This window comes from Acinetobacter sp. 826659, assembly GCF_000588515.1.
In the GTDB taxonomy this organism is placed as follows: domain Bacteria; phylum Pseudomonadota; class Gammaproteobacteria; order Pseudomonadales; family Moraxellaceae; genus Acinetobacter; species Acinetobacter pittii.
The window spans coordinates 1-115,343 of record NZ_JFYD01000002.1; the positions used below are offsets into that span (position 1 = coordinate 1).

At 39.0% G+C, this 115,343-nt stretch carries 106 protein-coding genes, 4 tRNA genes, 1 rRNA gene and 2 pseudogenes (1 of these 113 running past the window's edge); 82 read left to right on the top strand and 31 right to left on the bottom strand.

Annotated features, from left to right (window positions below):
* Positions 1-208 precede the first annotated feature (208 nt).
* The 8 genes from rrf (at position 209) to hisC (ending at position 7,554) form a co-directional block, all read left to right on the top strand.
* Positions 209-323 (top strand): 5S ribosomal RNA (rrf, locus tag J663_RS04475).
* A gap of 389 nt (positions 324-712) precedes the next feature.
* Positions 713-2,161, top strand: a complete 1,449-nt coding sequence (locus J663_RS04480) for an RNA polymerase factor sigma-54 (RefSeq protein ID WP_032070537.1) — start codon at positions 713-715, stop codon at positions 2,159-2,161.
* 167 nt (positions 2,162-2,328) lie between these two features.
* Positions 2,329-2,667: a ribosome hibernation-promoting factor, HPF/YfiA family gene (hpf, locus tag J663_RS04485; RefSeq protein WP_005071251.1), complete on the top strand. Its 339-nt coding sequence runs from the start codon at positions 2,329-2,331 to the stop codon at positions 2,665-2,667.
* A 138-nt stretch (positions 2,668-2,805) separates the two neighbouring features.
* Positions 2,806-3,057 carry a BolA family iron metabolism protein IbaG gene (gene ibaG, locus J663_RS04490; protein ID WP_002115399.1) on the top strand — a complete coding sequence of 84 codons (252 nt, stop codon included), beginning with the start codon at positions 2,806-2,808 and terminating at the stop codon, positions 3,055-3,057.
* A 6-nt stretch (positions 3,058-3,063) separates the two neighbouring features.
* On the top strand, positions 3,064-4,320 hold the full coding sequence (gene murA, locus J663_RS04495; protein WP_002115380.1) for a UDP-N-acetylglucosamine 1-carboxyvinyltransferase: 1,257 nt from the start codon (positions 3,064-3,066) through the stop codon (positions 4,318-4,320).
* Positions 4,320-5,003 (top strand): ATP phosphoribosyltransferase, encoded by a 684-nt coding sequence (gene hisG / locus J663_RS04500; protein ID WP_005071248.1) that lies wholly within the window; start codon positions 4,320-4,322, stop codon positions 5,001-5,003. Before murA ends, hisG begins: the two co-directional genes overlap by 1 nt.
* A 106-nt stretch (positions 5,004-5,109) precedes the next feature.
* Positions 5,110-6,399 carry a histidinol dehydrogenase gene (gene hisD / locus J663_RS04505; RefSeq protein WP_033848119.1) on the top strand — a complete coding sequence of 430 codons (1,290 nt, stop codon included), beginning with the start codon at positions 5,110-5,112 and terminating at the stop codon, positions 6,397-6,399.
* 69 nt (positions 6,400-6,468) lie between these two features.
* On the top strand, positions 6,469-7,554 hold the full coding sequence (gene hisC / locus J663_RS04510) for a histidinol-phosphate transaminase (protein ID WP_033848122.1): 1,086 nt from the start codon (positions 6,469-6,471) through the stop codon (positions 7,552-7,554).
* Positions 7,555-7,557: 3 nt separating this feature from the next.
* On the opposite strand, the gene J663_RS04515 is transcribed toward hisC, so the two are convergent.
* Positions 7,558-8,910 (bottom strand): anthranilate synthase component I family protein, encoded by a 1,353-nt coding sequence (locus J663_RS04515; RefSeq protein ID WP_033848124.1) that lies wholly within the window; start codon positions 8,908-8,910, stop codon positions 7,558-7,560.
* Positions 8,911-9,266: 356 nt separating this feature from the next.
* Between J663_RS04515 and J663_RS04520 the strand changes: the two genes are divergently transcribed.
* The 6 genes from J663_RS04520 to J663_RS04545 all read left to right on the top strand — a co-directional run bounded on the left by J663_RS04520 (position 9,267) and on the right by J663_RS04545 (position 17,330).
* Entirely contained in the window at positions 9,267-10,115 is an 849-nt protein-coding gene (locus J663_RS04520) for a DUF6160 family protein (RefSeq protein ID WP_033848126.1), read from the top strand.
* Between the two features lie 290 nt (positions 10,116-10,405).
* Positions 10,406-11,239 (top strand): C39 family peptidase, encoded by an 834-nt coding sequence (locus J663_RS04525; RefSeq protein ID WP_033848128.1) that lies wholly within the window; start codon positions 10,406-10,408, stop codon positions 11,237-11,239.
* A 44-nt stretch (positions 11,240-11,283) separates the two neighbouring features.
* Positions 11,284-12,492: a transporter gene (locus tag J663_RS04530; protein WP_068972711.1), complete on the top strand. Its 1,209-nt coding sequence runs from the start codon at positions 11,284-11,286 to the stop codon at positions 12,490-12,492.
* A gap of 12 nt (positions 12,493-12,504) precedes the next feature.
* Positions 12,505-14,169, top strand: a complete 1,665-nt coding sequence (locus J663_RS04535; protein WP_033848131.1) for an OmpP1/FadL family transporter — start codon at positions 12,505-12,507, stop codon at positions 14,167-14,169.
* Entirely contained in the window at positions 14,163-15,389 is a 1,227-nt protein-coding gene (gene filE / locus J663_RS04540) for a putative pilus assembly protein FilE (protein WP_033848132.1), read from the top strand. The genes J663_RS04535 and filE overlap by 7 nt, the downstream gene beginning before the upstream one ends.
* A gap of 18 nt (positions 15,390-15,407) precedes the next feature.
* On the top strand, positions 15,408-17,330 hold the full coding sequence (locus tag J663_RS04545) for a hypothetical protein (protein ID WP_033848134.1): 1,923 nt from the start codon (positions 15,408-15,410) through the stop codon (positions 17,328-17,330).
* A gap of 57 nt (positions 17,331-17,387) precedes the next feature.
* Here J663_RS04545 and J663_RS04550 read toward each other — a convergent pair whose 3' ends face one another.
* Positions 17,388-17,936, bottom strand: a complete 549-nt coding sequence (locus tag J663_RS04550; RefSeq protein WP_014208430.1) for an NUDIX hydrolase — start codon at positions 17,934-17,936, stop codon at positions 17,388-17,390.
* Between the two features lie 114 nt (positions 17,937-18,050).
* Here J663_RS04550 and J663_RS04555 point away from each other — a divergent pair, with 114 nt between their 5' ends.
* The 6 genes from J663_RS04555 to fghA all read left to right on the top strand — a co-directional run bounded on the left by J663_RS04555 (position 18,051) and on the right by fghA (position 23,233).
* A complete protein-coding gene (locus tag J663_RS04555) occupies positions 18,051-18,677 on the top strand; it encodes a CoA pyrophosphatase (RefSeq protein WP_014208431.1) in 627 nt (208 codons plus the stop codon).
* A gap of 22 nt (positions 18,678-18,699) precedes the next feature.
* Positions 18,700-19,227: a gamma carbonic anhydrase family protein gene (locus tag J663_RS04560; protein WP_081404643.1), complete on the top strand. Its 528-nt coding sequence runs from the start codon at positions 18,700-18,702 to the stop codon at positions 19,225-19,227.
* A gap of 135 nt (positions 19,228-19,362) precedes the next feature.
* The gene (gene tsaB, locus J663_RS04565; RefSeq protein ID WP_032036883.1) at positions 19,363-20,028 is read left to right on the top strand and encodes a tRNA (adenosine(37)-N6)-threonylcarbamoyltransferase complex dimerization subunit type 1 TsaB; all 666 of its coding nucleotides are present in this window, start codon (positions 19,363-19,365) and stop codon (positions 20,026-20,028) included.
* An 11-nt stretch (positions 20,029-20,039) separates the two neighbouring features.
* Complete coding sequence (locus tag J663_RS04570) at positions 20,040-20,831, top strand: class I SAM-dependent methyltransferase (protein ID WP_033848140.1); 792 nt, start codon at positions 20,040-20,042, stop codon at positions 20,829-20,831.
* A 136-nt stretch (positions 20,832-20,967) separates the two neighbouring features.
* Positions 20,968-22,419, top strand: coding sequence for a C13 family peptidase (locus J663_RS04575; RefSeq protein WP_033848141.1), 1,452 nt, complete (start codon positions 20,968-20,970; stop codon positions 22,417-22,419).
* Positions 22,388-23,233: an S-formylglutathione hydrolase gene (fghA, locus tag J663_RS04580; protein WP_033848142.1), complete on the top strand. Its 846-nt coding sequence runs from the start codon at positions 22,388-22,390 to the stop codon at positions 23,231-23,233. Before J663_RS04575 ends, fghA begins: the two co-directional genes overlap by 32 nt.
* A 5-nt stretch (positions 23,234-23,238) precedes the next feature.
* Here fghA and J663_RS04585 read toward each other — a convergent pair whose 3' ends face one another.
* Positions 23,239-23,511, bottom strand: a complete 273-nt coding sequence (locus J663_RS04585) for a DUF2218 domain-containing protein (protein ID WP_033848143.1) — start codon at positions 23,509-23,511, stop codon at positions 23,239-23,241.
* Positions 23,512-23,695: 184 nt separating this feature from the next.
* Between J663_RS04585 and rpe the strand changes: the two genes are divergently transcribed.
* From rpe to J663_RS04655, 14 genes are all read left to right on the top strand, one after another.
* Positions 23,696-24,382 carry a ribulose-phosphate 3-epimerase gene (rpe, locus tag J663_RS04590; RefSeq protein ID WP_000043044.1) on the top strand — a complete coding sequence of 229 codons (687 nt, stop codon included), beginning with the start codon at positions 23,696-23,698 and terminating at the stop codon, positions 24,380-24,382.
* 356 nt (positions 24,383-24,738) lie between these two features.
* Entirely contained in the window at positions 24,739-25,560 is an 822-nt protein-coding gene (locus J663_RS04595; protein ID WP_033848145.1) for a Cof-type HAD-IIB family hydrolase, read from the top strand.
* A 103-nt stretch (positions 25,561-25,663) separates the two neighbouring features.
* Positions 25,664-26,059, top strand: coding sequence for a hypothetical protein (locus J663_RS04600; protein WP_033848148.1), 396 nt, complete (start codon positions 25,664-25,666; stop codon positions 26,057-26,059).
* A gap of 41 nt (positions 26,060-26,100) precedes the next feature.
* A complete protein-coding gene (locus J663_RS04605; RefSeq protein WP_033848151.1) occupies positions 26,101-27,981 on the top strand; it encodes a copper resistance system multicopper oxidase in 1,881 nt (626 codons plus the stop codon).
* Positions 27,968-28,723: a copper resistance protein B gene (locus tag J663_RS04610; protein ID WP_033848154.1), complete on the top strand. Its 756-nt coding sequence runs from the start codon at positions 27,968-27,970 to the stop codon at positions 28,721-28,723. The genes J663_RS04605 and J663_RS04610 overlap by 14 nt, the downstream gene beginning before the upstream one ends.
* Positions 28,724-28,751: 28 nt before the next feature.
* The gene (locus tag J663_RS04615; RefSeq protein WP_033848156.1) at positions 28,752-29,747 is read left to right on the top strand and encodes a cation transporter; all 996 of its coding nucleotides are present in this window, start codon (positions 28,752-28,754) and stop codon (positions 29,745-29,747) included.
* 149 nt (positions 29,748-29,896) lie between these two features.
* Positions 29,897-30,217 (top strand): DMT family transporter, encoded by a 321-nt coding sequence (locus J663_RS04620; RefSeq protein WP_033848158.1) that lies wholly within the window; start codon positions 29,897-29,899, stop codon positions 30,215-30,217.
* A 12-nt stretch (positions 30,218-30,229) separates the two neighbouring features.
* Positions 30,230-30,709, top strand: coding sequence for a methylated-DNA--[protein]-cysteine S-methyltransferase (locus J663_RS04625; RefSeq protein WP_005302878.1), 480 nt, complete (start codon positions 30,230-30,232; stop codon positions 30,707-30,709).
* Between the two features lie 133 nt (positions 30,710-30,842).
* The gene (gene argJ, locus J663_RS04630; protein WP_033848160.1) at positions 30,843-32,063 is read left to right on the top strand and encodes a bifunctional glutamate N-acetyltransferase/amino-acid acetyltransferase ArgJ; all 1,221 of its coding nucleotides are present in this window, start codon (positions 30,843-30,845) and stop codon (positions 32,061-32,063) included.
* A gap of 144 nt (positions 32,064-32,207) precedes the next feature.
* Positions 32,208-33,272: a quinolinate synthase NadA gene (nadA, locus tag J663_RS04635; protein ID WP_002115913.1), complete on the top strand. Its 1,065-nt coding sequence runs from the start codon at positions 32,208-32,210 to the stop codon at positions 33,270-33,272.
* A 142-nt stretch (positions 33,273-33,414) separates the two neighbouring features.
* A tRNA-Pro gene (locus J663_RS04640) sits at positions 33,415-33,491 on the top strand.
* A gap of 56 nt (positions 33,492-33,547) precedes the next feature.
* Positions 33,548-33,624 (top strand) — tRNA-Arg (locus J663_RS04645).
* A 33-nt stretch (positions 33,625-33,657) separates the two neighbouring features.
* Positions 33,658-33,733 (top strand) — tRNA-His (locus J663_RS04650).
* A 4-nt stretch (positions 33,734-33,737) separates the two neighbouring features.
* A tRNA-Pro gene (locus J663_RS04655) sits at positions 33,738-33,814 on the top strand.
* Between the two features lie 311 nt (positions 33,815-34,125).
* Here J663_RS04655 and add read toward each other — a convergent pair.
* The gene (gene add, locus J663_RS04660; RefSeq protein ID WP_033848161.1) at positions 34,126-35,121 is read right to left on the bottom strand and encodes an adenosine deaminase; all 996 of its coding nucleotides are present in this window, start codon (positions 35,119-35,121) and stop codon (positions 34,126-34,128) included.
* A gap of 402 nt (positions 35,122-35,523) precedes the next feature.
* Between add and J663_RS04665 the strand changes: the two genes are divergently transcribed.
* Complete coding sequence (locus J663_RS04665; RefSeq protein WP_033848162.1) at positions 35,524-36,699, top strand: zinc-binding dehydrogenase; 1,176 nt, start codon at positions 35,524-35,526, stop codon at positions 36,697-36,699.
* Between the two features lie 104 nt (positions 36,700-36,803).
* Here the strand turns inward: J663_RS04665 and J663_RS04670 are convergent, their stop codons facing one another.
* On the bottom strand, positions 36,804-37,751 hold the full coding sequence (locus J663_RS04670) for a LysR substrate-binding domain-containing protein (protein ID WP_001254613.1): 948 nt from the start codon (positions 37,749-37,751) through the stop codon (positions 36,804-36,806).
* A 245-nt stretch (positions 37,752-37,996) separates the two neighbouring features.
* On the opposite strand from J663_RS04670, the gene J663_RS04675 reads away from it, so the two are divergent.
* The 3 genes from J663_RS04675 to J663_RS04685 all read left to right on the top strand — a co-directional run bounded on the left by J663_RS04675 (position 37,997) and on the right by J663_RS04685 (position 42,049).
* Positions 37,997-39,217: an acyl-CoA dehydrogenase gene (locus tag J663_RS04675; protein ID WP_033848163.1), complete on the top strand. Its 1,221-nt coding sequence runs from the start codon at positions 37,997-37,999 to the stop codon at positions 39,215-39,217.
* Positions 39,218-39,444: 227 nt separating this feature from the next.
* Positions 39,445-40,767 (top strand): MFS transporter, encoded by a 1,323-nt coding sequence (locus tag J663_RS04680; protein ID WP_033848165.1) that lies wholly within the window; start codon positions 39,445-39,447, stop codon positions 40,765-40,767.
* Positions 40,768-40,819: 52 nt separating this feature from the next.
* Positions 40,820-42,049, top strand: a complete 1,230-nt coding sequence (locus J663_RS04685) for a CaiB/BaiF CoA transferase family protein (RefSeq protein ID WP_033848168.1) — start codon at positions 40,820-40,822, stop codon at positions 42,047-42,049.
* Between the two features lie 85 nt (positions 42,050-42,134).
* Here J663_RS04685 and J663_RS04690 read toward each other — a convergent pair whose 3' ends face one another.
* Together J663_RS04690 and J663_RS04695 are read right to left on the bottom strand one after the other, a co-directional pair.
* A complete protein-coding gene (locus tag J663_RS04690; protein ID WP_033848170.1) occupies positions 42,135-42,794 on the bottom strand; it encodes a VOC family protein in 660 nt (219 codons plus the stop codon).
* A gap of 14 nt (positions 42,795-42,808) precedes the next feature.
* Positions 42,809-43,357 carry a TetR/AcrR family transcriptional regulator gene (locus J663_RS04695; protein WP_025466070.1) on the bottom strand — a complete coding sequence of 183 codons (549 nt, stop codon included), beginning with the start codon at positions 43,355-43,357 and terminating at the stop codon, positions 42,809-42,811.
* Between the two features lie 97 nt (positions 43,358-43,454).
* On the opposite strand from J663_RS04695, the gene J663_RS04700 reads away from it, so the two are divergent.
* Positions 43,455-43,988: an HPP family protein gene (locus J663_RS04700; RefSeq protein WP_005129579.1), complete on the top strand. Its 534-nt coding sequence runs from the start codon at positions 43,455-43,457 to the stop codon at positions 43,986-43,988.
* 78 nt (positions 43,989-44,066) lie between these two features.
* Here J663_RS04700 and tcuB read toward each other — a convergent pair whose 3' ends face one another.
* The 6 genes from tcuB to J663_RS04730 all read right to left on the bottom strand — a co-directional run bounded on the left by tcuB (position 44,067) and on the right by J663_RS04730 (position 51,165).
* Entirely contained in the window at positions 44,067-45,200 is a 1,134-nt protein-coding gene (gene tcuB, locus J663_RS04705; protein WP_033848173.1) for a tricarballylate utilization 4Fe-4S protein TcuB, read from the bottom strand.
* Complete coding sequence (gene tcuA / locus J663_RS04710; RefSeq protein ID WP_033848175.1) at positions 45,190-46,596, bottom strand: FAD-dependent tricarballylate dehydrogenase TcuA; 1,407 nt, start codon at positions 46,594-46,596, stop codon at positions 45,190-45,192. The genes tcuB and tcuA overlap by 11 nt, the downstream gene beginning before the upstream one ends.
* A 103-nt stretch (positions 46,597-46,699) precedes the next feature.
* Positions 46,700-47,629, bottom strand: coding sequence for a LysR family transcriptional regulator (locus J663_RS04715; RefSeq protein ID WP_033848177.1), 930 nt, complete (start codon positions 47,627-47,629; stop codon positions 46,700-46,702).
* Positions 47,630-47,761: 132 nt separating this feature from the next.
* A complete protein-coding gene (locus J663_RS04720) occupies positions 47,762-48,556 on the bottom strand; it encodes a substrate-binding domain-containing protein (protein WP_033848179.1) in 795 nt (264 codons plus the stop codon).
* A 91-nt stretch (positions 48,557-48,647) separates the two neighbouring features.
* Positions 48,648-49,958, bottom strand: a complete 1,311-nt coding sequence (locus tag J663_RS04725) for an MFS transporter (RefSeq protein WP_017387501.1) — start codon at positions 49,956-49,958, stop codon at positions 48,648-48,650.
* A 277-nt stretch (positions 49,959-50,235) separates the two neighbouring features.
* On the bottom strand, positions 50,236-51,165 hold the full coding sequence (locus J663_RS04730; protein WP_005071169.1) for a LysR family transcriptional regulator: 930 nt from the start codon (positions 51,163-51,165) through the stop codon (positions 50,236-50,238).
* A gap of 791 nt (positions 51,166-51,956) precedes the next feature.
* Here J663_RS04730 and J663_RS04735 point away from each other — a divergent pair.
* From J663_RS04735 to J663_RS04755, 5 genes and pseudogenes are all read left to right on the top strand, one after another.
* Positions 51,957-53,008 (top strand): annotated as a pseudogene (locus J663_RS04735) (Bug family tripartite tricarboxylate transporter substrate binding protein).
* A gap of 54 nt (positions 53,009-53,062) precedes the next feature.
* Positions 53,063-53,509, top strand: coding sequence for a tripartite tricarboxylate transporter TctB family protein (locus tag J663_RS04740; RefSeq protein WP_081404624.1), 447 nt, complete (start codon positions 53,063-53,065; stop codon positions 53,507-53,509).
* Between the two features lie 12 nt (positions 53,510-53,521).
* Positions 53,522-55,021 carry a tripartite tricarboxylate transporter permease gene (locus J663_RS04745; RefSeq protein ID WP_005071163.1) on the top strand — a complete coding sequence of 500 codons (1,500 nt, stop codon included), beginning with the start codon at positions 53,522-53,524 and terminating at the stop codon, positions 55,019-55,021.
* Between the two features lie 49 nt (positions 55,022-55,070).
* Positions 55,071-56,117: an AbrB family transcriptional regulator gene (locus J663_RS04750; RefSeq protein ID WP_033848187.1), complete on the top strand. Its 1,047-nt coding sequence runs from the start codon at positions 55,071-55,073 to the stop codon at positions 56,115-56,117.
* A gap of 111 nt (positions 56,118-56,228) precedes the next feature.
* Positions 56,229-57,482, top strand: coding sequence for a DcaP family trimeric outer membrane transporter (locus J663_RS04755; protein WP_033848190.1), 1,254 nt, complete (start codon positions 56,229-56,231; stop codon positions 57,480-57,482).
* A 102-nt stretch (positions 57,483-57,584) separates the two neighbouring features.
* On the opposite strand, the gene J663_RS04760 is transcribed toward J663_RS04755, so the two are convergent.
* Positions 57,585-58,193, bottom strand: coding sequence for a LysE family translocator (locus J663_RS04760; RefSeq protein WP_033848191.1), 609 nt, complete (start codon positions 58,191-58,193; stop codon positions 57,585-57,587).
* A 255-nt stretch (positions 58,194-58,448) separates the two neighbouring features.
* Here J663_RS04760 and J663_RS04765 point away from each other — a divergent pair, with 255 nt between their 5' ends.
* The 4 genes from J663_RS04765 to J663_RS04780 all read left to right on the top strand — a co-directional run bounded on the left by J663_RS04765 (position 58,449) and on the right by J663_RS04780 (position 62,418).
* Complete coding sequence (locus J663_RS04765; protein ID WP_033848193.1) at positions 58,449-59,321, top strand: LysR family transcriptional regulator; 873 nt, start codon at positions 58,449-58,451, stop codon at positions 59,319-59,321.
* 368 nt (positions 59,322-59,689) lie between these two features.
* Complete coding sequence (locus J663_RS04770) at positions 59,690-60,676, top strand: DUF1852 domain-containing protein (protein WP_033848195.1); 987 nt, start codon at positions 59,690-59,692, stop codon at positions 60,674-60,676.
* 21 nt (positions 60,677-60,697) lie between these two features.
* Complete coding sequence (locus J663_RS04775; RefSeq protein WP_017400049.1) at positions 60,698-61,741, top strand: methionine synthase; 1,044 nt, start codon at positions 60,698-60,700, stop codon at positions 61,739-61,741.
* 185 nt (positions 61,742-61,926) lie between these two features.
* Positions 61,927-62,418, top strand: coding sequence for a flavin reductase (locus J663_RS04780; protein WP_000249487.1), 492 nt, complete (start codon positions 61,927-61,929; stop codon positions 62,416-62,418).
* A 53-nt stretch (positions 62,419-62,471) separates the two neighbouring features.
* Here J663_RS04780 and J663_RS19745 read toward each other — a convergent pair whose 3' ends face one another.
* Complete coding sequence (locus J663_RS19745) at positions 62,472-62,888, bottom strand: NF045616 family extracytoplasmic (lipo)protein (protein ID WP_033848197.1); 417 nt, start codon at positions 62,886-62,888, stop codon at positions 62,472-62,474.
* Between the two features lie 688 nt (positions 62,889-63,576).
* Here J663_RS19745 and J663_RS04790 point away from each other — a divergent pair.
* From J663_RS04790 to J663_RS04800, 3 genes are all read left to right on the top strand, one after another.
* Positions 63,577-64,131: a TetR/AcrR family transcriptional regulator gene (locus J663_RS04790; protein WP_033848198.1), complete on the top strand. Its 555-nt coding sequence runs from the start codon at positions 63,577-63,579 to the stop codon at positions 64,129-64,131.
* 267 nt (positions 64,132-64,398) lie between these two features.
* A complete protein-coding gene (locus J663_RS04795; protein ID WP_050598803.1) occupies positions 64,399-67,590 on the top strand; it encodes a hypothetical protein in 3,192 nt (1,063 codons plus the stop codon).
* 89 nt (positions 67,591-67,679) lie between these two features.
* Positions 67,680-68,414, top strand: a complete 735-nt coding sequence (locus J663_RS04800; RefSeq protein WP_033848200.1) for a hypothetical protein — start codon at positions 67,680-67,682, stop codon at positions 68,412-68,414.
* 186 nt (positions 68,415-68,600) lie between these two features.
* On the opposite strand, the gene J663_RS04805 is transcribed toward J663_RS04800, so the two are convergent.
* Positions 68,601-68,930 (bottom strand): darcynin family protein, encoded by a 330-nt coding sequence (locus J663_RS04805; RefSeq protein ID WP_033848202.1) that lies wholly within the window; start codon positions 68,928-68,930, stop codon positions 68,601-68,603.
* Positions 68,931-69,051: 121 nt separating this feature from the next.
* Here J663_RS04805 and J663_RS04810 point away from each other — a divergent pair, with 121 nt between their 5' ends.
* From J663_RS04810 to J663_RS04820, 3 genes are all read left to right on the top strand, one after another.
* Positions 69,052-69,651 (top strand): TetR/AcrR family transcriptional regulator, encoded by a 600-nt coding sequence (locus tag J663_RS04810; RefSeq protein WP_033848204.1) that lies wholly within the window; start codon positions 69,052-69,054, stop codon positions 69,649-69,651.
* Positions 69,652-69,722: 71 nt separating this feature from the next.
* Positions 69,723-70,007 carry a hypothetical protein gene (locus J663_RS04815; protein ID WP_033848206.1) on the top strand — a complete coding sequence of 95 codons (285 nt, stop codon included), beginning with the start codon at positions 69,723-69,725 and terminating at the stop codon, positions 70,005-70,007.
* 9 nt (positions 70,008-70,016) lie between these two features.
* Positions 70,017-70,592 carry a hypothetical protein gene (locus J663_RS04820; protein WP_033848209.1) on the top strand — a complete coding sequence of 192 codons (576 nt, stop codon included), beginning with the start codon at positions 70,017-70,019 and terminating at the stop codon, positions 70,590-70,592.
* Positions 70,593-70,692: 100 nt separating this feature from the next.
* Here J663_RS04820 and J663_RS04825 read toward each other — a convergent pair.
* From J663_RS04825 to J663_RS04840, 4 genes and pseudogenes are all read right to left on the bottom strand, one after another.
* Positions 70,693-71,471 (bottom strand): annotated as a pseudogene (locus J663_RS04825) (tetratricopeptide repeat protein).
* Positions 71,472-71,597: 126 nt separating this feature from the next.
* A complete protein-coding gene (locus J663_RS04830) occupies positions 71,598-72,881 on the bottom strand; it encodes a ribonucleotide-diphosphate reductase subunit beta (protein ID WP_033848210.1) in 1,284 nt (427 codons plus the stop codon).
* Positions 72,882-73,019: 138 nt separating this feature from the next.
* Positions 73,020-73,154 carry a hypothetical protein gene (locus J663_RS18795; RefSeq protein ID WP_002120013.1) on the bottom strand — a complete coding sequence of 45 codons (135 nt, stop codon included), beginning with the start codon at positions 73,152-73,154 and terminating at the stop codon, positions 73,020-73,022.
* Positions 73,155-73,210: 56 nt separating this feature from the next.
* The gene (locus tag J663_RS04840; protein WP_002120003.1) at positions 73,211-76,045 is read right to left on the bottom strand and encodes a ribonucleoside-diphosphate reductase subunit alpha; all 2,835 of its coding nucleotides are present in this window, start codon (positions 76,043-76,045) and stop codon (positions 73,211-73,213) included.
* Between the two features lie 353 nt (positions 76,046-76,398).
* On the opposite strand from J663_RS04840, the gene J663_RS19570 reads away from it, so the two are divergent.
* The 3 genes from J663_RS19570 to bfmS are packed head-to-tail and all read left to right on the top strand — an operon-like array spanning position 76,399 to position 78,976.
* On the top strand, positions 76,399-76,581 hold the full coding sequence (locus J663_RS19570; RefSeq protein WP_031944149.1) for a hypothetical protein: 183 nt from the start codon (positions 76,399-76,401) through the stop codon (positions 76,579-76,581).
* Positions 76,578-77,294 (top strand): response regulator transcription factor BfmR, encoded by a 717-nt coding sequence (bfmR, locus tag J663_RS04850; RefSeq protein ID WP_000076440.1) that lies wholly within the window; start codon positions 76,578-76,580, stop codon positions 77,292-77,294. The genes J663_RS19570 and bfmR overlap by 4 nt, the downstream gene beginning before the upstream one ends.
* Positions 77,295-77,326: 32 nt before the next feature.
* A complete protein-coding gene (gene bfmS, locus J663_RS04855) occupies positions 77,327-78,976 on the top strand; it encodes a sensor histidine kinase BfmS (protein ID WP_032006728.1) in 1,650 nt (549 codons plus the stop codon).
* Between the two features lie 21 nt (positions 78,977-78,997).
* Here bfmS and J663_RS04860 read toward each other — a convergent pair whose 3' ends face one another.
* Together J663_RS04860 and J663_RS04865 are read right to left on the bottom strand one after the other, a co-directional pair.
* Positions 78,998-79,351: a hypothetical protein gene (locus tag J663_RS04860; protein ID WP_002120022.1), complete on the bottom strand. Its 354-nt coding sequence runs from the start codon at positions 79,349-79,351 to the stop codon at positions 78,998-79,000.
* Between the two features lie 92 nt (positions 79,352-79,443).
* The gene (locus J663_RS04865) at positions 79,444-80,862 is read right to left on the bottom strand and encodes a sensor domain-containing diguanylate cyclase (RefSeq protein ID WP_019767941.1); all 1,419 of its coding nucleotides are present in this window, start codon (positions 80,860-80,862) and stop codon (positions 79,444-79,446) included.
* A 425-nt stretch (positions 80,863-81,287) separates the two neighbouring features.
* On the opposite strand from J663_RS04865, the gene ndhC reads away from it, so the two are divergent.
* The 15 genes from ndhC (at position 81,288) to J663_RS04940 (ending at position 97,477) form a co-directional block, all read left to right on the top strand.
* The gene (gene ndhC / locus J663_RS04870) at positions 81,288-81,839 is read left to right on the top strand and encodes an NADH-quinone oxidoreductase subunit A (protein WP_002120061.1); all 552 of its coding nucleotides are present in this window, start codon (positions 81,288-81,290) and stop codon (positions 81,837-81,839) included.
* Between the two features lie 6 nt (positions 81,840-81,845).
* The gene (locus J663_RS04875; RefSeq protein WP_002120034.1) at positions 81,846-82,523 is read left to right on the top strand and encodes a NuoB/complex I 20 kDa subunit family protein; all 678 of its coding nucleotides are present in this window, start codon (positions 81,846-81,848) and stop codon (positions 82,521-82,523) included.
* A gap of 84 nt (positions 82,524-82,607) precedes the next feature.
* Positions 82,608-84,395, top strand: a complete 1,788-nt coding sequence (gene nuoC / locus J663_RS04880) for an NADH-quinone oxidoreductase subunit C/D (protein WP_002120052.1) — start codon at positions 82,608-82,610, stop codon at positions 84,393-84,395.
* Positions 84,396-84,408: 13 nt separating this feature from the next.
* Positions 84,409-84,918 (top strand): NADH-quinone oxidoreductase subunit NuoE, encoded by a 510-nt coding sequence (gene nuoE, locus J663_RS04885; RefSeq protein ID WP_002120040.1) that lies wholly within the window; start codon positions 84,409-84,411, stop codon positions 84,916-84,918.
* Positions 84,915-86,246 (top strand): NADH-quinone oxidoreductase subunit NuoF, encoded by a 1,332-nt coding sequence (nuoF, locus tag J663_RS04890; protein WP_002120030.1) that lies wholly within the window; start codon positions 84,915-84,917, stop codon positions 86,244-86,246. The genes nuoE and nuoF overlap by 4 nt, the downstream gene beginning before the upstream one ends.
* A gap of 11 nt (positions 86,247-86,257) precedes the next feature.
* Positions 86,258-88,942 (top strand): NADH-quinone oxidoreductase subunit NuoG, encoded by a 2,685-nt coding sequence (gene nuoG, locus J663_RS04895; RefSeq protein WP_032056926.1) that lies wholly within the window; start codon positions 86,258-86,260, stop codon positions 88,940-88,942.
* Positions 88,943-88,945: 3 nt separating this feature from the next.
* Complete coding sequence (gene nuoH, locus J663_RS04900; RefSeq protein ID WP_004703499.1) at positions 88,946-89,962, top strand: NADH-quinone oxidoreductase subunit NuoH; 1,017 nt, start codon at positions 88,946-88,948, stop codon at positions 89,960-89,962.
* Between the two features lie 18 nt (positions 89,963-89,980).
* Positions 89,981-90,523, top strand: coding sequence for an NADH-quinone oxidoreductase subunit NuoI (gene nuoI, locus J663_RS04905; RefSeq protein ID WP_002120012.1), 543 nt, complete (start codon positions 89,981-89,983; stop codon positions 90,521-90,523).
* Entirely contained in the window at positions 90,523-91,041 is a 519-nt protein-coding gene (nuoJ, locus tag J663_RS04910; protein WP_014205902.1) for an NADH-quinone oxidoreductase subunit J, read from the top strand. Before nuoI ends, nuoJ begins: the two co-directional genes overlap by 1 nt.
* Positions 91,041-91,349, top strand: a complete 309-nt coding sequence (nuoK, locus tag J663_RS04915) for an NADH-quinone oxidoreductase subunit NuoK (RefSeq protein ID WP_000529822.1) — start codon at positions 91,041-91,043, stop codon at positions 91,347-91,349. The genes nuoJ and nuoK overlap by 1 nt, the downstream gene beginning before the upstream one ends.
* A complete protein-coding gene (gene nuoL, locus J663_RS04920; protein WP_032070527.1) occupies positions 91,346-93,235 on the top strand; it encodes an NADH-quinone oxidoreductase subunit L in 1,890 nt (629 codons plus the stop codon). Before nuoK ends, nuoL begins: the two co-directional genes overlap by 4 nt.
* A gap of 1 nt (position 93,236) precedes the next feature.
* Positions 93,237-94,835, top strand: a complete 1,599-nt coding sequence (gene nuoM, locus J663_RS04925) for an NADH-quinone oxidoreductase subunit M (RefSeq protein ID WP_002120006.1) — start codon at positions 93,237-93,239, stop codon at positions 94,833-94,835.
* Between the two features lie 2 nt (positions 94,836-94,837).
* Entirely contained in the window at positions 94,838-96,331 is a 1,494-nt protein-coding gene (nuoN, locus tag J663_RS04930) for an NADH-quinone oxidoreductase subunit NuoN (protein ID WP_002120035.1), read from the top strand.
* A gap of 100 nt (positions 96,332-96,431) precedes the next feature.
* Positions 96,432-97,067: a uracil phosphoribosyltransferase gene (upp, locus tag J663_RS04935; RefSeq protein ID WP_002120045.1), complete on the top strand. Its 636-nt coding sequence runs from the start codon at positions 96,432-96,434 to the stop codon at positions 97,065-97,067.
* 116 nt (positions 97,068-97,183) lie between these two features.
* Positions 97,184-97,477, top strand: a complete 294-nt coding sequence (locus J663_RS04940; protein WP_005071069.1) for a cold shock domain-containing protein — start codon at positions 97,184-97,186, stop codon at positions 97,475-97,477.
* A gap of 19 nt (positions 97,478-97,496) precedes the next feature.
* Here J663_RS04940 and gigC read toward each other — a convergent pair whose 3' ends face one another.
* Entirely contained in the window at positions 97,497-98,381 is an 885-nt protein-coding gene (gene gigC, locus J663_RS04945) for a LysR family transcriptional regulator GigC (RefSeq protein WP_002120024.1), read from the bottom strand.
* A gap of 86 nt (positions 98,382-98,467) precedes the next feature.
* On the opposite strand from gigC, the gene J663_RS04950 reads away from it, so the two are divergent.
* A complete protein-coding gene (locus J663_RS04950) occupies positions 98,468-99,229 on the top strand; it encodes a ferredoxin--NADP reductase (protein WP_033848216.1) in 762 nt (253 codons plus the stop codon).
* A 48-nt stretch (positions 99,230-99,277) separates the two neighbouring features.
* Here the strand turns inward: J663_RS04950 and J663_RS04955 are convergent, their stop codons facing one another.
* Positions 99,278-99,697: a hypothetical protein gene (locus J663_RS04955; protein ID WP_014205905.1), complete on the bottom strand. Its 420-nt coding sequence runs from the start codon at positions 99,695-99,697 to the stop codon at positions 99,278-99,280.
* A gap of 290 nt (positions 99,698-99,987) precedes the next feature.
* Here J663_RS04955 and J663_RS04960 point away from each other — a divergent pair, with 290 nt between their 5' ends.
* The 3 genes from J663_RS04960 to J663_RS18800 all read left to right on the top strand — a co-directional run bounded on the left by J663_RS04960 (position 99,988) and on the right by J663_RS18800 (position 102,440).
* Positions 99,988-100,215 carry a hypothetical protein gene (locus tag J663_RS04960; RefSeq protein WP_005803268.1) on the top strand — a complete coding sequence of 76 codons (228 nt, stop codon included), beginning with the start codon at positions 99,988-99,990 and terminating at the stop codon, positions 100,213-100,215.
* A gap of 224 nt (positions 100,216-100,439) precedes the next feature.
* Positions 100,440-102,143 (top strand): mechanosensitive ion channel, encoded by a 1,704-nt coding sequence (locus J663_RS04965; protein ID WP_033848219.1) that lies wholly within the window; start codon positions 100,440-100,442, stop codon positions 102,141-102,143.
* A 126-nt stretch (positions 102,144-102,269) separates the two neighbouring features.
* Positions 102,270-102,440 carry a hypothetical protein gene (locus J663_RS18800; protein ID WP_000742879.1) on the top strand — a complete coding sequence of 57 codons (171 nt, stop codon included), beginning with the start codon at positions 102,270-102,272 and terminating at the stop codon, positions 102,438-102,440.
* 12 nt (positions 102,441-102,452) lie between these two features.
* Here J663_RS18800 and J663_RS04975 read toward each other — a convergent pair whose 3' ends face one another.
* From J663_RS04975 to J663_RS04995, 5 genes are all read right to left on the bottom strand, one after another.
* A complete protein-coding gene (locus tag J663_RS04975) occupies positions 102,453-103,652 on the bottom strand; it encodes an NAD(P)/FAD-dependent oxidoreductase (protein ID WP_033848221.1) in 1,200 nt (399 codons plus the stop codon).
* 117 nt (positions 103,653-103,769) lie between these two features.
* Positions 103,770-104,651 (bottom strand): 1-aminocyclopropane-1-carboxylate deaminase/D-cysteine desulfhydrase, encoded by an 882-nt coding sequence (locus J663_RS04980; RefSeq protein WP_033848223.1) that lies wholly within the window; start codon positions 104,649-104,651, stop codon positions 103,770-103,772.
* 65 nt (positions 104,652-104,716) lie between these two features.
* Positions 104,717-105,835, bottom strand: coding sequence for an HlyD family secretion protein (locus J663_RS04985; protein ID WP_033848225.1), 1,119 nt, complete (start codon positions 105,833-105,835; stop codon positions 104,717-104,719).
* A 39-nt stretch (positions 105,836-105,874) separates the two neighbouring features.
* Positions 105,875-107,518 (bottom strand): MFS transporter, encoded by a 1,644-nt coding sequence (locus J663_RS04990; RefSeq protein ID WP_033848227.1) that lies wholly within the window; start codon positions 107,516-107,518, stop codon positions 105,875-105,877.
* Positions 107,515-108,084 (bottom strand): TetR/AcrR family transcriptional regulator, encoded by a 570-nt coding sequence (locus tag J663_RS04995; protein ID WP_033848725.1) that lies wholly within the window; start codon positions 108,082-108,084, stop codon positions 107,515-107,517. The genes J663_RS04990 and J663_RS04995 overlap by 4 nt, the downstream gene beginning before the upstream one ends.
* A 179-nt stretch (positions 108,085-108,263) precedes the next feature.
* On the opposite strand from J663_RS04995, the gene J663_RS05000 reads away from it, so the two are divergent.
* From J663_RS05000 to J663_RS05010, 3 genes are all read left to right on the top strand, one after another.
* Positions 108,264-108,887, top strand: coding sequence for a LysE family translocator (locus tag J663_RS05000; protein ID WP_005071049.1), 624 nt, complete (start codon positions 108,264-108,266; stop codon positions 108,885-108,887).
* A gap of 162 nt (positions 108,888-109,049) precedes the next feature.
* Complete coding sequence (locus J663_RS19465) at positions 109,050-109,238, top strand: NF038215 family lipoprotein (RefSeq protein ID WP_005302999.1); 189 nt, start codon at positions 109,050-109,052, stop codon at positions 109,236-109,238.
* Positions 109,219-109,554 carry an EF-hand domain protein gene (locus tag J663_RS05010; protein WP_033848229.1) on the top strand — a complete coding sequence of 112 codons (336 nt, stop codon included), beginning with the start codon at positions 109,219-109,221 and terminating at the stop codon, positions 109,552-109,554. Before J663_RS19465 ends, J663_RS05010 begins: the two co-directional genes overlap by 20 nt.
* A gap of 82 nt (positions 109,555-109,636) precedes the next feature.
* On the opposite strand, the gene metG is transcribed toward J663_RS05010, so the two are convergent.
* Positions 109,637-111,703 carry a methionine--tRNA ligase gene (metG, locus tag J663_RS05015; RefSeq protein WP_033848727.1) on the bottom strand — a complete coding sequence of 689 codons (2,067 nt, stop codon included), beginning with the start codon at positions 111,701-111,703 and terminating at the stop codon, positions 109,637-109,639.
* 284 nt (positions 111,704-111,987) lie between these two features.
* Between metG and J663_RS05020 the strand changes: the two genes are divergently transcribed.
* The 3 genes from J663_RS05020 (at position 111,988) to J663_RS05030 (ending at position 114,840) form a co-directional block, all read left to right on the top strand.
* Positions 111,988-112,488 (top strand): hypothetical protein, encoded by a 501-nt coding sequence (locus J663_RS05020; RefSeq protein WP_033848232.1) that lies wholly within the window; start codon positions 111,988-111,990, stop codon positions 112,486-112,488.
* A 145-nt stretch (positions 112,489-112,633) separates the two neighbouring features.
* Positions 112,634-113,824, top strand: coding sequence for an iron-sulfur cluster carrier protein ApbC (gene apbC / locus J663_RS05025; RefSeq protein ID WP_033848234.1), 1,191 nt, complete (start codon positions 112,634-112,636; stop codon positions 113,822-113,824).
* A 143-nt stretch (positions 113,825-113,967) separates the two neighbouring features.
* Positions 113,968-114,840: a 5'-methylthioadenosine/S-adenosylhomocysteine nucleosidase gene (locus J663_RS05030; protein ID WP_033848236.1), complete on the top strand. Its 873-nt coding sequence runs from the start codon at positions 113,968-113,970 to the stop codon at positions 114,838-114,840.
* A gap of 32 nt (positions 114,841-114,872) precedes the next feature.
* Here the strand turns inward: J663_RS05030 and J663_RS05035 are convergent, their stop codons facing one another.
* Positions 114,873-115,343 carry the 3' portion of a DUF2062 domain-containing protein gene (locus J663_RS05035; RefSeq protein WP_017401861.1) on the bottom strand. It continues 96 nt past the right edge of the window, so the window shows 471 of its 567 coding nt (coding positions 97-567); its start codon lies beyond the right edge, outside the window; it ends in the stop codon at positions 114,873-114,875.

The window sequence follows — 115,343 nt, forward strand, 5'->3', positions numbered from 1 at the left end:
ATTGCTCGTGAGGCTTGACTATACAACACCCAAGCAGTTGTATATGAAGCATCAATCGATTCATAAATATGCAAAGCAACTTGATTTAGTTAAACACTTAGCTAAAATGAACAACGAAAATCAGACCAATCAGCCCATCTGTAAAGATTTGGAAAACGCAACGTATCACACAGTGAATAAAACGAAGCAAGTATCCATAAACAGTTGTGCTGGCGACCATAGCAAGAGTGAACCACCTGATCCCTTCCCGAACTCAGAAGTGAAACCTCTTAGCGCTGATGGTAGTGTGGGGTTACCCATGTGAGAGTAAGTCATCGCCAGCTCATTATTCTAAACACCCCCGTTCCAATGAATGGGGGTGTTTTTTTATGCCTAAAATATATTTGGGGGAATAAATATAAAATAGATAGTAAGCTATGAGTTGAAAACTTTAAATTTAATAGAAAAAAACTATACACTTGAAGAGTAATCAATTAAACAAAATTAAAAGAGGGCTAGCTCCTCCTAATTAACTTTTTATAACAAGATTTCGTGTCTGACTTTATATGAGAACCGTGTTTGATAGAATTAATTTAATAAGATTATTTTTATAATTGGAAAAATCTCTTTTTTCTTCTACAAATTTCAGTTGGATATGTATGACAAATAGAAACTATATGTTATAAATATTGAATAGGCATGATTTTTGCTTGTTTTATGGAAAATGAAATATATGAAATTATCTGTTGGATTGAAAGTAGCGAATTCTCTATCGTTAACACCTCAATTGCAGCAGGCGATTCGTTTGTTACAACTCTCTAGTTTAGAGCTTGAACAGGAAATTCAGATTCAACTAGATAGTAATCCTTTACTTGAAAAAATAGAAGAAGAATCACTAACGGAGAGTCTGGCTGCATTAGAAAATAAAGAATCAGATGACTTAACGACTGAGCTAAATGCAGACCATTTGCCTGATGATTTACCCGTTGATACTGAGTGGGATGATGTTTATACCCATCAATCAACAGCTTTGGCTACTCCAGAATTTGAAGAGCGAGAAGATAATCGCCAAGTTCAATTATCCCTAAAGGAACATATTCTAGAACAAGTTAATCTTTTGCATTTTTCTAAAATAGATCAATTAATTGCTTATTGTATTGTTGATGCATTAGATGATAAGGGATTTTTAGATGCTGAAATTGAAGAAATAATTTTAGCGGCACAACAATTATTGAATGAAATGGATATTGAGGAAGAGATCGAAGAAGATGAGGTTTTAGTTGTTTTAAAACACATTCAACGACTTGATCCTTTAGGGATTGGTTCGCGTAATTTAGCGGAATGTTTAAAGGTACAGCTCGAATTTCTACCAAAAGATGTTGAATATCTAAATGAGGCAAAAAATCTATTACAGTATTATGAGCTTTTGATAGCGAATGATCTTAATAAACTACTCAAACAAACTGGTTTAACGAAAGACCAATTAAAATTTGCAATCAATCTTTTAAAAACGTTAAAACCTTACCCTGGTATGGATTTTGATAAGCAAGAATCTGATTATCAAATTCCCGATGTAGTGGTTTCAAAAAAAGATTTACATTGGCAGGGTCAGCTAAACCCAGATGTACTTCCTAAATTAAGAATTAATTCTTTTTACTCTAGTATGATTCGTAGAGCAGATCAGAGTGAGGATAATTTATATTTACGTAACCAAATGCTTGAGGCGAAAAACTTTATCAAAAGTATTGATGAAAGGCATAAAACGTTATTAAAAGTAGCTTCTTGTATCGTAGAGCATCAAAAAGCTTTTTTGGAAATAGGCCCGGAAGCGATGAAGCCGCTAGTTCTTCGAGACGTGGCAGAAGAAGTCGAATTGCATGAATCTACAGTTTCTCGTGTAACTACAAATAAATATATGCTTACGCCTCGTGGTCTATTTGAGTTGAAATATTTTTTCTCTAGCCATGTAGGAACAACAGCAGGAGGAGAGGCCTCTTCCACCGCAATTCGGGCAATGATTAAGAAACTAGTCGCAAATGAAAATCCACGTAAGCCTTTGTCAGATAATGTAATTGCTACATTGTTAAAGGATGAGGGAATTGAAGTGGCTCGAAGAACGGTCGCAAAATATCGAGAATCGTTACATATTCCTTCATCGTCTGAAAGAAAAGTCTTGATCTGAATTTTGAAGTATGGCTATTCTAGAGATTCATTATGAAGAAATAATGAAATTTCATTTTCACCAAGAGAGTAACTAAAATGGTTTAATTGTTCCAAGTTTTCTTTTTGATAGCATTAAATCGTTTTAGTTCTTCTTTAGATAACCTAAAAAAGGTGAGGGATAGAATTATGCAAATAACGATTCGTGGACATCATTTAGCAATTACACCAGCTATAGAAGAAAATATTAAATCAAAATTTAATCAGTTAACAAAACACTTAGATCAGGTGAATAGTATGCAGATTAAATTAACAAAAGATCATCAAATTGATAAGCGCTCTCATAAAGGTAGTTCGAACCATGTTGCAGAGGCTATTGTAAGATTGCCGGGAATTGAGTTATTTGCTCAGGCAACTGCTGATGATATGTATACTTCAATTAAAAAACTAACTGAAAAATTAAAAAAACAATTATTAAAATATCGGAAAATGCAGTGCACTTATTCGCAAGTTGCTGTTTCTATTTAATAAGTTTTATATAATTGAAAGAGGCTTGAAACATAGCCTCTTTTTTATTGATAAAATATAAACACGTACTGAATTCTTTGAAAAAGTTATAGTAAAATACTTCGTTTTACACCTTAGGTTGTGTCAGAGGTCTTTGCAATGAATAGTGAACAGCTCACTCAAATTTTAAAAGAAGCTTTCCCTGAAGCGGAAGTAGCGGTGAGCGGACAGGCCGGAAAATTTGACCTCCGTATTGTGGATGATCAATTTGACGGTAAGCGTACTGTTGCTCGCCAACAATTAGTTTATGCACCATTAAATACTTATATTGCAAGTGGCGAAGTTCACGCGGTAACAATTCGTGCAATGACCAAAGATGAATGGCGTAAAGCAAGCCTTTTCGGAGCTTAAATATTAATGGATAAATTTTTAATTACGGGTGGTGTTAAGCTCGACGGGGAAGTGCGCATTTCTGGTGCTAAAAATGCAGCTTTACCATTACTTGCTGCAACTATTCTTGCAGACTCTCCAATTACGATCACTAATGTTCCAAATCTTAAAGACGTAAATACTTTGGTCAAGTTGATTGGTGGTTTAGGGGTTACAATCGGCTATGAAAATGACACAGTAAAAGCTGATACCTCTACTTTAGATAATCAGTTTGCTCCATATGAACTAGTAAAAACAATGCGCGCCTCAATTTTGGTTTTAGGACCATTATTAGCGCGTTACGGTAATGCGAAAGTTTCTTTACCAGGTGGTTGTGCAATTGGATCACGTCCAGTTGATCAGCATTTAAAAGCCTTAGAAGCTTTAGGTGCACATATTGAAGTTGAAAATGGTTATGTCCATGCTTCAGTTGAAGGTCGTTTAAAAGGCGGCGAAGTTGTTTTTGATATGGTTACCGTAGGTGGTACTGAAAACATCTTGATGGCTGCTGCACTGGCTGATGGTGTTACGACTATTCGTAATGCAGCTCGTGAGCCTGAGATCACTGACCTTGCTCAAATGCTCATTAAAATGGGCGCTAAGATTGAAGGACTTGATACTGATACTCTTGTTGTAACTGGAGTAGAAAGTTTGCATGGCTGTGAATATGCTGTGGTAGCTGATCGTATCGAAACGGGATCTTATTTGGCAGCTGCGGCAATTACGGGCGGTCGTGTCAAAACTACACATACCGACCCTGCATTACTTGAATCTGTTTTGGATAAGTTTGAAGAAATGGGTGCCGAAGTCACTCGTGGTGATGACTGGATCGAGCTTGATATGTTAGGCAAACGCCCTAAAGCTGTAAGTTTTAGAACTTTGCCACATCCAGAGTTTCCAACAGATATGCAAGCTCAGCTTATGGCTGTAAATGCTATTGGTCGTGGATTTGCAACTATCTCTGAAACGATTTTTGAAAATCGTTTTATGCATGTTCCTGAATTGTCACGCATGGGTGCTAATATTCAGGTTGAAGGTCATGATGCTGTCGTGACTGGAGTAGAAACTTTACAGGCTGCACCTGTAATGGCAACAGATTTGCGTGCTTCGTTCTCTCTAGTTTTGGCAGCTTTAGTGGCAGAAGGAGATACCTTAATTGACCGTATCTACCATATTGACCGTGGTTATGAGCATGTCGAAGAGAAACTTCAAGGTTTAGGTGCCAAAATTAAGCGAGTAAGTTAATGAATGATGTAAGAAACGATGATCCTAATTTTGATGTGATGGGCAATTTTGATCATGGTTTGACCTTGGCACTCAGTAAAGGACGTATCTTAAAAGAGACGTTACCTTTACTAGCTACAGCGGGTATTAATTTGCTCGAAGATCCGGAAAAGTCCCGCAAACTGATTTTTCCTACTACGCATAAGCAAGTACGTATTTTGATTTTACGTGCATCTGATGTGCCTACCTATGTAGAAAATGGCGCAGCAGATTTAGGTGTAGCAGGCAAAGATGTGTTGATGGAACATGGCGCTCAGCATGTATATGAGCTACTTGACCTGAAAATCGCTAAGTGTAAATTAATGACTGCTGGTAAAGTGGGAATGGAACGTCCAAAAGGCCGTTTAAAAATTGCCACGAAATACGTCAATCTTACACGTCAGTATTATGCAAGCTTAGGTGAGCAAGTCGATGTGATCAAACTCTATGGTTCTATGGAGTTAGCGCCTTTGGTGGGTTTGGGTGATTACATTGTCGATGTGGTCGACACTGGTAATACGCTAAGAGCGAATGGTCTTGAGCCATTAGAGGAAATTTGCAAAGTTTCTTCACGTTTAATTGTAAATAAAGCTAGTTTTAAACGTAAGCAAACTCTATTAAATCCAATCATTTCACAGCTTGAGCAAGCCGTTCAATCACGTTAAAAGCAATTTCCCATCATGCTTTTGTGATAGTTGCTTCAGATGATGCCCACAAGCGCTTAGAAAAAGAGTAAACTTGGTTTTTCTTTTTCGCCTTGTGGGTAAATTGATGCGACGTTTATCGACTCAAGATCAGAACTTCAAACAGGTTTTTGCTGAGCTTTTAGCATTTGAAACTGTAAATGATCTTAATTTAGTGCAAACAGTAGATCAAATTATTGCTGATGTTCGTCAGCATGGTGATGATCATGTTTTAAGGCTTACTCAACAGTTCGATCGACATCCTGCGCATCAATTTTCAGATTTAGAATTATCTCAACAACAACTTAAAACTGCTTTTGATAATTTAAGCCCAGAAATTCGTGATGCTCTAGAGTTAGCTGCAAAGCGTATTCGTTCATTTCATGAAGCTCAGAAACAAGAGAGCTGGACTTATATAGATGATTTGGGTAATACATTAGGACAAAAAGTCACACCTCTAGACCGTGTGGGTATTTATGTACCAGGTGGTTTAGCCTCTTATCCGTCTTCAGTTTTAATGAATGCAGTGCCAGCCCATGTTGCTGGTGTACCTGAAATTATTATGGTTGTTCCTGCACCAAACGGTGAACTAAATCCATTGGTTCTAGCTGCGGCTTACCTTGCAGGAGTGAGTCGAGTATTCACTATTGGGGGAGCTCAAGCTGTAGCAGCGCTTGCTTATGGTACTCAGACTATTCCACCTGTAGATAAAATTACTGGCCCTGGAAATCGTTTTGTGGCGGCTGCCAAACGCGCTGTATTCGGTCAGGTTGGTATTGATATGATTGCTGGACCTTCTGAAATTTTAGTATATGCAGAAGGTGAAAATAATGCAGATTGGTTAGCTATGGATGTTTTATCTCAGGCTGAACATGACACAGTTGCTCAAGCTATTTTCATTACTCCTGATGAAGCTTTGCTTAATGCGGTAGAGTTGGCAATTGAAAACCATTTAAATGAATTGCCAAAGGCAGACATTGCGAGAACTTCGATTGAAAACCGTGGTGCTTTGGTATTAGTAAAGGACCGTGCAGAAGCAATTGATTTGATTAATCAAGTTGCACCAGAACATTTGGAACTTTGCTTAGATGATGCCGAGGCTATGAGTGAAGATATTCGCCATGCTGGAGCAATTTTCATGGGGCGCTATACACCTGAAGCAATTGGTGACTATTGTGCAGGTCCAAACCATGTATTACCGACCTCTGGAACTGCTCGTTTTTCTTCTCCATTAGGTGTTTATGATTTCCAAAAACGTTCGAGCTTAATCATGTGTTCGAAAGATGGAGTCAAATCGTTAGCCAAAACAGCCGACATCTTAGCTGTCCAAGAGAACTTAGATGCCCATGCATGCTCAGCTCGCTATCGTTATCAATAAGCTTATAAACCTTGTAGTTTTTTAATTATTACTCAGGGCTGATTTTCAGCCCTTTTTTGAGATAAGACCATGACTTTATCTACAGCACAAATGCGCTTTTGGAGTCCAGAAGTTCGTGAGTTAGAGCCGTACGTTCCTGGCGAACAGCCTAAAATTCAGAATTTATTGAAACTCAACACAAATGAAAATCCATATCCGCCATCACCAAAAGTAGTTGAAGCAGTTCAAGCTGTTTTAACTCATCAAGCTGATGCATTGCGTTTATATCCAGACCCAGATGCTACGGCATTAAAACATGCGATTGCTAAGCAACAAAATATTGAAGTTTCGCAAGTTTTTGTTGGTAATGGCTCAGATGAAGTACTTGCTCATATTTTTAAAGCATTTTTTCTTCAAGATGAACCAATTCTTTATCCAGATATCACTTATAGCTTTTATCCAGTTTATAGTCAGTTTTTTGGTACAAAGACTAAAGAAATCCCACTCAATGATAATTTTGAGATAGAAGTTAAAGATTATGTGCAACCAAATGGTGGGGTTATTATTACAAACCCTAATGCTCCAACAAGTATTGCACTAGGTTTACCAGAAATCGAACAAATTTTAAAAGCGAATCCAGATCGGGTGGTTGTCATTGATGAGGCTTATGTTGATTTCGGTGCAGAATCAGCAGTGAGTTTAGTAAATCGCTATGAGAATCTGGTTGTGTGTCAAACAACTTCAAAATCTCGCTCTCTTGCAGGTTTACGCGTTGGCTTCGCGATTGCTCAGTCTCATTTAATTGCTGCACTTGAAGCTGTCAAAAATAGTTTTAACTCATATCCTATTGATCGCTTTGCAATTGCAGCAGCGGTAGCCTCTTTTGAAGATCAAACTTATTTTGAAGAACAATGTCAAAAAGTTATTTCTAGTCGTGAAAAGCTAGTAGATGAATTAACTGCTTTGGGCTTTAAAGTTTTACCTTCTAAAGCAAACTTTATTTTTGCTTCACCTCCGTCGCATGATGCAGGTCAGCTTGCACAGCAATTACGTGAGCAGGGCATTATTGTGCGCTATTTTAATAAGCCTCGTATTAATCAATTCTTGCGAATTACTGTAGGAACTGATGAGCAAAATGAGCGTTTAGTACAGACATTAAAAGAAGATATTCTCTAAATTTTACTCTGCTGTGCTGTTCATCAAGTTCAGCATAGCAGAGACTTTATCAAGACTTTCTTGATATTCTGCTTCTGCATTTGATGCAATTGTAATACCACCACCTGCCCATAAAGAAAGCTGATTCTGATATTGTTGAAAACTACGGATGAGAATATTCCAGCGTCCTGTTCCATCAAAATTGAAATAGCCCAATGTGCCGCAATATGCACCTCTTGCTGATTCCTCTAACTCTTCAATGATCTGCATTGCCCGAATTTTGGGAGCTCCTGTGATTGAACCTCCTGGTAAGGCTGAAAGCAACATTTGCATAGGATTGATATCATCTTTAAGGGTCGCAACGATCTCGCTTACCATGTGATGTACTTGATTAAAACTTTCAATTTCGAATAATTTTGTTGTTTTTACAGATCCTGTATTGGCATAAATGCTCAAATCATTACGTAATAAATCGACAATCATCACATTTTCTGCTTGGTCTTTTTGAGAGTTTTTTAAGGTTTGTTTAGAAATAAAATCTTTTTCTGCATTCTCATAGCGAGGCATTGTGCCTTTAATAGGTCTAGTTTTGATTTGTTTATTTTGATTGAATTCGATGAAAAGCTCGGGAGAGCAACTTAATAATTCAAAATCATCTAATTTTAAATAACCTGCATATGGAGCATTTGTAAGTTGCCATAGATCTTCAGCTTTATTTAATAAGGATCCTGAAAATTTAGCTTTAAACTCTTGGGTTAAATTAATTTGATAGCAGTCGCCAGCTTTAATGTACTCTTGTATTTTATAGAAAGCATCGAAATATTGTTTTTTAGACCATCTTGGTTGAATAGTAGTTTTTAATTCAAATGTATTTTTAGAGTTGTTGGAGCCATAATTCTCTATTTTATTTTCAATATATGAGAATAGATCAATTGCATTTTCTTCATCACTAAAAAAGTACCAGTCATTATCTATATATTTTAAAAAAGATCGATATTGGCCTAGGAATAGAGACGGTTGTATATGATTTTGCCCATTAATAAATTGATGTGCACTGAAATCATAGCTGATAAAGCCAATATAACCACCTATAAAACTTGTTGTTGATTTAATATCTTTACTTAAATTGTTTTCTTTAAATTGAATGAAATTTAAAAGTTGATTTGATTTTGATCTATTTTTATATTCGTTGAAATTTTGGCGCTCAAACTCTAAATAATTTTCATTTTGAATAATAATATAATCTTGTGGAAGAAATCCAATAGTTGGGTTGTTATTGTCATTTAAATAAATAAGCCCAGTTAAACCATCTAATTTTTTTAAAATATCGGCAGCATTTTTACTATATAAAGAGATTTTTTTCTTTAACTGAGACATTTTTAAATAAAAGAGTGTTTAATGAGAGAGTAGTTAGTTTACTATAAGTTGTACTTCATCAGGAGAAAGTCTTTTAAGTACTAAACTTTTTGCTGATAAAATGAACGAAATTTTCGACTTAGAATTTATTGTTTTTAGCAAGGTTTGTGTAGAAAAACTTGAGTGTACCGTTTATCGGGTAGTTGGCAAAAAATGCACAACACTAGTTGAACAAAAATTAACGTAGATGTAATTTAGTAATTGCTAAGCAAAACTACTCAAGGATTGGAAGTTTCGGTTGCCATATAAAGAAAAATGCAATTTGAGACAATGAGAGTGGTTAAGTCAAAAAATAAATGCTCTTGGGAGAGTGCTCAATGAAAATGTTTACTAAACTTGCTTTAGTTTCTTCTTTAGCTATCAGCGCAAATGCAATGGCAATGCAGTCAATGGACGATGCTGCGCTTAGTGCTGCTACTGGTCAAGATGGTATTAACATCGGCATCGCTTTAAGTTCTACCGGTGTTTCTATCGATAAATTATATCTACACGATAATGATGGTTTGGCTTCATCAACAGGTATTACTGGCGCTTCAGGTACTGCAGGTGCACTTGCAATTAGTGGCGTTACTCTTAAGCAATCAGGTACAGGTAATCTTTTAGATTTAGCAATTGATACAAATGGTGCTTCGGGCTCAAATGGTGCTTTCTTAAACGTAGCCGCAACAGTAGGTGCTGTTGATATTCATGTTGGTTCAATTGGTGTTGGTACTTCGGGTACTTTGAATGAAACTACTGCTGTACGTGGTATTACAGAAACAGCTCCGACTGAAATTATCTCTGGTTTAGATTTATCTTTAGGTCAGATTTCAGCGAATGTTCAATTAGGCGCTACTCCACAAGGTGCAATGATCAAAGTAAATTCAAGCTTAAAAGGTGGTTTAACACTATCTAACTTTGGTATTAATGATGCTGCTGGCGGCGGTAAAATTGTCCTAGACAAAGTGATGGTACGTGGTGCTGGTAATACTACTGGTGATTTAGACGTGAATGCAGATATTTCTGTAGTACCAACTGGCTTAAAAATCCAAAATAATAGTGCTCAAGGCATGAATGTCTATGCACAAGGCGTGCATTTAGGCGCGGCTAATAATGCATCAATTGGTGACTTAGAAATTCAAGGTTTAAATGTAGGTACTTCTACAATTACAATTTCAGGCCACTAATTTTAAAATATCAATAAAAAAAGCGCGTTTAATACGCGCTTTTTTAATAATATTTTTATAAAAATTAATAAAATTATTATATATATTCAATATATTAAAGATACTAATACTTAAAAATGAGATTTATTTAACAGTTTAATTAAAGTAGAACTATACATTCATCAAAAAGATTAAAAAAAAGCTGTTTTTTACAGAAAAAAAAGGTATCTTCAACACACAGGGATGTAGAGCTATTGCTCTAAGAATAAAATGAATAAGGCCGGTTAGGCCACCATTTAGACCAAGTGCTTATGTTAGAGATAGTTTTAGGCTCAGCATTGATGTATTACTTTGCGACAGAAGCCTTCGAAATAGAAAAAAAGCCGCCGGGAACTGTTTATTATACAGAGACTGCCGATTCACGTAATTTATCATTTCATCGAAATCATATTGAACCAGTCACAATCAACCCTGCCGTAGAAGATCAATTTCGCGGTATCGTTCGTCAAGCATATGACTATAGTTGTGGTTCAGCTGCACTTACAACTTTGTTGAATGGTTATGTAGGTACAAGCTTAACTGAACAACAAACAATGAGTGGTTTACTTCAGTATGGTGAGTATCAACGAATTATTGAACGCCGTAGCTTTTCACTACTTGATATGAAGCGTTTCGTAACCGCTATTGGTTTAGATAGTGGGGGCTATCGTGGGGAGTTCTCTGACTTAATTAAACTTGGTCAGCCAGCAATTGTTCCTATTTCTTATGCTGGTTTTAAACATTTTGTCGTATATAAAGCTTATAAAGATGGACGAGTGTATGTAGCTGATCCTGCATTAGGAAATATCAGCTTTGATGAAAATCGTTTTAAAGATGTTTGGGATAATAATACGTTGTTTGTCATTTCGGTTCCTGAATCCCAGCGCAAAGATCTATTAGCCTTAAAAGAAGCTGATATGCGCCACGTAGAAGATGCGACTGTTAACCGCTATGCTTTTGTGGATGTGCAGTATCCAACATTTAATTATGATCGTTTAGCAAATAAAGCTTCTACGATGAGACGTGTTTTAGATATTGATGAAAACTCATCAACTTATAATCAACCAATAGAAACCTATATGCGTCTTTATTATAAACGTAAATAGTTAATTTGAATTCAGTAAAATAAATACATTGGGTGGGAAGAAATATGAAAAATCAATGGATAAAGATGAGTGTGTTGGCCTTAAGTATAAGTGCCATTACAGGGAAAGTTTATGCAAATGACCAAGTCGCACAAACTGAAGCTGAAGCAAAAAACACCGCAGTTGTTTCTGACGCGGGTACAGAATCAGTAGTAACATCGGCAACAGATTCAGTTCAAGAAGCGAGTACAACTCAAGCCACAGACGTTGTAACTACTGAACCTGCTCCTGTTAATTCAGCAAATACAGGAGCTAATCAAGCTGCAACTGCACTGCAGAAAAAAGAGGGTGATGCAACTCAAGAGACGAATTTGCAAGAAGTATTTACTTCAAATGAACGCCAATATTCGTTAATTAAAAAAGGAGTCATCTCTTCTTATTATGACCTTGATTATACTTATTATCGTGATACACGAATTGATGCAGCGCTAGATAGTAGTTCTACACGTTTAAATAGATTAAGAATTGAAGAGGATGCAAACCATACGTTAACAAATAGTTTTACTGTTCAGTATGGTTTATTAGATAACTTAACTTTCTCAGCAACTCTTCCTTTTGTCGCAAAATCTGAAATTATTAAAGATAAGACAACAGCTGGATTGGGTGATATTTCTTTAGGAGCCCGTTGGGAGCCATTCCCTTTAAAGCAAGGACGTTTACCATTAGTTCTTTTTGGTAGTCTCTCAACAAAAACGGGTGATAGTCCATATGAAATAGGCTTGGATGAACTTTCTACTGGTAAAGGTTATTACTCTGTTGGGGTGGGAGCGAGTACTCGAAAATATATTGATCCCGTCGTTCTTTTTGCTTCAGTTTCTGCCAATTATGGTTTTAAAGAAACAGGTTTAAATCAAGCCAGAGGTGGGGGTAATGATGAAAATGGACAACGTATTTTAACTAGCTTTGACCCTGGAATTAGCGGAGGATTTTCATTCGGTTTCGCTTATTCGTTTAATTATGATGTGTCATTAACCATGTCATATCAACAAAGCTTTAACATGGATGCTGAGTTTGAATTTAATAATGGAGACGAATCGTATCAGTCACCAGACCAAAGTAGCGCAATGTTATCTTTTGCTTTAGGAGTACGTGTATCTCCTGAAACAATTGTTAATGGGACAGTAGGTATTGGTTTAACCGAAGATGCACCGGATATTTCTCTTGGTTTATCTTTCCCGTTAGATATTTTAGGTTTTGGCAAAAAGCAAAAATAAGGAGATAGGCAGGTGAAATACCCTAAACTATGTCCTTTAACAGCGGCAATTGTGCTCTCTGGTTTCTCTAGCTTTGCCAATGCTCAATTAGGACAAAACCTAGCAGTTGATATTCGTTCACTCTCTATGGGAAATGCTGTGACAGCAGATCCCCCAGGGATTAGTGCAGTTCACTTTAACCCAGCAGCTTTAGCTAAAATTGACGGCTTGCAGACAGATGTACAAGGAATTTTAGCAAACTTTGATATTCAGAGAGAGTATTCTGCTCCACCTGGATATAACGTTTTTGGTTATTCAGATGATCCGCTAGTATGTAATGATGGGCCTGAAGTTTCAGCTGGTATATGTACAGATTTTAAAGGACCTGTTCGCGGTGATGTTGAATATGCCAGCATATACGTACCAATTCTTAAAAAAATTGTTGATTTAGGCGAAGGGTATCCATTAGTTGCTCCTACCGCAGGGATTGCTTACAAACCACCAGGTTCAAAAGTGACTTATGCGACAGCAATTTACGCACCCCTAGTAGCTGGTTTCGGGTCAGAAAATGGCAACCCTAGTAACTATATGGGACAACAAGTTGCTGTAGAGCGCATTACCTATTTATCTCCATCTTTTGGTTTCCAAGTCAATGATCATTTGTCAATTGGTGCATCGATTGGCATGTCTTATAATGCGATTGCATTAAATACTGACCTACGTTTCCCTAATGAAATGGTTGGTGTATTGCGTATGGTAGATGAAGTTGTTTGTAGACCTTTTAAGGATAATGATGATATTTTTACTAAATTAATATTATTAGGTATTTGTGATACCCAAGAAGGTCTAAATCCATTTAATAAAATGGGGGCTTTAGATGTTTCATTAGAACAATCTTTAAGTCCTAGTTACAACTTAGGATTACTCTGGGAACCGACCGATGATTTTGGTTTTGGTATGGTTTATCAAAGTGCAGCTAAAATGCGTTTAAAGGGAAAATACTTAATCAATAATGCTAAAGCTCCTCAACAATTATTAGCAGGTATGAACTCCTCTTTAACAGGGCAATTAGCCTCTGCTATTTTAGGTCTACCAGGTTATATTCCTGACGTAGAATCAGGTTTACTTGCTATGGATTTGGAATATCCGGCACATTTTCAAGCAGGTATTAAATACAAGATATTACCAGACTTGCAGATTAACTTTGATGTTGGATGGACAGATTATTCAGCATGGGATAAATTTAAATTTGAGTTTGATCGCCAGATTTCATTACTTAAAGTAGCTAAACTATTATCTAATGATGTCGCCGATAGTTCTTTAGCATTACCATTAAAATTTACCTCACCCTGGAGTTGGGGGGTTGGTTTAGAGTATTCTGCTACAGACCGATTGAAATTACGTGCAGGTTATGAACCTCGGGCAAGTGCTATCCCAAATGATAAGCGTAATATTATGATTCCAATTAATAATGCGCAGTTATTTGGTTTAGGGGTTGGCTATCGGTTTGATACAGATACGGATTTAGACCTTTCAGTCGGTTTTCTCCGTAGTCGCGATAATATCCCTGCCAATACAAGTAGTTTAGGTAATTTGACAGGAGTGAATAATATTTTGTTAAACCCTTATGCGGGTTTAGATATTAAAACAAATACCAAAGTTACAGTACTTGGTTTGAGTTACAGAACAAAATGGTAAAAAAGAATAAAAGGATGTTTCGACCTAAACTTGTTATCTCTGCCTTATGTGTTGGGATAGCAAGTTTTTCAGTGGTTTATGCCGATGGTTTCTATACAATTATTGGTCCAGATGGAAGGCCTATGATTGTACCTAGTAAGGAAATTAACCAAAAAAAACAGTCTATTTCTAAAATTGAAACTCCAACACAAATTTTACCGAATAAGACTATGGTTATTTCTACTCAAAAATTTTCTGAAGAAAATAAAAAAATAGTTTTACCGAAAAATGTAGAACAAAAAGAGCAAAAAAAATTAAATACTGCACCAACTGCACCAACTGCACCAACTGCACCAACTGCACCAACTGCACCTAAAGATACTAAGGAAAGTGCTATAAGTGTTAGCGAATTAAATGTACCTGTGACGAAACCTAAATCTATTGAAAAAGAAAAATTCCAATCAGTTCCTAATGATGAATGGAAAAAAAAGCTTGTTCCACCACCAGTAAGAAGTTCTTCCCAAGCCCCATCCTCGTTAGAGTCTTTAAAAGATAAGGCTAAGTTTACAACTATTGATGGTGTGGAATACGTAAATAATGAATATCTTGAAGATCAAGAGTTTAATATCGAAGGTAAAAAGCGATTTTATATTATGCCAGATGGACTAGGACGAACTGAATCAGTAGAGAGGAAAAAAGGGGTAAGTCGTTCGACTCTAGATCAGCTTTTTAATAGACATACTCAAGATGATCAATCTGCGGTTGTATTATCTCCAACATATATGCGTTTATCTCCACAAGATTTAGAGTCAGCTTTTGAGCGAGATAAGTGTTTTATTGAAGGTTACACTAAGTCAATTAAAACACTCAGTATAAATAAAGAAGTAAATTTGTGGCCTCGTAAGCCATTAAAAGAAAAATTTGAATATGAGGTAGTCCAATTAAATCCTTCGATTCAGCATTTAAAATTTACTTCATTTGCTGCTAGTAACGAGAAACCTGTGTATTACTGGCCTTTAGTCGTGTTTTTAAATGATAAAGGTTGTATTTTAGAAGGAGTTAGTGGATTTAAGAGTAAATCATATCCTTCTACTATATTACAACACTCGTCGATTCAAGGGGTTTTAAAAATTCCCCCTTCAGCAAAATATATAATGATGACACCATTATCCTCTGCTGTTGATGTAGAGGAAAAAGATTTAACAAATCAGGGACAAGTTCAAATTTCGGTATTACGTTAAAAATAAGTAGGATAGCTAATGAATAAAAAAATTTTATGGCCTTTCGCTCTAACTACACTGGTTATTATATTAAATGGCTGTGGAGGTGGTAGTTCAAATATTAATGAAAACCCGAATGCAGGCAATAGTGGTGGTCCTTTGACTTCTGGTAGTTGTAAGCCATCTGTAAGTAACACAGATAATAGAGATTTTACTTGCCTAGAGTTTGCATTAGATTACCCAATTGAAGGTATAAATTTTGATTGTAGTAGTGCTCCAGGTCAACATTTTGCAACTAAACTTTCGCAAAATGCAGTAATTGGTTCTTGTAAAACGGGTGATACAGCTCGTTTTTATCTTCAAGGCAAAGATAGTAAGCAAATTTTCTTGGGAAATGTGAAGTTAGACACGATTGGAAAATATACAGTGGTTGGTAATAACGGGACCACACAGATGTCTAGGCCAGTATATTTAAGACTATTAGACTTAGCTACAGGAATTACAGGAAAAACACCAGTAGCATTAGATAAAAATGATGAAACTATTAAAGTGGCAATGGCTTTAATTAAAATCTTTCAAAGTATTGGTGTGGAAAATAACGATAATCTAATTGGAGATATACAACCAACAAATGTTACAGATGAGAAAAAAGCTCAGCTTACGAAGCTCTCTCAGAGTATAACAGCAGCAGATTTTCAAAGTGGGGCTTATGTAAGTATTCTTAAGCCTTGGTTAGATGTAAGCCAAATTTCTGATGATGACGCATATAGACTAGTAGTACAGACGACAAATTTAAGTAATGCGGGAGTATTAGAAGGATTTGACCTTGCTATACTTAGAGCTTTTAGAGGATGTAACAGTACTATAAAAGACTGTGAAAGTGAGTCAACTACTTTACGTCGAGCAGCTAATTCAATGTATTTAATATCTGATCGACAAGGTTATAGTTTGGGATATGGGTTGCAATGGAAAGGCAGCAATGTGAAATACGCTGCTGCACTTTTAGAAAAAGAAAAACCTATTAAAATGACCGCTAATGCACAAAAAAATTGGATTGATCCGATTAGTCGAGAGATACAACCTAATACTCCGCTTAGTTTAAGTATATCCGATGACATAAATGAAGATTTACAGATCTACCAAGGGAAGTTTATTAATAATTATGCTGTAGCTGGAACAGAAACTTTTTATAAAGGTTTAACACAATTAAGTACAGGAAACCCAAAACATTACGGATTATGGCGTCAAAGTGTTGGTGGTGAAACTTATAATGGCGTATTAGACATAGTTAAAGAATATCCTATTAGCTATTTAGAAAAAAGCGTTTTTAAAACTGCGAGAAATGTTAAAGCTGGCGAGAATTATATTTTTCCATTAAATGCGACTTTAACATTCAACTTTGCAACATCAGGGATACAACCTGTAAGTTTAGGTATTGTGATCGATGAAAATGGCGATATTAGAACAGATATAAAGCCGAATGCTACTCCCACTGACATGTCGGGACAATGTGCTACTGTATCTGATGCGACTTTAATTGATAGCAATGGTATTCGACAATATCGTATTGGTACGACTGCTGCTACATTAGATCTGCCTACACAAAATGACCAATCTATTTTTATTCGTATGATTTTATCAAATCCAAAATTTGCAAATATTAATGGTGCTATGGTAGGTGTGACATTTACGTTACCATCTGCTGGTACAGCGAAATTAAATCTCTTTAATCTATTAGCAAATAAAGTGGACGATAATAGTATTAATTTAAATAATGGTGCAAAAGAGTTAGCAAGTTGGTTTAATGAGCATGCATTTGCACAAAATAGATATAATAACGTTACAAAATTAACCCCAACTGAGGACGAGAAAGCATTAGCAAAACGTATTGCAGGAACAGTAACTATTAAACTTGCTGATCAGTCTATTCCAGCTTGTAAGGCAATTAAAACTAAGTCATAAAATATTAAACAGAATAAAAAAAGACCGCGAAAGCGGTCTTTTTTATTATCTAACTGATTAACCTGTATGGTCTAAACGAGTACCCAAAGTTTCAAGATGTGTTGGAAAAACTTGTTTCTTACGATCTTCAAAATAATGTCTTAAAGTGTGTTCAACACTAGGGAAGGCTAGTTCTGCCCATGGAATTTCATGTTCTTCAAACAGACGACTTTCGATACTTTCTTCACCTGCACCAAAAATTCCATCTTTCAGCTGTGCTTTGAACAGTACATAAATTTGACCAATACGCGGAATATTGTACATACAATACAGTTGTTCTATTTCTATCTCGGCTTCTGCTTCTTCTCGAGTTTCGCGTGCTGCACCTTGCTCCATGGTTTCGAACAATTCCATATAGCCAGCAGGCAAAGTCCATAAACCATAACGAGGTTCAATCGCACGACGACAGAGTAATACTTTGTCTTCCCATAACGCTAAGGCACCGCAGATTACTTTGGGGTTTTCATAATGAATATTTCCACAATGAGTACAAACACGGCGTACTTTATGATCACCTAAAGGAATTTTTTGTTCGGTTTTATGCCCACACGCTACACAGAAACTCATAATTATCATCGAGTATAGAGATGCCTCAGCATAACTGAATTTTTAGACTTACGCATCAACTCTATTCCCTAACTTTGATTTTCAGATATGATGCAAAGAGAGACAAAATAATAGGTGAATGGTATGGAAGAGCACTTGCTAACACAAAAGTTACAGCAAAGATTGCGCTTTTCCACCCGCATACAAGAAGCACAAGCTGCAGTACTCATTGCCATTACGAATGAGAATGATCCTAAGGTACTGCTTACACGCCGTTCAATACATATGAACAACCATGCGGGGGAAGTCTCTTTTCCTGGGGGAAAGCGTGATCCTAGTGATACCAGTAATATTGTTGTAGCGTTGAGAGAAGCTCAAGAAGAGACAGCTTTAAATCCGTTTGATGTACAGTTGTTAGGTGATTTGCCGATGCAGCGTGCAAGAAGCGGTTTGTCTGTAAAGCCGATCGTTGGACTTATTCCTCCAGAGGTGACTTTAATACCTCAGCCTACCGAAATTGATCGAATTTTCTTTGTTCCGTTACAGCAACTGATCGAGACGCGTCCGACACCCTATGAAGTTCGATATGCTCATCAGTCTTTATATTTCCCAAGCTTACAGATTGATAATGAAATTATTTGGGGGTTAACTGCTCGTATGTTAGTTGCTCTGTTTAAATATGGACTAGGTTATCAAAAAGATTGGCCATTTTTACTCAACTCACCAACCTTTGGAATGCCAAAGTTTTCTCATAAAAAATAAAGATCAGGATTGATAAATTATGATGTATAGCTATCAAGGACAGCACCCAAAAGCCTTACATGAGCCATGGGATGGTTGGGTTGCTCCAACAGCAACGCTGATTGGGCAAGTGGAATTAGGCCGTCAGGTCAGTATTTGGTTTGGAGCGGTAGTTCGTGCCGATAACTGTGTAGTTCGAATTGGTGATTTCTCTAATATTCAGGAAAATTCTGTACTACATACCGATGCGGGCCTTGAGTTGAACATTGGTGAATATGTCACAGTCGGTCATAAAGTCATGCTGCATGGTTGTACGATTGGTGATAATAGTTTGATTGGTATGAACGCCGTAATTTTAAATCGGGCTGTGATTGGTAAAAATTGTATTATCGGTGCTAATGCTTTAATTCCTGAAGGGAAGGTGATTCCAGATAACTCTGTGGTGATGGGTTCACCAGGCAAAATTATCAAAACTTTAGATGAAGATGGGGCAGCGAAAATACGTTTGAGCGCATTACATTATGCTGAACACTTTAAGAGCTATGCAGATTTAAAAGAGTTTCACTTTTAAAATCTTTTAATAAGTTATTTTCTATGCCAAGCACAAGCTTGGCATTTTTATTTAGCAAGAGAACAACTCGCCTATCAGAGCCGAGTGGGGTATCATAACCCTCGTTTTTAATCTGATTTAATACTAAGGTTGTGCATGAAATTGCTGGCGTTGGAAACTGCAAACGAGCAGTGTTCTATTTCATTAGTCGATGAAACCCAAGAACTGTTTTTTCAACTCGATACGCGGGCAAAAGCACAAACACAGACTATTTTGCCCATGATTGAGCAGGGGCTACAACAAACAGGTCTTGAAGTTGCTGGTTTAGATGCGATTGCCTTTAGCCGTGGACCTGGTTCTTTTAGTGGTGTTCGCATTAATGCTGCTGTTGCCCAAGCTTTAGCTTGGTCACAAGATTTACCTGTGGTTCCAGTTTCTACATTGCAAGCTTTAGCACAAGCGGCATACCGACTTGAAGGTTTGGAGCAGGTGACTGCGGTGCTCGATGCACGTATGAATGAAGTTTACATTGCAAGTTTTGTTCTAGATGAACAAGGAATTATGCAGTGTATTGATGAAGAAAAATTAATGAGCTATGAGCCAGCAGCAGCTTATGCAAAACATTGCTTAATTGGTTCGGGCGCCAAGCTACTTCAAGCTGATGCAGAGCATCAAACAATCACCGCAACTGCACAGGATATTGCTTCTATTGCACGTGTCTATGCTGCACAAAAGCAATGGGTGGATGCCGAACATGCTTTGCCAGTTTATTTACGTGATGATGCGTGGAAAAAAATAGCGGATCAGGGTAAAGCAAAATAAAGGCAGTACTCATGCATATATATTTTGAAGAAGATTTTCAAGAACAAGCACAGCACTACCAAGCTGTGCTTTGTTCTAGAGGTGTGACTGTCGATTTACAGCCAATTGAAAAGCTGAATGCGCGATTTTTACGCTTCAATCCTGAAATTGCCCTTTGTGTAGATGAAAACGGACTTTGGTTATCTGCTAATGGCATGAAAATGCAACCCGACTGGAAAGCTGAAATTCCACGTTTAAAACGTGCAAGTCTTAAATCGGAAATGATTGCCCGTGCTTGTCAGTTAGGTGAAAAGCCGGTACTGGTTGATGCAACAGCGGGTTTAGGCCATGACAGCTTACTGATGGCTTATCTAGGTGCCCAAATCCAGCTCGTTGAGCGCCATCCGATTTTATTTACTTTACTTGAAGATTCAAAAGCTCAGGCACAGCATGATCCATTTTTAAGTCAATTTATGGATCGTATTCAACTGATCTTTGCTGACTCTGGAAGCTATTTACAGCAATTACATCAAGAAGCAAAAACGGTTGATGTAGTCTATCTTGACCCGATGTTCCCTCAGCGCGACCAGAACCAACAAGCAATTAAAAAACAAGCTCAAGTCAAAAAACAAATGCAGCTTTTACATCTTCTTTTACCTGAAGACGGTGAGATGGATTTGGGGGATAATTTGCTAGTTTTGGCACAGAGAGTTGCTAAACGTGTAGTAGTTAAGCGGCCACGCCATGCTATTTTCTTGGCAAATCAAGAGCCAGCTCATCAATGGCAAGGGGATGCTTGTCGTTTTGATGCGTATTTTCAGTAGGCTTATGTAAGGTTAGGTTTTATTGCTTGAATAATGCACAAATATATGTGATATAGTTCAAAAGCATGATTGCTAAAATTCTTAGCAGGCATACACTTAAGATGCCTGTCAAAAACGAAATTTTTGAAAACCTTTTATGATTGATCTTAAACCCTCCATTAACTTTTGGCATGATTTTAAAAGCAACCAAATTGCCGGAATGTGGCTGTTTTTGGGGTCAAGACGTTCTTTACAGATTGTACATCCATCTATTCTTCAGCTTATTGTTTGGGGAATTTTAGGAGGATGTACCAACTCTCTTTATAGCTGGCTTGTCGCTGGTCAAATCGGTGATTTTAATTCACAAGGTTTAATTGGTTATGCGCTTTGGCCATTCATTGCCTTAATTGTTGGTATTTTCTTATCACAGCGAACCAACCAACCTCGCTTAATGCTAGTTCCTGCTTTACTTTGGCTGGTTCTAGATACAAATATCTTATTAATTCAATGTTTAATTCAGTATTTGGGGTCTAACGGTTATCTCAACTTTATTCCCGATGCTATTTATAACGGAATTTTACCGAGCTTATTTGTAGCTTTATTTGTTTGGCAAAGTTTAGCAGTAATTTGGGTTTTCTCACGTGAGCTTAAGTGGCCATGGTGGGAACGTGCACTGGTCATGGTTGCGACCATTGCAACGATGGTGGTTTGGCAACTTTCTGTAAAAGATCAACCGATTTGGAAAGTAGAAGATACGGCTCCTACATTTGCTGAAGATGCTTTTTATGCGCAAAATAAACTGTTAAATGATTCTCTAGAGCAAGTTCAATATGGTGAGCTCGCCAAAAGCCATTGGTACTTTTTAGGTGTTGCTGGCGATAGTTATCAAGATGTTTTTAAATCGGAAGTGGTCCGTATTAAAGAACAGTTTGATACACGTTTCGGAACGATTGGTCGCTCAATGATGCTGGTCAATAATCCAGATACCCGTACAGAGATTCCAATTGCTTCTAAAACCAGTATCGAGTTAGCTCTACGCCGTATGGGGCAGCAAATGAACCGTGATAGTGATGTCTTATTTCTATATATGACTTCACACGGTGAACAAAATCACTTTGAAATTGAAAATGCGCCATTAGATTTAGGGCAAGTGGACCCGAAATGGTTGCGAGAAACACTGGACAAATCCGGTATACGCTGGCGTGTAATTGTGATCTCAGCCTGTTATTCAGGAAGCTTTATTCCTGCTTTACAGTCTCCTGATACCTTAATCATTACCGCATCTGCTGCTGATAAAACTTCTTTTGGATGTAATAACGAAGCTGACTATACCTATTTTGGACGAGCTTTCTTTGATTTGGCTATGCGAGAGCAATCGTCGATGAAAGACTCATTTAGCACAGCTAAGCAAACAGTAACCAAATGGGAAGTGGCTCAAGGTGTTGAACCTTCAGAGCCTCAGTGGATGATTGGTAAAAATATGGAACTTATGCTACCTCAATTGGAAAAGTATCTATTTCCTCAGCAAAATACAGGTAGTGTAGATATTGCTCAAACAAAAACAGAGGCTAAAAACGATGCAACTCCTGCAAAAAAACCGCTGCTTTGAGGGCGAGCAGCGTATATACCAATTTGAATCTTCTTATTTAAAAGGACCAGCGAAGTTTGGTGTTTATTTACCACCAGCAGCTTTAGAAGGTAAAGCTTGCTCAACTTTGTTTTACTTAGCTGGGTTAACGTGTACTGAAGAAACCTTTGCCATAAAAGCACATGCACAGCATATGGCAGCACAGCTGAGCCTAATATTGATTACCCCAGACACTTCTCCTCGTGGAGAACAAGTTGCAGCAGGGGATCATTGGGATATCGGGCAAGGTGCGGGCTTTTATATTAATGCTACGCAAGCGCCTTGGTCTGAGCATTATCAAATGGAAAGCTATTTAATTGATGAGTTATATCCACTCATTTTAAAAAGCTTTTCTGTAAACGCTCAACAAGTTGGTATCTTTGGGCACTCAATGGGTGGCCACGGTGCATTAACTTTAGCGTTTAAATATCCTGAAAAGTTTAAGTCGGTATCTGCTTTTGCTCCGATTTGTGCACCAACAGAGTGTGCATGGGGAGACAAAGCCTTTAGTCATTATTTAGGTGCAGATCGCAATAGCTGGTTGGCTCATGATGCCACAGCTTTAGTCTCAAAAAATGGTGCAGTATTTGACGAAATTTTGGTTGATCAGGGATTAGATGATCAATTTTATGAACAACTTCACCCTGAAAAATTTAAGCAAGCATGTTTAAAAGCAGGACAGCCTTTAACTTTAAGACAACATGCTGGCTATGATCATGGTTATTACTTTATTCAAACCTTTATGGATGAGCACTTACAGTTTCATGCAATCCAGTTAGAAAAAGTATCTGGCTAATTAGTTTAGTGTTGCCATTCAACTTGAAATTCTTGTTGAGCCATACGGTTTAGATGATCAAGCACCACTCTTTCTAAGTGGTTGTGGTCATCTAGCTGACTATCAATAGCAACGTTTAACTGCTCTGTTTCTGGTGCAAGCGTAATTGTTGCGGTAGGCATTAAGATTTTAAAATCTTGTTCAGTTTCTTGTACTTCAAATTTGTGCTTCCAATGATTAACAAGACGTTTTGCAATGCGTTTTCCATCGTTTGTTAATAGATGAGTTGTGCTTTTCATTATCAATCCTCACATTGGTTTAATGTACCTTAACAAATTCGTTTCGCCATTAGCATTCTATTGTTGCAACGTTACGTTTCAAGTTTGAAATGTTGTCATTTAAGCAAGGAAGGGCGGGCTAAGTAGGTTCTTTTTTGTTATAATTTTTAGCCTCTCCTTAAACTTCTAGCCAGGTCATCCACCTATGTCCAAGCCTTATTTGATTGCTCCTTCTATTTTATCTGCCGATTTTGCTCGTTTAGGCGAAGATGTAGACAAAGTGTTAGCCGCAGGTGCAGATGTAGTGCATTTTGACGTTATGGATAATCACTATGTTCCAAATTTAACTTTTGGTGCAGGTGTATGTAAGGCTTTAAAAAACTATGGGATTACAGCTCCGGTTGATGTGCATCTAATGGTATCTCCAGTTGATCGTATTATTGGAGACTTTTTGGAAGCAGGCGCAGATATTATTACATTCCACCCAGAAGCATCTCACCACATTGACCGTTCATTACAGCTTATTAAGTCTGGTGGTGCTAAAGCAGGGTTAGTTTTTAACCCAGCCACGCCATTGCATTATCTAGATTATGTACTTGATAAAGTTGACCAAATTTTATTAATGAGTGTAAACCCTGGTTTTGGTGGACAAAAGTTCATTCCAATGACTTTAGAAAAATTACGTGAAGCTCGTAAAATTATTGATGCAAGTGGTCGTGATATTCGTTTAGAAGTTGATGGTGGTGTTGGCCCTGCAAATATCCGTGAAATTGCAGAAGCTGGTGCAGATATGTTTGTTGCGGGTTCAGCAATTTTTGGTCAACCCGATTATAAAGTTGTGATTGACCAAATGCGTGCAGAGCTTGCGAAAGTAGGCAGTGTTGATGCTTAAAAAGATAGAGTTAATCTAAAATAAACTTGTGGATAACTTTGTTTATAACTGTATGGATAACTGTGTTGATAACCGTATGGATAAGATGTTGGTAAAATAAACAAAATTAGATCAACCGTTTATTCTATAGACAAAAACTATGAAAAAAGAACGTTTTGGCGTTCTTTTTTTATGCGTGTTGAATAATTTATTAGCTGGTTTTTTATTAAGCTTTGCTAAAAAATAACCTGTGCAAAAAACGATGTAGCTCTGTGTAAAACTTTTTGTGCATAGATACGTATAAAACTGTAAAAGTGTCATGAAAAATAAAGCTAAATTTGGTTTAATAAGTTTTTAGTAAGAGACCTCGATAATTAATGACAGTAAAAATTTTAGCGGTAGATATGGATGGGACTTTTCTTAATTCCAAAAAGCAGTACAACAAAGCACGTTTTTTAAAACAATACGAACAACTAAAACAAAATAATATTCATTTTGTGGTAGCCAGTGGTAATCAACTTGCAAAGCTTATTACCTATTTTCCAGAAATTAGTCATGAAATTGCTTTTATTGCAGAAAATGGCGCGCATGTTGTAGATGCAGGGCAAGAATTAGCTTTTGCTCATTTAAGTCAGCAACAATATATTGAGATTCTAAAAGCGATTGATCCTTCATATACCTCAACCATGGTGATCTGCGGGAAACAGAGTGCTTATGTGCATAGCAGCATGAACGCAGAGGACTATGCCAAGGTTGCCCGATATTTTGAAAAACTGACAGTTGTAGATGACTTTTATGCACTAGATGACTTAGTGTGCAAAATTACTTTTACCGCTCAGGAAAACGAAAGCTTTGCGATTTTTGAGCATTTTCAGAAGAAAAGTTTTGTAGCAGATAAAGTTTTGGTACCTGTTTCAAGTGGTTTTAATTTTATCGATTTGATTCTTCCCGACCAGCATAAAGCACACGGTTTGAACTTATTACTACAAAAATGGCAGGTTGAACCTAATCAAGTGGTTGCGATTGGTGATAACAACAATGATATGCAGATGATTAAAGCTGTGGGTTATGGGTTTGCAGTTGAAAATGCAGTAGAAGCATTAAAAGCAGTGGCGCCTTATGCCACTGTAAGTAATGAGCAAGAAGGTGCATTAGAGGTGATTGATTTAGTACTTCAGCATCAACCCCCATTTGCTTAATTGCTCTATAACAAGCAGTTAAGATAGAAAATTGTATCTCTTTTAAAACTTCGTTATGCTAATGGCATTAAGATCACTCATCGGCTCTAGGCGATAAATCACAATGGCTCTACAACACTTACGCAAGTATGCTTGGTTTGTGTTCCTAATGGCTTTCGTCATTGGGTGGAGTGGTTTGTCTATTGCACAGACGCCTATGCAACATGATCTTCATACTATGCCGTGTCATAGCGAAAAATTTTCGCATAACAATATGCATACTCAAGCAAATAATCAGACCGTATGTCATCAAAAGATGACTCAGTCTCTTCATTCGCATGGTGAGCATTGTCAGGACTGTAACCCAGTCCATTGCCAAATGGTAAATTTGGCTCTGCAGCAAGCTGTACCTGACGTTGAATCCCCACTTATTCCTATTTCATATCAATTTAGCAGTATTTATCAGGCTCAACATTTAGCCGGATACTGGCAAGAGATTTTACGTCCTCCTAAAGCTTGATCCTTATTTACTTATTTTTTTAATTAAAAAGGATCACAGCAATGTCTCATAAAACAATTAGCAGCTTAGTCGCTGTATTTGGGCTATTGGTTTCACCATGGTCACTCGCAGCAATTAAGGAATATCACCTTAATATTAATGAACAACAGGTCAATGTTACGGGCCAACCTTTAAAACGAATTACCGTAAATGGCAAGTTTACAGCACCACTCCTTGAGTTTGAGGAGGGGGATGACGCTGTTATTCATGTTCATAATCAATTAAAGAATCAAGATACGTCTTTGCATTGGCATGGATTGTTACTACCAGGGTTAATGGATGGCGTACCTGGTTTTAATAATTTCAAAGGAATTGCGCCAAACGGAGATTTTGTTTACCGCTTTAAGGTGAAACAAAACGGCACTTATTGGTATCACGCCCATAGCAAAGGCCAAGAGCAAGATGGTTTATATGGGCCACTTGTGATTTACCCGAAAGGGAAAATACCCGTAGCTGCACATGAAAAATCGGATCGTGATTATGTGGTGATGCTTTCAGATTTTCATAATTCTTCTAGCGATAGCATTATGAAGAATTTGAAGAAATCTGCTGAATATTATCAAAACCGCCGTGAAACTGTATCTGATGTTTTGAAGCAAGTTAAAACACAAGGCTTAAAAGCAACTTGGCAAGATCGTTCGATGTGGAATCAAATGCGGATGTTAAAAACCGATATGTCTGATGTGACGGGCTATACCTTCTTAGTCAACGGCAAAACACCGCAGCAAAACTGGACAGCTAACTTTAAAGCTGGTGATAAGGTTCGATTACGATTTATTAATGCATCAGCGATGTCATTTTTTGATGTCAGAATTCCAAATTTGAAAATGACTGTTGTGAGTGCAGACGGGCAGCCAGTTAAGCCAGTTGCAATTGACGAGTTCCGTATTGGTACAGCCGAAACCTACGATGTCATTGTAGAACCTACGCAATCAAATTATCAGATTGAAGCAGAGTCTATTGACCGCAGTGGTTTTGCCATTGGGACTTTGCATAATGAAAATGCGCAGGCTGTAGGGCCAATTCAAATACCGCAGCCACGTCCACGTGCTTTGTTAACTATGGATGATATGGGCATGAGTCATGGCAATGGGGCAAGTGATGAACATGTTGGCCATCAAATGAACACGCAACATGACATGTCGGCTATGCCTGAAATGAAAAAAAAGGCGAGCCATGCTAATCATAATTCTACAATGATGAACATGGATCATGACATGTCAGCGATGCCTGAAATGAAGCATGATATGCAGGCAATGTCAGCTAGCGAGCATGACCACGCTATGATGAATATGAATCATGAGATGCCTGCGCAATCTGAGAATAAGCCTAAAAAGGATGAACCCGTTTATGGCTGGGCAAATGCTTCGACACCAGCGGGGATGAAAGCACTGCAATATAGTGATTTGCAATCTTTAACACCTCAGCCAGACACGCGTGCACCAGAACGTGAATTAGTTATTCGTTTAGGTGGCAACATGGAGCGTTATATCTGGACCATTAATGGCAAAAAATTTAGCGAAGCTGAGCCATTACAAGTTAAGTATGGCGAACGTATTCGCTTGAAGTTTGTGAATGACAGCATGATGGCCCACCCAATGCATTTACATGGGATGTTTATGCAATTAGAAAATGGCCAACAAGCTGAAAACTTACCAAATAAACATACTCTCATTGTTCCACCAGGAAAAACCGTTACTGCGTTATTGACAGCTGATGCCTTAGGCGAATGGGCGATTCATTGCCATCTGCTTTATCACATGAGTGCTGGAATGATGAATAAGTTGATTGTGGCTCAAGTGAATGATGGACAACAACCTGCTCAAGCTCAATCACCTGTTCAATTTGAAAATGAGAAAGGAGCTAGTCATGCGCATCACTAAGTTATTTTCTCAAATGTTATATTGCGGTGCTTTCTCGAGCATATCAGTATTTACTTTTGCTCAAGAGCCTTTAACTCATGATCATTTACGTGAACATGGCGGACAGGTTTATCAAGCAACAAAAATTGATACTAGCTGGACTCAAAATGAAGAAGGAGAAGGTAGTTTTTCTTCTGAATTAGAAACTTGGGTGGGAACGGATGAAAATAAATTGTTCATTAAAGCCCATGTGGATAAAGCAGAGTCAGAAGATGCTAATTACGGCAGTTCAGTACTTTATAGTCGAAATGTAGCTGACTATTGGGATGTACAGGCCGGTGTAAATTACGAACGTTTGCAACGGGAAGATGAAAAGCAAGATCGTTGGGCAGGTGTCGTGGGTTTACATGGCATGGCACCTTACTTTTTTGAAACCGATGCATATCTTTATGCAGGTGAAGACCAGCTATGGAAGTTAAGTCTAGAAACAGAAAGGGACTTACTCTTTACCCAAAAGTTAATTGGTAAACCTTATTTAAAAGCAGATGTCGTTTTGCAAGATGAATCTCGCTATGCAAGTAAAACAGGTTTATCAAGTTTACAAGCTGGTTTTCAAACCCGTTATGAAATCAACAAAAAGGTCATGCCATTTGTTGATGTTGGTTACGGCTATGAAAAAGGTTTAAAACAAACTGCTTGGCAAACTGGAACCGACTCCGAACATGGTTGGTATTATGGAGCTGGGTTAACACTAAAATTCTAATTGCCGAACAAAAAGTAAGCTTAAACATATGCCATTGGTTTATACTAATGGCATTGTTTTTTGTGTCAGTTATGGTGCAAAGATGGCTTTAGAAAAACAAGAGAATCAAATACATTTAAGTAAAAATAGCTCTAACTGCGAATGCTCAAGCATGTCGTCTCAGGAGTGTTTCACACCTAGTGAACCTGTGACTAAAAAGAGTCAATGGGTAAGTTATTATCATATTCCCCGCATGGATTGTGCAGCCGAAGAGCAAATGGTGCGGATGGCTTTAGCCTCTTACACTGACGATATTCAAGAACTTCATTTTGATTTGCCTGCACGCCATTTAGCGATTTATCACAGTCTTCAAGCTGAAAGGATTACTCAAAGTTTACAGCGTTTAGGATTAGGAGCCGAGTTACAACAAACACAGCCACATTATGAACCTGTTGAAAAACCTAAAAAGGTTCGACCAAGTACTTCAACGAATGCAGCACAAAAACAAGTTTTACAATGGTTGTTACTGATTAATGGGGTCATGTTTGTTATTGAGTTAATGGCAGGCATTATTGCTTCATCGACAGGGTTAATCGCTGATTCACTCGATATGTTTGCCGATGCTGCAATTTATGGCATTGCTTTATTTGTGGTTGGTAAAAATCTAAATGCACAATTAAAGGCTGCGCATCTTTCAGGATGGTTGCAGTTTGGTTTAGCCATGATTGTGTTAGTTGATGTACTGCGCCGTTTTATTTATGGCAGTGAACCTGTTTCAATTCTCATGATTTTAATTGGTGGATTGGCTCTGGCAGCCAATATTAGTTGCCTTTATTTAATGAGAGACCATAAAGAGAGCGGGGCACATATGAAGGCGAGTTATATCTTTTCTGCAAACGATGTCATCGTAAACTTGGGTGTCATTGTCGCGGGGATATTGGTTGCCATTACAGGTTCTCGTTATCCTGATTTAATGATTGGATTAATTATTGTTTTGTTTGTCTTAAATGGCGCACGAAAAATTTTACAGTTAAAAAACGAATAGTATTTTCTAAGACAGGCAAGCTTTAGATAGGGTTTGCCTTCATTTTTTATTTTAAAGTAAACTGAGTCCTCACATAAAGGAGGAACGACCTCCCCCATATTGGGTAATCATGTCGGGACGACCTGACGCTATAAAAATTAGTGAATGTTATGGCTTGGGCTATTTTAATTTTAGCAGGTGTATTTGAAATCATTTGGGCATATTCTATGAAAATGTCTGAAGGTTTTACACGTTTAACCCCTAGTATTATTACCGTAGTTTTTATGATTTTGAGCGTAATTCTACTTTCAATTTCAATGAAGACTTTACCCCTTGGCACTGCCTATACGGTTTGGACAGGAATTGGCGCAATTGGGTCATTTCTAGTCGGTATTTTCTTTCTTCATGAGCCTGTTGGCGCTATGCGAATGATCGCCGCCGTATTGATTGTGTCAGGTTTGGTTTTAATGAAAATTTCATCGCCGTCTTAAGAGAATAAAACTATGTTGCTGTCTTATAAGTATATCAATTCGCCTGTTGGGCAATTAAAGCTGGTTGCGAATGAAAATGCTTTGGTGGCAATACTCTGGGACAATGAAAATCCAAAACGTGTTCGACTGGCCGAGCTAGTCGAACAACTTGAGCATCCAGTTTTACTAAAGACCGAACAACAATTAAAAGAATATTTTGAAGGTAAACGCCGTGAGTTTACATTGCCACTCGATTTCGAAGGAACCGTATTTCAAAAGCAGGTCTGGTCTGCTTTACTGACCATCCCTTATGGGGAAACAAGAAGTTATAAAGATATTGCTGTTCAAATTGGCAATGAAAAAGCGGTGAGAGCAGTTGGCGCGGCAAATGGCAAAAACCCGATTTCAATTATTGCACCTTGTCATCGTGTCATTGGTGCGGGCGGTGCTTTAGTTGGTTTTGCTGGTGGTCTTGATAAGAAAGATATTTTATTAAAACTAGAGCAACAATGAGCCGTTTTTGCGCTCGATTTTTTTAGACTTTTCTACTAAGCTGTCCACTATGATATTTCATGAAGAAAGTGCTTCATGGCATCGCTTTTTTTGAAATATTGATCTTATTCAACAAACTTTGGATGTTCTAAAAATGGCTGTCGGTGACGTAACAATGCCACAAATGCATGTGGTAAAAGGTGTAAAAATTGGCTCAACAGAAGCATATGTACGTTACCAAAACCGACGAGATTTAGTCATTTTTGAGTTTGCAGAAGGTTCAAATGTTGCTGGTGTATTTACTCAAAATGCATTCTGTGCAGCGCCTGTTCATGTTTCTAAAGCCCATCTTGCCGAAGGTAATCCTCGCTATTTAGTAATTAACACGGGTAATGCCAATGCAGGAACTGGACCTACGGGTTTGAAAAATGCTCAAGATACTTGTGCAAAATTGGCGGAGATTGCTGGGGTAAACAGTTTTGAAGTCCTTCCGTTTTCTACAGGTGTGATTGGTGAGCAGCTTCCGATGGAGCGCTTACTTGCTGGTCTTCAGCCTGCATTAAATAGTGTACAAGACGCGGCTTGGAATGATGCTGCATCTGGCATTATGACCACAGACACAGTACCTAAAGGTGCATCTGAACAATTTGAACTTGATGGCATTACTTATACCATGACAGGTATTAGTAAAGGCGCTGGAATGATCCGCCCGAACATGGCAACCATGTTAAGTTTTGTGGCAACAGATGTGCCTATTAGCCGTGATTTAGTCCAAAAGCTATTAAAGACTACGGTTGAGCACTCATTTAACCGTATTACGATTGATGGTGATACTTCGACCAATGACTCTTGTATTTTCGTAGCAACAGGTCAGGCGGGTGGCGCTGAAATCACATCGGACAGTGATGCACGCTACGCTAAAGTGTTAGAAGTTCTTGCTCGTGTAATGAATCGTTTAGCACAGTTAATTGTTCGTGATGGTGAAGGGGCGACGAAATTTATTACTGTTGCTGTAGAAGGCGGCGCAAATACTCAAGAATGTTGTGATATTGCTTATAGCATTGCTCATTCACCACTTGTCAAAACTGCACTCTTTGCATCGGACCCGAACTGGGGACGTATTTTAGCTGCCATTGGCTATGCAGGCGTTAAAGACTTAGACGTATCTAAAATTCAAGTGTGGTTAGACGACGTGCAAATCTGTAAAGACGGTGGCGCAGCTGAGGATTATACCGAGGAAGCGGGTGCGCGCGTTATGGCACAAACCGAAATTACCATTCGTGTTGATTTAGGACGTGGTCAGGCCAAAGACACGGTATATACCTGTGACTTATCTTACGACTATGTCAAAATTAATGCTGATTACCGTTCTTAAATATCAGTTATAATCAAGCCTCGACAAAGAGGCTTTTTTATTAGCCCCATCTTTTGATATTAAATGATTCAATCCGTAAATCATTTAAGCAGTAACGTTATATGCGAGCAGGTATGCCAGCATGAAGGATAGAGAAGACGTTTTATGAGTGATGCGACTTTAATTGCCAACGATGCAAAAAACATTGTACAAGCGCATTTAGACCGTTTAGGTGAGCCAAAAGACAATCGCTTAAGTGAAGAAGCAAAACAACAAAAGTTTGCGCAGATCGAAGCAGAGCTCAAAAAACGTGATGCTGTCCTTGTTGCTCATTACTATTGCGACCCTGAAGTACAAGAACTTGCCGAAAAAACAGGTGGATGCGTTTCTGACTCTTTAGAAATGGCCCGTTTTGGACGAGATCATGCAGCCTCTACACTGGTTGTGGCTGGGGTTAAGTTTATGGGAGAAACAGCAAAAATCCTGTCTCCTGAAAAAACAATTTTAATGCCGACACTTGAAGCAACCTGTTCACTCGACTTGGGTTGCCCAGTTGATGAGTTCACGGCATTTTGTGATCAGCACCCTGACCATACCGTAGTTGTTTATGCTAATACATCGGCTGCTGTTAAAGCACGTGCAGATTGGGTCGTGACATCAAGCTGTGCGGTTGAAATTGTTGAGCATCTAGACAGCTTAGGTGAAAAAATTATTTGGGCACCAGATCAGCACTTAGGTCGCTATATTCAGAAGAAAACTGGTGCAGATATGTTGCTTTGGGATGGCGCATGTATTGTGCATGAAGAATTCCGTGCGCGTGGTATTGCCAACATGAAAGCACTGTATCCAGACGCTGCTGTATTGGTACATCCTGAGTCACCAGAGTCAGTTGTAGAAATTGCAGACGCGGTAGGTAGTACGTCTCAACTCATTAAAGCTGCGCAGACTTTGCCAAACGAAAGACTCATTGTGGCAACAGACCGCGGTATTTTCTACAAAATGCAGCAAGCTGTACCCAATAAGATTTTAGTTGAAGCGCCAACAGCGGGTGAGGGGGCAACTTGTCGTTCATGTGCTCACTGTCCGTGGATGGCAATGAATGAACTTGACGGAATTTTAGAAGTTTTACAAAAAGGTGATCAGGAAATACACGTCGATCCAGCGCTTGCTGAACGTGCCAAAATGCCTTTAGATCGAATGTTAGCCTTTAGTGCATCGTTAAAACGTTAAAAAACCTCAAAATGCTTGTTAAATATACATTTGATAAGGATTTTTAACTTTTTTTGAGAATAGGTGTTGACGTCTGAGGGCGTCGCGCCTAGAATGCACACCGTACCGCACGATGTGCGATACAGCAAAAGCTGAGATAGATCGGAGCATAGCACAGCCTGGTAGTGCACCTGGTTTGGGACCAGGGGGTCGTAGGTTCGAATCCTACTGCTCCGACCACTTAAAATAATATTTTAAGATCGGCGAAGTATCGCATGATAAGCATCATCGGTTAAGCGCCTGTAGCTCAGTTGGATAGAGCATCCGCCTTCTAAGCGGATGGTCACAGGTTCGAATCCTGTCAGGCGCGCCATTTGGTAGCTTGGTACATAGAACTTATTTGATGGTGGATGTAGCTCAGTTGGTAGAGCCCTGGATTGTGATTCCAGTTGTCGCGGGTTCGAATCCCGTCATTCACCCCAATTTCGGAGCATAGCACAGCCTGGTAGTGCACCTGGTTTGGGACCAGGGGGTCGTAGGTTCGAATCCTACTGCTCCGACCATATTTAAAAGCGTTCAAGCTTTATAAAATATCCCAAATATTGAAAAGAATTTCTTCTTGTCTTATCGATAGAAGGAATTTTTTTGTTTTTATATATTTAAATTTTAATTCATACACACTCGAATATTTGAACTTATTTATATATTCTCTGTTCTCTGTTCTCTGTTCTCTGTTCTCTGTTCTCTGTTCTCTGTTCTCTGTTCTCTGTTCTCTGTTCTCTGTTCTCTGTTCTCTGTTCTCTGTTCTCTGTTCTCTGTTCTCTGTTCTCTGTTCTCTGTTCTCTGTTCTCTGTTCTCTGTTCTCTGTTCTCTGTTATTGATATTTCTGCCTTAACTCATCTTTTTCTTGTTCTGATAAAAATGCGATTTTAAGACCATTTTCTTGAGCTGTATAAATCTGCTCAGGGCTTAAACCTGCTAATGGGGCGGCAGTTAAATATTCATGCTGTATTTCAATGCCTTCTACAGCAGGGTCATCTGTATTAATGGTGGCAAGTACACCATGTTCTAAAAAAGTCTTTAATGGATGTTCTGCTAAAGAAGGCACTGTGTTGGTTTGAATATTTGAGGTGAGGCAAGATTCAATACCAATCTGGTGTTTAGCTAAATAATCTAAAAGTTTTAAATCTTGAACTGCTTTAACACCATGTCCAATTCGTTCAGCACCTAATTCTTCAATGGCTTGCCAAATACTTTCGGGACCAGCAGCTTCGCCTGCATGTACGGTAATGTGCCAACCTGCATCATGTGCTTTTTTAAAGTGATCAATAAATAAATTGCCCGGAAAACCAAGCTCATCTCCAGCGAGATCCAACGCTTTAATATCATTTTTATGGGCAAGTAGGGCATTTAATTCTTTTTCGCAGGCTTCTTGACCAAAAGTACGACTCATAATGCCGATTAAATTCGCTTTTACCCCGTAAGCTTGACTGCCTTCTTTTACACCAGCAATCACAGCTTCAACCACACCTTCGAGGGGGAGTTGATGTGTCATTCCCATATAACCCGGTGAAAAACGTAGCTCTACATAGTCTAGCCCTTGTTGTGCTGCATCTTGCATGTTTTCAAATGCAATACGCTTACAGGCATCTAAACTTGCTAATACTTTTACGCCCCAATCTAGCTTAGATAAAAAACTTAATAAGTCAGGTTGGTTATCCATTACTTGTACGTGTGGCCGTAAAGATTCAATGTCATAGGCAGGTAAATCCAAATTGTATTTTTGCCCCAACTCTAAAATGGTTTGAATGCGGATGTTGCCATCAAGATGACGGTGTATATCTGTAAGCGGGAGCGTTTTTGTAATCATAGACTTCTTCTTATCTGTTCGTATCAGTTCATCATGCCTGTTTAAGACTGCTGATAAAAGTTTGGATTTGCTATGTTTTTGTGAAAAGCGTTGAGTTGAGTTTTTTGAACTTACTATATTTGTATAAGTTTTAATTTTGATGACATTGTTCTGGCCTAAGAAGACAACACAGTCTGTGTAAGATACGAGCACCAAGATTTTTATTGTTTTTAATTTCGCTGAGCCTGTTTTTTGTTGACTCTTCAAGAGTGGATTGGCTGAAGAATGGTCATTGGTATTTTGGCTTTTACTTGTAAATATGAATAAAGGCTTGCTAAAGACCAAACTGATAAAGCGATTAATTTATCTGTAGAAATCTATTTCTGGCAAGTAAATGAAAAAGAAGAAATAGGAAGCACTCAAATGAAGTCGGTACTTTGTCATCAAGCAAAACTACAAGTGGTGGACCAACCAAAATTAACCCCTGCTAAAGGACAGGTTTTATTGGAAGTGGTGCGATGTGGGATCTGTGGCTCTGATTTGCATATGCAGCATCACTGCGACCACATGCATGATTTGGCTGCACGTGTAGGGTTTAATGGTTTAGCGAAGTCTACAGATCCGTTTGTACTAGGACATGAGTTCTGTGGCAAGGTTTTAGACTATGGTCCAAAAACACGTCATAAATTTAAAGCAGATACACTTGTTTGTGCAATGCCGCTTTTAAATGTAGATCAGCATGGTTACTTGTCTACAGGGCTTTCTCCAAATGCATCTGGTGGTTATGCCGAGCAAGTATTGGCTCAATCAAGCTTGATGTTTGAAGTACCCAACGGTCTAGATGCGGATAGTGCTGCAATGACTGAACCTATGGCGGTTGCATTACATGCTGTTCGCCGTAGCCGTGTGAAAACTGGTGAACCTGCGATTGTGATTGGCTGTGGCCCTGTCGGGCTAGGTGTCATATTAATGCTTAAAGCTGCGGGGGTTAAAACCGTGGTTGCCAGCGACTTTTCACCAAACCGCCGTAAGCTTGCCGAGCAATGCGGTGCCGATATTGTGGTAGATCCTAAAGAGACATCGCCATTTGCCAACTGGAAAGAGTTTGGTTTGCTTGGCAATGTTTCTGATGCAATTAACATGGGCATGGGGCTGTTTGATAAGTTGCAAGCGACTCGCTTACCGTGGTGGCATGGATGGCGCATGATTGATAAGTTAGGTGCTCTGCCAAAACGTCCTGTTATTTTTGAATGTGTGGGCGTACCGGGTGTTTTGCAGCAAATTATTGAAGGTGCACCTTTATTTTCCCGAATTGTTGGGGTGGGCGTCTGCATGCAAAGTGACAAAATCGAACCCGCACTTGCAATTAATAAAGAGTTAGAAATTCAGTTCGTGTTGGGCTATACACCGCTTGAGTTTAGAGATGCACTGCACATGATTGCAGAAGGGAAAGTGAACTGTTCACCACTGATTACGGGTGTTGTTGGCCTAGAAGGTGTAACTAATGCATTTGAAGCGTTACGTGATCCTGAACAGCATGCCAAAATCTTGATTGACCCGAAACGTAGCGGTTCAGATATTCAATTAATGAGTCATTAATTTCAAAGTCATTTATGCTTAACTAAAAGGTTGTGAACTTATCAATCACAATCTTTTTTTATGAGTATAGTTCGCGTTATTGGGCATAAATAAAGGCTATTGAGCTAATTCGTATTGGTCTTTAGTTGTTCTAGTTCTTGGTAAATCCACTCAACAAATTTTTGAATAGTCGGTGAGATGTCTTGGCTTGAGTGAATGAGGTAGTACTTTCGGCTGCCTTTTAATTTTTTATTGGAAACAATCACCAGTTCCTTTTTTTGTAGTTCAGACTCAATCAACATTTGTGGAATTAGAGCCATTCCCATGTCATGGCTAGCAGCAACAGCAAGCATTGAAAATAACTCATGGCGTTGTCCATCAAAAGGCTTCGGGTGTTGCATCTGATGAGTCAGAAACCATTCTTGCCAAATGCTAGGCCGAGTGGTTTGTTGCAGTAGAGGAATTTTCAGTAAATCTTCTGAGCTTAGATCATAGGTATTTTCATTGATCATAACCGCATCTGGAAAATACTTCTCGATCAGTCTTGGTGAGCAAACAGGTACAATTTCTTCATCCATTAAATAATGTGCTTGTATGCCGGGCCAGTGGTCAATTTGCTGCTGAGTACCTGCAAAAATAGCAGCGTCAAAAATATTGTCATTAAATAAAAAGGGCTTGGTACTGGTTTCTAAGTGAACCGTAATTTCAGGGTGTTTTTGATTTAAAAGATGAAGTTTGGGTAACAGCCAGCGCGTTGCAAAGGTAGGAACTACACCTAACTTTAATGTTCCACCTAAACCTTTATGAGAAATCACATCGGCCGTACATTTCTCTAGCCCTAACAAGTAGGGTTTAATGCTTTTAAAATATTGTTGTCCTGCAATGGTCAGTTCAACGCCATGCCGAGTACGTATAAAGAGTTCAACACCCAAGAAATCTTCTAACTGTTGAATTTGGCGAGAGACCGCGCTTTGGGTAATACATAACTCTTGCGCAGCATAGGTATAACTTAGATGTTTTGCTGCACTTTCAAAGCAAATTAGACCCTGAATGGACGGGATACTTCTTCGCATAAATAAATCCTTTTATTTGTCATCATATTTCAAAACAGCATATGACCTACATGCAGTTATCAAAGTTTAGTATAAAAATAAGCCATTTTTAATGAAATACAATGAATTAAATAGTTAAATTTAATACGTCTTGTTTTAAATATGCGTAAGTTGCATATCTGCATGAACATTTATCGTTTGATTACTGCATTTTTCACGCATAACATCGAGTTAAATAAAGAAGATCAAATCAAGCAGAGGATGCGATGAATCACATGGTGACAACAAAAAAAGCAAAAGTTCAATTTAACTGGCAAGACCCATTTTTAATTGAGCAACAGCTTACCGAAGATGAGCGCATGATTCGTGATGCTGCTCATGCCTATTGCCAAGAACGCCTGCAACCCCGTGTGCTTGAACAATTCCGTCATGAAACAACAGATCCATCTATTTTTCGTGAAATGGGAGAGCTTGGTTTACTGGGTCCAACTATTCCTGAGCAATATGGCGGCGCGGGTTTGAACTATGTGAGTTATGGTTTGGTTGCGCGTGAAATTGAATATGTTGACTCGGGCTACCGCTCTATGGCGAGTGTGCAAAGTTCATTGGTCATGGTTCCGATTCATGAATTTGGTACCGAAGAGCAAAAGCAAAAGTACTTACCTAAACTAGCTACGGGTGAATACATTGGCTGTTTTGGTTTGACTGAACCCGACCATGGTTCAGACCCGGGCAGTATGATTACCCGTGCTAAAAAAGTTGACGGTGGTTATCGTTTAAGTGGCGCAAAAATGTGGATTACCAATAGCCCAATTGCCGATGTATTTGTAGTCTGGGCAAAAGAAGTTTCTGCTGAAGGCAATGTTGGTGATATTCGCGGCTTTATTTTAGAAAAGGGCTGGGAAGGCCTATCTGCACCAGCAATTCATGGCAAGGTCGGTTTACGTGCCTCGATTACAGGTGAAATCGTAATGGATAACGTTTTTGTACCTGAAGAAAATGCGTTCCCTGAAGTTCGAGGTTTAAAAGGCCCATTTACCTGTCTAAATAGCGCCCGCTATGGTATTGCATGGGGTGCGATGGGTGCTGCCGAGTTCTGTTGGCATACAGCCCATCAATACACCATGGACCGTAAACAATTTGGTCGTCCATTGGCTGCAAATCAGTTGATTCAAAAGAAACTGGCAGATATGCAAACTGAAATTGCTTTGGGTTTGCAAGTAGCGTTACGTTTTGGCCGTATGAAAGATGAAGGTATTGCATCAGTTGAAGGTACATCTTTAATTAAGCGTAATAACTGTGGAAAGGCACTTGATATTGCTCGTATGGCGCGTGACATGATGGGTGGAAATGGGATTAGCGACGAGTTTGGCGTAGCACGTCATTTGGTCAATCTTGAAGTTGTGAATACCTATGAAGGCACACATGACGTTCATGCCTTGATTTTAGGTCGTGCACAAACAGGCATAGCCGCATTTAGTAACTAACTCATTTATTTTCAAAAATAGAGGGTGTTCTTTCGGGAGCACCTGTAGGGATTTTTACGCAAAAATTTATGGAAAATGACAAGATTCATCGTAAGGATACTCATGTGAAGATGTACCTCTGTGTACTTAAAAGTAAATGTAAGATGATGAAAAGTATAGAAGATTAAGTCATACAGAAAACATAAGTAAGCTATCGATGACTCATTTGGGAAAATGAGGAACTAAAGATGAACAATGACGTTCAAGTAATATCGAAAGAATTAAGAAATACATTTCCAAGTAACCTTGGAACATATGAAAAGATTGGACCAAATACATGGAAATGGGCGTTGTTATTTGCCTATTTTGCGATGGTGGTCGATGGCATCGATATTATGCTGCTGTCTTATAGCTTGACCAGTTTAAAGGCAGAGTTTGGTTTAAGTACCTTTCAAGCGGGTGCATTAGGTAGTGCTTCTTTGGCTGGGATGGGTATTGGCGGTATTTTGGGTGGTTGGGCATGTGACAAGTTTGGTCGTGTACGAACTATTGCCAACTCGGTGACTTTCTTTTCGGTAGCGACCTGTTTATTGGGCTTTACGCAAAGCTTCGAGCAATTTATGGTCTTACGTTTTATTGGTGCTTTGGGTATTGGAGCACTCTATATGGCTTGTAATACCTTAATGGCTGAATATGTACCAACTACTTACCGTACAACGGTCTTGGGTACATTACAGACAGGTCAAACCGTAGGTTATATTGCTGCGACGTTATTAGCTGGCGCAATTATTCCAGATCATGGCTGGCGCGTTTTATTCTTCCTGACCGTGGTGCCTGCTTTCGTAAATATTTTCCTACAACGATTTGTGCCAGAGCCAAAATCTTGGCAACTCACCAAAATTGAAAGCTTACAAGGCAACAGACAACCTAAAGAAAGAGTTGTGGCTGAAAAGCCGAAAAGTAGCAGTATCTACAAACAAATCTTTAATAACCTTAAGCACCGTAAAATGTTTTTGTTGTGGATGACCACAGCATTTTTCTTACAGTTTGGTTATTACGGCATTAACAACTGGATGCCAAGTTATTTAGAAACAGAAGTACATATGAACTTTAAAAACTTAACCAGTTATATGGTGGGTTCATATACTGCAATGATTCTAGGAAAAATTTTAGCGGGTTATCTTGCTGACAAATTTAACCGCCGTGCTGTTTTTGTGTTTGGAACAATTGCCAGCGCTGTGTTCTTGCCAATCATTATTTTCTTCAATACCCCTGACAATATTTTGTATTTATTAATCACTTTTGGCTTCTTATATGGCATTCCATACGGTGTGAACGCGACTTATATGGCTGAAAGTTTTTCAACCGATGTGCGCGGAACGGCTATTGGCGGGGCTTATAACATTGGTCGTGTCGGGGCAGCTATTGCACCAGCCACCATTGGTTTCTTGGCGTCGGGTGGTACGTTTACCATGGCCTTTATTGTGATGGGCGCTGCGTATTTTGTTGCGGGTGTATTGCCGGGCTTATTTATTAAAGATCGTCAGTACGATCCGCAAAAACAATCATAAACAATGACAGGGAGGTGCGTTAAGCACCTTCTAAAAAGATAAGGGTATCGTTATGGGTGCATTACAAGGAATTCGGGTTTTAGATTTAAGTCGTGTACTTGCAGGGCCTTGGTGTGGGCAAATCTTGGCAGACCTTGGCGCGGAAGTGATTAAAATTGAACGTCCTCGAGTCGGTGATGACACCCGTATGTGGGGCCCACCATGGATGCCCGATCACGACGGGAACATGACTCGTGAATCTGGCTATTTTCAGTGTACCAACCGCAATAAATATTCGGTTGCGGTAGACATTACCACACCAGAAGGTCAGGCCTTAATTTATGAAATTGCCAAGACTGCCGACGTGGTAATTGAAAATTATAAGACAGGATCTTTGGCTAAATATGGTTTGGATTATGCTTCCTTAAATGAGTTGAACCCAAATATTGTTTATTGCTCGATTACCGGTTTTGGGCAAGATGGTCCACGTGCAGAAGAGCCCGGCTATGATTTTATTATTCAGGGTATGTCAGGCTTAATGAGCATTACTGGTGAGCCTGATGATGTGGCTGGGGGTGGTGCACAAAAGGTTGGAGTGGCTGTTGTCGATATTCAAACGGGATTGTATTCCACCATTGCCATTCAGGCCGCATTGATTGCACGCTCACACACTGGCCGCGGTCAGTATATTGATATGTCCTTACTTGATGTACAGGTCGCGGCACTGGCAAATCAGGGAATGAACTATTTAGCTTCGGGTAAAGCACCACAACGCATGGGCAATCAACATCCAAGTATTGTGCCGTATCAAACTTTTAAGGCTAAAGATAAAGAATTTATTATTGCTTGTGGTAATGACAAACAGTTTAAAGATTTGTGTATTGCGATTGGTTATCCAGAGTTACTCGAAAATGAAAATTTTGTGCGTAATCAGGACCGCGTCAAATATCGAGATGAACTGATTCCTTTATTGTCCGAGCACTTTTTGCAAAAGACTGCTAAAGAATGGGTTGATATGATTCATGCGTTAAAAGTACCCGTAGGTGTTATCAACTCTATTGAAGATGCTTTGGCTGAACCACAAATCGTACATCGCAACTTGGTGGTGAATATTCCTCATCGTTTAAATGAAAACTTCCAAACCATTGGCTCACCAATTAAGCTGTCTGATACTCCAGTTGAATATCATCATGCACCGCCAGAGTTGGGTGAACATACTGCTCGAATCTTATCGAGATTTAAAACAGCAGAGGAGCTGGCTACGTTAAAAGAGAAAGGCATTATTGATGGGAAAATTGCTTAAGCTATTGCCGCTTTTAATGTGATTCAATTTAAATGAAAACTGTGATTCGCAATAAATCACAGTTTCTCATTAGAAAATAAGACTCTTAATATTTAAAAATAAGCGGCAGCTCTGGTCGGAAATCATGAATCATTCCTTGAGGTTCATGATCAAAACTAATTTCCATTAAGTGTTCCGATCCATCAGTCACTTCAAAATCATCAAGTGTATTGAACAGTAGCGAAGTAGGATGCTTTTCAAGGTTTGGAATAGAAACCTTAATCGCGGTGATTTCTGATAAATCTTTGCTATGCACAAGTGGTTGTTGTTTGTCTTTTACAGCAAGGTCTGGTCGTGAAGCAAATGAAAGGAAGAACCACATTGGCTCAGATACAACAGAGTCTTTGGCAACATTTACTTCTAAGCTGGCTGGTAAATAGCTTGGCTTGTAAACCCAATTAGGAAATTTTGCGCCGTTATCATCTTTATTTTTAGGTCTAAAGCAAATTCCAAAAGGGGATGCGATATTATCTTGAGCACTGAGTCGTTCAAAAAGCAGAGTTGGTTTGGTGAGATCGCTTGAGGCTTCTTCGGGGTTATTTAAAAAGATTAATTCGATAAAGCTATTTTTAAAGAAAAATCGTCTGTTTTCGGTACCTTGACCGGGATGCTTATTGGATGAACCTTCTGTTAGACCGAATTTTTTTAAAGTTTCAGCTTCGGGAGCGCCTGATTGTACACAAATAAAAATATGGTCCACTTCCATTTTAAGTTCTCATGCTAATGTTGATGAATATTAAATAATTGATTAATAGAGTTTTTCATGTTTGTCGCAAGTGTTTCATCGAAACCATCGACTAAAAAGCGGCTAATTAGCCCTTCAATCACCGTATAGATCAGCTCAGATAAAGCTTCACCATTGGGTATATTGCAGTTTTGTGCAATCAATACTTTAATCCATTGTTTATGGGCTTTAGAAATAGAAATAATGTCTTGATCATCTTGGTTAGATTCAGCGACAGCTCTTACAAATAAACAGCCCTTAAAAAAATCTTGTCTAAACCAGTTGGTATGCCAATCCAGAATCTTATTGATGGCCTCTAACCCTGTTGCATCTCCCACATAGCCCAAAAGGCTTTGCTTGAATCGCTCATCACGTGCAACGAGCACAGACTTAACCAGTTGATTTTTATTTTTATAGTACGTGTACATGGTGGTTTTAGAGCAGCCAGATTCATCGCGAATCAGGTCAACGCCAACCCCGACAAAACTATTTTCATTAAATAACTTCTCGGCTGTATCTAATATTTTTAAGGCAGATTTTGACATATGTCTTTTCCAAAAAATAAAATAGTACAGATCTGTACTATTTGGAATTTTATCTATATGCTTTTTAAAAAGCAATGTCTGTTGAAGGAATAAAACCATGTTCTCGATCTTTTATGGCAAAGAAAAACTGGCTCCGTCGCCCACTAAAGTTGATGTCTTAAGAAGCCTTGTTGGGGGGACGCTCAGTATTTTTATACTGTTGTGGTTGAGTAAGCTCACACACAATATCTTTATCATGGCCCCGTTTGGTGCAACCTGTGTATTGCTCTATACCGTGTCGCAGTCACCTTTGGCACAGCCCAGAAATATTATATTTGGGCATCTTATCTCGGCTTTTGTGGGTTTGTTTTTTCTAAAATTTGTCGGTGTTTCCATTTTTACAATTGCTTTTTCAGTGGGCTGTGCAATTGCGCTCATGCAGGTTTTTAAATGCGTTCATCCACCTGCTGGGGCCAATCCTTTAGTTATTTTGCTTACCGCAAGCAGCATACATTACGAGTGGAGTTTCTTAATTTTCCCTGTTTTGGTCGGTGCAGTGTCTTTAGTTTTAGTGGCGATGCTCATTAATAATATTAAAGCGAGTACGAAATGGCCGATGTATGGCTTAGGAATTTTAAATAGTAAAAAGTAGGGACGGTATGAAATGTTTTGAGCTTAAAAATAATAAAAGTATTCACTATGCCAAGATAGTGAATACTTTTGAATGAAATTATGACTTCTTAGAAATACGTTCTTCGATGGCAAATTTGAGTAAAGAAGCACTGCGGTAAAAACCATGTGCGAACTTTCCAAATGGCATGGTAATAAAGAATGTCATGACTGTGGCTAAATGGAAAATCAGTAAAAGTGCCATGTAAGGGGTATTGCGAAATGCCATGAGTGCTAACCCTGAAGCGCTAACGATAAGTAGAAGGAAAATAAAGCCTCGATCTACAGGTTTTTGCTCACGGTCACCATGCAACGGATGACGTTTAAGATTTAAATAGAGCAGGCCAGATGGTCCAACAACTAAGCCAATTCCACCCAAAGTGCCTAAAATCACAGGTAAGCTTAGGTAAGGATAAGGTGCGTGTAGGTCAAGAAAATAGTGATATAAAGTCGCTACACCCGTAGCTGCAAAGCAGAGCATAAAGCCATAAAACGTCAGATGATGGAACACTCGGCGGATTTGTGTGTAACGGTCATCTTGCTCATTACAGCCTTTACCATGACCGCCATCTAAATATTTAAGCGTTAATACATTTTGAGTGGCTTGAACCAGATCGGGTTTCTCAACTTTGCCATGAATGACTTTAGAGGTTTGTCGCCAGAATTTGCTAATTCCAATGCCGAGCAAAACAACCGCAACTGTAAAGGTCGCTCCAAATAATAGAGCTAAAAAGTTATGCGGGAAAATCGCATAGAAATTACCTTGGTAACCTGCAAATAAGTCAGTGCCTTTCCACCACACTACGGCTAACATGCAAAAAAAGAAAATAAGGGTTAACACCGAGACAAAAGGAATACCTACAGACTTATAAAGTCGACCTAAAGGCTGAGGGGTCGCAAATTCTTGGTAAGTTTCTAAACGTACTTGCGCCATCGCTTTAGGAATGTTTACGCCAAACTCATGCGGTGGGGCATATTGGCAAGCGTGTAAACACGCACCACAGTTATGGCACAGGTTTGCAAGGTAATGAATATCGGCTTGGTTAAACTCAAGACGTTTGGTCATCGCCGCAAAAACAGCGCAAAATGACTCACAGTAGCGACAAGCATTACAAATCTGTAGGACTCTTTGGACTTCTTGCTCGTGGTCTGAGAGCTGAACAACTGGAATTAGGGCTTTGCTATTAGCATTCATGTTCAACTCCTTGTGAAAGTGCATAGCGGGCGGCATTTTTTCCGGCAATTCGCCCAAATGTCGTTCCGATCGACATACCAACGCCCGCGGTATAACCCTGACCAAGTACGTTACCTGCCATCATTTCACCTGCGACAAACAGGTTGCGGCTTGGCTTATTGTTAAAACGTACAGCAGCATCATCTTCGACTTTTAAACCTAAATAGGTAAAGGTAATGCCGGGTTTAAGGGCATAGGCATAGAAGGGTGGCTGGTCGAGAGGAACGGCCCAATGAGTTTTGTTGGGAACAATATTTTCGGTGGTGCAGTCATCTAAAACAGTATGGTTAAAGGTGCCTTGCACACAGGCTTGATTAAATTCTTCTACGGTATGGCATAAGGTTTTGGCATCTAGCCCGATTTTTTCGGCTAACTCTTGAATGCTATTTGCTTTTACACCAGCAAATACAGGGGGCATAAAACGACCAATGGCTTTTGAATCAATAATCGAATAAGCAATTTGCTGGGGTTGTTTAGCAACAAGGCGGCCCCAAATCGCATAACGTTTTGGCCAGAAGTCTTCGCCTTCATCATAAAAACGTTCAGCTTTGTTATTGACCACAATTCCCAAGGAAACGCAGTCAATACGAGTACAAATACCACCGTCATATAAGGGTGCGCGTGCATCTACGGCGACACAGTGCGATTGTGATGGATCACCAATAATATCGGCGCCTTGATCTATCATAAATTTAAGCAAGTTGCCTTGATTAAAGCGGGTACCACGAATAATGAAATTATCGGCAGGCCATTCACCGTTTTCATTTTGTCCCCATGCTTCTCTTAACCATTCCAGATTTGACTCAAAACCACCTGCAGCCAATACACAGCTTTTCGCTTTAAACACACGGCCATCTTCCGCAATTGCAGCTTCAAAATGTCCTTGGTTTAACTTTAGGTCTTTAATTTTTGTGTTGTATAAAATCTCAATACCAAGTTCTTGGGCACTTCGGTAATACGCATTAATGAGGGCTTTACCGCCACCCATAAAAAATGCGTTGGTACGTGCAACATGCAAAGCACCCGATAGTGGTGGCTGAAAATTCACACCATGTTTACGCATCCAGTCACGGCAGGTCGCCGTGCTACGAATGACGAGACGAGCTAAGTGCTCATTGGTTTTGCCCGCAGTCACTTTAAGTAGGTCTTGCCAATATTCTTCTTCGGGGTAGGTATCGACCAATACGTCTTGAGGAGCATCATGCATGCAGCGAAGGTTACGAGTGTGTTGTGAGTTACCACCACGCCACTCTTTAGGCGCTGCTTCTATGACCAGCACAGAAGCGCCACTTTCTTTTGCCGTGAGCGCGGCACACAGTGCGGCATTCCCACCACCAATTACAATCACATCATGCATGGATTTCTCCCTTTCTCAGCTAGGGCTAATGTAGCTTTAAAAGGAAAGATGAAGTGAGAAGCTAGGCTTGAATGGGTGTTTAGTAAAAATAAACACTAATAGCTTAAGTGTTTATGAGTTCCGCACCGGGCCAGCGTTTTTCATTAATCAAGTTTGCTACACAGGCACGAATCACTACCTTCGTGGCTAAGGTGGCAGGCGAGAGTTCTTCTTCAGAAAGGCTAATTAAATAGTTAATGCGTTCAATGGCAGGTTCTACAACACGCAGTAAACAGAGGTCTTGCCTTGAGTTTAATGATGCACCCGCAGGTTGGATGGTTGCCATTTCGAGTTGGTTAATGCTTTCCATTAACAAATGCAGCCCATCAATTTCATATGCCACTTTAAGCTGATGAATTTTCTGTTCGAGCAACAAGCGCAGTCCATGTCGTTGACTTGGTAAAATCAGAGGGAGTTCTTTAAGCTGTGAATGATTAATGGTCTGAGTGTCGATACAGCTTTCAAGTCCGTACTGACTCAGCACTTCTTTAGGCGAGATTAAAAACATCTGTTCTTTGACTAAAGGCTGTATGGCCCACTGTGGGTCAACATCATCACTAAAGACGATGGCAACATCGAGTTGCCTTGCATTAACTAAAGCTTTTAAGTCACCCGATAAGCCCTCGATTAAACGGACTTTAATGTCGGTGTAACGATTTCTCATGAGTTTTAAAAAGTGCGTGCCAATAACTGCTGCAACACTCGGCGAAAAACCGACGGTGACGTGGCCACTTAAACGTGAAGAATGCGCAGAGTCTACGGCATGGTCTAGGTGTCTAAGTGCCAGTTGCACTTGTTGAAAAAAAGCTAAGCCCGCAGGGGTGGGAACCGTACCCAAAGCGGTACGTTGTAAAAGGCGAATAGAAAGCTCGCTTTCTAATTTTGAGATTTGCTGGCTTAATGCAGAAGTTCCAATATCGAGATTTTTTGCAGCTTTACCCAAGCTTCCTGACTCGATCACTGCAATAAAATACTTTAATTGTTTCAGTTCCACGGCAAATACTACATTAACCCTTATGGATTAATTCTACACTGGTTTGTCGCTATAGTTTTTACTCTATTGCTTTGAGTAAACTGGCAATAGAGTAAAGGCAACATCACCTCAAGATGTTGCCTTTTAGAGCTTTTATTCTTTAACCTGCTCAAGACCCTGTTCTTCAATAATTTGTGTTGCTTGTGGCGATTTCACAAATTTAATTAACTCTTTTGCGACTTTTGCATGTTCCGAGTTTTTACCAATGCCTGCCGCAAATACCGTTACTTTTTGATACGGTGCAGGGATTGGGCCGACTAATTCAACTTGACCATATTTGCCTGTAAAAGGTTTGATTTCACTAATTTGCTGGAAACCAATATCAAACTGGCCTTCGGCGATACGTTTTGCAACGCGGTCACCCACTACTTTTTCTGCCTTACTTGAAATTACTTTGTACTCGACAGGCGGGAAGCTTGGGAAAACATCTTTTTCAAGATGCGTACCGCTCGCACTTGCTGAATAGCCGATGTGCTTGGCATTTAATAAAACTTTTTCAAATTTTTCTGCAGAACTGATATCTGGTTTTGGTGCACCTTTAGGCACAGCCATGCCAATGCTTGAATTCACTAATGCACTTTGTGAATTTGGGTCTACATAACCCTTTTCTGCGAGCTTGTTGAGTTCAGGAGCAGCCAAGACCACCACATCAAAACGTTCACCACGGTCAAGACGGTTTGGAATTGCAGTCGGTGATGCACCCATTGATGAACCAGATGAGAGATGCACGGTATGGCCTGTTTGTTTTTCAAATAATGGAATGAGTTTTTCCATAGATGAATAAAAACCACCTGAGCTAATTACTTCTATAGTGTCTGCGTTAGCAAGAGTTGAGCCTAAGCCAGCACTAGCTAGGCAAATGGTCATGAAGATAGGGGACTTTTTCATAATATCTCGCTTTAATGACAGGAGAACACAGTACGGAGACGTAAGATCTGCCGTACTGTTCATTAAAATTTCAGGTTAAATAGTTGTTGTTTTAAGCGCTAATTTTTGCAGGTTCAGCAATCGCATCAGTATTTTTCTGTTTAGAACCGCGGCATAGATACAAGCTTGAGATTAAGCTACAAACCGCAGCAAGCATGAGCCAGAAAGCAGGGGTGCTTGGGTTGCCTGTGTTTTCGACAAGGAAGGTACAAGCCATTGGTGTCATACCACCAAAAATAGCGGCTGCAAGGCTGAACGCTAAAGAGAAACCAACTGTACGTACACGTTTCGGCATCACTTCTGCAAGCGTTGCGACCATGGTTCCGTTGTACATACCAAAGAAGAACGAGAAGTAAGCAAGCGTAATTAGAAGGTTTGAGAAACTAATGTTGCTCACTAACCAACTTAAAACCGGATAACTTGTAAAGAGAGCAAGTGTGGTAATACCGACTAGTACTGGACGGCGACCAATTTTGTCTGAAAGCAAACCACCCATTGGTAACCAGAAGAAATTAGACAAACCAACAAACACTGTTGCTAAAAGGCTGTCTGTTACTGACATTTCTAAAGTACGTTTTGCATACACTGTGGTGTAAACCGTAATAAAGTAGAAAGTGGTGGTCGTCATTGCACTCATCATCATGCCTGCAAGTACGATGCGCCAGTTGCTCGCCAGTGTGCTAAAAATTTCTTTTGTTGAAGGATGGGTCTTTTGCGATTTAAAGTCTTCAGTTTCCTCTAAAGTACGACGGAACAAGAAGATTAAAGGAATAATCAAACAACCGATTAAGAACGGAATACGCCAGCCCCATTCACCTACTTGAGCCGTAGTTAAGATGGTGTTGAGCCAGTAGCCAAGTAATGCGGCAAACACAACAGCAACTTGTTGGCTGCCAGACTGCCAGCTTGTGATAAATCCTCGATTTTTATCCGTTGCAATCTCTGCTAGATAAATAGAAACACCGCCAGATTCAACACCTGCCGAGAAGCCTTGTAATAGACGTCCAATCACCACCAAAATCGGTGCAATAATACCTATGGTTTCATAACCTGGTACAAAGGTAATTAAGATGGTTCCGATGGCCATAAGACTTAAAGTAACAATAAGACCCTTACGTCGACCAACTCTGTCCACATAAGCGCCCAAGAAAATAGCGCCGAGAGGACGCATAAGAAAACCCGCAGCAAATACGGTAAATGTCATCATTAAAGAGACATATTCATTTTCAGAGTGGAAAAATTTTGCCGCGATATAAGTGGCATAGAAACCAAAAAGAAAAAAGTCGTACTGCTCTAAAAAGTTGCCACTCGTTACATTTAATATTTTTTTAAAAGTAGCCCTACGGTTATTCACGACATCCATTGGAGACCTCCTTGGCCTGACAAAATGGAAACATTCACGATTTTCGAGGCTGGACCTAAATTGATTCAATCAATAAATCTAAAGAGCAAATGGGTTAGAGATGAGATTTAGCGAGGTCCTTTGCAGAAAATGTGATGCCTTGTTTCCAGTTCAAACTACACATCTGTATTTTGATAAGCAGAAAACCACTTATCATTCGGACGAAAATGTAATCTCAAAAAGCAGGAGGGAGTGAGAGGGCAAAATTAATTAGGTATTTAATAAAATTAATGACTCTTTATAAAATAATTTCAGAACATGGCCAAATCTGGTTTTGAATCAAATCTTTCACGCAAGCCTTAATGGCTGACTTTGCGGCAAGTGCGGCAGGTGATAATTCTTCTTCGGCAAGGCTTACCAAGTAATTGATTCGTTCAACTTCAGGGTCTACTAACTTGAGTAATTGAAGCTTATGTTTGTACTCTTGTAGACAAGCGCTACCTGGGCGGACACTGGCAAGGTCGAGGTGAATTAGACTGTCCATAAGTAAGTGTAGGCCATCAATTTCATAGACGACGTTAAGCTGACCAATCTTGTGCTCAAGCAACTTTCTTAAGCTATGGCGCTGACGTGGTAGGACTAAAGGAAGGTCTCCAATTTGTTGAGACTGAATCACACCACTTTTGATGCAATCGGCAAGACCATATTCTTCTAGCACTTCTTTACGTGCCATTAAATACATTTGCTCGCGTACTAAGGGTTGAATCGACCACTGTTTATCAATTTCATTGGTAAAAATAATGGCGATATCGAGCTGACGCGAGTTAATAGATTGAATTAGATTGCCTGATAGCGTTTCCACAATCTCTAAACGAATGTCTGGGTAACGTTCAGACATTAGTTTCATTAAAGGAATACCAATCAAAGCAGTAATCGTCGGTGGAAAGCCAAGGCTGACATGTCCAGACAGTCGTGCAGAATGAGCAGCATCTACTGCGAAGTTCACTTGACGTAAAATAAGTTGAGAATGTTTTAAAAAGGCGAGACCTGCTGGAGTAGGGGTTACACCAAAGGCATTACGCTGTAATAGGCGAATGCTTAGCTCTTGTTCTAATTTACTAATTTGCTGGCTAATTGCTGAAGCACCCACATCAAGTTTTTGGGCAGCTTTACCAATACTACCTGCTTCAACCACAGTCAAAAAATACTTTATTTGTTTGATTTCCATAATAAATGTGTTCGCTCATCATCCTTGATTTAATTTGTACAGATATGAAGGATTGGGAAATCTATCATGCGCTTTAATATTAACAGCAATCCATAAAAAAGATCTTCAATTTGATATTCTAAAAACAATAAAACGATCTTTTTCAACTTTAATATTAAAATTTATTCTCTAACTTTTATTTATTATTACGATACATTTACCCTTAAATTTTTAGTCTTTTACATTCCCTATTCTTAGAATTTCAACCTATTTAATTTTACTAATGCCCCCTTTAATTTATTGGTATCACGATGTTTTCTTGATCTGTGCTTTAATCTTTTCAAATGAAAAAAGGAGCACATTAAATGCATGATGCATTAGAAAATATGATGGATTTTCAAATGATGAAGAAGAGTAACTGATTAAATAACTATTGGAAAAATATATGAGTATTTCGCTCATTTGATCACAAGGGAAGATTGGGTAAACAGGGTTATTGATTTGAACATTAAACGTTACCCATAGCATGGATATGCAAAAGACAACACAATGGATTATTTTTTACTATCTTATTGTTATTCATCAGTATTATTTAACCGTAGCATTTCAGGATATTTTTGCAAAGGTTTTAATTCTCATTATAGATCTGGTGATTGTCCTAACTTTCCCTCTCCTTAGCTATTTCTTTCAGTCGATTGATTCGTAATTTTTATAGTAACGCTGCATTACAGAAGTTCGCTGTGAAAAGCGCATTTCAAACATAAGACCAAAACTAAAAACCGATATGCATGATCGTGCCAAGGAGGTCGATTATGGAGATTGGTAAAAATCAAAATATGAATAGAGCAAACGTTATAAGGATGTATGTAACATGAAAAATTTAACTTTACTCGCATTAACATGCGTCAGTGTGACAATGGCTGGGTGTGGTTCAGGAAATGCTTCTAAAGAGGCGGGGCAGCCAAAACGTCCGGAATGTATAGCCCCAGCTAAGCCGGGTGGCGGGTTTGATATGACCTGTAAATTGATTCAATCTGGCTTTAAACAAACAGACCAGCTCAAAGATCCAATACGCGTAACCTATATGCCGGGTGGGGTAGGTGCCGTAGCCTATAACAAAATCGTAAACAGTGACCCTGCGAATAATAATGCCGTGGTTGCATTTTCCACTGGTTCACTTTTGAACTTAGCACAAGGAAAATTCGGACACTTCACTGAAAAAGATGTGAAATGGTTGTCTGGCGTCGCCGTCGATTATGGTCTGGTTTCGGTACATAAAGACTCACCATTGAAAAACCTTGATGACTTGATGAAAGCACTCAGAGAAAACCCAAAAGCACTTAGCTTTGGTGGTGCCGGAAGTGTGGGCGGTCAAGACTGGATGCAAACAGCAATGTTGGCAAAAAAAGCAGGTATTAGTCCTGCCGATTTAAGATTTGTTGCACTTGAAGGCGGTGGGGAAGTGCTGACTTCATTACTTGGGCAGCATATTCAAGTTGGGGTCGGCAATATTAGTGAAGTCAGTTCATACCTAGAGTCTGGTGATATTCGGGTATTGGCAGTTTTTGCTAACAAGCGTTTAGACGGAAAGTTCTCAAAATTACCTACTGCAAAAGAGCAAGGCTATGACATTGAGTGGCCGGTGATCCGTGGTTTCTATATGGGGCCAAAGGTCAGTGATGAAGCTTATGGTTGGTGGAAAAATGCCTTCGATAAAATGATGGCTAACCAGAAATTTAACGCAGTCCGTGAAAATCAGGATCTACTCCCATTTCAGCTGACAGGTGAAGAACTCAAAGCTTATGTTTATAAACAGACCGCGGAAATGCGGCAGTTATCGCAAGAATATAAATTATCACAATAACAAATCGGCTGGGTTGAGAAGCTATTTTTCAGCTCAGTTTTTTTCTGAGGATAGATGATGAAATCTGAACGGATTCTTACCGCCATTATTACGGTTTGTGGGTTATTTTTGTTGATTTATGCGAGCAATTTTGAAGCCCCAATTTCCTACGATCCAGTGGGCCCTAAAGCTTTTCCTATTTTATTAATGGGCTTAATTACAGCGAGTGCAGCGTATCTCACTATTCGACCAGCCATTATGTTTGAACCTGTGGAATTGGGATGGACAAAAAAATTAGTCGTTAAGTTAACGTTATGTGCGGTGGCTTTAACGTTGTATGCATTAGTTTTTGAATGGCTCGGCTTTATTGTTGCAACCATGTTGATGACCATTGCAGTGGGCAAACTTTTCCATGGCAAAACCATACCAGTTTTGGTGACAGGTTTGGTACTGAGCATGAGTACCTACTATATGTTTGACCGTTTCTTGGATGTGCCATTACCACTTGGATTTTTTGGTTAAGGATGACCCGCTATGGATGTATTAAGTTTTTTAATGATGGGGTTTGAGGTTGCCTTGCAGCCGCAGAATCTTTTAATTGCTTTGATTGGCGCATTTATTGGAACGATTGTTGGCTTATTACCGGGTTTAGGTCCAATTAATGGTGTGGCAATTTTATTGCCGTTTGCTTACGCTTTGGGTTTACCCGTAGATAGTGCCTTGATTTTATTGGCAGCAGTTTATTTGGGCTGTGAATATGGCGGACGTATTTCAGCGATTTTGTTAAACGTACCCGGAGATGCTGGAGCCATTATGACCACGTTAGATGGTTATCCATTGGCACAGCAAGGTAAGGCAGGAATTGCATTGTCTTTGTCATCGGTCAGTTCCTTTGTTGGAAGTACGGTTGCCTTTATTGGGATTGTGCTGTTTGCTCCTATATTGGCGAAATGGGCAATTGCGTTTGGTCCCGCTGAATATTTTGCTCTGATGGTCTTTGCAATTGTTTGTTTAACTGGTCTGGTTAGTACGCAGCCTTTTAAAACTTTAATTATGGCACTCATGGGCCTAGCACTTTCAACTGTAGGGATGGATGCAATTACAGGTGTATATCGCTTTACCTTTAACAGTGTGGGTTTAAGTGACGGAATTGCATTCACAACTTTGGTTATTGGCTTATTTAGTGTAAGCGAAATCCTATTAATGCTCGAACGTACGACAATTGGTCAAGTTGCTTTAAAACAAGGAAAGCGTTCTCTTTTTAATCTTAAAGAGTTCTTTTTCTCGTTGGTTGCTATTATCCGTAGTTCAGTGATTGGTTTCTTCTTGGGTATTCTTCCAGGAGCAGGTGCAACCGTTGCAAGTGCGATGGCCTATACCACTGAACGTAAAATGGCAAAGGATAGTAGCAAGTTTGGTAAAGGTGATTTACGTGGGCTTGCTGCACCAGAAAGTGCGAATAACGCAGCCGCTTGTGGTTCATTTGTACCCATGTTGACACTAGGTGTGCCGGGCTCGGGGACAACTGCGGTCATGATGGGTGCATTGCTTATGTACAACATCGCACCAGGTCCGCAGTTATTTGTTCAGCAACCTGTATTGGTGTGGTCGCTGATTGCATCGCTTATGGTGGGTAATATCATTCTGTTGGTATTGAACTTGCCATTGGTCGGCTTCTTTGCCCGCATGCTGAGTATTCCTAATTACATTCTGATCCCGATCATCGCAAGTGTGAGTTTTGTTGGTGTGTATGCTATTCATAGCAATATCTTTGACTTGCTGTTGTGTATGGGCTTAGGTGTATGTGGATATATTCTCAGAAAATTTGATTTTCCCTTAGCTCCACTGATTCTTGGTTTTGTACTTGGCGAATTAATGGAATCGAATCTGCGCCGTGCACTTTCAATTTCTCAAGGGGAACTTAATGTCTTATGGAGCAGTAACATTAGTATAGGACTTTGGATCATGTCAGGATTATTATTGATCTTGCCAATCGTTCGTAAATACTTGTTTATCAAAAAGCAACAAGCTTAATAGGACAGCAATAATAGTCAGCATTGGTTGGCTATTATTGCTCTGAATTATGGAAAAAATAAGCTCAAATCTCAAAGGATTAGCAATTGCTCTGGTCGGAGCTTTAATTGCCAAATATTTGCATATTCCCTTGCCTTGGTTGCTTGGACCTTTATTGACGGCCTTATTGTTTGGTAGTGTTGGTCATCCACTTGCCTGTGACCCCCAGTGGCGACGCATAGGGCAGGTCATTATTGGTATGGCTTTAGGCCTATACTTTTCACCAGCTTTGGTACAGGCAGTGGCAGCATATTGGGGCTTTATCCTCATAGGTTTGGCATGGTCACTTGTGTTGGGTACGTTGCTGGCTGGATTGCAATATCGAGTTAATGCCTTGGATTGGGCAACTGCATGGTTTTCTTCTGCGATTGGTAGCGCCAGTGAAATGGTGAATATTGCAGAACGATATCAAGCTCAAGTCGATAAAGTCGTTGCTGCCCATAGTTTGAGAATTGTGATTTTGGTTGTGCTGGTTCCAATTTTTATGGAGCTTTATTTTCATGTCGAATGGACTGGTTTAAAGATACCAGTGTCGGATCAATTTAGCTTTTTTCAGGTTGTATTGCTGTTTTGTCTGGCTCTGTTTGTGGGTAAGGTTTTTCAATTTTTTAATCTTTTGAATGCTTGGATTTTGGGGCCACTCGCCATTATTGGGTTATTGTCATTTTGTGGAATACTTCAGATGAAATTGCCTGAATGGTTTACTGCCTTTGGTCAAGTCTGTATTGGCTGGTCATTAGGTAGCAAATTTCCATTTAGCTTTTTAAGGAAAAATAAAAAATTTATTGGAATCACACTGATATTCAATCTACTGGCTTTAGCGTTATCGATCAGCGTTGCTTTATTACTGGTTAATTTAAGTCATACAGAAAAACAAATCTTGATTTTAGGGCTTTCACCCGGAGGCATCGCAGAAATGTCACTGATGGCTAAAGCTCTCGGACTCGCAGTACCCATCGTCGTTTCCTTTCAACTCTCAAGATTAATTTTCGTCATTCTCACTACACGCTTTTTTTATCAATACAGTCTGCAATTGTTTTTTAAATCTAAAAAGTAAGTAAGACATTTTTAAAGAGCTGAAAAGCGATTTAAGGGGGGGGACTATATCTACAATTTTTGTAAATGGATGAACAGCACGCTTTTTTGAAATAAAACAAAGGAATGCAAAATGAAATTTAACTCACCTAAGACAGTACTAATCGTTAGCTTGACGACGATTACTACATTTACCCATGCCAATCAGAGCAGTGAACTTGAACAGTTACGTGCAGAAGTGAATGAACTCCGACAAATGCTTCAGGCTCAGCAAGCAATACCTGCAAATAGCGTACAGGTCCCACACGTACCTACGGCAAGTGTTATCACGCCGCGTGAAAAAAATACTCAAGCTATATTCAAATGGCAAACAAAATCAGGTGCCAATGTTAATTTGTATGGCTTTGTTCGTGCTGATACTGCCTATCAGTTTGAAGGTGCGAAAGGTATGTTTAACCGCATTAATGGTGTGTTACTAGATGGTGATCCTGATAAAAAATCGACTGAAGATCGCTTGGATTCGACCGTCAATGCCTCTCGTATTGGTTTAGATTTTAATACTCCTGTAGGGGAAAAGACGTTAAAAGGGAAAATTGAAATAGATTTTCGTGGTGGGACAAATAAAGACAATGCCCGTCTGCGATATGTGTATTTAAACTATGATAGATGGTTGATTGGTCAAACGACGTCTACTTTTCTTTCAACTGAAACAGCACCAGAAATGCTAGATTCAAATACCGCATTAGGTGGAGGTACTAATCGTAATCCAATGGTGCGTTATTCTGGGCCAATTAATGCATCAACCTCTTATTTCTTAAGCTTAGAAAAAGGCAATGACGAGAACCGTCTGCCTTTACTGGCAAGTAAATTGAAATATGAATTTGCTACAGACAAAGGTGTAATGACCGCACGTGGTTTAGTTCAGGAAGTCCGTCTACGCAATGAAAATGATGAAACTAAAACGGGATGGGGTGCCGCATTAGGTCTTCGCTATAAAATCACGCCATCCTTATTATTTAATAGCAACTATTCGCATGTTTCTGGAGACAATAAGTTATTACTGGCAACTTCAGATAATGTCCGTCATATCCAAAACGGAGATGATGTCGAATTAATTGATTTTGATGCATTTCAATTGGGCCTTACTTATCAATTTAATGAAAAGCTAAGGGGCACAATGGGTCATGGTGCATTGATCTATGAAGATAAAGACCTAATAACAAAAGATGCCAATAAAAAGTTACAACAGAGTTGGGCGAATCTGATGTTTAAACCCAATAAACCACTAACTTTTGGGGTTGAATATGTTTATGGTGAGCGTAACACTGTCAGCCAGCAAGTAGGAAAAGATAAGCGTATAGAGATGATGGCGAAATATGAATTTTAGATGAGCGCTTATAGGGTTAAGTCATGTAATGTCTTAATCTATTGAACAAAATAAGCTAAAGCGATGCTCTGTATTTATTATCGCTTTAGCAATCAAGTGCCTCTACTGAAACTTAGTAAAAAGCAGAATCACACCTAAGACACATAAGATTGAACCAATCACCTTATTAATCTGTACTTGCTTGGCTAACATTTTCTGTCTCAACAGCATGGATGAAAACAGCACAGCTACCAGTGAAAACCATACAAAATGGGCAAAAGACATAAAAAAGCCATAAGCCAAAAGAATGGTTTTAGGCGTGGTTAAACTCACAATTTGCGTATAGGTACTAATCACAAATAGCGTGGTTTTAGGGTTGAGGGCATTAGTAAAAAAGCCGTATTTTATGGCTTGAAAAGTACCTATAGTGGTTAAAGCAGCAGTGTCTAAAACAGGTTTTTGAGTAAAGGTTTTATAGCCAATATAAATCAAATAAAGCGCGCCAATATACTTAACAATATTCAAAATTTGTGGCGTATATGTCATCACGAAGGCAACTGCGACTAGGGTATAGGTCACATGCACCAACACGCCAAGCGATATTCCAAGTGAAGTAAACACACCTATTTTTCTGCCGTACAAGTAACTATTTTTCGTAACGATCGCGAAGTCAGCGCCGGGACTAACCACCGCCAAAATCGTAATGAGAATAACCGCAATGAACTCTGCCATTATCTTGTACCCTCGCTGAAAAAGAGGGAATTCATCTGTACTTTTTGGAATATGTGTAAGAGGGTGAAAACGCTACTTAAAATTGCTCTTCTTTTTGTAAGAGATGTTGGGGATTTAGGTTTGCGAAGATAGATATCGATATTCAATATGTTTTTCATCATCTAAAATGGGGTTTAATAAAGATGATTTTTATTTTGAACAGAAACCTAAAAATAAAAATCGATAAAAACGACTACACATTTATGAGTTTTTGGAATGATCGAAAGAATATCGCTGAATTCACTAAAATTTTTCTATTTTGTGGCGAAGTATGGCAGTGTGACTTTAGCTGCAAAGAAATTATTTGTGACGCAAAGTGCGGTTAGTAAACAGATTTATAATTTAGAAGAAGCTTTAAATACGACTTTGTTTGACCGAAAAAACAAAACACTTGTGATGACGGAGCAGGGTGAAATTTTACTGAGTTGTTGCCATCAGGTTTTTGGTCAACTCGATGAATGTTTAATACAGCTAAGCCAACCTAAAACTCATAACAAGCAACTGGTTTTGTCGTGTGAACCGACGCTTTCAATGAAATGGCTCATACCGCGGTTATCAAAATTTAAAAAGCTCGGTCATGATTTTGAAGTTGTGTTACTCACAGCAGGCGGCGTGGTCGATTTTGAAAAAGATAATATTGATATCGCAATTCGCCGAAATGACTTTGATTGGGGAGAGCATATCTATAGCGAAAAGATTGCCGATGAATATATCGCTCTAGTTCAAGCAACCAAGCCATCGGAAACCAACGACGTACTCATTTCGACTTCTAGACCAAATTTTTTCAAAAACATGAGCCGCATTGTTGAGTTAAAGCAGAGTTTAAAAAGCTACGCTAAAGTTGAACTCGAACATTTTTATCTATGTTTAGAAGGCTGTTTAGCGGGACTTGGCGCAACGGTCATCTCAATTTATATGATTGAAAAAGAGCTTGAGTGGAACTTACTGAAAAAAATTTCACCTGTTGTGCAAGATAATTCAGCCTATTTTTTACTTTCTCATAGTGCTTTTGAGGAAGATTCACGCAAAACCATATTTTTAGAATGGCTAAAAGCAGAGATGAATGAAAGTCAGCACACATTACTTTAGGTTGATTCTTTTTAACTTGAATTTTCCTTGTTAAATATTTGAAACTAATAATAAATATTTAAAATGATTAAAGCACTGCTTGAGCGCCGTATATTGAATTTCTGCTGTCTAAAATTCCCGAAGATGAAAAAAATTTAACTTCATACTTATTTATTAAACCCTAAACATGAATTTCACTCAGTTTGTAATGAGACTAAATCATTTTTATTCATGTTGTGATTGCGGTATAAATCTATTCATGCTCTGAAGCGCTCCAGTAATTCACTTTGATAAGACCATAAGGCACAAATCTGACAAGTCTGGAAAGTTTAAAAAGAGCAAAAAGTTTTTATTTAGGTTTTATCTCAGAAATTAGGGTACTGATCACAATGAGTAAAGAGTTTACATTTACGATTAAGAGTATTTGTTTCGATGAGAACTATCGTCCAGCAGACAATACACGTATTACAACCAACTTTGCTAACTTGGCAAGAGGGATGAGCCGCGAAGAGAATTTGCGCAATACATTGCAGATGATCGACAATCGTTTCAATGCCTTAGCTCATTGGGACAACCCTAAAGGCGACCGCTATGGCGTTGAACTCGAAATCATTTCAGTTGAAATGAACATTGATGCCGAAAACCGTACCAGCGGGCTTCCTTTAATCGAAATATTGAAAACCAATATTGTTGATAAGAAAACCAATGAACGCATCGAAGGTATTGTAGGCAACAACTTCTCGTCTTATGTACGTGACTATGACTTTAGTGTGCTGTTGTTAGACCACAACAAAAATAAGTCGACTTTTAGCACGCCAGAAAAGTTTGGTGAATTGCACGGTAACTTGTTTAAGAGCTTTATTAACTCTGAAACTTACAAAGCCAACTTTAAAAAGGCGCCTGTGATTTGCTTAAGCGTTTCGACGACTAAAGAGTACCACCGTACTGAAAACGAACATCCAGTTTTAGGTGTTGAGTACAAGCAAGAAGACTATTCACTCACTGATGAATATTTCCAAAAAATGGGCTTAAAAGTTCGCTACTTCATGCCGCCAAATAGCGTTGCGCCGTTAGCGTTCTATTTTACAGGCGATTTGTTGAGTGATTACACCAACCTTGAGTTGATTAGTACGATTAGTACGATGGAAACATTCCAAAAGATTTACCGTCCTGAAATTTACAACGCAAATTCAGTGGCTGGAAAATCTTATCAACCAAGCTTGAAACACGAAGATTATTCACTTACTCGAATTGTGTATGACCGTGAAGAACGTAGCCGTTTGGCTATTGAGCAGGGGAAGTTTGTTGAAGAGCAATTTATCAAACCATTCCAAGCGATTCTTGAGCAGTGGTCTGCTAATTACGCTCCTAATTAATCAACATACGGGTCATTGATCATGAAAAAATTATTACCAACTTCAACTGCTGGCAGCTTACCAAAACCGTCTTGGCTTGCAGAACCTGAAAAGCTTTGGTCACCTTGGAAACTTGAAAACGAAGGCTTAGCCGAAGGTAAAAAAGATGCGTTACGTTTAGCGTTGCACGAACAACAACTTGCTGGCATCGATATTGTGAGCGATGGCGAACAAACCCGCCAACACTTTGTAACCACGTTTATTGAACACTTAAATGGCGTAGATTTTGAGAAGCGCGAAACAGTTCGTATTCGTGACCGTTACGATGCAAGCGTACCATCTGTGGTAGGTGCGGTGTCTCGTCAAAAGCCTGTGTTTGTTGAAGATGCGAAGTTTTTACGTCAGCAAACCAATCAACCAATTAAATGGGCATTACCTGGCCCAATGACCATGATTGATACGCTTTACGATGGTCACTACAAGAGCCGTGAAAAACTTGCTTGGGAATTTGCAAAAATCTTAAACCAAGAAGCGCGTGAGTTAGAAGCTGCTGGTGTAGACATTATTCAGTTTGACGAACCTGCATTTAACGTATTCTTTGATGAAGTAAATGACTGGGGCATCGCGACTTTAGAGCGTGCAATTGAAGGTCTAAAATGTGAAACTGCGGTCCACATTTGCTACGGTTACGGCATTAAAGCCAACACTGATTGGAAAAAGACACTTGGTTCAGAATGGCGCCAGTACGAAGAAGCTTTCCCGAAACTTCAAACGTCTAACATTGATATCATCTCGTTAGAATGTCACAACTCACATGTGCCTATCGATTTACTCGAACTCATTCGCGGTAAAAAAGTAATGGTCGGTGCAATTGATGTTGCATCTAACCAGATTGAAACACCAGAAGAAGTGGCTAACACACTACGTAAAGCGCTTCAGTTTGTAGATGCTGACAAGCTTTACCCTTGCACAAACTGCGGCATGGCGCCTCTTTCTCGTGAAGTGGCACGCGGCAAGTTAAATGCTTTAAGTGCAGGTGCAGAAATCGTTCGCCGAGAACTGACTGGTTATGATCTTACTGCTTAATATTTACCAATAAGTGGTATAAAGGGTTACTTTTTTGATGGCAGTTGATAATCAAACAAGTAACCCTCATTTTACTTACTACATGTCGCTCTAATTAGATCGCATGTCGATAGTACCTTCCTGATGGAGTTGGGCGGTATAGCAAAAACACAGGACAAGGTACGGTTCAATTTAGGAATAATGTCATGGTTCAAGCAACAGACTTTAGAAATGCAATGTCTTTACTCACAAGTGCAGTTAGTGTTGTGACTACGGCAGGCATGTCTGGCCGTTTTGGATTTACTGCCTCTGCTGTTTGTAGTGTGACTGACACACCTCCGACATTATTGGTGTGTATGAACCAATCTGCGAGTTCACATGCACATTTCCTAGATAACAAAATCTTAACTGTGAATGTTTTAGGCGCGCACCACGAACATATTTCAAAAGCATTTTCATCTAAACTCACACCAGAAGAGCGCTTTAAACATGGCGCATGGATTGAGTTAGAAACGGGTTCACCTGTGTTGGATGATGCTTTGGTGAGTTTCGATTGTGAGATTGAGCAAATTCAACAAGTCGGTACACACACAATTTTTATATGTCCAATCGTAGCAATTAAACAAAGCCAACATGACCAAAGTTTGGTTTATTTTAACCGTGCTTATCACCAAGTGGGACAGACCGAGATTGTCTAAACCCACGCGCTTAGTTGTTTCTGCAATAGCGAAATGAGGGCCTAGGAACAAGCCTATTTACAAGTTATTTCACCGAGTTCAGGCTCTCGGATTTCTAGCTTATTGTTCTGTTCTACTACACAAATACGTGTATCGAAAGTTTTGTATATATCCAAAGTAATGTCATAAGCCACATTCTTTTCAAACTCCTTTAGAGGAATTTTTACACAATCCTTTTCTTCTATAGGCAGAGGGGCGTTTAAATATTCTTTCTCATAAGAACTTTTAAATCCGTTTTGGTAGTCCACTTTCCCCATAAAAATCAAAAATTTCTTATCAAAAGAATAATTTGTTTTTTTAGGGTTATTGGTAAAGGCACATACATAATCTTGATGTAGCGTAACTTCTAATGGAAGAGGGCCTTGGCTACAGCCATTTAACAAACACCCAGTTGTTAATATTAAAATGGACTTTGAAGATAGTCTTATCATTTATGTTCTCGTAAAGTTCTAAAAAATATTCCAAATCAAAAAGTAAAATTCATGTGGTTTAGCTTACCGTATCTGACTCTTTTTAAAAAATAAATAAATACAATTAAATATAATATCTAAAATAATAATTAAGTTAATCTAATGAAAAACAATAAGAAATTTAAACACTTGTCATAAAAGCTACATTGACACCTCTAAACTCTCAGATTATGCTTTGCGTGCTGGCCACATTGCCAGCCGGCTTTGACAGGCCGCGCTCAAGAACATTGAAAAAATTCATTTTTTTGATGTAGACTCACTCGTCCCCCTTTTTGTAGCGGTAGGACGGAAGGGGGACACCTTCGGGTGTGCTGGGTCTTGAGCCAGTCTGTCAACCCTCTTTCGTTCTGCCACCATAATTCCAAATGAATGCTTTGGCAGAACTCCCAAAATCAGGAGTTGGCTATGCACATCCATTATTTCTTGGCAGTGGCTGCCAAAAGTTATAACGACACAACTTAAAAATTTAAAGCAGCTTGAACGCCATAAGGTTTTCAGGCCTTCGTCATTTTTACTTAAAACTTAGCAAAACAAAACTTGAGATGTGCCAAGCACCGTCTTACGGCTTTGCTGTGCCTTTTTTTCTCCCAAAAAGGGTACAGGCTTTTTATCTCATTTAGAAACAACAAGAATTTATAACGGTAAAACGATGCCAACTTTAGAAAGATCTTCCAAAAAATTACAGGTGGTTCAAACCGCCATCCAACTCTTTACCACGCATGGATTCCATAATGCAGGCGTAGACCTGATTATCAAAAAATCCAAAATTCAAAAAGCCACGTTTTATAACTACTTTCACTCAAAAGAACGCCTTGTTGAAATGTGTCTAATCTTTCAAAAAAGCCGACTCAAAGAAGAAGTACTGGCAATTGTCTATTCACACCGCTACCCAAGCGCAGCCGATAAACTCAAAGAAATTGTCCGCTTACATGCCGATGTAAATAGCCTTTACCATCTTTTGTTTAAAGCCATTTTTGAATTAAAACTGCTTTATCCACGGGCTTACCGCATGGCAGTTGAATATCGAAAATGGCTACTTAAAGAGCTTTTTGATTTGGTCTTTAGTCTGGAAACCAACAAACCCAAACCCGATGCCAACATGGTTTTAAACTTAATTGATGGCTTGATGCTACAAGTGTTGAGTTCAAATCGTGTGGATGAACGGGATGTGGTGTTGGAGAGGTTTTGGGGGAGGGGGAAATGAAAGTAAATTAAAATTGATAATTAGATATTAAGTTCTGAATGAAGCAATAAATATTAGGACGACATATTATGTCGCTTTATAGTTTTGTAATATGATACCTATATACATATAATGTTATTTTTAATTTATATTATAAATAGCTTTTATTTTTGCCATCTAATACCTTATTTTGAATAAATGAAGATTCAAAAAATTAATTCTTATAAGTTAGCTTATAAAAGCTTAAGTCTACTTTAATTTTTTAGAATATGAGTGTGTAAATATCTAATGGATAATTTGTCAGCTAAAGATTTTCTTAAAAATAGAAGACCAGAGGAGTTTTCTAGTTCTACTATCGTTGAAGTAGGAACTCTAGATAGAGTGCAATTAGAATACTATTTATCTACGCTTAATATACGTAGCCAAGAATTAGAATTTGAGACATTCGCTAAAAAATTATGTGAGAAAGTTGTTTGTCCTAATCTCTTAGAGCAAACAGGACCTGTTGCAGGTGGTGATGGAAAAACAGATACTCAGACCTTTCCTGTTTCTTCACAGAATCAATTATTGTGGCTTGAAGGAGTTAATGAGCAATCTCACAATGAGCGTTGGGCTTTTGCTGTAAGTACTCAAAAAGATTGGAAAACCAAGTGTAAAAAAGATGTAAAAAAAATTGTTGAAACGGGCAGGGGGTATGTAAAAGTTTTTTGTATAACCAATCAATCAATTAAAGCAGATCAAAGAAGTAAATTAGAGGATGAGTTAACCAAGCAATATTCAATTGATGTACGTATTTTAGATTTAAGTTGGATATTGGACCAAATTTATAAGAATCAGTTAGAGTTTCTAGCAATCAATACATTAAGTATTCCTACATTATATAAAAGAGAAATTGAATTAAGCGCTGATGATTATCAGAAACAAAAAGAATTAGATAGATTGAATAAACTAATTACAGAAAAAATTGATGCTTCAAGAATTACAACTCAGCAGGTAGATTATTTCCTAGAGGTGGCTATTCTAAGCAAAGAATTAGAAAAACCTATAATTGATACCCAAAGTTTATTTGATCGGGCTATTCGAGTTGCTAAAAAATTTGGAACATCTCAGCAATTATTAGAGGCAAGTTATCAGTATGCTTGGGCTGCACACTGGTGGTTTGAAGATTATTCATTATTTGAGAGTAATTTAGAATTAACTTTTGAAAATCTTGCAGAAAATACTAACTCAGAAAGTTGGGAGAAAATAGTAAACTTGTTGACAATTTACTATGGGAGGTATAGCTATTTAAAAGATATACATCCTAGTGTAGATATTGATCATATCTATAATAATACCATTGATGTATTGGATAGATTATCAAAAGATTTAAGTCGTCCAAGTAACTCATTAATGGCATCTATTCACTTGGATTTATTACAGCTAATTGTTAAGTTTCCAGATGAAAAATATTGTATAGAGTTATTAAAAAAGACACTTGAAACGTGTCGATTGGGAAGTAATCTAATAGGTTTTCCTTTTGAAAAATTTTATAATTTATTTCAGGAATTGGATATTATTTTTGATAAATATGAAGAATATGAAGAACTTTTAGATTACTTTACAGAGCAATCTGGTTTGCGTGATAGTGAGATAAAGACAGCAAAACTACAACTTGAACGTGGATTGAAGCGTTTAGACGATAATAAGCCATACCAAGCTATTAAGTTATTAGGGAAGTCTGTTTCAGGTCTAAATAAAAAAGAAACGTATGACGAAATGACTTATGCAAATCTATTATTATCTGAAGCATATTCAAGGGTTGGTCTTAGATGGGCAAGTAGAGGAAGTCTATTATTTTCAGCATCACTTCTAGCAAATTATTTTCATAAAGAAAAATTAATTTTACCCTCAGCTATAAGAGTCTATTGGCAACTTGCGTGGAAAGAGTTGGAGTTAGGTAGAATTCCTCAATCATTACGTTGGGCAGAACTAGCACTACTTAGCTTAAATGCAATAAAAGATGATTACATAGATGAGGAAGAGTTAATACGATTTGATGGGTGTTTAGCTCATTTATTATTAAATTGTAGGTTTGATCAACTTGCTGAGCTCGAATATTTACCTGATTTTTTAGAAAAATTGCAACTTTTCTTTTCTAATAGTGCTCTCCTATATATTTTAGGATATGAAGATAAGTTAAAAGAAGAATTTCAGCAAACCTCTTTAGATGAGTTTGTGAAAACATTATTTTTGTGTCGAGATACAGATACTAGACATCCTACATCTCAAATTTTACCTACATTAGGAAAGTCTATTACCTACACTACTAGAGTGTCGGGATGTGAGTTTAAAATTCAATTTCCAAATCGCTCTCCATATATTGAACTGTCTGAATCTATTTTGACTACAATCGAAAATTTCTTTTCTACAAATCCAATTGATAAAGTTTTTACAAAAATTAGCTCATTAGAAATTAATATTATTGGTGATGATGATGAAAATAGCACCATATCGCATGAATTTAGTAAATCCTCCAAAGGAATATATGTAGATATTTTCTGTTCTAATTTTACATGGGAGCATTTAGATCAAAATAGTCAAAAAATAGTTTTTGAGTGGTTTGTTCAGTTTGTTATTGAATGTTTGATTAAAGTTTATCATGTTCTAGATATTGATAAATTTGTAGAAGCCTCATTCATAACTGATTTATCTATTACAAGGTCTATTGCATTTAGTACATGTTTTGGTGCGACATACAATGTCATGGGAAGAGATTCACATAAAAATGTTTTAGACATACTTAATGGTAATAAAGGAACTAAATTTGAGTTAATTAGAAAGTTGTCTTGGGATCAAGGTAGCCCAAAAGTGCTACAAAATAAAACTGAGAAAATTCAAATGGGAGATCATAAAAAAACTCCTGATTTTGGAAATTTAGAATCTATAAGTCATGATCAAATTGCTGTAACGACTTTGATTAAACCTGAATTATGGGATGAGGCAGCATGGCATGGTTTAGCTTTCATGTTTTTTGAAAATAAACCTCCTGTTATTCTTTTAATTTTTAAAAAAGAAGGGGGAGAGGATGTCTTCATGGACTTATATGAGAATTTAGGTCAGGTTGATAGCTTAGAAAGACTGAGATTCTCCATAATAAGAGGTGTGTCTAAAGAAGAACCTTATAATTATAGGGTTTTACTTACGGAAAATATTATGGCTAATGATCAACATAAATTAATTACTATGTGTAGTCGTATTCATGAGATGACACCGCCTACAGATCGGAATTGGAGTAATTTTGAAAAGGAATATAAAAAGTATGGCTCATATAGTTTAAGTTTTGGTGCATTTTTTAATGGGCAATTTTACCCATATCCAGAGTTTGAAAAATATTTAATTAAGAAAAAAGAACTTGTAATTAAAAATGCTTGGGAAGTTGGTATTAATGATATTGAAAAAATAGTATTACGGGCTGAAGATGACCCTATTGTTCCATAAAAAGTAGACTATACTCCCTATTTTAAAATTTTAAGAAATAGGAAGTATAGTGTTAATATTTATTTGTGGCTTATATCATTGGTTTTAATATGATTAAAGATTTTTTCATTTATTTTAAGAAGAAAGATATTTCAATTAGACTTTATATAGTAGCAGTCGCTATTTTTTTTATAGGGATTTTTTTTATTAAAAAAGATGTTGATACTTTTTTTAAAATTTTTTACATTTCTATGGGGCTTTTTGAAATTGGCTTTGTTGTTTGGGTTTATAGTTTTTTTAAAAAATATATTAATTTTAAATACGTTAAGTTTTTTTGGTTCTTCTTTCATTTGGCTGTGCTGTGGTTAGCAGCCGTTTATGCGAGTAAAATAGTTAGTAAAGGTTTAGAATTACCATCATCTGATTATAGTTATACTGTTAGTTTTTTTACATTTTTTTGCTATCTACCTGCTTTTTTATATATCGCTACAGCTATTGGATTGTTATTTTATATAGTTTTTATTTTTGCTTATTCTATATTATCTATATTTAAGAGAGAAATTCTTTCAGATGGTTTTCCTATACTTCATTTTATTGGTTTTGTGATTACTATTTTTTTATTTTCTTTGGGGCATGATAAGTTAATGTCATTCTATTATTATAAGGCTCCTAAATATGTGAGAACAATAGCATATGAAACTGATTATCAATATATACCAAAATACTTGGATAATTTTCCTGAGATGAATAAACAGGTAAAAATAAAGCTACATGAAAATGGAGTGTATTCGATTTTAACTAAACAAGAGAATGAGTATATATTAGAGGTGGGTAAATTTAAATAATAAAAACTATACAAATTTTTGAGAAATTTATTGTTTCTATAATTGATATTTTAGTCGATACTTAAAATTATAAAACTAATTTATTTTGTATTCAGATACCTACCTTTCAGATTTTTTTATTTAGAAGATTTAAGTTAACGACCAGACTAACTACTGGTCGAGTAACTTAAACATCATTTACGACTTCTATAAAGAACTTTCATACTCCACATACCCATCTTCAATTGCTGGAATAATCTCTACAAACTCAAAGTAGGGTACTGTACAAAATTCAGAGTCTCTAATCGCATCAATCATAAAATAATAATCTTGCAGAGATATCGTCTCAAACACAGCAATATCACTGGCTTTAGTACTAAACGCTTCAACGTCATACCAGCGAATTTTTACAGTCGGGTACTTCTCAAAAATAGGCTCAAGCTTCTGTGCACTAAACTCAGCCCGCTTTTCATGAGTTAAAGCCAACCAAGCGGGTAAAGCTCTTAAATGAATAAAAAAAGTATAGGTTCTAGACATAACCACTCCATGACTGGGCCGAGTTGTAGCTCAACTGAAAAGACAGCATTTGCTTGTCATATCAATATGACTCAGTCAGTATATGAGTAATTACTCACATTAAATACTCGCATTTCGGCTCATGTCAGAAACACTTCCAGACCCACGTAAACGCCCGCGTCAAGCACGCTCAGTGGCTACCTTTGAAGCAATTCTAGAGGCGGCTGCTCGCATTTTAGAGTCTTTAGGCTTTGCTGGATTTAACACAAATGCTGTGGCTGAGCTTGCTGGCGTAAGCATTGGTAGCCTATATCAATACTTTCCATCTAAAGATGCTTTAATCGTTGAGTTAATTCGACGTGAGCGCACTAAACTTTCAAGTCGTATCGTTGAAGCCATACAGCAACATGATGGCGCAAATCTAAAACAAAAACTAAAACTGATCATACAGGCTGCTGTACAACATCAATTGAGCCGTCCGCAGTTAGCACGAACACTAGAGTTTGCTTCTGAACTCATTGGAAAAGACACTGAGGAAAATGAGCTTCAACACGAACTTGAGACCATAATTTCTGACCTGTTTATACGTTTTGGCATTTCAAATGCACAGACAGCCGCACGAGATGTAATTGCTTTAAGCAAAGGAATGATTAACGCGGCAGGCATAGCAGGGGAAAGTGATTTAAATGGTTTACAGCAGCGAGTTGAAAAAGCTGTATTTGGTTATTTAGGTTTGTATTAAAGATTATTAATTTTGCTATAAAATAGCTTTTTTTATTTTATTAAATAATTATATTTTTTATTGGGGAATTTATGAAAGATGAAATTATGAGTAAAGCAGAGGTAAGCGCATTTACTTCAATTTTCTTAGGTTTGGCGGGTTACTCTATTTTTATGTTTTATCTACTTGCTAAACGAAGCAAAGGAATAAACTATTTTGATAATTTATCTTCTTTAAATGATAACGTTTCATATTTAATTTGTTTTCTTATTTTTATAGTAGGTAAGTTTTTTAAGGAAAATAAGAATATAACTAAGTTTATACCATTTTTAACAGGGATTCTTTTATCTGTAATGTTCTTTATTGTTGTTTTATAGGGGGGAGTTGTGATTTATAAACTTAAAATGTGGATCTCTAGGGAAGTAGTTGATCCATTTTTTTCATTATATTCGTATATTTATAAAAATTTTGTTCTTGTCCTTTCCTTAAGTTTCTGTGTGATTGTACTGCTTTGTGCTCTTAACCCCAGTATAGTTTTTACTCCTAGAAAAGAGAGTTTTGTTGTTTATGAGCCTGAATTTCATTTTAAAAATAGACGTATAAGGTCGTTAGTCGTAGAAAGAGATAATGAAAATTTTCTTATTAATTGTGCATATTTTAGAAATGAAAATGGTTCATTTTGTGAATTATATAAGCCTAGAAGATTGCTTAAATTAGAAGGAAGTTTTTTTCCTTATCCTTCAATATTTCTTGATGGTAATAAAATTGTAGCTAGTAGTGTTCGTTTTGAAGATGAAAAGGGGAGAGTAATTAATTTTTCAACAAGTAAAGAAGAAGTTGCTTCTTGGTGGATTTGGGTTATGTTCCCCACCTTATTGATGAGATATTTAATTTTAATCTGGTTAGTGATAGTTGTTTTAATATTACTTTTAAAACTAATTAAGTATAAGAAAGGAATCTAATTTTATTTAAAAATGGTTTTACCTTTATTTTGAGTTGAGAGATAGATATGAAAAAGGGCTGCTATTAGCAACCCTTTTGATCTAAGTAATATATTGTGGATTACTGAAACTGGTCTAAAGCCTCTTTTGCGGGTTCATATCCATTATCAGCAGCTTTTTTGAACCAAAACTTTGCATTTTCATAATCTGAGTAAACATTAGCATACATATAAGCTAGATTATTCTGAGCCTCAGGTATACCTTTCTCAGCTACTTGTGTGTATAGCTCCAGAGCTTTTTTATTATCTTGTTTAACTAAGCTACCATCTGAATAAATATTTGCTAAGTTATATTGAGCTTCTGAAAGATTTTGATCCGCAGCTTTTTTATATAACTCTAAAGCTAAATTAATATCTTTTGTACGCCATTTCCCGAAAGATAAGCATTTGCCAAATTATATTGAGCTTTAGCATAACCTTGGTGAGCAGCTAATTTGTAAAACTCTAAGGCTTTAGATCTGTTTTTGCTTTCATAATAGCCATTATCATACATGAGCCCCATATTGTATTGGGCCTCCGGAAAGTCATTTTTCGCAGCTTTCTGATACCAATAGTAAGCTTTTTCTTCACTTTTTTGCGTCCCGATTCCCTTAAGGTACATTCCTGCTAAATCATTTTGTGCAATGGGCAGTCCTTTTTCGGCTGCCTTTTTAAAATATGAAAAAGCTTTTGAATAATCCTTAGGTACTTCTTTACCTAAGAAGTATTTCCCGCCTTGCTCATATATTTCACTTGATTCACTTTGAGTATTATTTAGTTGTGAAAGTGGTTTTGAGCAACATATAGTACTTAAAGTCGATAAACTTATGACGCTAGAAATTATTAAATATCTTATATTCATAATGTGTCTCTTATAATTTAATCTACTGCAATTCATACTAATAGTTATCTTAAATAAATATAAAAAATCCGACATATAGTCGGATTTTTTATAGCCTCAAATTACTTTGAGGAAGAATGCTTAAACTTACCAGCTTAACGCACCACCAGTTTGGTAGTCAGTTACGCGAGTTTCGAAGAAGTTCTTCTCTTTACGTAAGTCCATCATCTCAGACATCCACGCAAATGGGTTAGTTACACCCGCAAATTGCTCTGGTAAACCTAACTGAGATAAACGGCGGTTACAGATGAATTTCAAATATTCTTCCATCATGCTTGCGTTCATACCCAATACACCGCGTGGCATCGTGTCACGTGCATATTCGATTTCAAGCATCGTACCTTCAACAATCATTTGAATCACTTCTTGTTGGAACTCAGCAGTCCAAAGGTGAGGGTTCTCAATCTTGATTTGGTTAATCATGTCGATACCAAAGTTCAAGTGCATAGATTCATCACGCAAGATGTATTGGAATTGCTCAGCAACACCGTTCATCTTGTTACGACGACCCATACTCAAAATTTGAGTAAAGCCACAGTAGAAGAAGATCCCTTCAAGTACACAGTAGAATGCGATCAAGTTACGAAGTAAACGCTGGTCGTTTTCAGGTGTGCCTGTGTGGAAATTAGGATCAGTTAAAGATTGAGTATATTTCAAGCCCCAAGCTGCTTTACGTGCAACAGATGGAACTTCACGGTACATGTTGAAGACTTCGCCTTCGTCCATGCCTAAAGACTCGATACAGTATTGGTAAGCGTGAGTGTGAATCGCTTCTTCAAACGCTTGACGCAAGATGTACTGACGGCATTCAGGGTTAGTAATGTGACGGTAAATCGCCAATACCAAGTTGTTTGCAACCAAAGAGTCCGCAGTCGAGAAGAAACCTAAAGAACGCATAACAATAGTACGTTCGTCTTCGGTCAAGCCATTTTCAGACTTCCAAAGCGCGATGTCATGGTTCATGTTCACTTCTTGAGGCATCCAGTGGTTTGCACACCCGTCAAGATATTTCTGCCAAGCCCATTCATATTTGAATGGTACAAGTTGGTTCAAGTCCGCACGACAGTTAATCATGGCTTTGTCGTCAACTTGAACACGTTGAGCACCCATTTCTAGCTCTTCAAGGCCAGGGGCAACGTCTAAATGTTCTAAGGCTTGAGCGGCTCTAGCCACTGTATCGGAGGCAACTGTTGGTCGCACGGAATGGGTTCCAGCGGATTGTGGAGCTGCCACGCTCGGCGATGATGGCTGCGCAGTAGATACATTCTGCGAATCTGACGCTTTTTCCGATTGGACGGGCGCAGACTTGTGTTCAGGTGTAGTCGGTTTTTGCGAATCATCTTCAAAATCGTCCCAACTAAGGATAGACATTTTTGTTCTCTCTTCGTTGTATATATCTATATTTGACATCTCTTAAACGAAGATGTCCCTACTATACGCTTTTAATGTGTAAACAAAATTAAGTTTTATTGATGCATGACCAAATTTTGGGCCTTTGGTCTCTACTCACTACAACTTATTTTGTTTACGCTGCTGCTTACGTATTGTGATAAATGCGTAAACCATCGGCATATAAAAGAAAATAAAGGCAAAGATTAAAACTCCAACACCAAGCATATAGTTATGGCTGAGATGAGAAAGCATAATCTTTACCTCTTTTAAGGTTGCTCTTTAGTGAAAAAGAGCAACCTTATTGAATGTTATTGGCAAGCTTCACAATCAGGGTTGTCGATTGAACAAGCCATTGGTACAGGAGCTGCTTGAGTAAAGCCTTCTTCTTCAACTGCTGCTTCTGGTTTCTTCGCTTCTACAACAGGGGCAGCAACAGCTGCTGCTTCAACAGTCGCAGGTTTAACTGCGTTTAAAGCACCTGTGTTAATTGTAGATTTTTCAGCAGAAGTTGCACCTAAAGCTCGGAGGTAATAAGTCGTCTTAAGACCACGTAACCATGCCATCTTGTAAGTGATGTCAAGTTTCTTACCGTTTGCACCAGAGATGTAAAGGTTAAGCGACTGAGCTTGATCAATCCATTTTTGACGGCGTGATGCAGCATCAACGATCCAACGTGTATCTACTTCAAACGCAGTAGCAAAGATTGCTTTTAATTCTTCAGGAATACGAGCAATTTTTTGTACTGAACCTTCAAAGTGTTTAAGGTCGTTAACCATTACTGTGTCCCAAAGACCGCGTTCTTTTAATGCACGAACAAGGTATGGGTTAATAACAGTGAACTCACCAGACAAGTTAGATTTCACATATAAGTTTTGGAATGTTGGCTCAATAGACTGAGAAACACCACAAATATTAGAGATGGTTGCAGTTGGAGCAATCGCCATCACGTTTGAGTTACGCATACCGTCTTTTTGAACTTTGGCACGTAAAGTGTCCCAGTCTAAACGTTGAGTACGGTCAACTTCGAACATGCGCTCTGGACGAGATTTCGCAACAATTTCTAAAGAGTCGATTGGAAGGATACCTTGATCCCACAATGAACCTTTAAATGTTGAGTAAGCACCACGTTCAACAGCCAAGTTGCTTGAAGTTTCAATTGCGTAGTAGCTAATTACTTCCATTGATTCATCTGCAAAATCAACAGCAGCGTCTGAACCGTAAGCAATACCCATTTCGTATAGAGCATCTTGGAAGCCCATGATACCCATACCCACAGGGCGGTGCTTCAAGTTAGAGTTTTTCGCTTGTGGTACAGCGTAGTAGTTAATGTCGATCACGTTATCGAGCATACGTACTGCTGTTTTAATTGTACGAGCTAATTTCTCACGGTCTAACACACCACCTTGAACGTGTTGTACAAGGTTGATCGAACCTAAGTTACATACTGCAATTTCGTCTTGATTTGTGTTCAAGGTAATTTCAGTACATAAGTTAGATGAGTGAACTACACCAACGTGTTGTTGTGGTGAACGTAAGTTACATACATCTTTGAATGTGATCCACGGGTGACCAGTTTCAAACAACATAGAAAGCATTTTGCGCCATAAGTCTTTAGCACGTACTTTCTTGTGTAGCATGTTAGTTTCTTTCGCTACAGACTCATAGTAAGCATAACGCTCAGCAAATTCAGCACCAGTCAAATCGTGCAAGTCTGGAGTTTCAGAAGGAGTAAATAATGTCCATTCACCATCTTCAAATACACGTTGCATAAACAAGTCTGGAACCCAGTTCGCAGTGTTCATGTCGTGAGTACGGCGACGGTCATCTCCCGTATTTTTACGAAGCTCTAAGAACTCTTCGATGTCTAAGTGCCAAGTTTCTAGGTATGCACACACAGCACCTTTGCGCTTACCACCTTGGTTTACTGCAACAGCTGTATCGTTCGCAACTTTCAAGAATGGAACAACACCCTGAGACTTACCGTTAGTACCTTTAATATAAGAGTTCAAGGCACGTACAGGTGTCCAGTCATTACCTAAACCACCAGCCCATTTAGAAAGCATTGCGTTGTCACGCATCGCGCCATAAATGTCATAAAGGTCATCGCCAATTGTTGTTAAATAACAACTTGAAAGCTGTGGACGTAATGTACCTGAGTTAAACAGGGTAGGCGTAGAAGCCATGTAGTCGAAGCTAGACAATAAGTTATAGAACTCAATTGCACGCTCTTCTTTATCTTGCTCATTGAGTGCAAGACCCATCGACACACGCATGAAGAATAATTGTGGTAATTCGAAGCGAACGCCGTTTGAGTGAATGAAGTAACGGTCAAATAAAGTCTGTAAACCTAAGTAGGTGAACTGATTAGAACGTTCTGGCTGAATTGCTGCTGATAATTTTTCTAAGTCGAAGTCAAGCAAGTCAGGTGAAAGCAAATCAAGCTCAACACCTTTTTTCAAGAATGCTTCAAGTGCATTGTTTTCTGGTGTATCTGTTGATAAGCCTAAGAACGTTAAACCAGTGCTCACTAATTCGTTACAAAGCAAACGTGCAGTCACGTAAGTGTAGTTAGGTTCTTGTTCAATACGGGTACGTGTTGCCATCATCATTGTTGTGGCAATATCACTTTCTTTTACGCCGTTATATAAGTTTTTAACGGTTTCATCGACAATGGCTTGAACGTCAATACCTTCCAAACCTTCAGCTGCCTTAGAAACAGTTGCTTGCAATGCACTTAAATCAAGTGGCTGAAGCTGACCGTTTTTGTCGGTAACTTGTAAAGTAGGGTGGTGGTTTGAGTTCGTTTGCTGACGAGCGCTAGCACGTTGTTCACGGTAAATCACATAAGCGCGGGCAACCTTTTGTTCCCCAGTACGCATTAAAGCAAGTTCTACTTGATCTTGAATTTCTTCAATATGGATCGTACCGCCCGATGGTAAACGGCGAGTAAAAGTATTTAAGACCATTTCCGTCAACTGGGTAATACGGTCATGAATACGGCTAGAATCCGAACTCTGTTGACCTTCCACAGCAAGAAAAGCTTTACCAATCGCAACTGAAATTTTCTCTGCATCAAATGCAGCAACATCTCCAGTGCGCTTAATCACCTGAATTTGACCGGGAGTCGAAGTAATTACGCTCATGCCAGCATAGCTCCATTGTCACTTTTGTTATGTTCATAGACCGTTTGAACCGAGCAAAAAACATGCCACGATATTTGAGGGATAAACACAAGACTTAGTAGTTAAAGTTTATTTTCAACACAAGATACGGGATTTTTCATAGCAGATCAATCTTGACTTTTTAGTAATTTTTTATCTGTATGATTTGATGGGAGATAGCATAGCAAAGCTGTTAAAAAACACTTATAGATAACTTTGTGGATAACTCAAAAAACAAACACTTAAATAAATTTAAACTAAACAGAGAAATAATTTGTTTAATATTCATACATTGGAAATATGAATAGAATATGAAATTTAATAACAATAAATAAATCTTAAAAACACGTGAAAATTCAAAGGCTAATAAAATGCAACAAAATACGATGGTCATGTATCAGTTTGGTGAACGCCTACTTGTTTACAATGTAAACGTGTGTATATTGCAAATGATAAACGAATGTATCTGCAAGATTTTTAAGATGCATGAAACGAGATTTATAGGGGCAATGATATGAGCCAAGAAGAAAAGTTACCAAAGATTCTGATCGTTGAAGATGACGAGCGCTTAGCGCGATTAACTCAAGAATATTTAATTCGCAACGGCTTGGAAGTTGGTGTAGAAACTGATGGTAACCGTGCAATTCGTCGTATTATTAGTGAACAACCAGATCTAGTGGTCTTGGATGTCATGTTGCCGGGTGCCGATGGCTTAACAGTTTGCCGTGAAGTTCGTCCACATTACCATCAACCGATTCTGATGTTGACTGCACGTACAGAAGACATGGATCAGGTGCTTGGTTTGGAAATGGGCGCAGATGACTATGTTGCTAAACCGGTTCAACCACGTGTTCTTTTAGCGCGTATCCGTGCACTATTACGTCGCACAGATAAAACTGTAGAAGATGAAGTTGCTCAACGTATCGAGTTCGATGACCTTGTAATTGATAATGGCGGTCGTTCTGTAACGCTAAATGGTGAACTTGTTGACTTCACTAGCGCAGAATATGACCTATTATGGTTGCTTGCATCAAATGCTGGTCGTATCTTATCGCGTGAAGATATCTTCGAACGTTTACGTGGTATCGAATACGATGGTCAGGACCGTTCAATCGACGTCCGTATTTCACGTATTCGTCCAAAAATTGGTGATGATCCTGAAAATCCAAAACGTATTAAAACAGTACGTAGTAAAGGTTACTTGTTCGTTAAAGAAACCAATGGGTTATAAGATCTGAATAAACTTCCTATAAGGTTGGTCGAGTGTTTAAACACAGTATATTCCTGCGAATATATGCGGGACTGGTAATTCTTGTTGTTTTGGTTGCTGTCTTTGGTTATTTGCTTGTACAAATTATCAATTATCAACGGGCACAAGAATACCGAGAATCTTTAACTGATGGTATCTCTTATGTCATTAGTGAGGGAGTCGCTCGACAACCGGGGAAACAACAGAAAATAGACTGGGTTTCAGATGCGTCAGATTTATTGGAACTTCCAATTTATTATACTGATGCAAGTAAGGTTGAGTTATCTCGTACCGAGAAAAAACGAATCGAAGCTCAAAAATCTGTTGTCCGTTACGATGCCAGTAATAGTATTGCGTATATCATTATTGGCTTACGTGACGACCCTCAGCATTTTTTATCTATAAAAGTCGACAAAATTACGGAGCGCCAAATGAAGGCTCTCCCTATTTTTGTACTGGATTATCTAATGTTTTATCCGGGGCAAGAACAAGAATATCTTGCCAAGATTCAAAAGCATTTCTCTTACCCAATTAATATCTACAATATTCAAGACGTTAATCTGGACTCTGAACAAATTGGTCGTTTACGCCAAGACCAAAGCGTCATGTTGTACAAAGACAGTGCGACAGTCCGCGGTACAACCATTTCAATCGTCTCTCCAATTCCGAATCAGCCTACACGGGTTCTCGTGCTTGGACCAGTGCCGATGTTTAACTGGATGCCTTTGCAGCTTTCAGCAGGGATTACTTTATTTAGCTTATTTTTGCTGAGTCTAGGTGTCTATGGGTTGATCTTGCCGCTAGAGCGTAAAATTCGCCAAGTACGTTATGCATTAAACCGCATGAAGTCTGGTGATTTGTCATTGCGTGTTCCTATTGAAGGAAGTGACGAAATGGCAAACTTGGCATCAAGTTATAACAACATGTCTGACCATATTCAGCGTTTAATCGAGGCTCAGCGTGAGTTAATGAGAGCGGTATCTCATGAGCTTAGAACGCCTGTTGCCCGTATTCGCTTTGGTACAGAGATGTTGGCGGAAGAAGATGATTACAATCATCGTATGCATCAGGTCGATATGATTGATAAAGATATTGAAGCACTCAATACCTTAATTGATGAAATCATGACTTATGCAAAACTAGAGCAGGGTACACCTTCACTAGATTTTGATGAAATTACTTTATTTGATGTGTTAGATCAGGTTGCGGTCGAAACCGAAGCTTTAAAAACGCAAAAAGAAATTGAACTTGTTGCTCCTCCACTTTATGTAAAAGTAGATGCTGAGCGTCGTTACTTACATCGTGTTGTTCAAAACTTGGTGGGTAATGCGGTTCGTTATTGCGATAATAAAGTTCGGATTACCGGTGGTATCCACAGCGATGGCATGGCCTTTGTTTGTGTTGAAGATGATGGCGCAGGTATTCCTGAACAAGACCGTAAAAGAGTATTTGAAGCTTTTGCCCGTCTAGACGATAGCCGTACGCGTGCGTCGGGCGGTTATGGTTTAGGGTTGTCTATCGTAAGCCGTATTGCCTATTGGTTTGGCGGTGAAATTAAAGTGGATGAAAGCCCAACCTTGGGTGGTGCTCGCTTTATCATGACATGGCCAGCAAAACGCTTTAAACAGCCTCCTTTAAAAGCCAATAAAAAAGCACCTTCATAAGGTGCTTTTTTATTGATCTATTTATAGTTGAGTCGCATCTGGTTCCAAAATAGGTTTTCCGCTTCTTAAGCTGGTTAACGCATCGGAATTAAAATCGATCAGTAACGAATTGTTTTTTGCATCAATCTGGTATTTTTGAATAAGAGGTTGATCTCCATTAAGTGTTTCTATTTTATATTCATCTGCAATATGCAAAATACCTTCTAGGTTTGTTGTCGTTGACGCAAAATCCTGTCTAAATATTTCATAGACATCCCGCAAGTCAAAAATTGCATTGTTGGCATCTGGATGTTTGTGAATATAGCTTTCTATATGTCGCACCAGTAATTGTGCAAACAAGTAGTAGTTTGGTTTATGCGTATATTCTAGAGTCATGCATTTTTCTCCTTATTATCTGTTATTAGCATACATGGCAAAACACAGGTTATTGTATAAAATTCATTACACTAGATGATGAAATGAAAAAATTATAAAGATATAAACACTCGATTACGTCCTTGGCGTTTTGCTTGATATAAAGCGTCATCTGCTTCTTTAAATAAACTTTCAATAGCTCGATGGGACGATGGGGAATATAAGCTTATCCCAATACTCACCTGTATAAAAATTGGTAATTTCCCATAAATATAAATCGGTTGCTGACTAATTTTAATTCGAATTTGTTCAGCCAGTTCAAATGCACTTTCCTTGGTGGTATCTGCAATAAAAATGGCAAACTCTTCACCTCCAAAGCGACCTAACAAATCATGAGGATGTAAAATATTTTGAATCGTGGTGACACAAGTTTGTAGCGCCCGATCACCGATTTGATGACCATAGTTGTCGTTAACTTGCTTAAAGTGGTCGACATCAAGCATGAAAAAAGCTGAGGTCTTATTTTCTTTTTGTACTTTTTCTTGAAGTAATCTGACCGACTGTAAAAACTGGCGTCGAGTCAGACTTGAAGTTAGCTCATCATGTGCAATGGCATGTTGAAGCTTTTGAATTAACTCTGAATGCAAAACACTAATACTAGAAACCGTAAGTGGGGCAATCGTCATCATAATTAACCCAATTCGGATTGAGATCGTATTACTGAAATATTCGTTTGGATAGAGCAAAAGGTAATGTCCAGAGACATGATAAATAATATAAGCACTGGTAAAGCTAGTAATGAGTGCAACAACAATAGGTTTATAGCGAATAGCACACCAGATCAGTGCAGCAATCGGGTAGAGGAGTGAACCCGGGCCAGAGTCATAATAGCTAGCAGCAATCGAAATAAGCACAGCGCCAAAAGGTAAAAGGTCGGTTGGTTGTAGGCCACGATTTCTTGAAAAGTAATGCTTAACCTGACTATATTGAGGAATGTTCAATATGATAGGTAAAAGAAGCAAGGCATTTTGCAGTTCTGAAGTGAACCAGTAACCAAACTCATCCAACAAGCCACCAATCATAAATTTGGTATTAAACATAGGCACGAAAGTTGCTGCAAACAATGCACCTACTACGCTACCTATTCCGCATAATCCAAATAAAAAAAGGTAGGAATAACCGCGATAGGCCGCCTTAATATGTTGATTAAAAAACATATAGAGCGCAAACGTAGTAACAACATAAAGAAAGTTTGATGTTGTTAAAACAAGTGTGAGAGCAAATGGAGTGCCTTGAAATAAGTCAGCAATCACATATCCTATATAGGCACCTAAAAATGCGCTTGGTCGGCGTGTGGTTGGAAAACGAATAAGCAATCCGAGCAAAACCGAATTGGCAGGCCAAAAGAATGCAAGAAAACTTAAAGGGCGAGATGCAATGCCAATGAAACAACATGTCGCAATAATGAAGCTAAATAGGAGAAAAAATCTTAAAAAGGAGAGAAATGAAAATTCACGAAGTGAGTATGGCATCAGCTGCCCTTAATGATAAATACTCTTATCCAAGAGTAATAAAATATTATGCATGATTAAACATTCATCATAATTCAGAGGAGAAGCTGAATACAATAAAAAACAAACTAATATTATAAAAAAGTAAGTTATAAAAAGTTATTAAGCGCTTCAACTGTGTAAATATTCTAAAATTAAAAAATGAAAAAAATCATCATAAATAAAGAAACAATTAAATAAACCGATTATGTGCGGTGAAACCCCCCTTACAACACATAGATGAATAGTTTTGTCTAGAAAATCATCCGAAAGACTAAGACGCTTCAACTAGCATGGGAAATTAGAAATCAGGTACAATTGGCGGGATTAATTTTGTGTTTGGTGTATTTGAAGGCCAATACATACATTCTTTGTTAAATAATAGGCCTGCCAGGAGTTATCCCCGCATGAGTGCCATTACTCCATACGACTGGGCGATTATCGCCTTCGTGATCGGCGTTACATTTCTTTGCGTCTTTATGCTCACAGTTCCCTTACTCCTCGGGGGAAAATCGTGGGGACGTGCTAAGCAAGAGCAGTTTGAATCAGGTGTCGTGAGTGCTGGTGGCGCTCGCATTCGCCTGTCTGCAAAGTTCTATTTAGTTGCAATTTTCTTTGTTGTCTTCGACTTAGAGGCGCTTTACCTCTATGCATGGTCTACTTCTGTGCGTGAAGTAGGGTGGTTGGGATATACCACTGTAGTGATCTTTGTCGTTGATCTATTGATTGCGCTTGTTTATGCCTTCTCTGTAGGTGCTTTAAGTTGGTCACCAGCAGATCGCCGTAAATCAGCAGGTGAGGCGGTTAAAATCGGTTCACCAACAATGAACATTGCTGAAATTACACGCTTTAATTCTATTGAAGAGCTCGTAACTGACCCTACAGGTCAGATTCCAGCTCAATCATCAGGTCGTGTTAAGTCAAAAACTACACCTGCATTGTCATCTGAAAAGGAGTAAGTCGGGATGAAATATACTCTGACCCGCGCGAATCCGGATGCTGATCAATACCCATTGCAAGAACGTCAAATTGTGACGGATCCGCTTGAAGAGGAAGTGAATAAAAACGTATTCATGACTCGTTTAGAGGATGTCTTGCATACAGCAGTAAACTGGGGACGTAAAAACTCTTTGTGGCCATTTAACTTTGGTACCTCATGTTGTTACGTCGAATATGCAACGACCTTAACAGGTGTGCATGACTTGTCACGTTTCGGTGCAGAGGTTATCCGTGCTTCACCTCGTCAGGCTGACTTGATGATTGTTGCAGGTACCTGTTTCGTAAAAATGGCACCAGTTATTCAGCGTCTGTATGAACAGATGTTAGAGCCTAAATGGGTCATCTCGATGGGTGCTTGTGCAAACTCTGGAGGTATGTACGACATCTATTCAGTAGTACAAGGTGTAGACAAAATTATTCCTGTTGACGTGTACGTCCCAGGTTGTCCGCCTCGTCCTGAAGCATTAATTCAAGCTTTAATGCTTTTACAAGACCAGATTCAATTAGAGCGACGCCCGCTTTCTGCCGTGATCGGTGATGATCTTCAGCCAGTATATAAGCCAAAGATGATGCCAGAACGTGACCGTAAGAATGCAGAGCGTATTGCCGTTAAAAACTTACGCTCTATGGATGAGATTAAATAATTTTTTGACGGTGTTTTGACATATCTAACTGATATGTTCATCGAGAAAATTGACAGAATTTGTATTAAATAGGAAGCCAAGCCAATGGCTGAAACTGACATTGCTATGCCAGAGTCAACAGCAGTTGATTCACGCCCAGCATTTGCAATCGTAGAAGAGCTCAAAACCAAATTTGGTGAGAACTTTTACGTGCAGGCGACTTTTGAAGAGTTTCCAACAGTCTGGGTCGAGCGCGCACGCGTGCAAGAAGTCCTTATGTTCCTGCGTAAAGTGGAACGTCCGTATGTAATGCTGTTTGACTTATCTGCGATGGATGAACGTTTACGTGTTCATCGTGATGGTTTACCAGCATCTGACTTCACTGTGTTCTATCATTTATTATCGCTTGAGCGTAATAGTGACATTCGTATCAAGGTTGCCTTGAACGAAAATGATCTAAACATTCCGACAGCGACAAATATCTGGCCAAATGCCAACTGGTATGAACGTGAAGCTTACGATATGTTCGGTATCAATTTCGAAGGGCATCCAATGCTCCGTCGTATTTTGTTGCCAACCTATTGGGAAGGTCATCCGCTTCGTAAAGAATATTCAGCACGTGCGACAGAATATACGCCGTACATGCAAGACAAAGCGAAACAAGACTTTGAACAAGAGCACTTACGTTTTGTACCTGAAGACTGGGGTCTTAAGCGTGGTAACGCTGATGAAGACTTCATGTTCTTGAACTTGGGTCCTAACCATCCATCTGCACATGGTGCGTTCCGTGTTGTATTGCAGTTAGATGGCGAAGAAGTGAAGGACTGTGTACCTGATATCGGTTATCACCACCGTGGCGTGGAAAAGATGGCTGAACGTCAAACATGGCATTCTTTCATTCCTTATACTGACCGTGTTGACTACTTAGGTGGTTGTGCTCAAAACATGCCGTATGTAATGGCTGTAGAGCAAATGGCAGGTATTAAAGTTCCTGAGCGTGCGCAAGTGATTCGTGTCATGTTGAACGAATTGTTCCGTATTAATAACCACTTGTTATTCTGTGGTACGGCAATTCAGGATGCCGGTGGTATGACACCAGTATTCTATATGTTCGCAGACCGTCAAAAAGTTTACGACATTGTTGAAGCAATCACGGGTTACCGTATGCATCCAGCATGGTTCCGTATTGGTGGTACAGCACACGATCTTCCAAACAACTGGCAAAAGCTTGTTAAAGAATTGCTAGAGTGGATGCCTAAACGCTTAAACGAATACTACACAGCGGCATTGAAAAACTCTGTGTTTATTGGACGTACGCGTAATGTTGCACAATACGATGCCAAATCTGCACTCGCATGGGGTGTAACTGGTACTGGTTTACGTGCAACAGGTATCGATTTTGACGTACGTAAATATCGTCCATACAGCGGCTATGAAAACTTCGATTTTGATGTGCCAGTTGAGTATGAAGGCGATGCATACGCACGTGTGCTTGTTCACTTCCGTGAAATTACCGAGTCGCTAAAAATTATTCAACAGTGCTTGGATAACATGCCTTCTGGTCCATATAAAGCGGATCATCCATTGGCTGTTCCACCACCGAAAGATAAGACATTACAAGATATTGAAACCTTGATTACGCACTTCTTGAGCGTTTCATGGGGTCCTGTCATGCCAGCGGGCGAGTCATCATTTATGACTGAAGTGGTTAAAGGTGCAAGTACTTACTACTTGACTTCAGATAAAGCGACCATGAGTTATCGTACTCGTATTCGTACACCGACGTTTACTCACTTACAGCAAATGCCTTCAGTGATTAACGGAAGTTTAGTATCTGACTTAATCATTTATCTGGCGACCATTGACGTGGTTATGGCTGACGTGGATCGCTAAGAGGTAACACATAATGATGATTTTGACTGATAAAAAACCACGTGTGAATGTCGAAGGGATTTTGACTGCGGAAGAAATTCACGAAATCGAACATCACATTGGTCACTATCCATACCCTCGTGCAGCCTCTTTGGATGCATTGAAGTGTGTACAGCGCCGTAATGGTTGGGTAGATGACGCTCAAATGAATGCCATCGCACAGTTGTTGTCGATGAGTGTTGCTGATTTGGAAGGCGTTGCAACATTTTACAACCGTATCTATCGCCATCCGGTAGGTCGTCACGTAATTTTACTTTGCGACTCAATTGCTTGCTTCTTAATGGGTGCAGAAACTCTTGCTGAAGCATTCCAGCGTGAATTAGGAATTCAGTATGGTCAAACGACACCAGATGGTCGTTTTACATTGCTTCCAATTTGCTGCCTAGGCAACTGCGACAAAGGCCCAACTTTAATGATTGATGAAGATACTCACGGTTTAGTCGAAGTGACATCAATTAAACAGTTATTGGAGAAGTATGTATGAATACTGAACCAAAACCAATTTATGGCGACGGTAATCCGGAAACTCATCCGCTCACTTGGCGTTTAAGCAAACAAGAAGCGGTACGTAGTGCTGATGATTACGAAGCACTTGAAGGCTATGCTGGCTTTAAAAAAGCTTTAGGCATGAAACCTGCTGAAGTGTTAGATGTCATTAAAGCTGCAACTGTAAAAGGTCGTGGTGGTGCGGGTTTCCCTGCGGGTATTAAATGGTCATTGATGGCACCAAATGATGGTGGTCCACGTTACTTGATCTGTAATGCCGACGAAATGGAACCAGGTACCTTTAAAGACCGTTTGTTGATGGAAAAACTTCCACATCAATTGATCGAAGGGATGTTAATTGCGGGTTATACCTTAGAAGCAACTCAAGGTTATATCTTTATCCGTGGTGAATACATTGAGGCTGCTCAATATCTAAATGAAGCGTTAGAACAGATTCGTGCTAAAGGTTATTTAGGCGAAAATATCTTAGGTTCTGGCTGGAATTTTGATCTGCATGTACATACGGGTGCAGGGCGTTATATCTGTGGTGAAGAAACTGCATTGATTAACTCGCTTGAAGGCCGTCGTGCTAACCCACGTACTAAGCCACCGTTCCCGCAAGTTGCTGGAGCATGGGGCCGTCCGACGATTGTGAACAACGTTGAAACTTATAACAACTTGCCAGCAATCATGCTTCGTGGGCCAGAGTGGTATATCGGCTTGTCAGCGGGGAAATCAAAAGATCCAGGCACTAAAATTTATGGTGCATCGGGTAAAGTTAAATTCCCTGGTCTTTGGGAATTGCCATTTGGTACAACTGCGCGTGAAGTGATTGAAGATCATGCAGGTGGTATGCGTGAGGGCTTAAAGCTCAAAGCATGGTTACCGGGCGGTGCTTCAACTGACTTTTTACCAGCAGATACCATTGATTTACCAATGGATGCAGACACGATTATGAAAGCAGGTTCTCGTTTGGGAACATGTTTGTTAATGGTGGTAGATGAAACCCAATGTATGGTATCGCTCACTCGTAACTTAGAAGAATTCTTTGCGCGTGAATCATGTGGTTTCTGTACACCATGTCGTGATGGTTTGCCATGGGCTGTTAAAGCGCTTAAAGCACTTGAAGCAGGCGAAGGTAAGAAAGAAGATATCGACCATTTACAAGAACTAACTCGTAAATTATGGATTGGTAAAACTTTCTGTGCCCACGCACCAGGTGCGATGGAGCCGCTTATGGGCGCACTCAAACATTTCCGTGGTGAGTTTGAAGCGAAAGTGACGAATCGTCCTGTCGTGCAAACCAGCAACGTAGAACAAGCTTAAGGAATTCGACTATGGCTACAATTCATGTCGATGGAAAATCGTATGAAGTCAACGGCTCGGAAAACTTGCTACAAGCATGTTTGAGTCTGGGCATCGACATCCCATATTTTTGTTGGCATCCATCCTTAGGTTCGGTTGGTTCTTGCCGTCAATGTGCTGTTACGCAATATGCGAATCCAGAAGATACGCGTGGTCGTTTAGTCATGTCTTGCATGACACCAGCATCTGACAATACCTATATCTCAATTGAAGACAAAGAAGCAACGGATTTCCGTGCATCTATTGTTGAATTTTTGATGACCAACCACCCGCACGACTGTCCAGTCTGTGAAGAGGGTGGTCACTGTCACTTACAAGATATGACTGTAATGACGGGTCATGACCGTCGTCGTTACCGTTTTACAAAACGTACGCATTACAACCAAGAACTCGGCTCATTCATTGCACATGAAATGAACCGTTGTATTGCTTGTTACCGTTGTGTTCGTTATTACAAAGATTATGCGGGCGGTACAGACTTTGGTGTGTATGCCAATGCATCTCGTGTTTACTTTGGTCGTCCAGAATCAGGTACTTTAGAATCTGAATTCTCTGGTAACTTGACTGAAGTATGTCCAACAGGTGTATTTACTGATAAGACTCATTCAGAGCGTTATAACCGTAAGTGGGATATGCAGTATGCACCAAGCGTGTGTCAAGGCTGTTCTTCTGGTTGTAACATTTCTCCGGGTGAACGTTATGGTGAAATCCGTCGTGTAGAAAACCGTTTTAATGGTTCGGTTAACCAGTACTTCCTTTGTGACAAAGGTCGTTTTGGCACAGGTTATGTAAACCGTGCAGACCGTCCACGTCAGCCTCAGTTCCGTAATGGTGAAACTGTTGCAACTGTTTCTGTCGACCAAGCTCTAGATCAAGCGATTGCTAAGCTTCAAGGCAAAAAAGTTTTGGGTATTGGTTCTCCTCGCGCAAGCTTGGAATCAAACTACGCATTACGTGAGCTTGTAGGTCAGGCAAACTACTCAACTGGTATTGCACAAAAAGAGCAAAAGCTTGTTGAACTTGCTGCCTCTATCATGCAAACCGAGGGTATTTACAACCCGAATATGCGTGAAATTGAAAGCTATGATGCTGTTCTGATCTTAGGTGAAGACCTGACTCAAACTGCACCTCGCATGGCATTGTCTGTTCGCCAAGCTGCGAAAAACAAAGCACGCGAAATGGCTGCAAAAACACGTACACCAGATTGGTTGGCTGAGCCTGTACAACGTATTGGTCAAGAAGCAAAATCTCCGGTTTACATTTTAGCTGCAACTCAAACTCGTCTTGCTGACGTTGCAACTGGTGAAGTGGTTGCTTCTCCAAATGACATCGCACGTTTAGGTTTTGCAGTTGCTGCGGCAGTAAGTGGTGAAGTTGTAAGTGGTTTAGATGAAGATGCAAAAGCATTTGCTCAAACCATTGCTGACACTCTAAAAGCAGCAAACAAACCATTAATTATTGCGGGTACAAGCTTGCAAGATGCTTCTATTATGGAAGCTGCTGCACAGTTAACTCAGAACCTAGGTTCTAAAGCTGGTTTAAGTCTTGTAGTTCCTGAAGTGAACTCTATGGGCTTGGCATTGTTCGGTGGTTTAAGCCTTGAACAAGCTTTTGCTCAAGACTACGACACACTGGTTATTGTTGAAAATGACTTGTTCCGTCGCTTACCAGCTGCACAAGTAAAAGCTGCATTAGATAAAGCTGAAACAGTAATCGTGCTTGATCACAGTGAAACTGAAACTGTGAAACAGGCTGATATCGTTCTTTCAGCAGCAAGCTTTGCAGAGGGTGACGGTACTGTTGTAAGCCAAGAAGGTCGTGCACAGCGCTTCTATCAAGTTTACGATCCAAGTTACTACAAGCCTGAATATGCAATTAAAGAATCATGGCGCTGGTTACATGCCATTGAAACTGGCATTAAAGGTAAGGCTGTAGATTGGACATTACTTGACGATGTAATTGAAAGCATCGTGAAAAATGTACCAGTACTCGAAGCTATCCAAGATGTTGCACCTGATGCGGGTTACCGTGTACATGGCTTGAAAATCGCGCGTGAACCACGTCGTTATTCAGGTCGTACAGCAATGCGTGCGCCGTTATCGGTTCATGAACCTAAACAGCCTACTGATCCAGATTCAGCATTAACATTCTCAATGGAAGGTTATGTTGGTCCGCAAAAAGCATCATCATTAGTACCATTTGCATGGGCTCCGGGTTGGAACTCTCCACAATCTTGGAACAAATACCAAGATGAAGTCGGTGGTCACTTAAAAGGTGGTGATTCTGGTGTTCGTTTATTCGATCGCTTGGCAAAACGTCCTGCACGTAGCTACGTTGCTCCAGTGCCAGTAGTTGCAAATCCTGAAAGTTTCCGCTTAGTTCCAATGCACCATATTTTTGGTTCTGGCGAATTCACCATTAAAACACCTGCAATGGAAACTCGTATTCCTGAAGCTGTGTTTGCAGTTGGCGAACAAGATGCAACTCGTTTGAACCTTCAAGAAGGTCAACGCATTACAGTAAAAGCAGGCGAAACGACTGTAAGCTTGCCGGTACAAGTAATTGAATATTTACCTACAGGTTATATTGGTTACCCAGTTGGTTTAGCACCAATGGTGTCGCTAGCTGAGCCTGTTTCAGTGGCATTAGGAGTGTAATTCATGAATCAAGAAATTATACGTCAAACGCCACTTTGGGCTGAGAACTGGCCGATTGCCTATGCTGTCGTTCAAGCAGTTGTGATTTTGCTTGTTGTAGTTTTAGTTGCAGCGTTGATGTCTTTTATTGAGCGTCGTTTACTTGCTTGGTGGCAAGACCGTTATGGTCCAAACCGTGTTGGTCCTGGTGGTATGTTCCAGATCGTTGCCGACATGCTCAAGATCATGTTCAAAGAAGACTGGACCCCAAAGTTTGCTGACAAACTTACATTCCGTTTAGCACCAGCTGTTGCAATGGCAACAGCGGTTCTTTCGTTCATGGTAATCCCAGTGAGTCCTTCACTGGGTGTTGCCGACATGAGTATCGGTTTATTGTTCTTCATGGCAATGGCTGGTATTGCTGTCTACGCAGTATTGTTTGGTGGTTGGGCTTCAAATAACAAATACTCGTTGCTTGGTGGTTTACGTTCAGCTGCTCAAACTATTTCTTATGAAGTGTTCTTGGGTATTTCATTAATGGGTGTGGTTGCAATTGCAGGCTCATTTAACCTTCGTGAAATTGTTGAAGCACAACGTGATGTTTGGTTTGTCATTCCGCAATTCTTAGGTTTCTTGATTTTCGTAGTTGCTGGTGTTGCGGTAACTCACCGTCATCCATTTGACCAACCAGAAGCAGAACAAGAATTGGCAGAAGGTTACCATGTTGAATATGGCGGTATGAAATGGGGTATGTTCTTCGTTGCTGAATATGTCAACGTAGTACTAATCTCTGCATTGATCGTGACTTTATTCTTTGGTGGCTGGTTAGCGCCATTCAATTTAGAAATTCCATTTGTTCCACCAGTATTCTGGTTTGTGATTAAAACAGCATTCTTTGTAATGATGTTTGTATTGGCACGTGGTTCTTTAATGCGTCCGCGTTATGACCAAGTCATGAACTTTGGTTGGAAAATTTGTTTGCCATTGGCGTTGGTCAACTTGTTAGTGACTGGTGCTGTGATTCTGATGAATCAGGCCTAGGACAGCAGGGAGTACAAAATGTATAAATTTCTAGCTGGATTCGGATCAATTGTACGTACGTTACTCATGGTGTTCAGCCATGCAACGCGTAAACGTGACACGATTTTATATCCAGAAGTTCCGGCTGAACAGATTGTGCCGCCACGCTTTCGTGGCCGTATCGTATTAACGCGTGACCCTGATGGGGAAGAGCGTTGCGTAGCATGTAACCTATGTGCGGTTGCATGTCCGGTTGGCTGTATTTCACTACAAAAAGCAGAAACAGAAGATGGTCGTTGGTATCCGGAGTTTTTCCGTATCAACTTCTCACGTTGTATTTTCTGCGGTATGTGTGAAGAAGCATGCCCAACAACTGCGATTCAGCTCACACCAGACTTCGAATTAGGCGAATATGTACGTCAAGACCTTGTTTATGAGAAAGAAAACTTACTCATTTCAGGTCCGGGCAAATACCCAGACTACAACTTCTACCGTGTAACGGGTATGGCAATTAACGGTAAAGAGAAAGGTCAAGCACAAAAAGAAAGTGCACCAATCGATGTGCGGAGTCTATTACCATGATGTGGCCGTTTTATTTGATGGCACTCGTGGCCATCGTTTCTACGGTTCGTGTAGTGACTAACACGAACCCTGTACACGCTCTACTTAGTCTAATTGTTTCATTGCTTGCTGTTGCTGGTATTTTCATGATCGTGGGGGCGCCTTTTGCAGGTGCTCTTGAAATCATTGTTTATGCCGGAGCAATTATGGTTCTGTTTGTCTTCGTGGTGATGATGCTTAACTTAGGTCAACACACCGTTGAACAAGAACGTAAATGGCTTTCTTCAGATGCTTGGGCATATCCAGCACTCATGAGTTTCTTACTCGGCTTGCTTTTAGTTTGGATGCTTGGTGGTGAATACACCACTATTTCAGCACCGCTTGGGGCACAAGTGATTGGACCAAAAGTAGTTGGTCAAGCACTCTTTACTCACTATTTATTATTGGTTGAAGTTGCCGCGATGTTATTGCTAGCAGCCCTTGTTGCAGCATACCACTTAGGTAAACGTGAACCAGGTGCAGAAGAGGAAAAAGAATAATGGGCCAGATTCCTTTAGAACATGGTTTGATTGTTGCAACCATCCTTTTTGCACTCGGTTTTTACGGTGTAATGGTGCGACGCAACCTATTATTTATGTTAATGAGCCTTGAAATCATGATGAATGCTGCAGCATTGGCATTTGTTCTTGCGGGTAGCGTATGGGCACAACCAGATGGGCAAGTGATGTTCATCTTGATTTTGACCCTTGCAGCAGCAGAGGCATGTATCGGTCTTGCGATTGTCCTTCAGTTCTATCATCGCTTCCATCATTTGGATGTGGATGCTGCTAGTGAGATGCGCGGATGAGTTATTTATATTTAACAGTATTATTTCCGCTAATCGGTTTTATTTTATTGGCGGCAGGACGAGACAAACTCTCTGAAAATGTTGCAGCAGTTATTGGTGTAGGTTCTGTAGGTTTATCTGCATTATTTGCACTCATTGCTGGAATGGAATTTACCACGAGTGGTCAGCAAGTTTTTGTTCAAAACTTGTGGACATGGTTCAATGTTGGCGGTTTTGCTCCGGGCATTAGCTTACATTTAGATGGCTTATCTTTACTCATGATGGGTATGATCACGGGTGTTGGTTTCTTAATCCACATCTTTGCATCATGGTACATGCGTGGTGAAGAGGGTTATGCGCGTTTCTTCTCTTATTTCAACCTGTTCGTTGCTAGCATGCTTGTGCTTGTATTAGGTGACAACTTAGCGTTGTTATTCTTGGGTTGGGAAGGCGTAGGTCTTTGCTCTTACTTGCTAATCGGTTTCTATTATGCAAACCCTGCAAATGGTTGGGCTGCGATCAAAGCGTTTACAGTGACCCGCGTTGGTGACGTATTCTTGCTTATTGCTTTATTCTTGCTTTACCAACAATTTGGTACGTTGAATACTCAGTACATCGTTGAACACGCAGCAGAAGTAATGACGAAGAGTTCGTCTCTTACGATCTGGACTGCATTAATGTTGTTCTTGGGTGCTGCTGGTAAATCTGCTCAAATTCCATTGCAAACATGGTTAGCAGATGCAATGGCAGGGCCAACACCTGTTTCTGCATTAATCCACGCTGCAACAATGGTAACGGCTGGGGTGTACTTATGCTGCCGTCTATTCAGCGTATTTGAACTTGCTCCTGAAGTGATGCAATTCATTTCGGTAACTGGCGCGGTAACTTTGTTAGTTGCAGGTTTTGCTGCACTTGTTCAAACAGACATCAAACGTATCTTGGCTTACTCAACAATGAGTCAGCTTGGCTATATGTTTATGGCTGTAGGTGCGGAAGCGTATCAAGCTGGCTTGTTCCATATGTTGGCTCACGCATTCTTTAAGGCATTATTATTCTTGTCTTCTGGTGCGGTTATTCTGGCTTATCACCACGAGCAAAACATTTTCAAAATGGGTGGTTTGTTCAAACGTAACAAATTCCTGTTTGCTTGTTTCGCGATTGGTGGCGGTGCATTAGCAGCGATTCCATTCTTGACTATTGGCTTCTTCTCTAAAGATGCGATTCTTGGTGAAGTTTGGGTACAAGGTCAATCAGTTGCTTTATATCACACCTTATATTGGGTGGGTGTAGCAGGTGCATTCCTGACTTCAATTTATACATTCCGTTTAATCTGGGTTGTATTCTTTGGTCAAGAAAATACCCCTTACCATGAGATTAAAGGTGCAACTTACTGGGCTCCATTGGGCATTTTAGCTGTATTGTCTACTTTTGTTGGTGCGGTATTAAAAGCACCGGTAGCAGGTATTCTGAATACTGCAAAAATTCCTGAATTCCATGTCGCTGAACAATTTGTGGAAGGCATGCATGGGGCAGAGCACTTAGCAGTAGGTATTGCACTAGTTGGTCTAGTTGTTGGTATAGCATTATTTACATTTGCTTATGGTGCAGTGAAATCATTCGCTCAAACAAGTTTGGGTTCAGGTTTGGCACATATTTGCCGTACCGCTTTTGGTTTTGATGCATTGTATGACATCGTTTTTGTTAAACCTTATTTATTCTTCGCCAAAATCTTTGGCCGTGATCCGATTGACGGTTTGTGGTTAGTTCTTCCTGCACTCGTGAAAGGCGGAAACAGTTTTACAAGCTCACGTCAAACAGGTTCATTGCGTGAATACGCATCAAGCATGTCACTCGGTGTAGTGGTGTTATTGATGATCTTGATCGTTATTCAGGTAGTGGGGAAATAAAATGGAAAACAATTTAATTTTACCCGCGCTGATCCTTGTTCCGTTCATTGCCGGTTTTATTTGTTGGTTAGTCGATAAGCTCGACAAAACTTTGCCACGCTGGATTGCCTTAATTGGTATGCTCATTACTTTGGGCTTAGGTCTTGCACTTTGGCAAAGTGGAACTTATAGCTACGAGTTGGGTTCTAAAATCCCAACTTGGTCTGCTGAGTTCTATTTACCGTGGATTCAATCACTCGGTATTGGCATTCACTTAGCTGTGGATGGTCTATCTTTACTCATGGTGTTATTAACAGCGTTACTTGGTGTACTTGCTGTTGGTTGTTCATGGGGCGAGATTCAAAAGAACGTTGGTTTCTTCCACTTAAACCTATTATGGAGTTTAGGTGGCGTTATCGGTGTATTCTTAGCGATTGACTTGTTCTTGTTCTTCTTCTTCTGGGAGATGATGCTTGTACCAATCTACTTCTTGATTGCGTTATGGGGTCATAAAGGTTCAAATGGTCGTTCACGTGTTTACGCTGCAACTAAGTTCTTCCTTTACACGCAGATTGCTGGTCTAGTGATGTTAATCGGTATCCTAGGTCTTGTAGTTTATGGCTACATGATGACAGGCATGATCGGTTTTGATTACAACTATTTATTAGCTGTAGCTAACCATTTACCTGCAGGCTTAGCGTACGGTTTCATGATCTGTTTCTTCATCGGTTTTGCGGTGAAGTTACCAGTATTCCCATTACACGGTTGGTTACCAGATGCACATGCTCAAGCACCTACAGCGGGTTCTGTAGACTTAGCGGGTATCTTGATTAAAACAGCTGCGTACGGCTTGCTTCGTTTTGTTATTCCATTCTTCCCGACAGCTTCTGCACAGTTTGCAGACATTGCGATTATTTTTGGTTTGATTGGTATTTTCTACGGCGCATGGTGTGCTTACCAGCAAACTGACATGAAACGTTTACTTGCGTATACGTCGATTTCACACATGGGCTTTATCTTACTTGCAATCTATGCAGGTAATATTTTGACCTTCCAAGGTCTAATGATCATGATGTTGGCACATGGTTTGTCATCAGCTGCATTGTTCATTATGTCTGGTCAAATCTACGAACGTTTACATACACGTGATTTACGTTTAATGGGTGGTCTTCGTGGCCAGCTTCAGTACTTGCCATTTTTCTTGATGTTCTTCGTTGCTGCTCTTGTAGGTGTACCGGGTTTAGGTAACTTTATTGGTGAATTCCTGATTTTGATGGGTTCATTTAATAAATATCCTGTCTTCACGATTCTTGCTTCTATCAGCCTTGTATTTGCAGGTTTATATGGCTTGATCTTGATTCACCGTGCTTTATTTGGTGAACCAAATCCTGAACAAAAGCAACATTACACTAGTCCATTGAAAGACTTATCTGCTCGTGAAGTTGGTATTTTGATGATTTGTGCGATTGGTCTCGTTTGGCTTGGTATCTACCCACAAACATTCTTGGATGTATCTCATTCAAGCATGCAGTGGTTGGTCAATAGTTATGTGCCAGTACAAGAAGTCGTTGAAACTGTTCAGCAAACAGCTACTCAACTTGACCATGTGGAGATCCAATAATCATGAACTTCACAGTATCATTCTCTACGCTTATGCCTTTAGCTCCGGTGATGATTGTTGCTTTGACAACAATCGTCGTCATGCTGTTAATTTCAATTAAGCGTAATCATAATTTAATCGCAACAGCCTCTGTTGTCGGTTTAAACCTTGCTGCACTTTATATTTTATTTGCAGTATTTGGCGGTAAGTTTGTACCGGCAAATGTGATGGGCATGTTTATGGTTGATCCATTTACCATGTTCTATCAATTTATGATTTTGATTGCGGCATTGGCATGTTGTACTTTGTCTCATGCTTACATCGAAACTTATAAAGACAACCGCGAAGAGTTATATCTTTTGTTACTTGCTTCAGTAGCAGGTGCAATGTTGATGGTTGCAAGCTCTCACTATGCATCGTTCTTCATTAGCCTTGAGTTAATGTCGATTCCTGTATATGGCTTACTTGCTTATACTTATCAACGCAGTAACTCACTTGAAGCGGGTATTAAGTACCTTGTACTTTCAGCGACAGCTTCTGCAATGTTGTTGATGGGTATGGCATATATCTATGCATATACAGGTTCGCTTTCATTCTATGATTCTGTACAAGCATTATTTGAAGCAATCAAACAGCCAATGGTGTTATTAGGTTTAGCACTTATTATCTTTGCTGTTGCATTTAAATTATCGCTTGCGCCGTTCCATAAATGGACACCAGATGTATATGCAGGTGCACCAGCGCCAATGGCAACTTTCTTAGCGACTGCTGCTAAAGTTGCAACAATTGGTTTGTTCGTGCGCTACATGCTTGCTTCAGGCGCAATGATGGTGAACTCGTTAGTAACTATTTTGACGATCATTGCTGTATTGTCGATTTTAGTTGGTAACTTACTCGCTGTTCGTCAAGTTAATTTGAAACGTATTCTTGGTTATTCATCTATTGCTCACTTTGGTTATTTGTTAATTGCTTTAATTAGCATGACTTATGCGAGCTTGGGTAGCGTAACTGTATATGTGGTGTCTTATGTATTAACTACTATCGGTGCCTTTGGTGCGGTAGCATTAATGTCTAGCCCATATAACAACGTAGATGAAGCACAAAGTCTTGCAGACTACCGTGGTTTGTTCTGGCGCCGTCCAGTACTTACAGCAACTTTAACAGTCATGATGTTGTCTTTGGCTGGTATTCCATTAACAGCAGGCTTCATTGGTAAGTTCTTGGTGGTAATGGCTGCTGTAACAACTCAACACTGGTTCTTAGCTGCAATGATTATTGTGGGTAGTGGTATCGGTTTGTACTATTACTTACGTGTGATGGTTGTAATGTATATGACACCACCAGAAACTCCTCGTATTGATGCAGATGCTCATTGGGGACAAAAAGTGGGTGGTTTAATGGTATTAGCTGCTGCTGCATTAGTTATTATTTTGGGTGTTTACCCAGATCCAATGATTAATTTGGCATTAAAAGCAGAAATTTTATCTCCATTACATTTCATGCTTTCACAACAGTAATTCTGGTGTACAAAAAAGCCTCCAAATCTGGAGGCTTTTTTTTATTGAGCGTTAAAAAAAGATTATAATAAATACGTTTTTATATTTTTAGGTAACATCTGTGGCCATTCAAGAAATTCGTCACCCACTTATTCGTCATAAATTAGGTTTGTTACGTCGTGCTGATATCAGTACTAAGAACTTCCGTGAGCTTGCTCAGGAAGTGACTATGTTATTGACGTATGAAGCAACAAAAGATTTGCCAGTTGTGGATTGTGAAATTGATGGATGGGCTGGAACTGTTACTACTCAGCGTATTGCTGGTAAAAAAATAACGATTGTACCGATTTTACGTGCCGGAATTGGTATGTTAGATGGCGTACTTAATCTAATTCCAAGCGCAAAAGTGAGTGTTTTAGGTCTTGAGCGTAATGAAGAAACATTAGAAGTTCGCACGTATTACAAAAAATTAGTTCCAGATGTGGCTAATCGTCTTGCGATGATTATTGACCCAATGCTAGCAACTGGTAATTCGTTAGTTGCTGCTATTGATGTGTTAAAGGCAAGTGGTTGTAAAGATATCCGTGTTATGGTGTTGGTTGCTGCTCCTGAAGGTGTTGCTAAAGTTGAAGCAGCTCATCCGGATGTACAAATTTATACGGCATCTATTGATAATGGCTTAAATGAACAAGGTTATATTGTTCCTGGCTTGGGTGATGCTGGCGATAAAATTTTTGGTAGTGTACAAAAAGATTAATTTTTTGAAATAGCATTAAAAAGAGACTTCATTCAACCGTATAATTTTAAAAACGGGATCGTGAGTCTCTTTTTTATTTATTGCAACAACTGGATTGGAAAAGTAGGGGAAAGATCATGAAGCAAGAGTTTTATACTGGATGGGTAAAACAATATAACGCTGATAAAGGGTTTGGTTTTATTGAAACTAGTGAAGGTGATATTTTCTTTCATATTTCTGATTTCCCTGCATCAGAGGGCGAACCGAAAAGAAATGAAAAAGTGAGATTTCTTGCTGCAGATAATCAGGGCAAATTTAAAGCGATCAAAATTGAGCGTGTTGACCCGAATCCTGCGAAAACCAAGAAAAATAAAATTGCGGATCACAATAAAGCGATCACAAGCGAATTGCTATCAAATTTTCGACGCTAATCAATGAAAAGATCAGGTTTTAAACCTGATCTTCACAGAATTGTAAGAATGCTTTGAGGCCTGGACCTTGATACTTTTGACGGTGTACCAGCATATAAAGCGGACGCGTAAGCTGCCAGAATGGTGTATCTAAAATTACTAATTGTCCCTTTTCAATTAAAGGTTCAATGGCAAGTTTAGAAATACATGACATACCTAAACCACCAGCAACGATTTTTAAAATTGCTTCATTGTGACCTAGGGTTAAGCGAATATTCGCGTCTGGCAGATCTTGCAATATCGCATTATCAAATACTTCACGAGTCCCTGAGCCTTCTTCACGTAAAATCCATTCGACTTGAAGAAAATCATGCGCTGTTAGAGGTCTATTTAAACGTGCTAACGGGTGATTTGGGGCACAGCAAACCGCAAGCTCATCATCACGCCAATGAATACATTGGAGTTGAGGTAAATGACATGATCCCTCAATTAAAGCTAAATCAAGTTGGAATTGATTGACTGCTTCAATCATTTGGCGTGTATTGCCCACTTGTAATTGCAAATGTGCTTTAGGATGATGCTGTAAAAAGTTTGCCATTAAATCTGGCATGAGGTAATCACTAATCGTTAAAGTGGCCCCAATACGTAAATCAATACTTTGCAATTCACCTTTTGCAGCTTGCTCAAAAGCTTCACAGCGACCTAATATCTCTAAGGCTTGTGGCAATAGAAAACGACCTAAATCATTAAGTTGTAATCGTTTACCTAAACGATCAAAGAGAGGAGCACCAAGGCCATCCTCTAAATCAGCTAAAGCCATACTTGCTGCACTTTGCGTCAGTCTGACCGCATCGCTGGCTTTGGTGACAGTTCCTTCTTGAGCGACTGCTACAAAAACAGCCAACTGGCGTAATGTCATGCGCATGTTTAAAAAGCCTTAACGTTTAAAAGTATTCATTATTTCGGCTGTCATGCTAACATGAGCGCACTATTTCATGCCACGTTGAAATCATGTCAATTGAAAAATTTAGCGTAGAAAAAGTTTTATCTGTACACCGCTGGACTCCAACTCTTTTTAGTTTCACCATGACTCGCCCTGCACATTTTAAATTTACTGCTGGGCAATTCGCACGTATTGGGCTAAAAGTTGGAGAGGAACTTGTTGTTCGTGCTTATTCGGTAGTTTCATCACCATTTGATGAAACGCTTGAGTTTTTTTCGATTGTGGTACCAGACGGTGCATTTACGTCAAATCTTCAACATTTAAAGGTAGGAGACGAGCTTTATTTAGAAAAAATACCTTATGGTTATTTGACTTTAGCTCGCTATCAACAACCTTTACCACATGATTTATGGTTATTGGCAACAGGTACAGGTTTAGCTCCATTTTTATCGATGCTACAAGACTTCGATACATGGTCTAAATATCAAAAAATTAATTTGGTCTACAGTGTCCGTACCGCAGCTGAGTTAGCTTATGTTGATCGTATTCAAGAGATTGCTGAAACTTTTGGAGAAGGACACGAAGGCTTCAAATTTATTCCAATTATTACGCGTGATCCATCTGCACCACTACATGAGCGTTTACCGATTCTGATTGAAAGCGGCGAACTAGAAAAATTTGCTGGTATAGAACTGAACCCTGCTACAAGCCACGTCATGCTTTGTGGAAATCCGCAAATGGTAGATGACACTAAAGAGGCTTTAAAGCGCCGTGGTTTGACGATGAATCGTCGAGGTGAGGGAAATATTGCGGTAGAAAATTACTGGTAATAAATTGCGGTGAAAACAACTTTATAATTAATTTTATGGATATGTTTATTAGTGGACAAACATATCCATAAATTCGCGAATTTCTGAAATTGCGCTATCTACATCGGTTGAAAGCCAAGTTGGCTCAAAAAGACCTGCATAATGTTCCAAACGATCTTGTGGAACGACTAAGCGAACAGGACAGTCTTCTTCTAGTAAGCGCCAAGGTAAAATCGGAACATCATTGTCCAGAAAAATATTGATATTACGAATATCAACAATCATGGCATTAATGCAGTCAGGAAATGGCATGACGGAAAATTCTTCAGTACGGCGACGAAAATACTCTAAATCACCCCATTTGAGTTCATAACTTGGTTTATTAAATTCAATAATACCAATGAGATGTTCGTCTCTCGTCTGATGTATATAACATTGATGTGTGACGTCAGTGTCGAGATCAAGTGTTACGTTTTGCTGACGATACATCATAAAATAGAGCAGCTTTAAAACAAGGGGGCTTATTATAGCCTATTTTATAAAAAGTAAGCGCTAAAACATATTGTATTACAAATAGAACATTAAAGAAGCTCGAGTATAACTCGTTATTATTTTTAAATGGCTAAATAATTTTGCCTAAATTTTATACTGTTTTTATGATTTTAATAGTAGAGTTTTGCAAACACAGACACCTTAGCATAATGCTTTTTCACACAATGCAACAAACCAAATTGCTATGATGATTATAAAGTTAATGATAAAAGAAGAGGGGAAAGAAGATGCATGATTTTTCAAAACCACCTCATGTGACGAGTCCTGAAGAAACTGCGAAAAAAAGAAGATTGCCAGTTTACATTTTAATTATTGTTGGGCTTTTTCTTATTGCACTGATCGTCTACATGGTTGCTGATCACAGCAAAACACCTAAAGAAGAAGCCGCTTTTCAACATGAGGCCACACCACATGTCATTAAGAGCACTTCAGATTTGAATATTTATAAAGGGTAATAAGCTAACCAGTATATCTTTATAGAAAGCCTTTAGGACGTGACCTGAAGGCTTTTTTTGCAACCTTTTGCATCAATTTGTTGTATTTATGCAGAACTGTGTTGATTAGAAAATATTCAAAACATAAGGTGAGATAGACCGCATTCATCGTCATTTTTAACAACGAAAAGTGTTTTCACTATTGATAGCACTGAAAAGAACATAACAATTGAGGACATAACAATATGAATGAATTTTTTGATGGGCCTCGCGGCGCTCAGTTTGATGCGATGTATTACTGGGATCAGTTTCATCCTATTTTAGCTGCAATCGTCATCTTACTGGTTGGCTGGATAATCGCTTTATTAGTTGCGGCAGGGGTAAAAAAACTTCTGCAAAAAGTAAATACCAATGCAAAATTATCTTCAGCAACTGGGCGTGCTCCAAACATAGAAGGTCTTATTTCAAAAGTCGTATTCTGGTTTATTCTAATCTTAGCTGTTGTCGCAGCTCTCAATGTACTTAACATTAGTGGAGTAAGTGGCCCGTTCAGCAATATGGTGAATCAGGTACTCGTCTATATTCCAAATATTATTGCTGCTGTTGTGGTGGGTTTTATTGGTTGGATCGTTGCTCGACTGGTGCGAGCGGGGGTGACCAATGTTTTATCCCGAACTCAACTCGATGATAAGTTAAGCAGTGAAGTGGGTGTAGGTGGAATTAGCCAGAATATTGGTGAAATTCTTTACTGGCTTGTATTGTTACTTTTCCTTCCGATTGTTCTTTCAATATTAGGATTAACAGGCTTACTGATTCCAGTTCAAAATATGGTAAATGATGCTGTAGCATTCTTACCAAATATCTTTATTGCTGGTGTTATCGTTTTTGTTGGTTATATCTTGGCAAAAATTGTACGCGGTATTGTTGAAGGTTTAGTAAATAGCTTAGGTCTTCAGGCTCAAGCTGAAAAAATTGGTCTTTTCAAAAGCTCTAATGTAGGCAAATTCTTAGGTTCATTTGTTTTTGCAATCATCATTATTACAACATTGATTGTAGCGTTTGAAGCTTTAGGCATTGAGACAATTTCTCAGCCAGCAACAGCTATGCTCAATGAGATCTTGCAGGCGATTCCAAACATTATTGCTGCTGGTTTAATTCTACTGGTTGCTTATATTGTTTCTCGTTTTGTTGGCCGCTTAGTTGCAGAATTAATTGCAGGTACAGGTGTTGATGAAATTCCTGCAAAGTTAGATGTACAACGCTTTTTAGGTCAAACTAAAGTTTCTAACGCAGTTGGCTGGTTAATTGTATTCTTTACTATGCTATTTGCAGTTTCTGAAGCTGCGGATCGTCTTGGTTTCGATCAAATTAGTGGTCTAATTGCAATGTTTATCCATTTCGGTGCAAACATTCTATTGGGCGCTGTGATCTTGGTTATTGGTTTCTGGCTTGCCAATGTTGTGGCGAACGTGGTTCAACGCGGCGAATATAATAGCTCGCGTTGGTTAGGTAGTTTAGTTCGTGTGTTAATTATTGGTCTTGTACTTGCGCTTGGTTTAAGAGCGATGGGTATTGCAGATTCGATCGTTAACCTTGCATTTGGTTTGACTCTAGGCGCAGTTGCAGTTGCTTTCGCTCTTGCATTTGGTTTGGGTGGTCGCCAACCAGCAGAAAGACTGTTGAGTGATTTGTTAGATAAAGCTAAAAAAGAAGCTAATGAACCAAATCCTCTGTATCAACCGCCTTCTACTACGACCACAAGCAGTCCATCTACTGGTAGCTCATCTGCAACTACGAGTTCGTCAACATCTACAGTTGCACCAACGACTACAACCTCACCATCAACGGTTTCATCTGATGCAAAACCTGCTGATTCTGCACAAGTAAATCCAGCAGAACCACCAGTAAATAAACCGTTTGGATCTACTGGAGAAAATGACGAAATTTAGTAAGTAAAACTAATTTTCAGATAAACCGTACAAAAAATCTTTGATTTTTGTGATAAGTTCGACCACTCTATATTGAGTGGTCGTTCTTTTTAGACGTTATAAAAACAAATAAGTGAGGAAAATACGATGAAGAAACCAGGTCGTTTTTTAGCACCGATTGTCATTGCGGGAATTACGGTAGGTTTTTTAGCAAGTGCTTATAAATTTGTATTTAACAAATCTAATTCATCAAAACAGACAACAACTCATACACGTAATTCTGAAAAATCATCAAATGATTCGAAAGCCTCAAATTAGCTTATTGATCATTTAAACGTATTGTGCTGCTGCATAAGCAGAAGACCAAGCCCATTGGAAGTTATAACCTCCTAAATGGCCAGTCACATCAAGTACTTCCCCAATAAAAAACAGTCCTTTCTGCTTTTTACTTTCCATGGTTTTGGAAGATACTTCACTTGTATCAACTCCGCCTAAAGTAACTTCGGCAGTACGATAGCCTTCTGTGCCTGATGGTTTGACGGTAAAACCATGTAGTTGCTCGGCAATATGACCTAGCTGTGCATCACTGATATTACCAATCGCTGTCTCGCTCTGCTCTGCCCATATAAGTTGTTGTAACTCTTGTACAATACTTTTTGCCGTAAATTCATTCAGAAGAGTACGCAATAAAACTTTAGGTTGGGCTTTCTTTTTGTCTTTTAAATAATTTGCTAAATCTTGGCTCGGGAAAAAGTCAATTTTAAAACTTTCACCAGTATTCCAATAGTTTGAAAGCTGTAAAGAACTTGGACCACTCAAACCACGATGCGTAAACAATAATGCTTCAGTAAAGCTATTCTTCGAGTTACTTAGAGTCACATCTAAAGCATTACCACTTAGGCGTGTAGTGACTTCTTTAATATGATCTGAAAAAGTAAATGGGACTAAACCTGCACGAGTTGGATAAACTTGATGTCCAAATTTTTGTGCCAGTTCATAGCCAAATCCAGAACCACCCAAAGTTGGAATGGATAAACCACCTGTAGCAACCACTAATGACTCACAGCTAAATCGGCCTTGGTTTGTGTGTACAGTAAAACCGCCTTTTTCTAATGGGTCAATCTGTACAGCTTCACATTGAGTTTGGATATCAACATTATTGGTTTTATTACATTCACTCACTAGCATCTCTAGAATTTCTTTAGCGCCGTTTAGCGTGAATAATTGCCCGTGTTTTCGTTCTTCATAAGCAATTTTATAATCACATACCAAACCGATAAAGTCCCAGTTGCTATAGCGTGATAGGGCAGAAATAACGAAGTGTGGATTATGAGAAATATAGTTGTCAGGCTCTACATACAGGTTGGTAAAGTTACACTTGCCACCGCCCGACATTAAAATCTTTTTACCAATTTTATTGGCTTTTTCTAAAATTAAAACCGAGCGCCCTCGTTTAGCAGCATGTGCAGCCAACATGAGTCCAGAAGCACCTGCACCTAAGACAATGACATCAACATGACTGTTAGACATAAGAGATTCTCGATTAATCGTGAAAATTTAAAAGGGGCATATACTATCATGCCGAGCCTTAGTCATGCTAAAGACATTTACTGCTATGCGGAGTAATGTGCACTAAAAACTAATTAGTTATTGATGTGTTTTATTTCTTATATCTGCCTGTAAACCACCTGAATGGATTGCCAGAATGCGAGTTCCCTCAGCAAAGTAATTATTCTTTATAAGATCAAACAGACCAAACATCATCTTTCCTGTATAGATCGGTTCAAGTGGTACCGCATGTTGCTCTTCAAAACTTTCTATAAATGCCAATAACTCGGGTGAAGTTTTTGCATACCCACCACAGCAGTATGCATCTGTCACAGACCAGTTCTGTTTTTTGGTCCACTGCTGAATTTCTTGTTGTAAAAAATCACCTTTTAAAGCCGAAAATCCTAAAACCTTTTGATGCGGTGCGCTTCGTTCAATGAGCCCCGAAATCGTTCCACCAGTTCCGACTGCACAGCAAATCACATCATATTGATTTAAATCGCTTTGACTGAGAATTTCCTGACAACCTTGAACTGCTAATTCATTGGTGCCGCCTTCGGGAATAATGAAAGTTTCAGGAAATTGATGCTGTAATTGTTGAAGATAATTTGCCTCATCTTTCAAGCGATATTCATTGCGTGAGACAAAATGTAGATGCATTCCTAAACTTTGAGCTTTTGCTAAGGTTGGATTCAGAGGTTTGTCAGCTAACTCTTCACCACGAATAATTCCAATACTTCTTAAGCCAAAAAGATGAGCGGCATAGGCAGTCGCGGCAATATGGTTGGAATAAGCGCCACCAAAAGTCAAAATGCTCGATAAACCTTGTTGTTTTGCGACAAACAGATTGTATTTTAGTTTGAAAAATTTATTGCCCGAAATTTGAGGATGAACTAGATCTAACCGCTTAATGTCGAGATGAACTAAAGAGGGGAGTTCAATATGCTGATAGGAAACAGGTTGGGCAATGTGATCAAACATTAGAAATTGAGAAAAATAATGATTGATCACATTGTAGCTTTTTAAATAGAGCTTTAAAAAGCTGTTTACGAACTTGTATCGACAGAAGTAATCACTGACATGCCAGGGCGTAAGTGTTCCATTCCTTCTTGATTTGGATCAATGGTAATGCGTACGGCAATTCTTTGAACGACTTTGGTAAAGTTTCCTGTTGCATTGTCAGGCTTTAATACACTGAACTCAGAACCCGCAGCAGGTGAGATCTGTTCAACATGTCCTGTAAATTTTTTATGTTTCATAGCGTCGACTGTAAACCATGCTTTTTGGCCAATCCGCATATTGGCAATTTGGGTTTCTTTAAAGTTGGCAATCACCCAAGTTTGCTGTGGAATCAGATAGAGTAATTGTGACCCTGCTGCTACATATTGCCCAACACGAGGGTTCACCTCACCAAGTTGACCATCCATTGGAGCAACAATAACGCTATAGTCTTTGGTAGTTTGTGCCTGATCTAGTTGTGCCTTAGCACTTGAGACTTGTGCTTCTAAGCCAGCTTCTGCAACCTGCGCCGTTTTAAGTGCTTCTTTGGCAACTAAAACATTGGCTTCTGCCTGCTTCAGTGCTGCAAGGTTATTTTCAGCATCTGCTGCGGCTTTATCCTGCTCAGATTTAGAGGCTGCGCCACTATTTCCTAACTGTTGATAGCGTCTAAGCTGTGCTAAAGAAAGTTCATATTGAGCTTTAACTTGTTCAACTTTAGCCTGTGCAGCCACAATATCAGCTTGTTTTTGAGCAATAGACTGTGTCTGATTGGCTAAAGTATTTTTAGCTTGTTCAACTCCAGAAGCCGCTTGCGTTACTTTTTGGTCGTAGGTGGTTGCATCAATATGCATTAATACTTGACCCTTTTTAACGTGGTCAAAGTCCTTAACTAATACATCTTTAACATAGCCATTAATTTGCGACGATAAAATCGTTGTTTTACCTTTAACATAACTATTGTCAGTTTGCTGAATGCTCGTTGCGAAGGGTCCGATTCTCCATGCCCACAAAATCACTAAAATACCAACAATGAGCACAACTAGCATCCATAATAAAGTTGAGCGTTTTGTTGGAATCAGTTTGCTCGCGGGTGCCGGTTCGTTAGATGGAGCGGGAGCTGCTTGAGGTGGAGCTTGTTCCGGTTTGTTTTGATCATCTGACATATATCAATCTCAATTTCTATTTCATCAATAAAGAAGCCATTAAGGACGGATAATTCCTCTACGTTGTAGATATTTACTTCGTGCAATATTAAAACCACCCCACAAGAGTAGTGCGACAGCAAAAATACCGTTTAATGCAATAACGTCATTGTAGGCACGCACTTGCGCTTCACGAGTGACCACTTGATTAAGTGAGCGCATGGATTGGGCTGTTTGTAATGCTGGGTCAGTAGTCGTAACTGATGCACTGCGTTGATATGTAGAGAGCCTTTGAGCAACTAGAGGATCTGCTTGTTCCAAATCTTTAATAATCTCGACTTGATAGTTTTGTGTGCGGTGTTGTTGATAGGTCGAGAAGAAAGAAGACCCCACAAGACCACCAAAGGTTTGAGTTGCAGAGAACAGCACAATAAAAGTCACCACATACGAAGGGCCTTTAGCCAATGTTTGCGCAAAGCCAATCAGGAGCAATGGTCCAATAAATAAACCACCTGCAAAGCCTACTAAAAACTGACTTGCAAAGAAGTTAACAGGTCGGACATCACTGGTTAAGTGATAATCTAATCCACACGCGACTAAAATTAAAAATTCTGCAAAAAGTAAGTGGAAGATAATCCGTTCGCGTGAAAAAGTCAGTGCGCTAAAAAGTGTTCCGCTTAAAATCCCCACCAGAATGACAACATAGAGTGGAACAAATTGGTCTGGACCCATCCCCATTGTTTTTAAGAAGTTAACAGCTGCATAACTTTGTTCTGACATTAAAAGCCGGATAGCAAAAGCACCAAAAATGAAACGTAGAGTTGAAGCAGCACCTAACCAACGAGTCATAATTAATGGATTGGCACGATAGTGTTCATAGAGCAAACCAAGAACAACTAAGCTAAAACCTGCAATTAATACATAAGCAAGCCATTGGCTATTAAACCACCATAAAATTGGGCCCTGTGTGAGCACAATACATAAACAGGCAAAGCCGGGAGCGAGTAAAGCAAAGGTGAAAAAGTCTTGCTTCTCAAAAACGTAAATTCTTAAGCTACGTGGTAATTTCAATGAAACGACCATGGCTAAACAACAAAGTGCTAAGCCGAGCTCAAAAGTGTAAAGAACAGACCAACTGTCTGTATTTACAAGAAATGGAGAAATAATCCAAGCTAATGGTACACCGAGTTGCTGAAAGCCGAAGGCAATATATATTCCCTTTGCCATGTCTGCTTTTTTAAAAGCTTGCATGGTGTAATACATCCCTAAGGAGCTTGGGGGACCCCCACCCAACCCTGCCACAACTCGAGCGAATAGTGCCATTTCATAGGTATGCACAAAAATATGTAATACCAAAACCGCAATAAAAATCACCAGTCCTATTTCTGAAAATACTCTCAGGCCATACTGTTGACGGGCTTTAAACAAAATCAGGTTTGAGCTAACGTTTGCCATAACATAGGCTGCAGGTAGCCAAGCAGCTTCAGATGGAGTCAGTCCATATTCACCTTGAATTAAGGGTAAGTTTGCCGTAATAAAACCATTACTTAAGCTTGCTGAAAGAGCGACAAATAAACCGATAAAAAAGTATATAAATCGTTTAGGTACAGAATGTGCAATAGCTGCCGGTGAGCCAGGTAAAGTCGGTTGCTCTTCTGGGGTCCAGTCGGGTGGTGTTTCTAAGTAACGAGGCGTTTTACTCATTCTATCCCTCGAATTTTTTGTATTTGAATACCATGAAATAGTAATTCAATTGCTCGTTTTGCTAAGCGAGTCTGTTCTTCTTGCTCATGTCCTTGAAATGAAGAACCCAACATTGCTGTGACCATTGCATAGTCATCAGCAGTTAGATCAGCTCGGCACAATTTTTGTTCTATCGCATTTTCAATCAGTGGGTTAAGTGCATTATTTCGCCGTTCATAAATTTTTAACATAATTGGATCTTGTCGATCAATCACTCTCCAAAAATCTTGCAAAATTGCGAGTTTGGGAAGTTGCCCAATATGTCCTTCAATTAAACGAAATAAACCATCTTCGAATTGTTGAAAATGAGCTGCTTTTTGCTCTAGCTGTGTAATCGCACGTTCTAAAAGTGCACTAATTAAAGCTTTTCGATCACAAAAGTTACGGTAGAACGTCGCTCTGCCGACCCCAGCGTGGTCAATCACAACTTGTAAGGGAACATTAATGCCATGAATACGAAAACATTCTTCGGCTGCATTGAGTAATTCATCCCGATTATGGGCAGCAATTTTTTGACGTTTACTCATGTCATCGGTTTGGGGAGTTCGAAAGGTTATATATTTAACGGACATTTTTGTCCGTTGTGAAGATTTAAATTGTAATAACATGAAAATTCAATTTTCATCATTTATATCTTCGCCATTTTTATATGTGTCACAAAAAGCTGTTAGAATACCGCGCAATTGCGTGATGCTAGGTCAATACAATGTTTGAGTCCCTTATTCCTCTTTTTTCAATTGCGATGGCATTGATGCTTGGAGCAATAAGTCCTGGGCCAAGCTTTATTTATGTTGCACAAAATTCAATTTCTAAATCACGTAAACATGGGTTGTTTACCGCTTTAGGGACGGGGACAGGTGCAGCACTTTTTGGTCTATTAGCAGTTATGGGATTGCAAGCAGTTTTATTGGCGGTGCCTTCTGCTTATCTAATTTTAAAAATTGGTGGTGGTCTATATTTGCTTTGGCTGGCTTTTAAAATTATTAAACATGCTAAAGAACCAATTGCGATGGAAAACGATGGCAAATCGAAAATGACCTATAAGCAGGCATATCGATATGGCTTAATTACCCAGTTAAGTAATCCAAAAATCGCAGTCGTGCTAGCGAGTGTATTTACTGCTTTGTTGCCAAAAGAAATTCCAAATTATTACTACGTCGCATTACCAGTGATTTGTTTTATGATTGATGCGGGTTGGTACTCATGTGTGGCAATGCTGCTCTCTTCAGAGAAGCCTAGAACAATGTACTTAAAAGCAAAAACTGCCGTTGACCGAGTAGCTGGAAGTATTGTGAGCGTATTAGGCTTAAAGTTAATTTTCTTCAAATGATAAGTCTTTAATTAAAATATCTAAAAAATTCAAAGCCAGCTATTTATAGTCTGGCTTTATTTTTGCGTAAAATATATACAAATTGAAATATCTTTTTTAGCACTTAAACACTTTAAAAGTGGTAACTTAATAAATAAAACAAAAAGAAATGAGGATCACGTTATGAAAAAACTAATGGTGAGCATTTCTGTAGTTTTTCTCATCTTAACTACAGGATGTGAGATGAGAACGATGAGCAAGCAACAGCCAGCAAATGAGCGGACCATGAGTATTGTGGGTACTCCGGTTCATGAAAAGGATTATAAAATTTCCGATATACAAGTGAATAATCATGAGCAAGCTAACTATTAAGTTACTTGCTGGATGTGCAACTTACTGTGTTTTGAATATGGTAAGTGCATGTGAGCCTGCTTCTTTAGATTGGGAGCTTTTTCAGGAAAAATATGATTTAAATCATGATGGCATGTATAGCCAAAAAGAATTTCAACGGGTTGAAGACTTTTATCCTTATAACTGGCCGAGTGATAAACGTTTTCAAGGTGAAAACAAGCAGACAGAGCTATTTCATTATTTAGATGAAAATAAGAATGGCTATTTAACAAATGAAGAGTTGGGAAATATACACGTTTTATTTAATAACCCTTGCGAAGGGTGGCCGTGGTCCTAATTTAGTAAGCCCCGTTTAAACCTATTCAAAGCCCTTAAAAATAAAAAAGCTCCCAATTTAGGGAGCTTTTTTTGAAAGCAGATTAAGAAACTTTATCGCCAGGTTTCGCACCGCTGTCTGGAGAAATAATGAAAATACCTTCACCATTTCCAGCAGCAAGTACCATGCCATTTGAAATACCAAAACGCATTTTACGTGGTGCAAGGTTAGCAACCATAACAACCAATTTACCTTTTAGGTCTTCTGGTGCGTATTGGCTACGAATGCCACTAAATACATTGCGTGGTTCAGCTTCACCAACATCTAATGTCAATTGAAGTAATTTATCTGAACCTTCAACTGTACCAGCTTCAAGTACTTGAGCAACACGCAAGTCAACTTTTAAGAAATCTTCAATACCGATAATTTCAGCTTCACCAACTGCTGGAGTAGGCGCTACTTTTTTCTCAGCTGCTTTGTCTTTTTTCACTGCCGCTTTTGTTGCTTCTGGAGCAGGAGCACCTAAAGACTCTTTAGAAGCATCAACCATAGCTGCAACAGCTTTTGGATCAACACGCTGCATAAGCGGTTGGAACTGCGCAATCTCATGGCTTACAAGAATTTGTTTGCGTGACTCGAAATCGAAGCTTTCAAGTTTTAAGAAATCTTGAACTTGTTGAGCTAAAGTTGGCAGAACTGGAGCTAAGTACACTGCGAGTTGACGGAATAAGTTGATACCCACAGAGCAGACGTCAAGAACTTGTTGCTCTTGACCTTCTTGTTTAGCAAGTGCCCAAGGCTTTTTCTCATCAATATATTGGTTTGCACGGTCAGCTAGCGCCATAATTTCACGGATCGCCGTAGAGAATTCACGTGCTTCATAAGCAGCCGCGATTGAATCACCTGCATCAATAAAACTTTGTACTAACTCAGTTTCTGCACAGTCAGCGGATAAAGTATTATTAAAGTTGCTATTGATGAACTTCGCACAGCGGCTAGCAATATTAACGACTTTACCGACTAAGTCTGAATTTACTTTCTGAACAAAGTCATCAAGGTTCAAGTCAGAGTCTTCGACTTTATCTGAAAGTTTAGAAGCAAAGTAATAGCGTAAATACTCTGGGTTTAAATGCTGTAAGTAAGTCTCGGCCTTAATGAAAGTACCACGTGACTTAGACATTTTTTGTCCATTTACAGTCAAGAAACCGTTTACAAAAAGACCAGTTGGAGTGCGATAGTTCGCACCTTCAAGCATTGCAGGCCAGAATAAAGCATGGAAATAAACAATGTCTTTCCCAATAAAATGATAAACATCGTTTTGGCTGTCTTTTTTCCAGAAATCATCAAAGTTTAAATCTGGGCGTTTAGTTTTGATGTAGTTTTCAAAACTAGACATATAACCAATTGGGGCATCTACCCATACGTAGAAATATTTATTTGGTGCATCTGGAATTTCAAAGCCAAAATATGGTGCATCACGAGAAATATCCCAGTCTGCTAAACCAGCTTCAAACCATTCATCTAGCTTGTTCGCAATTGAAAGAGGTAAACGACCTTCATCACGCGTCCATTTTTGTAAATATTCAGAGAAGTTTGGAAGCTTGAAGAAATAGTGGTCGGATGATTTTTCAACTGGTGTTGCACCACTTAAAGTCGAACGCGGGTTAAGTAGCTCAGTTGCATTGTAAGTTGTACCGCACACTTCACATGAGTCGCCGTATTGATCTTCTGACTTACATTTTGGGCATGTACCCTTAATGAAACGGTCAGATAAGAACATCCCTTTTTCTGGGTCAAATAACTGAGTTACGGGACGAACTGCAATATTTCCAGCTTCACGGTTTTTAATATAGATATCTGTTGAACGTGCTTTGTTTGCATCGCTATGCGTTGAATCGTAATGATCGAAATGTACGCCAAAACCGTCAAAATCACGGATGTGTTCTTTTTGAACATTCGCAATTTGCTCTTCTGGGCTAATACTATTTGCTTCGGCACGTAGCATAATTGCTGTACCGTGAGCATCATCCGCACATACATAAGTCACATCATGACCCATTGCTCGCATGGCACGAACCCAGATATCTGCCTGGATGTAACCGAGTAAATGACCCATATGAATTGGACCATTAGCATAAGGGAGGGCATTAGTGACTAAAATTTTACGCACGGATTTCATTCTCTCATTCGTATTTATAAGGTGGAAGATTTTAACTGATGCACGGAGATAAGCAAAGATTAATAATCTCCGGCTTGGCATAAGCGATTTCTATTAAAATGGATTTTGGTCAGACATGGTTTCTCTTTAGAACAGATAAACAAATCAAAAAATATTTGAATCTTCCTGTATTGTCTTTGTTTCAAATTGCAGTTACGGTCAGAAAATAAGCCATAACGATGTATAACTAATAACTTATTCAGGTAATTTTTTAATTAACTATGAGGATAACAACGATGACTACAGAAAATAAATTAGATGAATTAAAGGCAAAAGCGGTTGATGCAAAAGTACAAGGTGAAAAAGCTTTGGACGATTTAAAGGAAAATGTAAAAGAGAAGCAAGCTGCTGGTAAAGAAGCGGTTGAAGATAAGGTAGACCAATTAAAGGCAAAAGCAGCTGATGCGAAAGTACAAGGCGAAAAAGCTTTGGACGATTTAAAGGAAAATGTAAAAGAGAAACAAGCTTCTGGTAGAGAGGCTCTTGAAGAAAAAGCAACTGATTTAAAAGGTAAACTTGAGGATGCTCAGCATAGTCTACAAGATAAGTTTGATCACTTGCGTACAGAAGCAGCTCATAAACTTGACGATGCTAAAGCCAAAGCTGCGGAATTAAAGGAAGAGGCTGCTACAAAATTGGATGAGTTGAAAACGCAAGCAACGGCAAAACTTGATGAGTTGAAGAAAACTGCGACTGATAAACTCAATAAATTAAAGAACCATGATTCTGCTGAATAAGCTGATTTAAACTAAAATCTGCACTCCTTACCTAAAAGATGAGATCTGAAGTTAGTAATTATTCATCCCAAGGTGAGCGAGTGCGGAGCAATACTGTTACACTATCTCCATTAAGCTGTAATGATCTGTTTTTGGAGTAAACAATATGTCTTGGCTTTCTTCATTAAAGTCCGTTTTTTCACCCGCACAAGAGGTGAAAGAAGATGAAATCCAAACCGTACTCCAAAATTATTTATTACCGCATTCAAAAGATGCTTTAAAGGAGCGTATTAGTCAGCTTCAAGTTCAGGGTCGTGTATTACAACTTACGATTAATACATTTCCTGATGAAAAAGAGCATTTGCAGCAAATTCATGATGATTTAGCGGGTGCATTAGAAAAGTGCGGTATTGAAGAACTTAATTTACACGTGGTTCAACAAAAGCGCCCTACACAAGAAAGTTTAAATTTACCTCCTGTACTTGACGCCTCACCTAAATCAGAACCAGATCCAAATAATCCACCGATTCAAAAAGCCGCTCCGCAACAAAGAGATGTTCCACTTCACCCTCGCATTAAGAATGTTATTTTAGTTTCATCAGGAAAGGGTGGCGTTGGTAAATCGACAACTACGGTTAATTTAGCGCTTGCCTTGCAAAAGATGGGGCTTAAGGTTGGGGTTTTGGATGCTGATATTTATGGCCCAAGTATTCCGACAATGCTAGGGAACGCTGGCAAAACTCCACTTATTGAAAGTGAAAATTTTGTACCGTTAGATGCTTACGGTATGGCTGTACTTTCTATTGGTCATTTAACAGGTGATAACAACACACCTGTTGCATGGCGTGGACCAAAGGCAACAGGCGCTCTAATGCAACTGTTTAATCAAACACTTTGGCCTGATTTAGATGTACTCATGATTGATATGCCACCAGGTACTGGTGATATTCAGCTTACGCTTGCACAGCGTATTCCGGTTACAGGCTCCATCATTGTGACTACTCCACAAAATGTTGCCTTGCTTGATGCTACCAAAGGAATTGAGTTATTTAATAAAGTTGGTATTCCAGTATTAGGTGTCGTCGAAAACATGTCGACTCATATTTGCTCAAACTGTGGTCATGAAGAGCAAATTTTTGGTATCGGTGGTGGTGATAAGCTTTCCGAGCAATACCATATTCCATTGCTAGGCCGTTTGCCTCTAAATGCTCAAATACGTGAACATGCTGATCAGGGTAAACCGAGTGTTGTGGCAATGGATGATGCGGCTGATAGTTATATTGAGATTGCTAAAGCAGTCTGGCAGCAGATTGAAAAAATCCCTCAACGCACACGTGATGATAAGCGTATTTTCTAATTTATTAAAACCCGGCTTTAAGTCGGGTTTTTTATCATCTGATTAAAATAAAAAATTAAATTACTGAATCCTAATAACAAAGCTGAACTTGAAATTGGCATGTAGATTGCTACCTTACAATTTTTAAAAAGAAAGGTTAAAAAATGCAATTTAAGTATAGTTTGGGCGTAATCAGTTTATGTAGCGCTTTATTTTTAGTTGGATGTAACGATGACAACTCATCTGCTTCACAAACACCAACAGTTCAGGAACAAAAACAGAAGTTACAGCCGATCATTATTCAGGGGGCCTTACCCGTAGAGTCGGAAAGAATGGCTTCAAAGTTAGAGAATAAAACTGTTGAAACAGTAGGAGGATGGACGTTCTGGAAAGGAACCTATAATGGTTACCCAATGATTATTTCTAAAACTCGTATGGGTATGAGTAACTCTGCTGCAGCAACTGCTCTAGCGATTGAACGCTATAAACCAATTGCGATCATTAATCAGGGAACTTCAGGTGGACACGACCCTGATTTACATGTTTATGATATTGTTTTAGGAAAATATACAACCAATATTGGTGCATTTAGAACACCTAAACAGCCAGTGGGCGGTGGTTCAAACTCACTTACATGGGTTGAGGCTTTTGATGTTTTGCCAACTCAAGAATCAAATCCAGAACCGATTGCAATACGCAAATTTGAGGGTGACCAAGAGTTGTTAATGGCAGCGCATAAAGTCCGTTATGATAAAGGTGATGTGGTTGAAGGAACGATTGGTTCAGCAGATGTCTGGAATAATGAGCTAGACCGTATTCAATTTTTCCATCAGCGTTATGGTACTTCTGTTGAAGAAATGGAAGCGGCTTCTGTTGCACAAATCGCAAGCCAGTTTAATGTTCCTTTCCTAGGCATTCGAATCTTATCTAATAATATTACCAATAACGGAGCTTATGACCCTGGTACAGGAGAGGCTTGCCAAGAATATGTGCTTAATGTGGCCGAAGAATATATGAAATCAAAACTGCCAAAATAATGATTTAAACCTATGCAAGAAGAGTGAAGCTTTTATAAAACCTCTTCTTGCTTCTTTTGACGATGTCTACTTTTCCAATTTTTAACGACCATCCAGCGCCAGAAAATTTCTGTACATATATATAAAATGACAGCAAATACAAAAGCTTCTACAACAAGTCCAGTCATCAAGATTTTCGCGAGACTAAAATCAATGTGGCCATGGCCGAAATGAGTAATCCAACGAGAAATCTGATGTAATACACCCAGCAACATTTCTTTATTAATCATATGCACATGAAAAATGTGTGCACCAAACCAAAAACCGATATATAGAATAGGAACTAATGTAAGCGGGTTACTTAACCAAGCGAGCATCAAGCTAATTGGTAAATTTACTTCGAATAGTAATACAGCCATCACAATAAATACGCTGTGAAAAGGAATAGGCAGTAAACCAAAAAAAGTTCCGACAAAAACAGCTCGGGTAATTGATTTTCGATTGACATACCAAAGCACAGGATT

Coding starts and splice junctions, on each gene's coding strand:
- J663_RS04480 (WP_032070537.1), top strand. CDS start 713: ATGAAATTATCTGTTGGATTGAAAGTAGCGAATTCTCTATCGTTAACA.
- hpf (WP_005071251.1), top strand. CDS start 2,329: ATGCAAATAACGATTCGTGGACATCATTTAGCAATTACACCAGCTATA.
- ibaG (WP_002115399.1), top strand. CDS start 2,806: ATGAATAGTGAACAGCTCACTCAAATTTTAAAAGAAGCTTTCCCTGAA.
- murA (WP_002115380.1), top strand. CDS start 3,064: ATGGATAAATTTTTAATTACGGGTGGTGTTAAGCTCGACGGGGAAGTG.
- hisG (WP_005071248.1), top strand. CDS start 4,320: ATGAATGATGTAAGAAACGATGATCCTAATTTTGATGTGATGGGCAAT.
- hisD (WP_033848119.1), top strand. CDS start 5,110: ATGCGACGTTTATCGACTCAAGATCAGAACTTCAAACAGGTTTTTGCT.
- hisC (WP_033848122.1), top strand. CDS start 6,469: ATGACTTTATCTACAGCACAAATGCGCTTTTGGAGTCCAGAAGTTCGT.
- J663_RS04515 (WP_033848124.1), bottom strand. CDS start 8,910: ATGTCTCAGTTAAAGAAAAAAATCTCTTTATATAGTAAAAATGCTGCC.
- J663_RS04520 (WP_033848126.1), top strand. CDS start 9,267: ATGAAAATGTTTACTAAACTTGCTTTAGTTTCTTCTTTAGCTATCAGC.
- J663_RS04525 (WP_033848128.1), top strand. CDS start 10,406: ATGTTAGAGATAGTTTTAGGCTCAGCATTGATGTATTACTTTGCGACA.
- J663_RS04530 (WP_068972711.1), top strand. CDS start 11,284: ATGAAAAATCAATGGATAAAGATGAGTGTGTTGGCCTTAAGTATAAGT.
- filE (WP_033848132.1), top strand. CDS start 14,163: ATGGTAAAAAAGAATAAAAGGATGTTTCGACCTAAACTTGTTATCTCT.
- J663_RS04545 (WP_033848134.1), top strand. CDS start 15,408: ATGAATAAAAAAATTTTATGGCCTTTCGCTCTAACTACACTGGTTATT.
- J663_RS04550 (WP_014208430.1), bottom strand. CDS start 17,936: ATGAGTTTCTGTGTAGCGTGTGGGCATAAAACCGAACAAAAAATTCCT.
- J663_RS04560 (WP_081404643.1), top strand. CDS start 18,700: ATGTATAGCTATCAAGGACAGCACCCAAAAGCCTTACATGAGCCATGG.
- tsaB (WP_032036883.1), top strand. CDS start 19,363: ATGAAATTGCTGGCGTTGGAAACTGCAAACGAGCAGTGTTCTATTTCA.
- J663_RS04570 (WP_033848140.1), top strand. CDS start 20,040: ATGCATATATATTTTGAAGAAGATTTTCAAGAACAAGCACAGCACTAC.
- J663_RS04575 (WP_033848141.1), top strand. CDS start 20,968: ATGATTGATCTTAAACCCTCCATTAACTTTTGGCATGATTTTAAAAGC.
- fghA (WP_033848142.1), top strand. CDS start 22,388: ATGCAACTCCTGCAAAAAAACCGCTGCTTTGAGGGCGAGCAGCGTATA.
- J663_RS04585 (WP_033848143.1), bottom strand. CDS start 23,511: ATGAAAAGCACAACTCATCTATTAACAAACGATGGAAAACGCATTGCA.
- rpe (WP_000043044.1), top strand. CDS start 23,696: ATGTCCAAGCCTTATTTGATTGCTCCTTCTATTTTATCTGCCGATTTT.
- J663_RS04595 (WP_033848145.1), top strand. CDS start 24,739: ATGACAGTAAAAATTTTAGCGGTAGATATGGATGGGACTTTTCTTAAT.
- J663_RS04600 (WP_033848148.1), top strand. CDS start 25,664: ATGGCTCTACAACACTTACGCAAGTATGCTTGGTTTGTGTTCCTAATG.
- J663_RS04605 (WP_033848151.1), top strand. CDS start 26,101: ATGTCTCATAAAACAATTAGCAGCTTAGTCGCTGTATTTGGGCTATTG.
- J663_RS04610 (WP_033848154.1), top strand. CDS start 27,968: ATGCGCATCACTAAGTTATTTTCTCAAATGTTATATTGCGGTGCTTTC.
- J663_RS04615 (WP_033848156.1), top strand. CDS start 28,752: ATGCCATTGGTTTATACTAATGGCATTGTTTTTTGTGTCAGTTATGGT.
- J663_RS04620 (WP_033848158.1), top strand. CDS start 29,897: ATGGCTTGGGCTATTTTAATTTTAGCAGGTGTATTTGAAATCATTTGG.
- J663_RS04625 (WP_005302878.1), top strand. CDS start 30,230: ATGTTGCTGTCTTATAAGTATATCAATTCGCCTGTTGGGCAATTAAAG.
- argJ (WP_033848160.1), top strand. CDS start 30,843: ATGGCTGTCGGTGACGTAACAATGCCACAAATGCATGTGGTAAAAGGT.
- nadA (WP_002115913.1), top strand. CDS start 32,208: ATGAGTGATGCGACTTTAATTGCCAACGATGCAAAAAACATTGTACAA.
- add (WP_033848161.1), bottom strand. CDS start 35,121: ATGATTACAAAAACGCTCCCGCTTACAGATATACACCGTCATCTTGAT.
- J663_RS04665 (WP_033848162.1), top strand. CDS start 35,524: ATGAAGTCGGTACTTTGTCATCAAGCAAAACTACAAGTGGTGGACCAA.
- J663_RS04670 (WP_001254613.1), bottom strand. CDS start 37,751: ATGCGAAGAAGTATCCCGTCCATTCAGGGTCTAATTTGCTTTGAAAGT.
- J663_RS04675 (WP_033848163.1), top strand. CDS start 37,997: ATGAATCACATGGTGACAACAAAAAAAGCAAAAGTTCAATTTAACTGG.
- J663_RS04680 (WP_033848165.1), top strand. CDS start 39,445: ATGAACAATGACGTTCAAGTAATATCGAAAGAATTAAGAAATACATTT.
- J663_RS04685 (WP_033848168.1), top strand. CDS start 40,820: ATGGGTGCATTACAAGGAATTCGGGTTTTAGATTTAAGTCGTGTACTT.
- J663_RS04690 (WP_033848170.1), bottom strand. CDS start 42,794: ATGGAAGTGGACCATATTTTTATTTGTGTACAATCAGGCGCTCCCGAA.
- J663_RS04695 (WP_025466070.1), bottom strand. CDS start 43,357: ATGTCAAAATCTGCCTTAAAAATATTAGATACAGCCGAGAAGTTATTT.
- J663_RS04700 (WP_005129579.1), top strand. CDS start 43,455: ATGTTCTCGATCTTTTATGGCAAAGAAAAACTGGCTCCGTCGCCCACT.
- tcuB (WP_033848173.1), bottom strand. CDS start 45,200: ATGAATGCTAATAGCAAAGCCCTAATTCCAGTTGTTCAGCTCTCAGAC.
- tcuA (WP_033848175.1), bottom strand. CDS start 46,596: ATGCATGATGTGATTGTAATTGGTGGTGGGAATGCCGCACTGTGTGCC.
- J663_RS04720 (WP_033848179.1), bottom strand. CDS start 48,556: ATGAAAAAGTCCCCTATCTTCATGACCATTTGCCTAGCTAGTGCTGGC.
- J663_RS04725 (WP_017387501.1), bottom strand. CDS start 49,958: ATGGATGTCGTGAATAACCGTAGGGCTACTTTTAAAAAAATATTAAAT.
- J663_RS04730 (WP_005071169.1), bottom strand. CDS start 51,165: ATGGAAATCAAACAAATAAAGTATTTTTTGACTGTGGTTGAAGCAGGT.
- J663_RS04740 (WP_081404624.1), top strand. CDS start 53,063: ATGATGAAATCTGAACGGATTCTTACCGCCATTATTACGGTTTGTGGG.
- J663_RS04745 (WP_005071163.1), top strand. CDS start 53,522: ATGGATGTATTAAGTTTTTTAATGATGGGGTTTGAGGTTGCCTTGCAG.
- J663_RS04750 (WP_033848187.1), top strand. CDS start 55,071: ATGGAAAAAATAAGCTCAAATCTCAAAGGATTAGCAATTGCTCTGGTC.
- J663_RS04755 (WP_033848190.1), top strand. CDS start 56,229: ATGAAATTTAACTCACCTAAGACAGTACTAATCGTTAGCTTGACGACG.
- J663_RS04760 (WP_033848191.1), bottom strand. CDS start 58,193: ATGGCAGAGTTCATTGCGGTTATTCTCATTACGATTTTGGCGGTGGTT.
- J663_RS04765 (WP_033848193.1), top strand. CDS start 58,449: ATGATCGAAAGAATATCGCTGAATTCACTAAAATTTTTCTATTTTGTG.
- J663_RS04770 (WP_033848195.1), top strand. CDS start 59,690: ATGAGTAAAGAGTTTACATTTACGATTAAGAGTATTTGTTTCGATGAG.
- J663_RS04775 (WP_017400049.1), top strand. CDS start 60,698: ATGAAAAAATTATTACCAACTTCAACTGCTGGCAGCTTACCAAAACCG.
- J663_RS04780 (WP_000249487.1), top strand. CDS start 61,927: ATGGTTCAAGCAACAGACTTTAGAAATGCAATGTCTTTACTCACAAGT.
- J663_RS19745 (WP_033848197.1), bottom strand. CDS start 62,888: ATGATAAGACTATCTTCAAAGTCCATTTTAATATTAACAACTGGGTGT.
- J663_RS04790 (WP_033848198.1), top strand. CDS start 63,577: ATGCCAACTTTAGAAAGATCTTCCAAAAAATTACAGGTGGTTCAAACC.
- J663_RS04795 (WP_050598803.1), top strand. CDS start 64,399: ATGGATAATTTGTCAGCTAAAGATTTTCTTAAAAATAGAAGACCAGAG.
- J663_RS04800 (WP_033848200.1), top strand. CDS start 67,680: ATGATTAAAGATTTTTTCATTTATTTTAAGAAGAAAGATATTTCAATT.
- J663_RS04805 (WP_033848202.1), bottom strand. CDS start 68,930: ATGTCTAGAACCTATACTTTTTTTATTCATTTAAGAGCTTTACCCGCT.
- J663_RS04810 (WP_033848204.1), top strand. CDS start 69,052: ATGTCAGAAACACTTCCAGACCCACGTAAACGCCCGCGTCAAGCACGC.
- J663_RS04815 (WP_033848206.1), top strand. CDS start 69,723: ATGAAAGATGAAATTATGAGTAAAGCAGAGGTAAGCGCATTTACTTCA.
- J663_RS04830 (WP_033848210.1), bottom strand. CDS start 72,881: ATGTCTATCCTTAGTTGGGACGATTTTGAAGATGATTCGCAAAAACCG.
- J663_RS18795 (WP_002120013.1), bottom strand. CDS start 73,154: ATGCTTTCTCATCTCAGCCATAACTATATGCTTGGTGTTGGAGTTTTA.
- J663_RS04840 (WP_002120003.1), bottom strand. CDS start 76,045: ATGAGCGTAATTACTTCGACTCCCGGTCAAATTCAGGTGATTAAGCGC.
- bfmR (WP_000076440.1), top strand. CDS start 76,578: ATGAGCCAAGAAGAAAAGTTACCAAAGATTCTGATCGTTGAAGATGAC.
- J663_RS04860 (WP_002120022.1), bottom strand. CDS start 79,351: ATGACTCTAGAATATACGCATAAACCAAACTACTACTTGTTTGCACAA.
- J663_RS04865 (WP_019767941.1), bottom strand. CDS start 80,862: ATGCCATACTCACTTCGTGAATTTTCATTTCTCTCCTTTTTAAGATTT.
- ndhC (WP_002120061.1), top strand. CDS start 81,288: ATGAGTGCCATTACTCCATACGACTGGGCGATTATCGCCTTCGTGATC.
- J663_RS04875 (WP_002120034.1), top strand. CDS start 81,846: ATGAAATATACTCTGACCCGCGCGAATCCGGATGCTGATCAATACCCA.
- nuoC (WP_002120052.1), top strand. CDS start 82,608: ATGGCTGAAACTGACATTGCTATGCCAGAGTCAACAGCAGTTGATTCA.
- nuoE (WP_002120040.1), top strand. CDS start 84,409: ATGATGATTTTGACTGATAAAAAACCACGTGTGAATGTCGAAGGGATT.
- nuoF (WP_002120030.1), top strand. CDS start 84,915: ATGAATACTGAACCAAAACCAATTTATGGCGACGGTAATCCGGAAACT.
- nuoG (WP_032056926.1), top strand. CDS start 86,258: ATGGCTACAATTCATGTCGATGGAAAATCGTATGAAGTCAACGGCTCG.
- nuoH (WP_004703499.1), top strand. CDS start 88,946: ATGAATCAAGAAATTATACGTCAAACGCCACTTTGGGCTGAGAACTGG.
- nuoI (WP_002120012.1), top strand. CDS start 89,981: ATGTATAAATTTCTAGCTGGATTCGGATCAATTGTACGTACGTTACTC.
- nuoJ (WP_014205902.1), top strand. CDS start 90,523: ATGTGGCCGTTTTATTTGATGGCACTCGTGGCCATCGTTTCTACGGTT.
- nuoK (WP_000529822.1), top strand. CDS start 91,041: ATGGGCCAGATTCCTTTAGAACATGGTTTGATTGTTGCAACCATCCTT.
- nuoL (WP_032070527.1), top strand. CDS start 91,346: ATGAGTTATTTATATTTAACAGTATTATTTCCGCTAATCGGTTTTATT.
- nuoM (WP_002120006.1), top strand. CDS start 93,237: ATGGAAAACAATTTAATTTTACCCGCGCTGATCCTTGTTCCGTTCATT.
- nuoN (WP_002120035.1), top strand. CDS start 94,838: ATGAACTTCACAGTATCATTCTCTACGCTTATGCCTTTAGCTCCGGTG.
- J663_RS04940 (WP_005071069.1), top strand. CDS start 97,184: ATGAAGCAAGAGTTTTATACTGGATGGGTAAAACAATATAACGCTGAT.
- gigC (WP_002120024.1), bottom strand. CDS start 98,381: ATGCGCATGACATTACGCCAGTTGGCTGTTTTTGTAGCAGTCGCTCAA.
- J663_RS04950 (WP_033848216.1), top strand. CDS start 98,468: ATGTCAATTGAAAAATTTAGCGTAGAAAAAGTTTTATCTGTACACCGC.
- J663_RS04955 (WP_014205905.1), bottom strand. CDS start 99,697: ATGTATCGTCAGCAAAACGTAACACTTGATCTCGACACTGACGTCACA.
- J663_RS04960 (WP_005803268.1), top strand. CDS start 99,988: ATGCATGATTTTTCAAAACCACCTCATGTGACGAGTCCTGAAGAAACT.
- J663_RS04965 (WP_033848219.1), top strand. CDS start 100,440: ATGAATGAATTTTTTGATGGGCCTCGCGGCGCTCAGTTTGATGCGATG.
- J663_RS18800 (WP_000742879.1), top strand. CDS start 102,270: ATGAAGAAACCAGGTCGTTTTTTAGCACCGATTGTCATTGCGGGAATT.
- J663_RS04975 (WP_033848221.1), bottom strand. CDS start 103,652: ATGTCTAACAGTCATGTTGATGTCATTGTCTTAGGTGCAGGTGCTTCT.
- J663_RS04980 (WP_033848223.1), bottom strand. CDS start 104,651: ATGTTTGATCACATTGCCCAACCTGTTTCCTATCAGCATATTGAACTC.
- J663_RS04985 (WP_033848225.1), bottom strand. CDS start 105,835: ATGTCAGATGATCAAAACAAACCGGAACAAGCTCCACCTCAAGCAGCT.
- J663_RS04990 (WP_033848227.1), bottom strand. CDS start 107,518: ATGAGTAAAACGCCTCGTTACTTAGAAACACCACCCGACTGGACCCCA.
- J663_RS04995 (WP_033848725.1), bottom strand. CDS start 108,084: ATGAGTAAACGTCAAAAAATTGCTGCCCATAATCGGGATGAATTACTC.
- J663_RS05000 (WP_005071049.1), top strand. CDS start 108,264: ATGTTTGAGTCCCTTATTCCTCTTTTTTCAATTGCGATGGCATTGATG.
- J663_RS19465 (WP_005302999.1), top strand. CDS start 109,050: ATGAAAAAACTAATGGTGAGCATTTCTGTAGTTTTTCTCATCTTAACT.
- J663_RS05010 (WP_033848229.1), top strand. CDS start 109,219: ATGAGCAAGCTAACTATTAAGTTACTTGCTGGATGTGCAACTTACTGT.
- J663_RS05020 (WP_033848232.1), top strand. CDS start 111,988: ATGACTACAGAAAATAAATTAGATGAATTAAAGGCAAAAGCGGTTGAT.
- apbC (WP_033848234.1), top strand. CDS start 112,634: ATGTCTTGGCTTTCTTCATTAAAGTCCGTTTTTTCACCCGCACAAGAG.
- J663_RS05030 (WP_033848236.1), top strand. CDS start 113,968: ATGCAATTTAAGTATAGTTTGGGCGTAATCAGTTTATGTAGCGCTTTA.